Source organism: Globicatella sulfidifaciens DSM 15739, from assembly GCF_900167405.1.
Classification (GTDB): domain Bacteria; phylum Bacillota; class Bacilli; order Lactobacillales; family Aerococcaceae; genus Globicatella; species Globicatella sulfidifaciens.
On record NZ_FUWO01000003.1, the window covers coordinates 3571 to 118913 of the forward strand.

Genomic DNA, 115343 nt, shown 5'->3' on the forward strand with positions numbered 1-115343 from the left:
TGCGGGGGTGAACAGACGAAGCGAAAATTATTCGATTTTCTACTTCTTTTCTACTCCCGCTCAGTGATGCCTAGTGAGCACATCATAACTTAAATCTTTACATTTTAGATTTATAATCATTCAATATTTTGATAATTATTCCTTTCAATCTTTTATTGAAGGGAATTTTTTTAACTAATTGCCGATAAATTGCAAAAAAACAGTAGAGATTTAAGCATTTAATGTTATATTAAGCAAAAATTTGTTACAATAGATAATAAGAAATTTGATAAGAGGTGTATGAATGATGTCATTAACACAACGAATTAATGAAGATATAAAAGTAGCAATGAAAGCGAAAGATAAAGAAACACTAAAAGTTATTCGCATGTTGAAGGCTGCCTTGCAAAAGGAACAAATTGAACAAACAGAGCCTTTGAGTGAAGAACAAGAAATCACAATTATTGCTAGAGAAATGAAACAGCGTAAAGATTCATTAGCTGAATTTGAAAAAGCAGGTCGTCAAGATTTAGTGGCGCCATTATTGGACGAAATCAAAATCGTTGAACAATACTTACCTGCGCAATTATCAGAAGATGAAATCAAAGAAGCAATAACCAAAATTATTGCAGCAGTAGGAGCTAAAGATAAATCAGCTTTCGGTGCAGTAATGGGGAAAGCAATGGCTGAATTAAAAGGGCAAGCAGATGGACAAGTTGTTAATCGTATCGTAAAAGAATTATTATCATAAGAAAAAGAGGCGAAAATTTGAATAATCCAAGTACATTTTCTAAACAAGTAATTGTAACTAATGGTGATTGGATGATTGCTCTAATTGGGAATCAAGATCAAAATATTCAATTACTAGAAGAAAGTTATCCCGTTTCGATTGCTGTTCGAGGAGAAGTCATTACCATTAAAGGGGAAGATGAAGCCGACGTGAATGAAGTTAGCGACATTTTCTTTATGTTGATTCATTTATTAGAGCGTAATATTACTCCACGTACAATGGATGTTGTTACGGCAATCAAAATGGCCAAAAACAATACACTAGAATTCTTCGTTAATCTTTATGAGGAAGTGATTGGTCGTGCTGCAGATGGTAAAGCGATTCGAGTGAAAAACTTCGGACAATTACAATATGTTAAAAAAATTAATTCACATGATATTACCTTTGGAGTAGGGCCTGCGGGGACCGGTAAAACATTTTTAGCCGTTGTTTTGGCTGTTCAGGCTTTGCGTGAGGGGAAAGTAAAGAAAATTATTTTAACACGGCCAGCAGTTGAAGCAGGCGAAAGTTTAGGTTTTTTACCTGGAGATTTAAAAGAAAAAGTGGATCCTTATTTACGACCTGTTTATGATGCTTTATACACGATTATGGGAACCGAACAAACGGTACGTTTAATGGAGCGAGGCATTATTGAAATTGCGCCATTAGCTTACATGAGAGGTCGTACATTAGACGATGCTTTTGTCATATTAGATGAGGCTCAAAATACGACGATTGCTCAAATGAAAATGTTCTTAACACGTTTAGGATTCGGGTCAAAAATGATTATTAATGGGGATAAGACACAAATAGACTTACCTCGCGGTGTTAAATCAGGTTTAGTAGATGCGATTGAAAAACTAAATAGCATACCACGTATTTCATTTGTAACATTTGATGCCTTTGATGTAGTTCGTCATCCAGTAGTTGCTGATATTATTCGTGCTTATGGAACCAAAGCAACACCATCACCAGCGACGACGAATGAGCATGATGCGACCTCAGTATCACAGGAGACTGAAACAGAAACTGTTAAAACTGAAATGGAACGTTTAAATCAACCAGAATAATGATAAAGGAAAGATAGACGCGTTTTATTAGTTAGGAGAATTGATAAACCGTTTTTATCTTTCTTTTATATCCTATTGCAGAAAAAGATTGAATTGGGGTGACATTTTGAATAAAAAATTATATCAATTACAACAAAGATTAGGTAAATGGTATCGACCTATTTTAATTGCACTTTTAACTGTATTACTTTTTTTATTTGGTTTTGCCAGTGTCAAACCAAGACAATATAATATTCAACCTAATCAAGTTGCCGATGTAACTATTCGCGCACCATATACTACGATCGATGAACAGACAACCAATGAGAATAAACAACGTGCCTATGATGCGGTGGCCGATGTTTATACCTATAGTCCATCTATACGTGAAAATCAATTGACATTAATTGAACAATATTTTAGTTCCATTCGTCAATTAAGAAAAGAAAATTATTCGACTCAACAAATTAAGCAATTATTTAATGAATTAGATGATTTAAATGAATTGGCCAATGAGATTGGGACGGAACAAAGAACCGAAACTCAGGAAGTACCATTTGCACAATTAAATGATGCAGAAAAAACAATCGTTTTAGTGAATCAATTACAAAAGGGTGACCAATCTATTAAAGATTTCGTAGCGGACCTTGATAATGAGATGCAATTAGCGATTGCTAAAATGAATGATGAAGAAATAATTGGTCTTCAAACTTATATTACCAATACTATTTCAGAAACGTTAATGAAAGAAATCTCGGCTGAGAAAGTCAATACCGTTATCGAGAATATCTTTAGTCAAATTAATGCTGATATTATTCGCAATAAAAATCGAGAAATCCTTAAATCTTTAGTGGTTCAGTTAATGGTACCCACAGTGGTTTTTGACGAACCGGCGACGGAGTTAGCGAGAGAAAATGCAGTCAATCAAGTACAGCCAACCTATATATTACAAGGTCAAGTTATCATTCAAGAAGGTTTTGTGGTTGACTCTGAAATGATTCGTTTATTAAACATTTATGGCATTTTAAATAATCAAACCAAGGTTTATAGCATCTATGCTTTTGCTGCAGTGTTATTAATTCACGCCATTTTTCTTTATATGGTATTTAATAAATGGGATAACAAACAAAGTAAAACCGTTAATGATGGTAATATGCGTTTAACAGCTTATTCATTGGCTTTTCTCTTTGCTTTTATCTCTCTAACATTTTTACAAGTCTTACAACAAAATGGGATGTCAGAAGCAATGTTGTTGTTTCCAGCTGGTTTGTTACCATTATTAATTTTACCTAAAACCGATCGACGGACGATTGCATTAGCTATTATTTTCTTTAACTTAATTAGTTTATTTGTTTTAAATAGTCAAACGGACTTAATTGGTGTTTTAATTCCAGCAGTCTTTTATTTCTTTATGATGCTCGTTATTTGGTTAAGAATCGAGCAGGATCCTACGATGCATCAAATGACCTTACAATCTTCAATATTATGGAATGTAGTCATTACCGTTCCGATTTTATTAGCGATGAATTATGAAATTTTCAATTATGAAACGTTAACCACCACTTTTGCAATGCTAACGAGTGCAGTTATCATGCATACGATATATATTTTAATAAAACCTTATTGGGAACAATTACTCGATGATCAAGCAGCCTTAACACTAAATGAATTAGCTAATCTTAATCATCCATTATTAAAACTCTTAATTGAAGAAGCACCAGGTACTTATCACCATAGTATTTTAGTAGCTAATTTAAGTGCTAACGCTGTGGATGCGATTGGAGGAGACTCACTATTTACGAGAGTGGCAAGTTACTATCATGATGTAGGGAAAGTGAAATATCCAATGTTTTTTGTCGAGAATTTAAGACAAGGGATGGTTTCACCTCATCAAATGATGACAGCTGCAGAAAGTGCTAAAATTATTATTAGTCATGTTACCGAAGGGGCAAAAATACTAGAAGATAATAATATGCCTAAAGGAATAGTCGATGTCTGTTTACAACATCATGGTACCACCCAAGCAGGCTATTTTTACCATCAGGCTAAACAAGAAAAAACGGATATTAATATTGAAGATTTTAGCTATCCAGGTCCAAAACCACAGTCAAAAGAAATTGCAGTGATTATGATTGCAGATTCTGTTGAAGCAGCTTCTCGAACTTTAAAAGAACATTCAGTTGAAGCCATTACCGCCTTAATTACTAAAATCATCGATGGGAAGATTGAAGCAAATCAATTTGAAGATTCAGGATTAACGGTCCAAGAGTTAAAAATTGTTAAACAGTCTCTCATTAATGGTGTGGCGGGAATGTTTCATACGCGCGTAGAATATCCAGAATAGAAGGAGCGAACAAGATGATTATTGATTTAATCGATGATGAACAGTATTTAGAAGCGTCACATACAAAAATAATTGAAGATGTCATCGAATTAACAGCCAAAAAATTAGGACTTTCAGAACAAAGTGAAGTAGACATTTCAATTGTTAATAATGAAACAATCCACCAATTAAACAAACAATACCGTGGTATTGATCGCCCGACAGACGTTTTAAGTTTTGCTTTAACCGAAGGCGATGACGATTTTGACTTTACGATGGAAGCAGATGACGATTTTGCTGCTATCCCAGAACATCTAGGTGATATTATTATCTCATATCAGAAAATCGTTGAACAAGCAGCTGATTATGGTCATTCTTTTGAACGTGAATTAGCTTTTTTAACGGTACATGGCTTTCTTCATTTAAATGGATATGACCATCAAACCGAAGAAGAAGAACAAGCAATGTTTGGCATTCAAAATGAGGTTTTAGAAGAATATGGGCTTACAAGATAAACCAACTAAATACTGGGCGAATCAAAATCGAATTTCGGCTTTTCAAGCAGCTAAAGCTGGACTCATTACCTTATGGAAGGAAGAATTCAACTTTAGAATTCATTTATTGATGACATTGGCTGTAGTAGTGGCTGGTTTTATTTTTCAAATTACGACCACCGAATGGTTAATTATCATCTTACTGATTGGTCATGTAATAGCGTTGGAAATGATTAATTCTGCCATTGAGACGGTGGTCGATTTAGTTGTTGGCACCAAGTGGGATCAACAGGCCAAAAGAAGTAAAGATATTGCGGCTGCTGCCGTGATGATGATGGCGTTGATTGCAGTTGTCGTAGGACTCATTATTTTTGTACCATACTTAGTAAAATTATTTTAGAAAGAGGTCATTATGACAAATAAAGAATTTAAATCAGGCTTTGTTGCGATTATCGGACGACCAAATGTAGGCAAGTCTACCTTATTAAATAGGGTCATCGGACAAAAAATTGCGATAATGTCAGACAAAGCACAAACAACTCGTAATCGAATTCAAGGTGTGTACACTGATGAAGAGGCACAAATTGTATTCATTGATACACCGGGAATTCATAAACCTAAACATGCACTAGGAGATTTTATGGTTAATACCGCATATAGTGCTTTGAAAGGAGTCGACGCTGTACTATTTGTCGTCAGTGCGATTCAAAGTATTGGACCAGGTGATCGACTAATCATCGAGAAATTAAAAAATCTTTCAGTACCTGTGTATCTTTTAATTAATAAAATTGATCTTGTCCATCCAGATAGTTTATTTGAAACGATTGAATCTTATACAAGTGAATTAGAATTTAGTGAAGTCTTTCCAATCAGTGCCTTGGAAGGGAACAATGTTCCAGAAATGATGAATACTTTGAAATCTACCTTACCAGTTGGTCCACAGTATTATCCTGCTGATCAAATCATGGATCATCCGGAATATTTTGTGGTAGCTGAATTTATTCGGGAGAAAATTTTACTTTTAACGAAAGAAGAAATTCCACATTCAGTGGCGGTTCAAGTTCAAAGTATGCAACGGAATGAAAATGATAAAGTGGAAGTACAAGCGACTATTATCGTTGAAAGAAAGAGTCAAAAGGGAATCATTATTGGTGCTCAAGGCTCGATGATTAAAAAGATTGGTCAAATGGCTCGTCGTGACATTGAACGATTATTAGATGATAAAGTTTATCTAGATTTATGGGTCAAAGTGCAAAAGGATTGGCGTAATAAACAGACCTATATCAATGAATTGGGCTACAAGAAAACCGATTATTAATCAATAGTTTGAAAATGAAATGGAAGTGACGGCATGCAAGAAACATTCGAAGGCATTGTTTTATTTCGTAGGCAATATCGCGAAGAAGACACGATTGTAAAATTACTGACCAAAGAATTTGGAAAGCGGATGTTTTTTATTCGTAGAGGGCAGCAATCCAATCATGCTATGCGAGCTCAGTTAATTCCATTTTCTAAAAATCAATATGTGGGTACCATTAATCCGTCTGGTTTTTCATTTGTCAAAGAAGCCTCAACATTAGCTTTTCCTCGGAAAGTATTAGAGGATTTAACCTTGCAGTCTTATGCAAGTTATTTCGTGCAATTAATCGATGCGGTATTTGAAGATTTTGACCCACAACCTCATTTGTATCATTTATTAAATGATACATTATTAAAGTTAAATGAAGGTTTTAACCATGACATCTTAATGGTCTATTTTGAGATTTATTTATTACCTTATTTTGGTACTCAATTAAATTGGCAACATTGTCAAGTATGTGGGCGTCGGCAAGAACCTTTTGATTTTAGTATCAATTTAGGTGGCTTGATTTGTCGACAACATTTTAATAATGATCCTTATCGCTTGCATATTAGCCCTAAGGCGATGCATGTCGCTTTTTTATTAGCCAATACCTCTTTAAATAAAATTAATTCCATCAATGTTAGTATTGAAACAATTACTGAATTAAAAAGACTGACAAAAGAACTTTATCAAGAATTTGTTGGAATTAGACTTAAAAGTAAACAGTTTATTAACGAAATAGACCAATTGGATCAAAAGTATCAAAGTATTCTATCAAAAAGAGGCTCAAAAAGAACATCAAGCCTTCAATCGCAAGTTGACAATAGCCCGGATAATCGGTAAAATCTAGTTATTAAAAGCAAGAAAAAAGAAGATAGTATAGCGACTCTAGAATGGTGAAAGCTAGGGCAAATCGAAGGCATGCTTTTGGTTATTTTGTATAAAATTAAAAGTGCTAGTCCTTACTAGAATTAGGGTGGAACCGCGAAAATACTTTCGTCCCTATGAGTAGTCTTATTTGGCTATTCATAGGGATTTTTAATATTATTAAGGAGTGATAGTATGGAAAAGAAAACAACCATGCAAGAGATTATTATGACCTTACAACAATTTTGGTCGAAACAAGGCTGTATGATTTTAAATAGTTATGATAATGAAAAAGGTGCCGGCACGATGAGTCCTTATACTTTTTTGAGAGCGATTGGGCCTGAACCTTGGAATGCGGCTTATGTAGAGCCATCTAGAAGACCTGCAGATGGGCGTTATGGTGAAAACCCCAACCGTCTATTTCAACATCATCAATTTCAAGTGATTATGAAACCCTCTCCTTTAAATATTCAAGAACTCTATTTAGAAAGTTTAGAAGCGATTGGTATTGATCCATTAGAACATGATATTCGTTTTGTTGAGGATAATTGGGAAAATCCTTCATTAGGTTGTGCCGGATTAGGCTGGGAAGTTTGGATTGATGGGATGGAAATTACCCAATTTACCTATTTCCAACAAGTAGGCGGATTAAAATGTAATCCAGTAACTTCTGAGTTAACTTACGGTTTAGAACGATTAGCCATGTATATTTTAGACGTCGAAAATGTTTATGATTTAGAATGGGTAGCTGGCGTTAAATATGGTGAAATTTTCAAGCAACCCGAACGTGAGCATTCGACTTATGCCTTTGAATTAAGTGATAGTGAAATGTTATTCCAACAATTTGATGCCTATGAAAAAGAAGCAACTCGCTTAATTGAAGCTGAATTAGTTCATCCAGCCTATGATTATATTTTAAAATGTAGCCATAGTTTCAACTTATTAGATGCACGTGGTATGATTTCCGTTTCTGATCGTGCGGGTTATTTAGCAAGAATCCGTAAAATGGCTCGTTCTGTGGCACAAGCGTTTGTTAATGAACGAGAAAAATTAGGTTATCCTTTATTAAAACAAGTATCTAAGGAGATGGAATAATGAGTAATCAATATTTATTAGAAATTGGTTTAGAAGAAGTACCTGCACGCTTTTTGCTGTCATTAAGTGAACAATTAAAAACACGCGTAGCCGATTATTTAACTGAGCAACGTATTGAATTTAGTACGATTAAAACTTATGCTACACCGAGACGACTGGCTGTCATTGTTGATGGATTAGCAGAAGCACAAGCGGATGTTACCGAAGTGGCAAAAGGACCTGCTATGAAAATAGCTAAAGATGAAAATGGTGAATGGACCAAAGCCGCTTTAGGTTTTTTAAGAGGACAACAAGCATCACCAGAAGATAGCTTTGTTGAAGAGATTAAAGGTGTTGAATACTTACATGTTAATAAATTTATCAAAGGCAAAAAGACCACTGATATCTTAAAAAATATGCCCCAAGTCATTAAAGCAATGACCTTTCCAGTGACGATGCATTGGAATGCAATTGAAACACCTTTTATTCGACCAATTCATTGGTTTGTTTCTTTATTAAATGAAACTGTGGTACCATTTGAATTTGTTGGAGTACAAGCTGATCGCTTGACACGTGGGCACCGCTTCTTAGGTCATAAAGTGTCAATTAAGAGTCCAGCCACTTATGTTGAACAATTAAAAGCAGAATTTGTATTAGCCGATTTTGCAGAACGCCAGGCCATTATTAAAAGCCAAATTGAATCATTGGCTAATGAAAAGAATTGGATTGTGCCAATTGATGAAGATTTACTAGAGGAAGTGACTTCCATAGTGGAATGGCCAACTGTTTTTTATGGTGAGTTTGAAGAAGAGTATTTAAAAGTACCTGAACAAGTATTAATAACTGCGATGAAGGATCACCAACGTTATTTTTATGCTTTAAACCAAGTGAATCAACTTTTACCGATATTTATTTCTGTACGTAATGGTAATAGCGACCATCTAGAAAATGTGATTAAAGGTAATAAAAAAGTCTTACGTGCTCGTTTAGAGGATGCCTTATTCTTCTATGAAGAAGATTTAAAACAAGATTTAGCATTTTATTTAAATAAGTTAACGTCTGTTAATGAACATTTTAAATTAGGTAGTCTTGCTGATAAGCAAAAACGAGTAGCGGCTTTTATTCCTTTAATTGCTGCGTCAGTACAAGTCGACCAAGCAACAACAAACACTGCTATTGAAGCAGCTAAAATTTATAAGTATGACTTGATGACCCAAACCGTTGGCGAGTTTGATGAGCTCCAAGGAGAAATTGGTTATGTGTATGCACCGCATTACGGTATCGATGAACAAGTTGCCATCGCGATCCGTGAACAATATTTACCAAAATCAAGTGGAGGTCAATTACCAACGACAACTGCCAGCAAATTATTAACATTAGCTGATAAATTAGATACTTTAATTCATTACTTTAGTGTCGATTTAATTCCAACCGGTTCAAACGACCCTTATGCATTAAGACGTCAAGCGATGGGAGTAGTAGAAATATTATTATCGACCGACTGGCAAATCGATTTATTAGCGATATTAGAAAATCATTCAGTTGTTAAAGGTAATAATGAATTACTAAAACATCTTATTGATTTCTTTAATGCTAGAATGTCAGTTGCTTTAGAACGAGAACAAATAGACTTTGATATTATTCAAGCTGTGGTAGCTTCTAAAGGCTTAAACTTTAAATTAATGGTTGAAACGGCTAAAGCATTGCAAGCTAAAAAAGACAATGAGCCAGAGAATTATCGCGCTATCGTTGAAGCAATCAGCCGAGTTGTTAATTTAGGTAGCAAAGCAGAAAATACTCATCTTGATTCAGCTCTAGCTCAAACAGAATCTGAAAAAACTTTGATTGGCTTAACCCAATCACTAGGACTAGGGAATGTATTAGATACCTTACAACACTTAGTCGCACCGATTAACCATTATTTTGAAGAGAACATGGTCAATGATCAAGATGAAAAAATCAAGGCCAATCGTTATGCGACAATGACAACTTTAACTCAATATGTTTTAGATTATTTAGATCCACGGTTATTAATTAGTAAATTTTAAAAATAGAACTTGATAAAAGAAAGGGAGTGATAATATGTCTACGTTTTTAGATAGAGCAGTTGTGAATGTCAAAGCTGGTAAAGGTGGCGATGGCATGGTTGCTTTTAGAAGGGAAAAGTATGTACCAGATGGAGGACCGGCCGGTGGTGACGGTGGTCGTGGTGGTGACGTGGTTTTTCGAGTGGATGAAGGACTCCATACTTTAATGGATTTCCGTTATAATCGTCATTTTAAAGCAGCCAATGGTGAAAATGGCATGAGTAAAAGTAAATATGGAGCGGGTGCAGAAGATTTGATTGTCAAAGTACCACCCGGAACGATTGTGCGCGATGCGGAAACAGAGCAAATAATTGCGGATTTAGTTGACCATGGGCAAGAAGTTATTGTCGCTAAAGGCGGACGTGGGGGACGCGGAAATATTCGCTTTGCCACTCATAAAAATCCGGCACCTTCAATTGCCGAAAATGGTGAACCAGGTGAAGAACGAGCATTATCGTTGGAATTAAAGGTGATTGCTGATGCGGGGCTGGTAGGCTATCCAAGTGTTGGCAAATCGACTTTATTGTCCGTTGTCAGTAATGCTAAACCTAAGATTGCAGACTATCAATTTACGACTTTAACACCAAATTTAGGCGTCGTTAATTTAGGCATTGGTAAAGAATTTGTTCTAGCGGATATGCCTGGATTAATTGAAGGAGCTTCAGCAGGTGTCGGCTTAGGAATAAATTTTTTACGTCATATTGAACGTACTAAAGTATTAATTCATGTGATTGATATGGCTGGCGTACATGGCCGTGAACCTTATCAAGATTTCTTAGACATTATGCATGAATTAAAAGCATATAATGCTAAGTTATTAGAACGTCCGATGGTGATTGTAGCTAATAAAATGGATGAAGCAGTTGCTCAAGAAAACATTAATGGCTTTAAAGAGAAAATCGCTAACTATTATCAACAACAAAAACAAGATTTACCACCTATCTTTGAAGTCAGTACTTGGCAAACAACCGGCATTAAACCTTTATTAAATAAAGTTTATGAATTGATTCAAACAACGACCTTCATACCACTAGAAGAAGAAGTGATCGAAGCGGTTCATTATCAATTAGAAGAAGATGTACCATTCATGATTGAACAAATTGGTGAGGGATATTGGCGCTTATACGGTGAAAAAATTGAAAAGCTTTATGCGATGACCAATATGGCTCATGACGAAAGTATTGCCCGTTTTGCTCGCCAACTACGTACCATGGGTGTAGACGAAGCTTTACGCCAACACGGTGCTCAAAATGGTGATATTGTCGATTTAGCTGGTTATCAATTCGAGTTTATGGATTAATGGTGAGCAATATGCAAATAGGTAAGTCGAATCAAAATCGAATAGAAGTGTTAGATGGACTTAAAGGTCTCTCTTTAGTTATTATCATTGCCTATTACTATCTGCAGCATTTGGTTCCCGGTGGCTTTGTTGCCGTTAATTTATTTTTCCTAATAGGTGGCTTCTTAAATTTCCGCATTTTTAAAAAGCAAATCATTTTAGAACAACCAATGGAATATCGCAACTTTTTAAGACGACGGTTTGATAAATTGTTCTTCCCTATGTTATTTATGATGGTTTTTATGACCGTTTTCATTATGTTCATATCCCCCAAAAACTATATGAACTTACGAAATATGGGATTGAGCAGTCTTTTATTTGTTAATAATTTTTATCAAATCATAACAGGGAGCTCATTTTTTGCTCAAACAGCTAACCAAAGTGTTTTTGCTCATTTATGGTATAGCTCAATGTACGCACAACTCATATTATTAACACCGCTCTTAATTGAATCTTGCTATAAATGGCATAAAAGCACCTCAACTGCGATCAATATGCTTTCAATCGTCAGTTTAATTTCAATGGTGTTAATGTGGTATTTACAAACTACGGGTCATGAACATTCCAGTATATTTTTTAATACCTTAGCCCGATTATTTGCTTATACATTAGGTGGAGTGCTTAGCTTAGCGATGCCATATAATTTAAAGCCGAAAGCAATCAATTCACAAACGAAAGGGCTGTTAAATGGTTTAGGTATTGCTATTTTATGGCTGATGTGGATGATGATACGTTATATGTATGGTACGCAACCTTTTGCTTTTCGTTTTGGTATAACGTTCTTTACACTCTTATCTTTAATTGTTATTTTTATTACCTTATATCCAGATACTTGGTTAAATAAATTTTTTAGTTTTAAACCATTTGTTTATTTAGGTAAAAAAAGTTATACCTATTATTTATGGTTTTATCCAATTGTATTAGTGATGCCAGAATTATTAAAAAAGGTTAATCGAAGTTATGCGGTTCATATATTTGTTGGCTGTCTTTTATTGGTTGTTTTTGCTGAATTTGCTTACTATCTGATTGAAAGTCGTAAAATTGTCTTACCATTTGGACAAGATTCTAATATACGAAAAACAAGATTCCAATTAAAATTTTTAAAAAATAATTCGGGTAAATTTAAACAAGTAAAATTTTTCAGTGGTTTTTATGGAATAATACTCTTTATCGGACTATTCGGCATATTATTAGCACCGCAAACAAGAGCAGGAGTCGTGCAAGAATTAGCTGAAACATTCAAACACAATGAAGCGATTGTTGATCAAACGCTTAGTTCAAATGAACGACCTAAAATTGTTATCAACAATATTGAAGGCTTAGAACAAGAAGTGAAATTATATGCTAATGCCATCGAAGTCACGTTTGTAGGCGATTCAATCTTTTTAGCATCAGCACAACAGATAATCGATGTTTTTCCTAAAGCAGTGATAGATGCTAATGAAGCACGTCAATTATATAACAGTGTTAGTGATATCGAATCCTTAAAAGCCAAAAATAAACTAGCACCAACGGTAATCACATTACTAGGGACTAATGGCGCTTTTACCAAAGGTCAACTCGATGATTATATAGAGGCTATTGGTGAAAATCGAATGATATATTTCGTTTTAATCAGTCCTAATCGTGCTTGGACACAGCAAGTCAACAATGAATTATTTAAAGCAGCTCAACGTTATGGAAATGTGAGATTAATCGATTGGGCGAGTGTTGCTAATACTCATCCGGATTGGTTACTTGATGAATTTCATCCCAATGAAAAGGGAAGTTTAGAGTTAGCAAAATTAATGGCAAATGAACTGTATCGTCAGCAATAAAATTTGTCATATTAACGATTAGTTAGGAGTTTTAGATGAAGATACAATTTTTAGGTACGGGTTCAGGTGTACCAGCCAAAGCTCGTAATGTTAGTTCATTAGTATTAAAATTATTAGACGAAATCAATGAAATATGGTTATTTGATTGTGGGGAAGCCACTCAACATCAAATATTAAAAACTAGTATTAAACCAAGAAAAATAACCAATATTTTTATTACTCATATGCATGGTGATCATATTTTTGGTCTTCCGGGTTTTTTAAGTAGTCGTTCCTTTCAAGGGGGAGGCAATGATCCCTTAACGATATATGGTCCGCAAGGTATTCGCCAATTCGTTCAAAATGCTTTGCGTTTTTCTAAATCCAAATTGTCTTATCCAATTAAATTCGTGGAATTAAACAATGAAGGCGGACAATTAAAGTTTGCTAATGGTTGGAAAATCGATTATTTACCTTTAAATCATGGTGTGATTAGTTTTGGATTTCGAATAGTTGAACCGGATTCACAAGGAGAATTACTCATCGATCGTTTAGCGCCCTATAATATTCCTAATGGACCTATTTTTGGGCAATTAAAACGAGGCGAAACTGTAACTCTTGCCGATGGAACCATTTTAAATGGGAATGATTTTCTTGGCGAAGAAAAGAAAGGGCGAATTGTGACCATTTTAGGTGATACGCGTCCATGTGCTAATTTAGTGACTTTGGCAAAAGGTGCGGATGTCTTAATTCATGAAGCGACTTATGTCGATCAAGAAAAGGATTTAGCTTATGCTCATTTTCACTCAACGAATTTACAAGCAGCAAAAGTCGCAAAAGAGGCACAAGTAAAGAAACTGTTAATGAATCATATTAGTGCTCGTTATCTAGGGGCTGATGCTAAGAAATTAGAAAAGCAGGCTAAAACTGTTTTTCCTCAAGCGCAAATTGTCTATGATTTTACTGAGGTTGAAGTGGGCAATCATAAGGAGATGCCAGATGAACAATAAAGTGATGGTCATAACGGGTGCTTCCAGCGGGATTGGTAAAGCGGTCGCGATAAAAGCTGCAAAACAAGGTGCGCAATTAGTTTTAATAGCGCGTAATGTATCAGCTTTAGAAAATTTAGCTCATCAGTTATATCACCAATATCATACGGATAGCTTGGTTGTAAAATGCGATGTCAGTGATAAAATCCAATTAGAATATGCTTATCAAAAAATAAAAAGTAAATATCAAAGGGTAGATTACTTAATAAATTGTGCAGGTTATGGTACATTTAAACTAGCGAATGAATTTAGTTATGAAGAAGTTAACGAGATGTTTAAAGTGAATACTTTTGGTATGATATATTTGACTACTTTAATATCTCAATTAATGGTACAACAACAAAGCGGCCACATTTTCTTTGTGAGTTCGATGGCAGGCAAAATGGCCACACCCAATTCCAGTGTCTATTCTAGCACTAAATTTGCGGTTATTGGCTATGCGAATGCCTTGCGCTTAGAACTTAAACAAGCCAATGTTTTTGTCACAACTGTTAATCCAGGACCGGTAGCGACACCATTTTTTAGTTATGATAAAAATTTAAGAGATTATTACGATAAGGTCAAAAGATTTACAATCACACCAGAATTAGTAGCGGATAAAATGATTAAAGTTGCGACCCAAAAGTCATATACACGCGAAATTAATTTACCTTTTTCGATGTCTTTAGCTGCCAATTTATATCAGATATTTCCTTATATAGGAGATTACTTAGCCTTTAATATCTTTAATTTAAAATAGGAGTGAAAATTATGAAAAATCAATGGAAACTTATTGTTTCGATCATTATCTTAATTTTAGTGGTGATTTTTGCTTTACAAAATACAAGTACTGTTCCAATTGACTTGTTTTTTGCTAAATTTACTGTTCCGCTTGTATTAGTTATCTTATTAAGTTTATTAGTGGGAGTCATTGTCGGTTTAATTACTTCATTTTCAGCTATTTCAGGACAGAAAAAATCTAAAAATGCTACAGTAAAAGAATTAAATACTTTAAAAGAAACGAATTTAAGAGAATTAGCAGCAAAAGACAAAGAAATTTCTCATTTACGTAGTCAAATTAATGATTTAAAAGTAAAAAATAATAATACTTTACAAGTAGAGGACACTAAGTTTTCTGAATAATGGAGAGTTAAAATGAATTTAATTGAAAATCATTGGCAAATACCGGTAACAGACGGGAAAATTGATGAACAATTAGATACAATGAAGGCAGCGGGATTAGATTTTTCTCCCGCTTTTCTTCGTCTATGTATTAATCGTGGGCTGGATTCAGTGGATAAGATATTAGAAGCGACAAATCCAGAACCACAACTTTATCATGATCCGTTTTTATTTTATCAAATGGAGCGTGCGATTGAACGATTACATCAAGCAATTGCAGCAGGTGAATTAATTTTAATTTATGGTGATTATGATGCAGACGGTATCACAAGTACGTTAATTTTAATAGAAGCATTAGAAGAATTAGGGGCAAATTTTACCTATTATTTACCCAATCGTTTAATCGATGGCTATGGTCCAAATATCGAGCGGTATCAACATTTTATTGAAGAAGGCGTACGTGTCATTTTAACTTGTGATAATGGAGTGGCTGGTTTTGAAGCAATTGAATATGCACAGAGTCAAGGGGTCGATGTGATTGTTTCGGATCACCATGAACTACAAGAAACGTTACCCTCTGCTTATGCCATTATTCATCCACGTCATCCCGAAGGTCACTATCCTTTTGGCGAATTAAGTGGTGCAGGTGTAGCATTAAAATTGGCGCATGCTCTATTAGGAGAGTTGCCGATTAATAGTATAGAATTAGCGGCAATTGGGACAGTCGCTGACTTGGTTTCTCTAACGGATGAGAATCGAACGATTGTAAAGAGTGGCTTAAAACTAATGAGTGAGACCTTGCGGATTGGTCTTGAAAAAATGTTAGTGGAAGAATCAGTTGATTTAAGAAAAATTAATGCTGATACGATTGGATTTGTAGTGGGACCTAGACTCAATGCGGTGGGGCGTTTAGGCGATCCAACTCCTGCACTAGAATTACTAAAAACAATCGATGATATTGAAGCTGATCACTTACTTCAAAAAGTGAACGAACAAAATAAAAAAAGACAAGCGATTGTTAATGACATCACCCAACAAGTCATGGAACAAATCGAACACTATGCTACTTTACCACCGATTATTATCGCGGCTGCGCCTAATTGGCCAGCAGGCGTTTTAGGAATTGTTGCGAGTAAGATTACTGAACGCTATCATCGTCCAACAATCATGTTTGAATATCAACAAGCTGAACAACGTTTTCGTGGAAGTGGTCGGTCAATTGAAGGGATTAATTTATTTGACTGTTTAACTGAAAATAAAACTTATTTAGCTCAATTCGGAGGACATAGCCAAGCAGCAGGCTTAACTGTTTTAGAAAATGAATGGGAAAATTTTAAAACAGCCATGCTGTCTACAATGGCCAATTATCAAGCTGTTTTCGAACAACCTAAAACTTTAAACGTTGATATGGCACTCCCTTTAACAATAGCGACTGAGGAGTTTGTTAAAGAATGTCAATTATTAGCGCCTTTTGGTATGGATAATCCTAAACCAGTATTTGCTTTTTATGATGTGGAACTACAACAAAAAAGAGTCATAGGTAATCAACATCAACATATCAAATTTTCGATTTATAAAGATGATACTAGTATTGAAGGGATAGGTTTTTCCAAAGCGAATTTATTTAGTCCAATTAACTTAGATGAAACTTTCTCATTAATCGGTTATTTAGATATAAATGAATGGCAAGGGAATCGCCAAGTACAAATCCAAGTACTGGATGCTAAAGTCAAAGGGATTATGATTCGTGATTTTCGTTCTAGTAAATTTAATGATGCATTATTAAAAAATCGAAACACGGTATTTTTTTACCAGCAACCTAATTTAAAAAAATGGTTAGCAGACCGAGTTCATCCATCCAATACAATGATTAGTTATGATGAATGGCTGAATAATCAAGCACTAAATTTAGATTTATCGCATATTGCATTAATAGAAGCCCCAAAAAATATTGAACAATTTAATCGATTGATGTTGAATTCTAATATCAAATTAGTCGATTTAGGTGTTTATTTAACAGAATCGAAATGGTTAGCTGGAATGCCTTCAAGAGCAGAATTTGCTGCTGTTTATCGTTGGATTTTAGGTCAAAAAAAAGGTTTTGATATATCAAAGGCGATACAAGTTTTAAGTCAACAAATGAATTTACCTGTTACTAAATTAAAATGTATTTTTAAAGTGTTTTTTGAAGTGAAGTTTGTTATAATGAAGGATGGATTGACCGTACCGTTACCCGTAGATAAAACTGTAAAAGTGGATTTAGTAGAATCAAAAGCGTACCAACTGTATGAGCAGTCATTTAAAACTGAAGAATTGTTGAATTATCAAACAATTGAACAGATAAAACAATATATTAATGAATTGAGGAAAAATTGATGGATTTAAAAGAGTATATTGCGCGTGTAGATAATTACCCTACAGAAGGAATTATTTTTAGAGATATTACACCGTTAATGGCAGATGGTAAAGCCTTTGCTTATGCAACCCAACAAATCGTTGATTATGCAAGAAAATTAGAAGTGGATGTCGTGGTTGGACCAGAAGCAAGAGGATTTATTGTAGGCTGTCCAGTAGCCTACGCACTTGAAATTGGCTTTGTGCCGATTCGTAAAAAGGGTAAATTACCTCGTAAAGTGATTGAAGTAGACTACTCACTAGAATATGGAAAAAATGTACTAACGATTCATGAAGACTCGATTAAACCTGGTCAACGTGTTTTAATTACCGATGACTTATTAGCTACAGGTGGGACTATTAAAGCAACCATTGATTTAGTTGAAAAATTAGGTGGTATTGTAGCCGGCTGTGCATTCTTAATTGAATTAGATGAATTAAATGGTAAAGAAAACATTAAAGGTTATGACTATATTACATTAATGAACTTTTAATCATTATGGGACTGAAAACTTAACACTATTCTTATATCAGATACAATGTCTCATTAAGAATAGGAAAGGATTTCAGTCTCTTTTTAATTCTTAATTTTTTTGATATTTTCTTTTATACAATGAATTCAAGTAGTTTTTATAGAAAAATTTTGTTATAATGTAACGAGCTAGAAGCCTTGTTGGCAAAGTAGATGAATGGAGGGTTACAATGGCTTTTTTTGGCAAACAACGTCTTGGCATTGATTTAGGAACAGCGAATACGTTAATCTATATTGAAAATAAAGGGATAGCCTTACGTGAGCCTTCTATTGTCGCAATTAAGAAAGATACAAAAGAAGCAGTAGCATTTGGTAAAGAAGCTGAACAATTAGTCGGACGGACCTCGGATAATTATGAAATCATTCGTCCTATGAAGGATGGCGTCATTGCTAATTTTTCTTTAACTAAGCAAATGTTGGCCCATTTCATAAAAAAAGCGATACACCGCTCATTTACAGGACCAGATGTTGTTATTTGTGTTCCAAGTAACATTACTAAAGTAGAACGTCGCGCAGTGATTGATGCGATAAAAGATATTGGAATACGAAAAGCTTTGATAGTGGATGAACCCTTCGCTGCGGCTTTAGGTGCCAATTTAGCTATCTATGAGCCACGAGGTAAAATGGTAGTTGATATTGGTGGAGGCACGACGGATATTGCCGTTATTTCTTATGGCGAAATCGTTAAAGGCAACGCCATTGTCTATGGTGGTCATAAAATGAACGAGGCTATTTTAGATTATGTCCGTGATCGTTACCAATTAGTTATTGGCATGCAGACAGCTGAAGAAATAAAATTAGCCATTGGTAATGCGAATTTTACCAAAGATGATGAAAAAGATCATCGAGTGATTAAAGGACGCAATATAGCGACCGGTCTACCTGAAGAAAAAATTGTACGCGCGAATGTCATTGCTGAAGCAATCGATGAAGTGATTAATCCTATTGTTACTGCAATTAAACAAGTTTTAGAAGAAACGCCACCTGAACTAGCGGTGGATGTATTGGAATCGGGTATTGTGATAACCGGTGGTGGTTCACTTTTACGTCGTTTACCTGAAAGGATTCAAAGAGAGATTGGTATTCCGGTTCATTTAGTACAAGTACCATTGGATACAGTAGTCGTAGGTGCGGGAAGACTTCTCAAAGAAATGGAAAATCAAGCTCGATTAGCTGAACGTGATAGACGTTAAACTTGAAAAGAGTACAGAAAGAGGATCGTAGATGAATAATAAAAAATTAATCGGAATATTATTAAGTACGATTATGATGGTGTCATTAATTGCATATACAATGACCAAAGGAACAAATAATATTTTCACGAGTGCGATAAATGATACGGCATCTTGGACGGGTCGAGTATTTTCTGAACCGGTCAATGTCGTTGTCAAATTCGTCAATTCTGTTGATAAAGTAATCAATACTTTTGAAGAAAATCAACAATTAAAGTCTAAAATTGATCAAGTATATGAATTACAAGTGCGAGTGGCAGACTTAGAGGCTGAAAATGAAGCAATGCGTAAAGAATTAAAACTAAACGAAAGTTTAGGAGGATTTACGGTTCAAAATGCTACAGTAATTGCTCGTAACCCTGATCAATGGATGGAAACTTTAACGATTGATGTTGGTTCAAGCCAAGGTGTTAAAGAAAATATGGCCGTTATGGCAGGTAATGGATTAGTTGGACGGATTATTGAAGTCAACGCTAATAGTTCCAAAGTCTTATTATTAACCTCTGAAAAATCAAATGCTGGTATGGTATCAGCTAATATTCAATCTAAGAGCGGCTCAGCTAATGGAATTGTTTCATCTTATGATCGCAAAACGAAGCGTTATATTATGACTCAAGTAGATCCTGAAGCAGAGGTGAAAGAAGGAGATATGGTTATTACATCGGGATTGGGCGGTATCATTCCGAGAACGCTATTAATAGGTGAAGTGGCCAATGTGCGTATGGATGATTATGGTTTATTCCAGACGGTTGAAATTGTACCGGCTGGTGAAATGACCGATATTCGATTTGTGACCGTCATTATGCGTGAAGGGCAGAGTGATGTAAGTGAAAATTAATCGTGATCGCAGAATAAAGTGGTTTTTACCTTTTTTCTTATTTTTTAGTATCATTATTGATTCAGCTTTACCTGCAATCTTTCCGGTTGCTTTTTTAGGAAATGACCAGACCATAGTTTCGCATATGGCGTTATATATTTTAACACTCTTTGCCTTTTACTTTCGTGATGAATCGATTCTGATTAATGCTTTAATTTTTGGCTTTTTAACAGATAGTTATAATACAACCATTTTGGGTATTTATGCCTCAATTTACTTTATAGTGACTTATTTAATCTTAAAGACTAAAAAGTTTTTTCCTAAAAATACTATTTTACATATGATGTTATTTATTGTTGCGATAACTATTACAGAATTTATCGTTTTCGTTTTTTATCGAGAAGTAGGCTATACTATTATCACATTAACTGAATTTTTAGCGACTCAACTTTGGCCAACCTTAATTTTTAATATTGTATTATCATTTTTAATGTATTTTCCTTCTAAAGCGTTACTATCTTGGCTAGGATATGAAAACTACATAATTATTTAATTAATTTTTGGACTAAAACCATTTAGTGATTGCGTAAAGATTGATTAGTATGGTAAGCAAGAGATTGACCTATAATGAAATTTTTAAAATATCTGCCTTTACACTAAATCGGTAAGGCTTGGGAGGCTGGGCAAAAACTTTTTAAATTCTGTTCAGGTATATCTATTTAATTCAAAGCGCAGTGGTTGAGTGGTCTCAAATGGCGTCTTAATGAGGCTGAGAATAATCTTGACCAATTCACTCAGATTAGTGCTCGATAATTAAACTCGCAGTGGTTGAGTGGTCTCAAACTGCGTCTTTTGACTTGTTTGAGGCCTACTCAAACTGTGCGGGGGTAGGCAGATGAAGCGAAAATTATTTAATTTTCTACTTCTTGCCCACTCCCTTTTTGATGAATGATATAAACAATAAGCAACTGTAAATGTTAGGGTAATGCCACCTTGGGTAATATAGTTTAACAACACCAGAATAATTTACATTTCTTTTTCGAAAAAAACTTTGACACTGAAGGCCATATTTGTTATGATACTTATGTTGTATTTGTGTAGCACCACATCTGCAACCGCACAAGTTGAGTTTTAAGACCTGATGGCACTTAACATGGCGAGTCTAAGTGTAGGGGAAACCCGTAAATATAATATAGGAGGTGCTTTAATGTACGCAATTATTAAAACTGGCGGTAAACAAATTAAAGTTGAAGTTGGTCAATCAATCTTTGTTGAAAAATTAGATGTAGAAGCAGGCGATAAAGTTACTTTTGATGAAGTAATCTTAGTAGGTGGCGAAACTACAAAAGTAGGAACTCCATTAGTTGAAGGCGCAACTGTTGAAGCGACTGTTGAAAAACAAGGTCGTGAAAAGAAAGTTGTAACTTTCAGATACAGACGTCGTAAAGATTCACATCGTAAACAAGGTCATCGTCAACCTTATACAAAATTAACAATTGACGCAATCAACGCTTAATTATGATTAAGATAAAAGTAATGGTTGATGATAAACAATTGATTCAACAAATTATTACAACCGGACATGCAGGTTATGCTGATTCTGGTTATGATATTGTTTGTGCAGCTGTTTCAAGTCAACTGATTTCGGTCGAAAATTCATTACATCAACTGATCCAAGTACCCGTTCAAACAGAAGTGAACGAAGTTGATGGGGGTTATTTAAAAATAACTTTACCAACTGAATTGACCAAAAAACAAACTGAACAATCACAACTATTATTATCACATTTAGTGTTTGCTTTAGAAGTGATTGCTGAAAGTTATCCTGAATTCGTAAAAATTCAAAATTCAAAATTTATACCATAGGAGGTGCTGTCTCATGTTGAAATTAAATTTACAATTATTCGCTACTAAAAAGGGTGGGGGTTCTACTCAAAACGGTCGTGATTCTATTGCTAAACGTTTAGGTGCTAAAGCAGCTGACGGCGAAACAGTTACTGGTGGTTCTATCCTATACCGTCAACGCGGTACTAAAATCCATCCTGGTAACAATGTAGGTCGCGGTGGCGATGATACATTATACGCTTTAGTTGAAGGTGTTGTACGCTTTGAACGTAAAGGTAAAAAACATAAACAAGTTTCTGTTTATCCAGTTGCTGCAGAAGCTTAATCCATATATATAAAGGCTCTAGACATTCTTCAAAAATGAATGGGCAGAAAAGGGGCATGTTAGTCTAAAAAAACTAATATGTCTTTTTTTTTTACTTAATTTTACCGGAATTAAGTGACAATTTGATGAGGATTTAGTATGATTATTCTTAGAAAGTAGGGATGGTAATGACACAAATTTTATATAATAGTACAAGAAATAATCAGAATAAATTAACGGCCGCCCAAGCCATTGTAAAAGGTATTGCTAATGATGGAGGACTATACTTTCCAGAGACCATGCCAACAATTGACTTAGATTGGGACCACTTAAAAGATGCCTCTTATCAAACAATCGCTAAATTAGTTTTAGGAGCATTTTTTACTGATTTTACGGAAGATGAAATAGCTTATTGTGTGGATCGTGCCTATGATGATAAATTTGATAATGAATTGATTGCCCCTTTAAAAGCTATTAATGAACAAGTATCGGTTCTTGAATTATTTCATGGGAATACGATTGCTTTTAAAGATATGGCTTTATCGATTTTACCGTATTTATTAACCACTGCTGCTAAAAAATTAAAGATAGAAGAAGAAATAGTCATTCTAACGGCTACCTCTGGGGACACCGGAAAGGCAGCTCTAGCTGGTTTTAGCGAGGTACCCAATACACGAATAGTGGTATTTTATCCTAAAGATGGCGTTAGTGACATTCAAGAACGCCAAATGGTCACACAGGAGGGGAATAATACTAAGGTAGTGGCAGTTAATGGGAACTTTGATGACGCTCAAACTAAAGTAAAAGAATTATTTAATGATCAAGCATTAAACAAACAACTTAAAAAACAAGGTTTTTTACTTTCCAGTGCCAATTCCATTAATATTGGTCGATTAGTGCCACAGGTAGTTTATTATGTATATAGTTATGCTCAGTTATTAAAAAATGGTGCAATTAAATCAGGTGATCAAATAAATGTCTCGGTGCCGACGGGGAATTTTGGGAACATTTTGGCGGCTTATTTTGCTAAATTGATTGGGGTACCAATTGAAAAACTGATTTGTGCGTCTAATCGCAATAATGTATTAGTCGATTTCTTTAATGAGGGTATCTATGATAGAAGACGTCCTTTCTATTTAACAAGTTCACCATCAATGGACATTCTTGTTTCAAGTAATCTTGAAAGACTGATTTATTTATTGAATCAGCGTCAGGATGAGCCAACGAAAGAATGGATGGAACAATTAATTAATAAAGGAAGCTATCAAATTACTCAGACGGTTAAAGAACAATTAACTGATTTTTATGCTAATGAAGCAGATGATTTCTTAACTGCTACGACCATTAAAGAGGTTTATCAAGACAATCATTATATTCTTGATCCACATACGGCTGTCGCATATGCAGTATATCAACAATATCTAAAGGAAACTCAATCACAAGATCGACAAAATGTAACAGTCATTGCAGGCACTGCCAGCCCTTATAAATTCCCAGAAAGTGTGTTACATGCATTGGAAGTCAATACTGCTCAATTATCTGGACGTCAATTAATTGAAAAGTTGGCTGAAATCAGTCAAATTGAAGTGCCGTCTGCCATTAAAAATCTTTTTGATGCGCCAATTCGACATCAAGAAGTCGTGGAAATTGAAGAGATGAAAGACACTATTTTACGATTTTTGATAAAATATTGACATAGTTGTTAATATTTCATGGTTACAACAATATCGTTTTTACTTAAATCAAGTATATATCAGTAAATTTGATCAATACAATGACGTCATGAATTAAAATGAATTTTTTTAGGTCGATGACTTTGGTTAATTCGGTTTATAATTAAAGTGGCATAATCAATTTTCATTAGAAAATCCTTAGGGATTCAAAATTAGACTGAATGGGTGACCAATTTATTTTTGTTTAAGGCTGGGCAAAAACTTTTAAAATTCTGTTCAGGCATATCTATTTAATTAAAAGCGCAGTGGTTGAGTGGTCTCAAACTGCGTCTTTCGACTTGTTTGAGGCCTACTCAACAGTGCGGGGGTAGGCCGACGAAGTGAAAATCATTCGATTTTCTACTTCTGGTCTACTCCCAACTGTGCGGGGGTAGGCAGACGAAGCGAAAATCAACTGATTTTCTACTTCTTGCCCACTCCCTTAACACCTTCAATAGAACGTCCTATTTTAACTTTAGTTTAAAAGCAATGTATAGTATAATTAATCAATGTGGGAGCTTTCCTATAAATGACATTCAGAGAGGAAGATTATATGTCTAAAATTAAAGAAGCATTTGACAAGATCTTAGCTGAGAAGAAAATACCAGCTAACTATAAAGAAATTGAAAATGGACACCATTTATATCGCTTGCAGTTTAAGGCAAGTGAAACAAAGTTATTAATGGTCGAAATTATAATTCAAGAAAGTGAAGATCCATATGTCGATAGTCAAATTATTTATCGCCATGTTCATCTATTAAATGATTACAATAAACGTGGTGAAGCTTTAGACTTAATCAATGAATTAAATGAAATGAAAACCGGTTATTATACTTTACATTTAGCAATGGATGGTGAAATTTTCTTAAGAAATATTATTCGTGTTGGCGAAGATGTCACACCACTATATGAGACGGTAGTCTATGGAGCACGTATTGCTCGAGGTTTAATTCCTGCTTTAGTTGAGAAATTAGGTAAATCTAGCGAAATCGGGTAAGTTAAATGATAAATAAATATTTAAGTGAACATCCAGAGGCGAATTTCTTTTTTCAAATATTTATTGCTGTTATATCCGCATTAATCTTTGGGTTATCAATGAAATTTTTTCTAATTCCTGGCAATATCTTTAGCGCAGGAGCGCCTGGTTTAGCGCAAATAATCAATTATTTTACCCGTGAAACGGCGTTAGCAGCTATCTTTACCACCGGTAATCTTTATTTCATCTTAAATATTCCGTTGATTATCTTAGCCTATTTAAAACTAGGAAAAGAATTTACTGTTATGACCTTAATAGTCGTTCTTTTTTCTTCATTGGCCACCAATTTATTTCCCTTAACATACGTTTCTCAAAATCCACTCATTAATGCAGTCATTGGTGGTGTCTTAACGGGTTTAGGAACAGGTATTACGATTAAGTATGGGATGTCAAGTGGGGGGTTCGATATATTATCGCTCTATTTATCGAAAACTTTCGGTTGGGATGTTGGAATGATGACGTTATTAGTTAATTCGATAATTATTATTGGTTCTGGTTTGTTGTATAATTTAGAAACGGCTATCTTTACTTTAATTACGATTTTTGTAACTTCACGTATGATCGATGCGATTCATACTGGAGAACAACGACTAACTGCCTTTATCGTGACCAATGATGCGGCTGCAGTGACCGCTAGTATCAGAACGCGTTTAATTCGAGGTTCAACAGTCATTGAAGCCCGTGGAGGTTATACAGGCGATAAACGTGACTTAATTATGGTAGTCATTAATCGCTATGAATTACATGAATTACAGTTAGCAGTTTTAGAATCTGACAGTAAAGCATTTGTTAATATTATTCAATCAACAAAAGTATTAGGACGATTTTTAACTAAAGAGCAACAAAAATTAATGAAAGCCCATCCAGTAAGATAAAGTAAAATTTTGGTGTTGTGACTGATTATTGATGGCTATTGAATGTACCTTTTGTTTTTTTATAAATAATAGCGAGAGCGAAAGAAAAATATTTAAGTAGCTTTTTAAAATTGTTCTAGTATAAAGAAATTATCAGTCAATAAAAAAATACTAAACAAAATACTCGGATACCAGAATCTAAACCAAAGTTAAATGACGAGAATATAGCGATGTATTACAAGAAAAAAATAATCAATGAATCATTACTTTTAGTCGGTACTAAATAGTTTATTTTGTCGATATTTTAATCATTAATAATCTTTCAATATAATTTGAAGAAGAGACGCTAGACATGAGGTTGGGCAAAAACTTTTTAAATTCTGTTCAGGCATATCTATTTAATTCAAAGCGCAGTGGTTGAGTGATCTCAAACTGCGTCATAAGGACTTGTTTGAAATCTACTCAACTGTGCGGGGGTGGGCAGACGAAGCGAAAATCATTTGATTTTCTACTTCTTGCCCACTCCTTTTTATTTTTTGTTAATTAATAGCGCAGTGGTTGAGTGGTCTCAATCTGCGTGTTAAAGAGATTGGTCGTCAACTTGGTAAATTCAATCAACTTACTACTCGGTAATTAATAGCGCAGTGGTTGAGTGGTCTCAATCTGCGTCTTAATGAGGTTAAAGATAAATTTGGTAAACTCAATCAAGTTATTGTTATTAAATTAGAAGCGCAGTGGTTGAGTGGTCTCAATCTGCGTCTTAATGAGGTTAAAGATAAATTTGGTAAACTCAATCAAGTTATTGTTATTAAATTAAAAGCGCAGTGGTTGAGTGGTCTCAACCTGCGTCTTAAAGAGATTGGTCCTCAACTTGGTAAATTCAATCAACTTATTACTCGGTAATTAAAAGCGCAGTGGTTGAGTGGTCTCAATCTGCGTCTTAACGACTTGTTTGAGTCCTACTCAACTGTGCGGGGGTGGACAGACGAAGCGAAAATCATTCGTTTTCTACTTCTGGTTCACTCCCAACTATGCGGGGGTGAACAGACGAAGCGAAAATCATTCATTTTCTACTTCTGGTTCACTCCCAACTATGCGGGGGTGGACAGACAAAGCGAAAATCATTTGATTATCTACTTTTGGTTCACTCCCAACTTTGCGGGGGTGGACAGACAAAGCGAAAATCATTTGATTTTCTACTTTTGGTCCACTCCCAACTGTGCGGGGGTGAACAGACGAAGCGAAAATCATTTGATTTTCTACTTTTGGTCCACTCCCTCGTTAAATAAATTTGGATAATCAGTGGGAAAGCAAAAAAAGAGTAGGTGGGAAGTTCACCAATCAGCTGATTGGCCTTCGGATACCTACTCTTAAAATAGTTTTTTATTTAATTATTTACGACGATTTTGTTTTCCTGCATTACGGCGTTTGCTGTTTTCATTGACAGGTAATACCGGTTGTTTGGTAGGAATTAATCGTTTTGAACCTTCGGCAGTTGTTTCGTTGGCTTTTTTAACTTTGGTTCGTTTTTGACGAGGAGAATTCTCAAATTTTTTAGCTTCATCATCAAGCATTTTTTGAATTTTAGGTCTCATAACATGATTTGAATAAAGTTGTTGAATGAAACTAAAAATACTACCCGTTAAGAAATAAATTCCTAAACCAGCATTAGATGCATAAGAAATCCAGCCTAACATAATTGGATTCATTAACATCATAGAATTAGTAGTTGAATTGGCAGTTGGATTATCCGTTTTTGGAGTAGCGCGTTGCATTAACCAACCTTGTAAGAAGGCAAATACCACTACTAATGCGACAATCAATAAATTACGTTCACCTAAATGAATACCTAAGAATTTACTATCAATAATCTTCTGTGAAGAACGAATAGCGGTATAGACTGCTGAGATAATTGGCATTTGGATTAATAATGGTAAACACCCAGATAAGCCGCCAAACATATCAATATCATATTTTTTGTAAACAGCCATCAATTCATTATTTAAACGAGCTTTTTCAGTAGGGTCGTCTGTAGCATCGATTTCTGCACGAATATCATCAATTTCTGGCTGTGCAAATTTCATTCTTGCTTGACTAATCATTGAAGATTTTGTCATCTTTAATGATGAAGGTAACATTAATAATCGGGTAATAATGGTAACGATAATAATTGCGACACCATAACTACCACCAAAGATATTAGCTAAGAAGTTTAAAAAGGCTGTTGCAGGTTTACCAAAATATTCATATACCCAACCTGTTGGGGTTCCGTCTGCTGTATATTGCACACATCCACTCGCTATTAAGACAATACCAAATAATAATAATAGCATTGGAAGGTGTTTTTTTAATTTTTTCATTAATTCACTCTCCATTAACATTTCATACCTATATACTATAATGAAATATTGACAAATTTTCAACTGTTTTATAGAGAACGGTCTCAATTATCGAAAAATAAGTGATGAAGCAGGTGAAATTTGATAACCAGCTAATCACCGAAATTGTATAAGTTAAGGCTGTAACGACTATTTATTATTTAAGTTGTCGATTATTAAAATGAAACACAATTTGGTAGGTTTATTTACTATCTATTTCGCTGATAAATTAAATTGGCGCAGCGAATGCATTTATTTTTGTTCTTTATTCATTATCGTTTTGATTAATGATGTTGGGTTCATTTTTATGAGACCAAATGGTTAAGCTGGTAGGTCTAAATGAGCCATAATGGTTAATAGTGAATTGAAAAATCTTGGTATGTTTCCGTTGGCGTAATTTCATTAATATCAATTTTATCGATTTTAATTAGTCGATAAGGGGTATTAAAGACTTCGTCAATAAAGTAGTCTATCGAATTTTCAGTAGTTTGAACGATTGCTTTGACGGTGCCATCATTTAAATTTTTAACAAAACCTTTAACTTGAGATTTAAGTGCGCACTGATAAACATGATAACGAAATCCGACCCCTTGAACATTTCCTTTAAAAATAAGTTCAAATGTATGCATAGCCCTCATCCTTTTCATTTTGTATGTGTTCATCATATCAAAAAAAAGTGAATATGTGTTATAATAATGTGCAGAGAATTTAAGAAAGTGGAGTGTGAGCATTTTGGCTAAAAAAAATACCAACCAAAACAACTCGAAAAAACAAAAAAGTAGCACTCAGACAACTTTAAAATTAAAATATGAAATTACCTATTTAATAATAGGTTTAATCATTTTTTTTATTAGTTTATTATCATTATTTGATGGTGGTTTTGTCGGTAATTTATTTGCGAATACTTTTCGTTTATTAATTGGTGAAACCTATACCTTGTTTTTACTCAGTGCTATTTTATGGGCAACCTATTTAATTTTAAAAGGACATTTACCTAAAATTCAATGGTGGCGCTATTTAGGGGCCTTTTTAATTTTAGTATCCTTGACGACAGTATTACATTTTAATTTATTTAATAGTGTCGAACCTTCAGCTATCTTTCGATTAACTTATGAACGATTTCAAAATGATTTTCTTGTGAGCCAAAATCGAACGGATTTAGGAGGCGGATTTTTAGGAGCTGCTTTTTATTCAACTTTAGGCTATTTATTTGGTCGTTGGGGTACCTATTTATTTTCTGGTATTCTTTTCATTATTGGCTTTTGTTTAGTTGAAAGTATCAGTTTTGAGATGTTGAAACAATTTTTCTACAATACATTTGTGGGTATCCGCAATATCTTTAAAAAATTATTTCCTAATTTTGAGGAGATTAAAGATGTATTCAATGATCAAGCAATGGATGTCGCTATTTTACAAGAAGATGATCCGGAATCGATTGAACCGTTTAATTCAGATGTAGGAATGTCCGAAACAACAGTTACTGAAAAGAAACCTTCTTTATTCAATCGACTGTTCAAAGACAAACAAGTAGTTAATCAATCGGATGATTTGTATCAGACAGCTTATAAACCAACTTATCAAGATGCTGGAACTAGAGAATTTAAGCCCTATGATTTAGGAAAGGAACCAGTTGTCAACCGCATTGTGCGTGAAGAAAAGGTGTTAGATTTAGATTATTTTGATTATGATCATAACTTAAAAAAACAATCTAAGTCGAATAACCAACCCGCTAAAGCAGAGATTACTAAACCAATTATTATAAGCTCTAATCAAGCAACACAGAATGAAATGGCTGCTGACCAAGTTGCAGTATCCAAAGAAAAATCGTTTGATGAGGGAGATCTCCCATCTACCAACGCAATAACCGATGACCTACAGACTTTGGAAGTCGAAGAACAACCTAGTCAGCGAATGAGTTCAGCTGGACATTGGCAAAATCAAGCGACGAGTACGCAAGACTTAACTACTGATGAGATTGAAAAAGTATTGAATTCTGCTGAGATTTCAGAACCAAAAACGAATAAGAAACCAGCTCAAGTTAAGAAAGGAAAAAAATTAACCTTGCCTGGTAAAAACTTATTGAAAAAAATACCACCGGTTGACCAAAGTGAAGAATACGAACGTATTAATGAAAATATCGAAAAATTAGAACGGACCTTTGAAAGTTTTGGCGTAAAAGCTAAAGTGGTACAAGCTAATTTAGGTCCATCGGTCACCAAGTACGAAATTGAACCGGCAGTCGGGGTAAAGGTTAGTAAAATTGTTTCTTTATCTGATGATATTGCTTTAGCGTTAGCCGCGCGTGATATTCGGATGGAAGCACCAATTCCGGGTAAGTCATTGATTGGAATTGAAGTACCGAATAATCAAGTTAGTCCGGTTTCATTTTGGGAAATTATTGATGCCGCACTGGAGAGTAAAAACTTATTGGAAGTGCCATTGGGTCGTGACATCTCGGGGTCGGTCTGTTTAGCTGATTTAAGCAAGATGCCTCACTTATTAATTGCTGGAGCTACTGGTTCAGGTAAATCGGTGGGGATGAATGTTATTATTGTATCCTTGTTAATGAAAGCTCAACCGGATGAAGTTAAATTTTTAATGATTGATCCGAAAAAAGTTGAATTGACACTCTATGATGATTTACCACATCAATTGACACCTGTTGTCACTAATCCACGAAAAGCAGCTCAAGCTTTAAATAAAGTGGTTCAAGAAATGGAACGACGTTATGAATTATTTGCAGCGTCAAATGTGCGAAATATTGATAGTTATAATGAACAAGTAGATGACTGGAACAAAGAACAACGAGAGATCGTTTATGAAAAATTACCTAAAATTATTGTATTTGTTGATGAGTTAGCGGATTTAATGATGGTCGCAAGTAATGAAGTCGAAAACGCCATTATACGCTTGGCGCAAATGGCACGTGCTGCTGGGATTCATATGATTATCGCTACTCAAAGACCATCAGTGGATGTCATTACAGGGATTATTAAAGCCAATGTACCGAGCCGTTTAGCCTTTGCTGTTTCAAGTGGTACTGACTCACGAACTATTTTAGATAGTAATGGGGCAGAAAAATTACTTGGACGTGGGGATATGCTATTTCAACCAATGGGTAAAAATAAACCAGTTCGTGTTCAAGGTGCTTATATTTCCGATACAGAAGTTGAACGGATTACAGCTTTTATTAAAGATCAACAAAAAGCTGATTACGAAGATTCACTGATTGATCTTGATGAGGAGAGTGAAAGTTCACTTGGTGTGAGTGAAGATGAGTACTTTGAAGAGGCTGTCGCCATGCTTGAAGGACTTGAAACCATTAGTATTTCTCAATTACAACGTAAATTCAGAATCGGTTATAACCGGGCAGCCCGTTTAGTGGATGATATGGAAGCGGCAGGTTTAGTTGCTCCGCAAGATGGTAGTAAGCCACGTCAAGTATTATAGAATTAACTAGTATCCATTTAGATGATATGACCGAAGATATACAAATCAATTAAATAAAAATAAAACGAGATTTCGCTAGACTCAAATGTCATTTCCTTTAGATCATAAAAGGAACGATAAGGAGCATTACGCATAGAGCAAGCTAATCTCGTTTTTTATTTATAAACTTTGAATCAGTACCATATAAACAATTGTTCCAATACTAATACTTAATAATAAATTACGTTTGAATAAATGAATAATAATGACAACAACCGTTGCAATGAAACCATACCAGTTTTGTTGAGAAAATGGTATTTGATAATTTTTAAAAGCATAAATAACTAATAAAGCTAGAACAGCACTTGGTAAAACCTCACCCAAATATCGTACAAATTGAGGTGGTTCTTTACTTTCAGGAAAGATAAGAAACGTAATAAAACGAGTGGTCATGGTACCTAAAACTACCACTAGAATTGTCAGAATTTGTTGTGTATTCGTCATCTTCATCGCTCCCAACTACTAGGCTTCGTTATAAAAAATTGAAAAGAAAAAATGAGTATAATTATTACCATCGCAGGAATCATAAAATTTTCTGCCCCAAATACGATAAGACTTAATAGAGAGGCCAACAAACCAATAAATACGGAATGATGTTGTTTTTTCTTAAGCCAGTGATCGAGTAATAACACAATAAAAAGCGCATTTAGGACAAAATCAATCCCTTGAGTATCAAAAGGTAAATGATTACCAAAAATAGCACCTACAGCTGTACCAAACACCCAATACATTTGATTTAACCAAGTAACATGAAAATAGACCCAACTTTTATCTAAGTATTCCGGAATATCAAGTGAAACATTAATCGAAAAAGTTTCGTCACACATGCCAAAAATAATAAAAAATTTCTTCCAACCTAAATTTTTAAATTTATCCAGCATCGATAATCCATAAAATATATGACGAGCATTCACCATGAGCGTTAATAAATAGGACATTATCGGATTAAAGGTTCCTAATAACATACTCATGGTGACAAACTCCATTGACCCGGCATAGACGATAGCACTGGTTATAATAGGAAACAGCGGATGAAAACCTAAAGAAGTGGCGAAGATACCATAGGATATGCCTAAAAATAAAAAACCTGTAAAAATTGGGATTGTTTTGGGAAAAGCAAATTTAAAAGCGTCTTTCATTCTCATGCTCCTTTACAAAAAAATAAGGTATCATAGTACCTAAAAGTTTTTAATAAAAAATTAAAAACGTATTAGCATTACTTAATTTTATTTTAACCACCTACTTTAGTCAAGTTTTGTGAGTTGTTTAAATTAAGTTGCTTGACTGATATGAAATTGGTAAAATACTAAAAGTATATGAGGTGATAATAAATGAAAAAAATAACCATTGCTATTGATGGACCGGCTTCTTCGGGTAAAAGTACAATCGCCAAAGAAGTCGCTCAACGATTAGGAATAGCTTATATCGATACTGGTGCGATGTATCGCGGTATTACTTTAGCATTAATAGAGCAAAATATACCTTTCGCTGATGTCAATCAAATCGTGGCATTGATGAATCAAATAAAAATGGAATTTAAAATAATTGAAGGGAGTCAGCATCTTTTCATTGAAGGAGAAGATGTCTCGAAAAAAATTCGTTCAGTCGAAGTAACCGAAAATGTTTCAGAAGTCGCTGCAATACCTGAAGTGCGCCAACACTTAGTAAGTCTGCAACAACGAATGGCTGAAGCCAGTTCAGTTGTAATGGATGGCCGTGATATTGGAACAGTGGTGTTACCTAATGCACCATACAAGTTTTTCTTTACGGCCAGTCCACAGGTAAGGGCCTTACGACGTTATAAAGAAAATATGGCAAAAGGTTTGACATCACAAAGCTTAGATGAGATAGAAGCAGCCATCATCGAACGGGATCGCTATGACTCGACCAGAGAACATAGTCCCTTAAGAAAAGCGGATGATGCGATTTTAATTGATACGAGTGACTTGACCATTGACGAAATCGTCACAAATATCATTCAATATGTTGAGAAATAAGTATTAAATTGATAGTTTTATCGCTTTCTTACTAGACGAAAGCTGATTTATTTGTTAAAATGTTCATTGTAGGCTCTTTATAACTAAAAAGAGCGACAATATTGTAGGTAACTGCTTAGGAGGAACTGGTAGATGTCAGAAGTTGAAAAGACAGAAATTGAAATGACTGAAGTAGAAAATACTGAAGTTGAAAGTACAGAAGTTGAGAATACTGAAGTTGAAGAAACTGAAGTAGCAAAAGTTGAAGATACAAAAGAGGAAGAAGCTCCTGTTGTATTAGAAACAATGGAAGATGCTTTAGATAGCGTCATCGAAATTAAGATTGGTGATACTGTAAAAGGTGATGTATTAGCCTTTGATGATAACCAAGTACGTGTTGCTATTAAAGAATCTGGTGGTTTAGAAGGTGTTATCCCTCGTAATGAATTATCAGAATCTTCATTTGAAGAATTATCAGATATCGTATCAATTGGTGATGAAGTAGAATTAGTTGTTTTAAAACCAATTAAAGATAAAGAAAATGGTAACTACTTATTATCTAAAAAACGCGTTGAAGCTAAAAAAGTTTGGGCTGAATTAAAAGAAAAAGCTGACAAAGGCGAAACAATTGAAGCACCTGTAAAAGATGTTGTTAAAGGTGGTTTAGTAGTTGATGCTGGTGTTCGTGGATTCGTTCCAGCTTCTATGGTTGAAGATCACTTTGTAGAAGACTTCTCCCCATACAAAGGTCAAACTTTAGAATTCAAGATCGTTGAAATCGATGATATGGATAATCGTTTAATTTTATCTCATAAAGAAATCGCTAGAGCTGAACGTGAAGCAAAACGTGCAGAAATTTTATCTAATTTAGAAGTGGATTCTATTGTTGAAGGTAAAGTTGCGCGCTTAACAAACTTTGGTGCCTTTATCGATTTAGGTGGGGTTGATGGATTAGTTCATATTAGCCGTATTTCACACCAACACATTAACAAGCCAAGTGATGCGTTAACAATTGGTGATACCGTTCAAGTGAAAGTATTATCAGTTGATGAAGAAAAAGGACGTATTTCATTATCAATTAAAGACACTCTACCTGGACCTTGGGATAATATCGAAGAAAAAGCAAGTGAAGGAACTGTCTTAAAAGGAACTGTAAAACGTTTAACTGATTTCGGTGCGTTCGTTGAAGTATTCCCTGGAGTTGAAGGTTTAGTTCACGTTTCACAAATTGCTCATGAGCACGTTGCATCTCCTGCTGATAAATTAGAAGAAGGTCAAGAAATTGATGTTAAAGTTTTAAGTACTGATGCTGAAAATCAAAGATTATCTTTATCAATTAAAGCTTTATTAGAAAGACCAGCTCAACCAGGAAGAGAAGAACAAGCTTTTACTGAAGGCCGAGCAGCAAGACCTGCACGTTCTAATAACCAACGTCCAAGAAGAAATAGTGGACAAGCTCGTCGTCAAAATAATTCGAATACAAAAACAACATATTCAGATTCAAATGACACTGGCTTCACAATTGGTGATGTATTTGGAGATTTACTTGATGGTTTCAAACCAGAAGGTGAATAATCGATACTTTAAATAAAGTCAATCAGGCTGTGACCTAAGTCGCAGCCTTTTCTTATGAAATTTTTTGGAGGTGAACAGATGAGTATTCCTACAGTTGCTTTAGTTGGAAGACCCAATGTGGGCAAATCAACCGTATTTAATCGTTTAGTAGGGGAACGAATTTCCATTGTTGAAGATTATCCTGGTGTTACCCGTGACCGTATATATGCAAAAGGGGAATGGTTAGGCAAAGAATTTCGTTTAATTGATACGGGTGGGATTGAGATGATTGATGAACCGATCATGAATCAAATCCGTTATCAAGCACAAATTGCGATTGATGAAGCAGATGTCATTCTCTTTTTAACGAGTGCAAGAGAAGGCGTAACAGATGCTGATGAAGAATTATCAATGTTACTGCATCGAACTAATAAACCGGTGATCCTTTTAGTGAATAAAGCCGACAATCCAGAACAACGTCAACAAGTTTGGGAGTTTTACTCACTTGGCCAAGGTGATCCTTTCCCCGTATCTGGGGCACACGGAACAGGGTTAGGTGATGTTTTAGATAAGATTTTTACCTATATTCCAGAAGACGCTCAAACAAAGGAAAATGAGGACGTAATCAAGTTTAGTTTTATTGGACGTCCGAATGTGGGGAAATCTAGCTTAGTCAATGCCATCTTAAAAGAACAGCGAGTGATTGTTTCCGATATGGAAGGGACAACCCGAGAAGCGGTTGATACTTATTTTACCACTGACAATGGTCGTGAATTTAATATGATCGATACGGCTGGTATTCGTAAACGGGGTAAAGTTTATGAAAATACCGAAAAATACAGTGTGTTAAGAGCCTTATCTGCGATTGATCGTAGTGATATTGTCTGTTTAGTAATTGATGCTGTAACAGGTATTAGAGAACAAGATAAAAAGGTTGCCGGTTATGCTTATGAAGCAGGCAAAGGAATTGTTATTTTAGTGAATAAATGGGATGCGGTTGATAAATCGGAAAACTTATTCGAAGAATTCACCAAAGATATTCGTGCACAATTCCAATACTTAGAATTTGCCCCAATTTTGTTCGTCAGTGCCAAAACAGGGCAACGATTGAATCGATTACCAGAATTATTAGAAATGATTTATGATAATCGTCATCGTCGTATTCAATCTTCTGTTCTTAATGATGTATTAATGGATGCTGTCGCAATGAATCCAACTCCGACTGATAAAGGTCGAAGATTGAAGATCTATTATATGACTCAAGTAGCCGTTAATCCCCCAACTTTTGTTGTCTTTGTCAATGACTTAGAACTGATGCATTTCAGTTATGAACGTTTTTTACAAAATCAGCTCCGTGATTCTTTTTATTTTGAAGGAACACCAATAAAATTAATTGTCAGAGAGCGTGAATAGTAGTCTTTTTATTGAATTCATCATAAAGATGTGCTATTCTGATATAGAAATAACTATTGAAATTTATTTCGATGTAATACTCTTAAAGAGTAAAAATTAAGGAGGAATTTACTAATGGCAAATAAAGCAGAATTAGTAGAAAAAGTAGTAGCTAAAACAAACTTAACTAAGAAAGATGTAACTGCAACTGTAGAAGCATTATTCGAAACAATTCAAGAAGAATTATCTGCAGGTGAAAAAGTTCAATTAATCGGCTTTGGTACATTTGAAGTTCGTGAACGTGCAGCTCGTAAAGGTCGTAACCCTCAAACAGGTGAAGAAATTGAAATCGCTGCTTCTAAAGTTCCAGGATTTAAAGCTGGTAAAGCATTAAAAGACGCAGTTAAATAAGTTTAAAATTAACTAAGATAAAATGGACAGAAAATGGAAAGTTTAATTTTTCCTTTCTGTCTTTTTTTATATAGAATGATCGATAATAATGGTGATTTGACTTTTTTGGTTTGAAGAGATAAATATCATCTTAATGGTTCAATGTTGTGTGAACTCGGCTGACCGCTTCAACTCTGTCCAATGATTCACTGACAGACCATTTAAGATTTATAAGAGTCAAAATTTTATTTTGATTTAAAACATGATATAATACAATAGAGTTTTGAGAATGAAAAAGGAGAATCAATATGTCTCTTGCCCAGGAACTATTTAAAGAATATCAAACAGTTGCGAATGGTTATAGCTTAATTCAAGAATTAGAATATTATTTGCAATTAGCAGTTGAAGAAAATGACACTTACTTAGAATTGACTGAATTAGCTCAGTTATTTGGACGTAGTGGTTATCTTGATTTGAAAATCGCTTTATTAAATGAATTGTGGAATATAAAACCGGATGTTGAAATTGGCTATTTATTAGCACAACAAGCTTATGATTTAGATCAAATTGAGCAAGCGGCTGAGTGGATAGACAAACTATCCCATTTTACGATGACTGAAAAAATGCGCCTTTTACAAGCTCATATTGCGGGTAAACGAGGGGATACACATCAACAAAAAATGTTACTCGATCAATTATTAAAGGAAAATCCCCAATCTGCGACATTGTATTATTACCAAGCTCAGTTTTACTTAAAGGAAAATGATTTTATCAAAGCTAAAGAATTTTTGAATGTTATTTTGGACTACTTTCCGCAAAGTCAATGGGCTAAGTCTGCACGTTCATTATTAATTAATACGATGATAGACAGTGAATTCATTGATCCTGAGCAATTATCCAATTTGATAGCAAACAAGCAATTACCCGAATTTGAAACTGCTACAGATTGGTTGCAAATTGCCAAAGCGTCCTTTGTTGTTGAGGATTATGAACAAGCACTTGCATTTGCTAAGCAATCATTTGAACTGGATAAGGACAATTTAGATAGTATTTTTCTTCAATTACAAATTGCTGTCATCCAACAAGACGTAACAGCTGCTAAGAATTTTTTAGAATGGCTAGAACGCAATATCCCTATCGGGCATGAATTAATTGGTGAAATGAGCCAATTAGCAGCACAAATGGATTTATTAAGCGATTCATTAATCGAAAAGCTAATTGATTATACTTTATTATTAGAAGATAATAGTGAACAATTCCAATATATTCAACTTATTACCCATTATTATGTTAAAATGAATCAAGCAGCACCACTAGAAGCATTTGCTGATATGATGGCTGAAGAGATTGAAGAACCTGCATCGTTAAGTTATGCTTATGCTAAATATTTTGAATTATCCAATAATTTTGTTGAGGCTGAAGCTTATTATTTAGATGCCATTGAATTAGCTTTAAATATACCGACATTGGTTTATGAATTAGCCCAACTGTATCTTAAGTTCAATGAAAAAGAATTAGCAGCCCCCTTAAAGACACAGTATCAACACACGCTTTATGATATACCGGAATTAAGACAGTTAATAATTGAGTAGGAGGGATAAAATGATGATTAACCGCAATCAAAGAAAGAGACAATTCTTAGACTGGCTTATTAAACATTTCAAGCACCAAAATCCGGTGGTTAATCAATTTTTATATTTTTTAATGACCGAACCCAATTGTATTCAGTACATTACGTTTACTGAGCAGAGTCATTATACTCCAAGAGGTATTTATATTTCATATCATACTAAAAGCAACCAACCTTTTGTTTATTATAAAGATTTTCGAAAATATACTTTATGTGAACAAGCTTTTCATGATTTTCGCTTAAATTACCAAGTTAATCGTGATCAATTTTATCTTGAAATTGATATCCCGAATGTTTATGCAGTGTTATATGAGTTTGATATTTTTGAAGAAAATCCTTATCTACCAAAAGATGAGCAATTTGAAGAGAATACGGATGTGTTTTTAGAACAATTAACGCTGGATGTTCAAATAAAGATTTGGCGCCAAAAAATTGATGAAGGATTAAGTAAGCATAATTACGAGCAGGTTGAATATTATTTACAATTAATCGAGAAAGCAAAGGGTGAGTAAATGAAAATAGAATTAACAGATCCTTTGTTTCTGGAAGCTCAACCGATATTAAAGCGAATTGAGTCTCATGGTTATGAGGCTTATTTTGTTGGTGGATGTGTCCGTGATACATTATTGGGTAAAACAATCCATGATATTGATATTGCTAGTAGTGCTTTACCAAATGAAATTGAAGAGATTTTTTACAATACAATTGATGTGGGAAAAGAACACGGCACGATTATTGTAGTAGAAAAACATATTCCTTATGAAATTACGACCTTTCGAACTGAAGGAAATTATTCTGATTTTAGACATCCTGATACCGTAAATTTTGTCCGAGATTTAAGAGAAGATACTTTAAGGCGTGATTTTACTATCAATGCTTTAGCTTTTGATGCAGAAGGGCAATTATTCGATTATCATCATGGTGTGGAAGACCTTCAAGCGCAATTGATTCGGGCGGTCGGAGTGCCAGCGGAACGATTTCAAGAAGATGCACTTAGAATTATCCGCGCTATTCGTTTTGCTAGCCAGTTAGGTTTTACCATTGAACCTTTAACTTTTGAAGCCATTCAACAATATGCCCACTTATTACCTAAAATAGCAGTTGAAAGAGTTAGAATTGAATTGAGTAAATATTTTCAAGGAAGTCATTTCAAAGATAACGCACTACTATTATTTGATACCCAGATTAGTCAGCATTTACCATTATTAGATGGTTTAGATTGTCAAAAGGCTTTGCAGTACATGAATGAACAGATACCACCGTCACTAATGATTGAAGAAAATTTTGCTTGGTTTTTATTCGCCAAAGGCTTAGGGTTAACCGTCACGCAAGCTAATAAGTTTTTAAGAAAATGGACACATAGCAATCATTTAATTCAAGATGTTAAAGATTTTTATGAACTGGATAAAATAATACAACAAGGTCCATTAACCCTTTGGGAAGTTTATCATTATAAAATGGCACTAATTAAACCCATCGAAGCCAGACATCAGCACTTAAATCCTGATTATCAACCAGTTGCTAAAGAGCTGAAAAGTCAATTAGTAATTCATCAAAAAGCAGATTTAGTAGCTAATGGAAAGACCATCATGGGCTGGTTAGGTTTAGAAAAAGGAAATGCCCAATTAGGAGCTTTATTAAGAGAAATGGAATATCAAGTGGTAATGAGACAATTACCTAATGAAGAAGAAGCATTAAAAGCTTTTGCTTTAAATTATGGAATAGAGTAAGGATGAAGAGCATGGAAACAATCAAAAAAATTGCCTATGTGGATATTGAGACCACTGGTCCTAGTTTTTCTGAAGGGGATCGCATGATTCAAATTGCAGCCATTATTATTGAAAATGGCCAAATTATTGGCGAACATTCCATGCTAATTAATCCCGAACGAGAGATACCAACTCATATACAAAACTTAACGGGTATTAAACAAGAAGAGGTAGATAAAGCACCTACATTTGGCAAGGTGGCCAATTTATGGCTAAATCGATTACAAGATTGTCTTTTTGTGGCACATAATTTAGCCTTTGATTTGCCTTTTATTGAAAAATCTTTTGAAGCGAGTCATTTAACCTTTGATTGTAAATACGCATTAGATAGTGAATGGATTGCGCGTATTATGTTACCTAGTGCGACCGGTTTTAATTTGACAGAATTGGCCCAGAATTTAGGGATTGAATTTCATAATGCTCATGATGCGAAAATGGACGCATTGGTTACAGCTAGAATATTAAGTGATTTAGCTCAAGCTTTCTATCAACTACCGGGTGATGCTAGTGCAAAATTAGTGGATTTAAGTCGTTTTTTAAAACATAATGAACAGTACTTTTTTGAAAATCCAGGTGAGTTTATTTTAATAGATAACACCCTACGCATTTCACAAGCGAGTCAAATCGAGACGAAGCAGGAAGACCCATTAGCCAAATGGATTTTAAATCAATTTCAACTTAATGAACGTGTCATTGTAAAAGCCAATAGGGCACCATTACCACTCGATACTAAACGAAACTTAGTACATCAAATAACGGAACCTACTGTTTTTGTGACCAATGATGTCGAATATTATCAACATCATTTACCTCATTGTTTATCGTTGAAAAATAAGAATGAATTTTTAAGTCGAGCAGCTTTAAATTGGTTAATTGATCATTTACATCATTTGAACCTTAACCAGAATGAATTATTGCAGTTATTGGGAGTTTATCAATGGAGTTTTGTGACACAATCCGGTTTATTAGACGAATTAAATTCGGATATCGCAATTAACCAGATTTTCGAGAAGCATGTGCCATCCCATTTTATGTGGCATGATGATGCCTATTACCAGCGCTATTTAAAGATATTGACCCAGACCCCTTATTTATTAGTGAACCATCAACAAATATACAAATTAAAAGGATTGTTGAATTCAGCAATTTTAAAAACAGGCCATTACCAACTATTTATCGATGATTTGGGAGCATTCGTCTATCAACTTTATGCGTTCAATCGTTTAGAAATACCTCTCAGTCAACATTTTATTGAATTACAAAACTATTATGACTCGATTATGCAAATGGATGAACTACCTGAAACTTTAAAATCGTTAACTGAACCAATGCTATCAGCTTTAAAACAAATCAATGGTTTGTTAATTAGCTTATTAGATGAATTTAAAAAGGAATTTACTAGTTTTTCAAAAGTTCAAGTTCAACGATATCTTGTATGTGAACAGGAATTGAATCAGTATTTAATCAATCAATTAACAACGATTAAGCAGCAATTAGAGCAATTACGTGCTTTATCAAATGAATTTCATTTAGACTTTCAGCAGTATCTTGAGATAATCTTGAAAGGCATTAATTCACTATTAAAGGTATCTCTCAATAATGGCGATATTTTAATAAAATCGGTTCAGTTTAATCATAATTTTTTCCATTTAGTGTTAGAATATAATGATCTTCAATCTGATTTAGGTGTTACTACCATATTGGATGCCTTTAATAAAGTCCTAATTTTGGATCAGGATTATTTGGAAACAAAGCAAAATGTATTTGGGAATAACAACTTATTCGAATCATTAAAAAAAATCAATGTACCTGATATTTATTATCAAAAAAAATTGATTAAAATCCCTTTTGGTTATCTGATTGACGCTGAAAATGCAATAGAAATGAATGATTTCGAAGCGATGAGTTATTTTCAAGAAAAAGCTGCCAAAGCTCAAGTGGCTTTTTTAAAAGATAATTTAGAGCAATGTCAACAAAAGATAATGATTATTAGCCCTAATCGAGCAACTGTTGAGTATACTTATAATTTATTAAGTCATGATGGTACCTTCAAGCCTTATCAATTATTAGCTGAAGGCGTCACCGGCAGTGGTCGGAAAGTGATTCGAAATTTTAACGATAATGATCTTTCCATCATGATAATCAGTCGTCATAAAATAGAATTAGAACAATTACCCACTTATGATTTTATATTTGATATTTTTATTCATACGTTACCTTTCACCAGTCAAAATCATCCTTTAAGTAAAAAAATAAAACAGTTCAAAGGGTGGAGTAATAACCAATTATTTGATTATTACTTAATTGCTAGGATGTTAGGTGATTTTAGCCAAACCTTATCATTATTGAATGATTTTTATCCTGATTCGCAAATTTATTTGTTTGATGAACGCATTTATACTAAGTATTACTCCAGTCAAGTTCGGGAATATTTTGAACGTTGGATAAATTTTGAAATTATGGACTGACAGAAACTAAAAAAACTGGTAAAATAGTAATGTTGAAAACCATAAAGGAGGTCGAGGCATGAGTAAGAAGTTTATTTCATTTTTAACTTTCGTTTTATTAACGATTTTAGTCAGTTTAGTCCTTCTTTTTATGCGTACACAAGATAGTATTTATCGAGCGGAAGATGAAGCAGTCAAATTAATATCATATGATTTTAAAGTCGAGGATGTTAATAAATTTTATTGGAGTACTACTGATAAAACTTATTTTGCAGTCGATTTTAATGACGATAAAGGACAGCAACATTACGCAATCATTACGCAAGAAGGTGGCGAAACCAGCTATTATACTAAAGACGAAATTATAACAGAAGATGAAGCAACTTCTATCGTTTTGTACGATATGAAACCCGATAAAATTGTGCAAATGAGATTAGCACAAATTAATCAAGAGCCAATTTGGGAAGCAACGATTAAAAATAATAATGGTACTATCACTTATTACATCATTAGTGCAAAAGATGGTACTTGGATTCAAACTATCGAAAATATTTAAATTTCAGGAGGCAATATGGAAACAATAACAATGAAACAAGCAGCTCAGTTTGTTGGTCAAGAAGTTCATATTAACGCTTGGGTGACGAACAAAAGAAGTAGTGGTAAAATCGCCTTTTTACAATTGCGTGACGGTACATCTTATTTCCAAGGGATCGTCGTTAAAGCAGACGTGAGCGAAGAAGTATTTGAATTAGCTAAATCATTAGGGCAAGAATCAAGTATTATTTTAACTGGAGTTGTTCAGGAAGATACTCGTTCAGCATTAGGCTATGAATTATTAGTAAAAGATATTCAAATAGTAGGTGAAAGCCACGATTATCCAATCACACCTAAAGAACATGGTACAGATTTCTTAATGGATCATCGTCACTTATGGCTACGTTCATCTAAACAACATGCCATCTTAACGATTAGAAATGAAATTATTCGTGCGACGTATCAATTCATGAGTGAAAATGATTTTGTAAAAATTGACCCGCCTATTTTAACGGGATCAGCACCGGAAGGAACTACAGAACTGTTCCATACTAAATATTTTGATGACGATGCCTTTCTATCTCAAAGTGGACAATTATATATGGAAGCGGCGGCGATGGCTTTTGGTAAAGTGTTTTCATTCGGACCAACATTCCGCGCTGAAAAATCAAAAACACGTCGCCATTTAATTGAGTTTTGGATGATGGAACCAGAAATGGCTTTCGTAGAACATGAAGAAAGTTTAGAAGTTCAAGAGAAATATGTGGCTTATTTAGTTCAAAGCGTTATTGATAATTGTCAATTAGCATTGAAAACATTAGACCGTGATGTTGAACAATTACGTAAATATACCATCACACCCTATCCCCGTATTTCATATACAGATGCCATTGAATTATTAAATAAAAATGGCTTTGATGATATTACTTGGGGGGATGATTTTGGTTCACCACATGAAACATTTATTGCCAGTCAATATGAGCAACCAATTTTCATTGTTAATTATCCAAAAGCAATTAAACCATTTTACATGAAAGTGAATCCTGAGGATCCTCGTACGGTATTATGTGCTGATATGATTGCACCAGAAGGTTATGGAGAAATCATTGGTGGTTCAGAACGTGAGATTGATTACGATGTTTTAGCTGAAAACATTAAAAACTTTGGTTTAGATTCTGAAACATATGCTTGGTATTTAGATTTAAGAAAATATGGTTCGGTTCCACATTCTGGATTCGGTATTGGTTTAGAACGTGCTGTTGCTTGGATTAGCGGAATTGAACATATTAGAGAAACGTCAGCATTCCCACGTTTATTAAACCGTATTTATCCATAATTTCCTTCAATTTTATTTTTACAAGATGAGGGTGCATTTCAGATTAACGAAACACCTGCAATAAAGGATACTCATTAAAGAGCTGATGAAGTAATAAGCAATTGACTATTTACTTCAGACTCGATGTTATATAATGAAATTTTAAACCCAAGTCAAGCTTAGGGGAGTGGGCCAAAGAAGGAACATGACTTTGTTTTTTCTTTAAGCTCACTCCTTATTTTATCAAAATGGAGTGAAGAAAATGTCGATGTTGCAACAATTTTTTAAAGAAGGTGTGTCACTGATTCCTAAGGGAATTATCACCCATTATAAAGAATTAGATTTAAGTCCTCAGGCTTTTATTTTATTATTATATTTAATCGATCATCAAGTTGAATTGCAAAGCGAAGCATATTTACAGCGGGTATCAGCAAATTTAGGGTGGAGTGAAAATGAATCCTATGAATTTCTATCTGAATTATTAACGAAGGAATATATTCAATTTGAAATGATTAAGGATCATAACGGAAAACAAATGGACATTATTTCATTAGAACCCCTTTACTTGTTTTTAGAAAGTTTTTATAAAAAAGATGAACCTGAATCACAAGATGGTTTAAATGAATCTGAACAAAAATCGTTAATTCAATTATTTGAAGGTGAGTTTGGTCGTAGTTTAACCCAATTGGAATTAATGCAAATAGCCGATTGGAAACAAATGGATCAATTTAATGATGAGGTCATTATATTGGCACTGCAGCAGGCCGTATTAAATCAAGCCATCAGTTTAAAATATATTGATCGTATATTACTAGATTGGAAAAAGAAAAATGTGCGGACTGTGCAAGAAGCAAAAAGAGAAATTGAATCATTTAATCAAGCCAAAACGGAGCGTAGTCGTCAAGCTAATTTGGGCAACCAAGTCCCAGAATTTGAGCCCTTTAAAGTCCCAGAATTTGACTGGAATCGATTTAAACCAGAATAAGGGGGAATGAACTTAAAGACTTAACCAAATATAATTTTTAGGGAGTGGGCAAGAAATAGAAAATCGAATGATTTTCGCTTTGTCTGTCCGCCCCCGCACAGTTGGGAGTGGACCAAAAGTAGAAAATCAAATGATTTTCGCTTCGTCTGTCCACCCCCGCACAGTTGAGTAGGTCTCAAGCAAGTCATTAAGACGCAGATTGAGACCACTCAACCCCTGCGTTTTTAATTTAATAACAATAACTTGATTGAATCTTCTAAGAATATTCTCAGCTACTCTAAGACGCAGATTGAGACTACTCAACCCCTGCGCTTTTAATTTAATAACAATAACTTGATTGAATCTTCCAAGCTTATTCTCAGCTACTTTAAGACGCAGATTGAGACCACTCAACCCCTGCGCTCCTTATTAACGAATCCTAATTTGACTAAATATTTATAGTTTAGGCATAGCCGGAAAAAATAGAATATAAAAAAAGCTCTAACGTTATTGTGAACTGCCCCCTGTCAAGTAGACAGGGAGCATATCATTGAACACGAATAGAGCTTTTTTTATTTTATTGAGTAGGTTCTTCAGTCACGGTTTCAGTTGCTTCTGGAGTGGTCTCAGGAGCTGTCTGTTCAGGTGCGGTTGTTTCTTCACCTGTAGTTGTTTCTTCAGTTGATTCGGTGGTCGCTTCTGATAAGGTTAGCGTAATCACTAAAGTATCTGACGCACTATTTCCATTAACAATTCTTAATTTAAGAACATATTGTCCAGATGTTGCTGGTGCTGAGATAGTAAAGGAAGTATTCGTTCCAGTATAAATGACGGAATCATTTAAGGATAACTGATAGACCGCATTTTGATCTAAATGACCTTGCCAGTATGCTTCAATTTGCTGAGCTTCTTGATTATAATTAGCATCAAATGCTGTTGGAGCATTGACATATTGTCCATAAGCAATTGATTCAGTGGTTGGAATATTGCTATCAGCTACGAATAATTCTTTTGAACGGGCTTCTTGAGGTGTATAAGGACCAGGCAACATAATAGGATCTGTATATTTTTCGATTTCTACTTCGGTTACTGAACGTGGTTTTTGCCAATCGGTAATTGGGACGTTCTTCATTAAGTAGGTCATCATTTCTTTATAGATGAGTTGAGGAATTCTCGTTTGCTCTAAGGTTAAATAATTACCAGATTCATATGGATTATCATAACCAACCCAAGTTGCAATGGCATATTGCGGTGTAAAACCGACATACCAGGCATCAGGTGCTGCATAGGTAGACTCATCAAGACCTAATTGAGTGAGTTGATCTTTAGTATAGTTAGTGGTACCTGTTTTACCTGCGTGAATAATATTATCGATACCAGAGGCTGTGGCGAAAGTACCTGGGACACCTTTTAAAATATCGGTTAACATATAAGCAGTTGAATCTTTCATGGCTTGTTGAGAAACAGTTTCATATACTTCTTCTGTACCTGCTGCGGTAATGATTTTATTCACTGTATAAGGACGATTATATTGACCATAATTGGCAATCGCAGCATAAGCTCCCGATAATTGAATCGGAGTCACTTCACCACCAATCGCATTGGCTTCGACTAATTCTTTTTGATTATTATTTAAAATGTTAATCTCAAGTTTTTGTAAGAAAGCATAGGCATTATCTAATCCAACTTTTTGTAACATTTTTAGAGCGGTAATATTTCGAGAACCAGCTAAGGCTTCACGGATTGTCATTTTTCCTTTATATTCAAAATCAAAGTTATAGATTTCATCTCCATTAGAATAAGTCATTGGTTCATCTACAACTAATTGACCCGTTGAGTAATTTAAGTATTCGATGGCGGGACCATAAGCGGATAGTGGCTTCATCGTTGATCCTATACTTCGATTTAAAGTATTGGCACGATTTAGTCCTAAGACAACATCTTGTTTACGACCTCCGGCAATGGCTTGTAACGCACCGGTACTAACATCGATGACAGATACAGCGGTTTGCATATTATTATCAGGGAAGACGACCGCATCATTATCATTAACGGTTTGATATAATTTTTTCTGTGCGTCCAAGTTTAAATTAGTATACACTTCGACTCCATCAGTAAAAATATTGATATTTGATTTTTCTTGTACTTCTTTAGCCACGACATCTAGATAAGCGTCAATGACATAGTCAATATCATCAATGGTATTATTATCCAGTGGTACTAACATTGATTCAATTGAAGTGTCTACTGCTGTTTGATAATCACTTTGTGAAATTAAGCCACGATCATACATAACACTTAATACTAAATCACGACGTTCCTTTGCGGCTTCGGGATAAGAATAAGGATCATAATCAGAGGGTGCTTGTGGCAAACCAGCTAGTAGGGCAGCTTCAGCCAGTGTTAAATCAGCTAGTTCTTTATTAAAAAATCTTTTGGCAGCTGTTTTAGCACCATAGACATTATTAGAATAGAAAAGTTTATTCAAATATAAGGTTAATATTTCTTCTTTTGAATACTTTTGTTCGATCTGTAAAGATAACCATGCTTCTTGTGCTTTTCTTTCAAGTGTCTGATCAGTAAAATCGGTGGAGAACACTGATAATTTAATTAATTGTTGTGTAATAGTACTACCACCTTCACGCAATTGGCCAGCTCTTAAATTAGCCAATAGTGCTCCAACAATACGAATCGGGTCAATACCGTGATGTGAGTAGAAGCGAGAGTCTTCAATCGCTAATACAGCAACCTCTAATACTTTTGGTATTTCACCGTCAGTCATTAATTCCCGATTTTGTCCGCCCAAGGTTTTAATCAGTTCACCATTTTGGTCATATATTTTGGAAGAAACTTGACCACGGAGGTCCTCTCCAGAAATCTGAGGTGCATTCATTGCATAATAACCAAAAAGAGAAGCACCACCAATCATCACCAAAAAGAATAAAGCCACTAAAACAATGAAGATGCGTTTTAGCCAATTTTTACCTTTGTTTTTACGAGGACTTTGTTTTTTTCTATTTTGATATTTTTTTCGTTCTACACGACTACCTGTTGCCATATTACTACTTCCTTTCAACAAACAAATTATTCTCTGGATTCAATATATTGATCTAATGCAGCTAAATAATCAATTATTGGGAATAGACCTTCTTTGCACAAAAATCCTTCTTGTTTTATAAATTCATAAGTTAAACTTTGTTTTTTACTTTTTTTAATTTCACTATCTACTTTTTCATAGGGAATGATATAAGTTTCATTATGAGCAGCAAAAGATAAGATTAAAAACGCAATTCCGCCTTGTTCAATACATTGAAGCATATGCGTTCTTTGATGCTCTGGTAAATTTGCAAGGGGGAAACTAGTTTTATTTTTAGTTTCCTTTGCTTCAAAATCAATATAAAAGCCTTGATAAACACCATTATAATCCGTTGTTGAAGCATGACGATAATAAGCTTCTACTATTTTGGCAGCACTTCTGCGCGGATAGTCAACCTTCACTACTTGAACCGGAGTTGGTTTTTTATGAATAACAGCCAGATGATGCGTTAAATAATACTCATTGGATTGATTGATTTTATCTTCGAGTGACATTCCACGACTACCGTATATAGTATTGTGAGTATGCTCGGTCTTTTTTGTATGATGGTGATTCGGTTTGGAACCAGTTGGATAATTAATCATTCTCATACCTCCTAACAGTCATTATACTAAATAATCGTTATTTAGAATAGATTTAGAGAGTTTATTTTTATAATAGCACAAAAATATGTCTTTTTTATGAAAAATCTCGTGATAAAGGGGTATTAATATTTACAAGATGCAACTTTTAGAGTAAAATAAGGGAGTATGTTAAATATTAGATAATGTGGAGGTTTATACAAAATGACAACAAATTTTGAAAAAACATCAGTAAATGAAGGAATCTTAACGTTTGAAATTCCTGTAGAAGATATTAGAGAGGGATTAGACAAAGCGTTCAAACGAGTACAAAAAAATATAACTGTACCAGGATTCCGTAAAGGAAAAGTTCCACGTCAAGTATTCAACAATGTTTATGGAGAATCAGCTTTATATGAAGAAGTGTTAAACTCTACATTACCTAAAGCTTATGAATCAGCTGTTAAAGAAGCAGAGTTAGATGTGGTAACTCAACCGGAAATTGATGTTAAATCAATGGAAAAGGGTCAACCATGGGTATTAACTGCAAAAGTTACTTTAAAACCTGAAGTAAAATTAGGTGAATATAAAAACTTAGAAGTTGAAAAACAAGACACAACAGTAACTGACGAAGACGTAAAAAATGAAATCGAATCTAAACGTAAAAATTTAGCTGAATTAGTTGTTAAAGAAGACGCAGCTGAATCAGGTGATACAGTAGTGATTGATTTTGAAGGTTTCGTTGGTGATGAAGCATTTGAAGGTGGAAAAGGTGAAAACCATTCATTAGAGTTAGGCTCTAATTCATTTATCCCTGGATTTGAAGAACAATTAGTTGGCGTAAAACCTGGCGATGAAAAAGAAGTAGTGGTAACTTTCCCAGAAGAATATCACGCAGAAGATTTAGCAGGTAAAGAAGCAACGTTCAAAGTTAAAGTTCATGAAGTAAAAGCTTTACAATTACCTGAATTAGATGATGAATTTGCAAAAGATGCAGATGACTCAGTTGAAACTTTAGCTGAATTAGAAAATAAAATTCGTGTTGATTTAACTGAATCTAAAGAAGCAGCTGCTAAAGAAATCGTTGAAGATTTAGCTATCCGTAAAGCTGTTGAAAATGCTGAAATCGTTGAATTACCATACGAAATGGTTCACGAAGAAATTCACCGTCAAATGGATCACTTCTTAAATAACTTAAAACGTCAAGGTATTGACAAAGAATTATACTTCCAAATTACAGGTTCTTCAGAAGCAGATTTACATGATCAATTCGGTGAGGAAGCTGAATTAAGAACAAAAACGAACTTAGTTTTAGAAGCAATTGTTGAAAATGAAGATTTAACTGTAACAGATGAAGAAATCGAAAATGAAGTCAATGAATTAGCTACTCAATACCAAATGTCAGTTGATCAAGTTAAACAATTCGTTTCTAACGATATGTTAACTTCAGATATTAAATTGAAAAAAGCAATGGAATTAATTGTTTCAACTGCTGTACAAAAGTAATTAAGACATTTTATTAGCTAATAATAAATTATGTGAGCTACAATAGGAACAGGGATGGCAATGGGTCTTTCTATTAGAATAGGACCAATTTATTGCATCCCTGTTTCGCCAGTATATAAGAAAAAATTTTGAGCAAGGAGGAAATCAATTGAGTCGAATTAATACTCGAACAAATGATTATTATTGCTCATTTTGTGGGAAGTCTCAAGATGAGGTAAATAAAATAATAGCAGGTCCTGATGTCTATATCTGTGATGAGTGTGTAGCATTATGTCAGACTATTATTGATGAAGAAAATAATTATAAGAAGCAAAACGATCAAATCAATATTTTAAAACCAAGTGAAATTTTAAATTCATTAAATGAATATGTAATCGGTCAAGATGAAGCAAAAAAATCTTTAGCAGTTGCCGTCTACAATCATTACAAAAGAATTAGTCATAATGATACAGGAGAAGATGGTGTTGAATTACAAAAAAGTAATATTTGTTTAATTGGACCTACTGGTTCTGGTAAGACCTTTTTAGCACAAAGCTTGGCTAGATTATTAAATGTGCCATTTGCAATTGCCGATGCGACCACTTTAACTGAAGCGGGATACGTTGGTGAGGACGTTGAAAACATTTTATTAAAACTAGTTCAATCGGCAGATTATGACTTAGATAGAGCGAGCAAAGGTATTATCTATGTGGATGAAATTGATAAAATTGCTAGAAAATCAGAAAATGTTTCCATCACACGCGATGTCAGTGGTGAGGGTGTTCAACAAGCACTCTTAAAGATTTTAGAAGGGACAGAAGCAAATATTCCACCAAAAGGTGGTCGTAAACATCCTAACCAAGATTTCTTAAAATTAGATACAAGTCAAATCTTATTTATTGTTGGGGGAGCTTTTGACGGTGTCGAAACCATTGTCAAAGAACGTTTAGGAAGCAAAGTAATTGGTTTTGGTAACAATAGCGGAAAAGTTGACGAAACAAAGAGTTTAATGCAACAAATTACGCCAGAAGACTTATTGAAATTTGGTTTGATTCCTGAATTTATTGGTCGATTGCCAATCGTAGCTGCTTTGGAAAAATTAACTGAAGATGATTTAGTGGCCATTTTAACAGAGCCTAAAAATGCTATTGTAAAACAATACCAAAAATTGCTAGCCATTGATGATGTCAAACTTGAATTTGAAGAAGATGCTTTAAGAGCAATAGCGAAAAAGGCGATTGAAAGAGAAACTGGCGCGCGTGGTTTAAGATCAATCATTGAACATGTGATGTTAGATGTCATGTTTGAAGCGCCAACGCATGAGGAACTCAAAAAAGTGGTTATTACTAAAGAGAGTATTGATGGAATTAAAAAACCGGATTATTATGGCAAACGTAATAAAAAATTAAATTAAGAGGTGAATCAAGTGCATGTAACGAAAGCTGAATTAGTGATCAGTGCTGTTAGTCCTAATCAATATCCTGATGATAATCAACCTGAAATTGCCTTAGCGGGACGTTCTAATGTTGGGAAATCATCCTTTATTAATAAGATGATTAATCGTAAAGGATTAGCGCGCACATCAAGTCAACCAGGGAAAACTCAAACATTGAATTTTTATAATATTGATGACTTATTCAGATTCGTCGATGTACCTGGTTATGGTTATGCGAAAGTCTCTAAAACAGACCGTCAACGATGGGCTAAAATGATAGAAGAGTATTTATTAAATCGAGAAAATATTCGGGTATTATTGTTATTAATGGATTTTCGTCACGAGCCTACACAATTGGATCTTGCGATGAAAGACTTTGCTGAAGAATCCGACATCCCTTATGCGATTGTGTTAACTAAATTAGATAAAGTTAAAAAGAGTCAGTGGAATAAACATTTATCAATGTATAAAAAAGCACTGGATTTACCCACAATTGATGCATTATTTCCTGTTTCATCGGAAACAGGAGAAGGGTGCCAAGACATTTGGGATATTATTGAATCAGTGATAGAATAAAAGAGGTGAAGCGATTGAGCTTTATTCCTGCAGAGACCATTAATGAGATTAGAGAAAAAACAGATATTGTAGATGTAATTGGACAATATGTTCAATTAACAAAGCGAGGCAATAGTTATTCTTGTTCCTGTCCATTTCATGAAGACCGCAATCCTTCTTTTTCGATTCATAGTGATAAACAAATATTTAAATGTTTTAGTTGTGGACGTGGTGGTAATGTTTTTACATTTTTGCAAGAAATAGAAGGCATCAGTTTTCCTGAAGCAGTCCAAAAAGCAGCTGAATTTTCTGGTGTACCATTAGATCCCCGGTATATTAATCAAGGGTCTGTACAAAATGAACGTTTTGCAGATTTATTCGAAATACATGAAAAAGCAGCTACGTTTTATGCTTATTATTTAAATCAAACTAATAATGGACGTGATGGGTTAAAATATTTAACGGATCGTCAGATTGACAAAAAAATGATTGAACGTTATTTAATCGGATTGGCCCCTGAAAACTCAGAAGTGCTGTATCAATATTTACTAAAAGAAGGTTATAGCAATCAACAATTAGTCAATAGCGGTATTTTTTATCAAAAAGATGATCAAGTCCTAGTCGATCGTTTTAGGGGACGGGTAGTTTTTCCTCTACGTAATCAACAAGGAAAGGTAGTAGGTTTTTCTGGTCGTATTTTTGGAGAAACTCAATCAGAGTCTAAATATATCAACTCACCTGAAACGGATATATTTCAAAAAAATCAGTTAATTTTTAATTTAGATTTGGCAAGACCTGAAATTAGACGTTTAAAACAAGCTATTGTTTGTGAAGGATTTATGGACGTTATTCGAATGGATCAAAATGGCATCATGAATAGTGTTGCAACCATGGGAACTAGTTTAACTACACATCATCTCGAACAACTGACGAAAATGGCACAAGAAATTGTTTTTGTGTTTGATGGTGATGATGCCGGTCAAAATGCGACCAATCGCGCCTTTGAATTGAGTCTTCCTTTTAAGAATAAACATTTCAAGAGTGTGCGCATCCCTAACCGAATGGACCCAGATGAATGGCTCCAAGCGAATGGTGGGGAAGCTTTAAAGCAATTAATTCAAAATGCTAACAACCGTTTCAGTTTTCAACGAGAGTTTTTAAAAACACAATTCAATTTACAAGACGAACAAGGATTAGCTCAATATATTGAAAAGGTGATTGGGTTAATTGCCATGATTGAATCACCTATTGAACAACAATTAAGAATTCAAGATATTGTGAAAGAATATGGCATTGATGAAGCCATAGTTAAAGAACAGATTGCTCGTTCCAAACAGCATTCAAATCAAGGTAATTCTTATTATTCATCAACTAATGATAATGAAATAAATTTTGATAGTACAGATCGCGCTTTTAGTCAAATCGTAGAAAGAAAAGAATTAACAATTCAATCAAAAAGGGCTTATGAAGCAGAAAAATTGATTATCCAGAATTTGATTTATCATCAAGATGCTTGGTTTTATTTGGAACAACATTATAAGCAACCTATTTTTTATCATCCTTATTTCCAAGAATTATTTTTTAAGTTAGAATATTATTACTATGATAAAGGGCTGTCATTTCCGATGACAGGATTGGAACAGGAATTAGAAGATGAGTTACAACAACTTTATAGGGATATTATATGGGACGCTAGACAATTATCTTATGATGATGTGGTCATGAGTGATTGTTTTAAAGTCATTAAACAATCCTTTATAGAGCAAGAAATTCTCGAGTGGAAAGAGCGATTAAAGACTTTCCAAAAAGAAGGTAGAAAAACAGAAGTATCTGAAGCAATGGTAGAAATACTTCGTTTAACGAGACAAATAAAGATTTAAGGAGTTGGGCGTATGGCTGAAGAGAAAGATAATCTTAAAGAAACAACTAATGAAGTTAGCGTCTCCTATGAAGAAGCTGTAAAGCGATTAATCGCTGAACGTAAATTAATTGGCCAAATTAAATACGATGATTTATCAGACCAAATCGCAAGTAAGTATGGTTTGGATGCTGATGATATGAATAAATTAATTCAAAAAGTAGAAGATAATGGAATCGCGGTTGTAGGTGAAGATGGTGGACCGACTAAACAACAAATGATCAACGAAGAAGATGTTAAAGTTGATGAACCTGAACCAACCGCAGCTGAAAAAGCCGCTGCAACTAAATTAAAAGTAAGTGACCCCGTTCGTATGTACTTAAAAGAAATTGGGCGCGTACCATTATTAAGCGGTGAAGAAGAAGTTGAATTGGCGATTCGTATTAATCAAGGTGATGAACTGGCAAAACAAGAATTAGCAGAAGCGAACTTACGTTTGGTAGTTTCAATTGCCAAACGTTATGTCGGCCGTGGTATGCAATTCTTAGACCTTATTCAAGAAGGTAACATGGGACTGATGAAAGCGGTGGAGAAATTTGACCATACAAAAGGTTTTAAATTCTCAACATACGCAACATGGTGGATTCGTCAAGCAATTACCCGTGCAATTGCTGATCAAGCCAGAACAATCCGTATCCCAGTGCACATGGTGGAAACGATTAATAAATTAGTACGTGTTCAGCGTCAATTATTACAAGATTTAGGACGTGAACCGACACCAGAAGAAATCGGGGCGGAAATGGACCTTTCGACAGAAAAAGTTCGTGAAATCTTGAAGATTGCTCAAGAACCTGTTTCTTTAGAGACGCCAATTGGTGAAGAAGATGACTCCCATTTAGGAGACTTTATTGAAGACGAAGCAGCAATGAGCCCAGAAACTTTTACTTCTTCTGCCTTATTGCGTGAGCAATTAGAAGATGTTTTAGATACATTAACCGACCGTGAAGAGAATGTATTACGTTTACGTTTTGGTTTAGATGATGGGAATATTCGCACTTTAGAGCAAGTGGGTAAAGTATTCGGCGTTACTCGTGAACGTATTCGTCAAATTGAAGCCAAAGCTTTAAGAAAATTACGTCACCCAAGTCGTTCTAATCAATTGAAAGACTTTTTAGAGTAGACTTATGCTCAAGCACTTAAGATGGCCTATTGCTATCTTAAGTGCTTTATTTCGATAAAAATAAAAATATTCGCTTGTTTATTTTAAATCATGTTATAATATGAATTATATGATATTAAATAAGATGGTGAGGTGTCCTTTGGAACAAACTTTTTATCAATTTATACGAAAATATACTGATTTTGATGCGAAAGATCCAATGAGTCGTTTAGCAAATGCGATACATCAGGATATTTCTTTTCCAAAACATGAAACTGATTTTGAAGTTATTTCGAAATATATGGAAGAAAATAGTCATTATTCAAAATTATTGAGCATATTTGATGATGCTTGGAATCAATATCAATATTAAAATTATTAATTAAACTAGGAGTGGAAAAAAATGAGTACACATATTGCTGCAGAAAAAGGGGCTATTGCCAAAACTGTTTTATTCCCAGGAGATCCGTTAAGAGCCAAATTTATTGCGGAAACATTTTTAGAAGATGTGGTTCAATATAATACCGTCCGTAATATGTTCGGTTATACCGGAACTTATAAAGGGGTAAAGGTTTCGGTACAAGGTTCAGGTATGGGAATTCCTTCAGCAATGATTTATGCTGAAGAATTATATCAAGAATATGGTGTTGAAACGATCATTCGTATCGGAACAGCTGGTGGAATGAAAGAGGAAGTTAAAGTGCGTGATATTGTTTTTGGAATGGGGGCAACCACTGATTCTAGTGCTTTAAGCAATATTTTCGAAGGTCAAGTTCATTACTCAGCGATTGCTTCTTTTGAAGTTTTGGACATTGCCTATCATATTGCTGAAAAATCAGCTGTACAAGGCATTCATGTTGGAAATATTTTATCGAGTGATCGTTTTTATAATGAAGAAATGGATAAGAAAAAATTAGCCCGTTATGGCGTGTTGGCCGTTGAAATGGAAGCAGCCGGTATCTATGCAGTAGCCGCTAAACACAATAAAAAAGCCTTAACGATGTGTACGATTTCCGATCATATTTTAACTGGCGAAGAAACAACCGCTGAAGAAAGACAAACAACTTTTACTCAAATGATGGAGATAGCTTTAGAAACAGCCGTAAAATTGGAGGCATAATGATGTCATTGTTAAAAAAACTTACACTACATTCAATGGTTACCTTATTATTATTAGCTAACATGATCCCAACTACGATCGTAATTGCTGAAACGAAGACAGAAGAGGAAACCACGGTAGTGGAAACAACCGTTGAAGTAGACGAGTCGCCATTAGAAGATGAGGATTTTAAGCTTATTGAAGATGTCTACAATAGTATTTTAGATAATTATATTGAAGATGTGAATAAAGAAGCGCTCTTACAAGGAGCATTGGATGGGATGGTCCGTTCATTAGGAGATCCTTATTCAGAGTACTTGGATAGTGATGAATCGGCACAATTCGATGAAACAATTGAAGGTTCCTTTACAGGAATTGGAGTTCAAATTATGACTCAAAATGGCTTAGTCACCATTATTAGTCCAATTGCGGATACCCCAGCAGATAAAGCAGGATTAAGAGCCAATGATATTATTTTGGAAGCCGATGGTGTGTCGTTAACCGATATGAATTCGAATGAAGTGGTTAAACATATTCGAGGTGAAATTGGGACCAAAGTTAATCTTAAAATTCAAAGAGGATCCAGTACTTTTGAAGTAGAAGTAGAGCGTGCAGAAATCCCTTTAATTTCAGTAGAAAGTAAACTTGATGAGAATGAACCGACAATTGGTTATGTTCAAATTACTCAATTTGCTAGCACCACTGCTGATGAAATCGAAGAAGCCGTGAGTCAATTGCGCAAAGATGGTGCGAAACGCTTTATTTTTGACTTACGTAATAATCCTGGAGGATTATTAGATCAGGCGATTATTATTTCCAATATGTTTCTTAAAGACGGTGATATCATTGTTCAAATGCAAGAACAGGACAAAGAGCCGATTGCTTATGCTGCTAATGATAAAGCTTATGGCAAATTTCAAATTGACGAACCGTATGTGGTGTTAATTAATGAAGGAAGTGCATCTGCAAGTGAGATTTTATCGGCTGCCATTTCTGAAAATACCGATAATCCTTTAGTAGGTATGACAACCTTCGGCAAAGGAACCGCTCAAAATATAACCAATCAGTCTGATTTTGGTGAATTAAAATTAACGGTTGCTAAATGGTTAACGCCATCTGGTATGTGGATTCACAAGACAGGTATTACCCCTACAGTTGAAGTGGAAAACGAGCCATTAGCTAATTCTATTTCATTAAATAGTAAAGAAGAAGTCAAAGAAGGCGATGCCTCCGATTATACCAAAACAGCTATTTTAATCTTAAAATCCTTAGGTTATGAAATTAATTCCGATTATCTCTTTGATGAATCAGTGACCCAAGCGGTTAAAGCATTCCAAGAGAAAAATAATTTGGAAGCCGACGGCATTATTACTGGTGATACGGCTAATTTACTGAATAATGAAGCGAGAGAATATTTAAATAATCATGATGTTCAATATGATAAAGCATTGGAAACACTGTTACAGGTAACGGAATAATGCGAGTAGTGCGTTCACTTTTTAATGAGTTCATTAACCTCTTATTTTCCATTACCATCGCAGTAGTCTTGTTTTTGATTATTAAAAGTTATCTCGTTCAGCCTTTTCAAGTTGAAGGTCATTCAATGGATTTAACCTTAACAGATGGAAGTCAAATGCTTTTATTAAAGCAAACTAAAATTGATCGTTTTGATATTGTAGTGTTTCCCGATCCAATGGGTTCAGGACAATCGTATGTCAAGCGCTTAATCGGCTTACCTGGAGACAGTCTTTATGTGAAAGATGATGTTTTGTATATAAATAATCAGCCCATTGCGGAACCATACTTAGAGCCTTTAAAATCGCAAACGGAAGGAATTTTTACGCAAGATTTTAGCTTATGGGATACCATAGGAGAGGAAGTAATTCCTGAAGGATATTATTTTGTATTGGGGGATAATCGACCGGCTTCTGGTGACAGTCGCCAATTTGGTTTAGTCCCGATTGAGTCTATTCAAGGTGAAACGTCGATTGTATATTTTCCTTTTAATCAAATCAAAAAACTCAATCATTATCAATTAGACGCGACGGGGCAAGTCATGGTTGAGTAATCAATAAAATAAGCTGAATGCTTTATCAAAGTATCTTAGATGTAACTGTAAGATACCGTGATGAATAAGCATTCAGCTTTTTATGTGAATTGAGTAGAAAGAATTGTTTGTTTAATAATCGTATTAGTTCTGGCTCTTTGTCAAATGGTATGGATAAATAGAAATGACTCTGTTCACCTAAACCAAAAAGTATAGAGCCTTAGTTCTTCAAATTAGTTACATCAGAAGTCTTATTGTGCCGTGCTGGACTTAGATAAAATATCCGTCCGGTTATTTTGATAATTTAATGAAATATATTTACCATTGTAAATGAAGTAATCAATCCATTATTCGTATCGATTTTTATACTTATTCAAAATATAACCCCATTTGTATAAGCATAAACGATCATTTTGCTAGAATGTTAATGTTTATTTTGATTGAAATTTTCTAGCCAATCAGCAAAGACATCAATATTTAATTTTGATGATATCCGATGGCCAATACCATCGACTGGATTAAGAGACAATTTAGACGGTAGTTTATCGGTCAATTGTTCCAAATTAGTTAATTTTAAAGATTGCGGTAATTTTTCACTTATTTGATCGAGATTGAAAGTGTCACGCGTTTTATCTGATAGATTTTCGAAAAAATAAGAAACATCAGTATGAATAGAATGAATTTTTTCTTTTTGATGTTGATGATAATTTTCCTTCCATATCGCTAATAATTGATTGCCGATGGTCATGAATTGTTCTTTTTTCTCGTTATCGATATCAGCTTTTACAAGGTTAACTTTTTTAATGAAGTCTAAAAGGTCTTTGGAAATATCATTTAATGTTTTGGCACCAGCTAATTCCAGTAATTGAAAACCAAAATCAAAGAATGTTGCTAATTCGGTCGCACTGTACTGATTGCACCACTGCTTTAAGGTCCGGTCAATAATATTACTCGCATCAGTCGTTTGCGTCGTTCTTTCAATTTGAGTATCTTGGATACGCCAATGCATAATATCATGTTGAAAAACACTAATATGATTACTTTTTACAATAATAGGTTTGATGTCATGAAACATCATCTTACCTACAACCGAATCTTCCGGAATATAGCGATAAATATAAGGCTTTAACGCTTGGTATTCGGGAAGATGAATTTGAGAAGCGGTTAGACCTGGACTGTCAAATAAGTATAAATGCAGAAATCTTGTTTCGATGACATCTGTAGGTAATGATAGACCCGCTATTAGCGCAAGATTGCCACCCTTAGAGTGACCACTGATCATTAATGCATCCTCGGCTACCTCTTTGATGATAGAAGAGATATATTTTTTCGCTTCTAATTGAGAAGGAATATCTTCTTCATAGGCTAATTTAAAATCTTCTTTCCATCCTACTAAGGTATCATCGGTACCTCGATAGGAAACTAATAATTGATTGCCGGGTAAACGATAAGTTAAAGCACAAAATTGCTTATTATTTTTCTCACTGAAATGGTTAACAAAATTAAAAACCGATATGTCTCGGTAACGCGGTGCCTCGGCAACTTTCTCAAATAATTTATAGCGTTTTTCAGTCACTAAAATGGCATTTTCAATATGATGTAATTTAGAATTTAATTGATATTCTTTAAATAAATCATAGAGCATTTTAGGGTTTTGATAATTGTTTTTTGGTGATAAATACAAATCAAAAGGTAGATAAGTTAACTCATTAATAATTAAAATATCCACTTCATTTAAATTGTTAGGTGTGAGTTCGATTTCTTTCACTTGATCGATATAATGAAATAAAGTTGCCATAATGGACCCCCTTTGAATCAGCTAGTATAATTTTATCGTAATTATCGATAAAACGCAATTTTAACTTGCATTCTTAATAGGAATCATGTAAAATGAGAAACGGTGTTAAACCAATTCACACGAATTCTGGATGATGAACCAGGTGCTTAGGGATAAGTCGGTTCATTAGATGACAGATTCGGAGGATATCAAAAACCAAATGGAGGAATTTTATTATGGCAGTTATTTCTATGAAACAATTGTTAGAAGCTGGTGTACACTTTGGACACCAAACACGTCGTTGGAACCCTAAAATGAAACGCTACATCTTTACTGAGCGTAATGGTATTTATATCATTGACTTACAAAAAACAGTAAAATTAGTAGATGAAGCATATAATTATATGCGCGAAGCTAGTGCTGATGGAAATGTAGTGTTATTTGTAGGTACTAAAAAACAAGCACAACAAGCGGTTGAAGAAGCAGCCGTTAAATCAGGTCAATACTATATTAACCACCGTTGGTTAGGTGGATTATTAACTAACTGGGATACAATCCAAGGCCGTATTCGTCGCTTAAAAGAAATCGAAAAAATGGCTGAAGATGGAACTTTTGAAGTTTTACCTAAAAAAGAAGTTGGAGAAATCTTAAAAGAACAAGAACGTCTTGAAAAATTCTTAGGTGGTATTAAAGATATGCCAAGAATTCCAGATGTAATCTTCATCGTGGATCCTCGTAAAGAACGTATTGCTGTTCAAGAAGCTCATAAATTAAATATTCCAATCGTGGCGATGGTCGATACAAACTGTGATCCAGATGAAATCGATGTTGTTATCCCATCAAACGATGATGCAATTCGTGCAATTAAATTAATTACTAACGCTATGGCAGATGCAATTATTGAATCAAACCAAGGTGAAATTGCAAACGAAGCGACAGACGAAACAACTGACACAGAATTCTTTGATAATTTATTCGATAACAAAGAAGAATCTGTTGAAGAAGAAAGTGCTGAATAATCACTTTTTGAAATAGTGTTTTTATCCATCTTAATTCAGGCATAAACCATAGGCTTAGTGAGCTGGGACCTGTGTTAAGATGGTTTATTTATAAATATCATTAGGAGGATATATTAAATGGCAGAAATTACAGCTAAATTAGTTAAAGAATTACGTGACATGACCGGTGTCGGAATGATGGATGCTAAAAAAGCATTAGTTGAAGTTGATGGAGATATGGATAAAGCTGTCGACTTTTTACGTGAAAAAGGATTAGCTTCAGCAGGTAAAAAAGCTGACCGTATTGCTGCAGAAGGAACTACAGCATTCTATGTAGATGGTAATACAGCTGCTTTAATCGAAGTAAACGCTGAAACAGACTTCGTAACACGTAACGATCAATTCAAAGAATTAGTTGAAACTTTAGCTGAAACAATTGCTAAAACACAACCAGCAGACTTAGAAGCTGCTTTAGCTTTAGACGTAAACGGTGAAACTGTTGAAAACTTAATTATCAATGCAATTAACACAATCGGTGAAAAAATTTCATTACGTCGTTTTGAAATTTACACAAAAACTGATAACGATGCATTTGGTACTTATGTCCATACTGATGGTAGTATCGGTGTCTTAACATTAATCGAAGGTACAACAGATGAAGTAGTAGCAAAAGATATTGCAATGCATATTGCTGCTATGAATCCTAAATATGTAAGCCGTGAGGATGTATCTGAAGAAGATTATGCTCACGAAGAAAAAATTCAAACTGAAATTGCTTTAAACGAAGGTAAACCAGCTGAAATCGTTGAAAAAATGATTAAAGGTCGTATGAACAAATACTTAGCTGAAATTAGTTTAACTGAGCAACCATTTGTTAAAGATGGCGATCAAACTGTTGGTCAATACGCTTCAGCAAAAGGCGGTAAAGTAGTTAAATTCACTCGTTTCTTAGTGGGTGAAGGTATGGAAAAACGCCAAGAAAACTTTGCTGACGAAGTAGCAGCACAAATGAAAAAATAACTAATATAACAGTTGGGGCTTGGTAAAAAGTGTACACTTTCTTGCCAAGCCTCATTGTTTAAATAAGATACTTATCGGTTGATTCAATGAATGGAATTTCGATGTTAACGGATTCAACCTTTGCTATTTATGCGGAGTGGACTTAAGATTGAAAGGGATAAAGTTCAGTTTATAAACCGCTTTTTTTTTAGGTATCGATGGAAGGAGAATATTAACATGACACAAGAGCCAAAATATAAACGTGTTGTATTAAAATTATCGGGCGAAGCAATCGCTGGAGAGAAAGGGTTTGGCATCAATCCCTTAGTAATTAAAGAAATGGTCGCTGAAATAAAAGACGTTTATGAATTAGGTGTTGAAATTGCTATCGTAGTCGGTGGCGGTAATATTTGGCGTGGAAACATTGGTTCGGAAATGGGTATGGATCGCGCGCAAGCAGACTATATGGGGATGTTAGCCACTGTGATGAACGCATTAGCATTACAAGATGTTTTAGAAAATAATGATGTACCAACACGTGTACAAACCTCAATTGAAATGCGCCAGATTGCTGAACCTTATATTCGACGTCGTGCAATGCGTCATTTAGAGAAAAAACGTGTCGTTATCTTTGCTGGTGGAACTGGGAATCCTTATTTCACTACTGATACAACGGCTGCTTTACGTGCAGCTGAAATTGAAGCGGATGTTATTTTAATGGCGAAAAACAATGTAGACGGTGTTTATAATGCTGATCCACGTGAAGATGCTTCGGCAACTAAATATGATAACTTAACTCATTTAGAAGTGATTTCTAAAGGATTAAAAGTGATGGACTCGACAGCAAGCTCATTAAGTATGGATAATGACATTCCATTGGTGGTCTTTAATTTAAATGAACCAGGTAATATCCGTCGTGTAGTATTAGGTGAAAACATCGGTACTACTGTCAGTGGAAAATAATTTAATCGATAAATAAATTAAGAGAAACTATTTAACGAAAATCGTTGATGATGATAGTTTCTCTTTTTATTATGGACAAAATTTTAGTATGATAGTAGAAAGTATTTGTATAAAGTATAGCCATACATTGCCTCCCATCTATCGTTATCTAAGAATGGATACGCTAATGTCTTTTAATCGTGGGAATGGCAAGAGGGAGTAGACTAGAAGTAGAAAATTGAATAATTTTCGCTTCGTCGGCCTACCCCCTCACAGTTGGGAGTGGACCAAAAGTAGACAATCATCCGATTTTCTACTTCTTGTCCGTACTATCATTTTACAACTTAGTGAGACATTATTAAAAATTTGCAATCGAATTCCCAGATAAAAAATTTAATCGGTCTTTGGTATCATGGAAATTTGACTATATTTGATGTATAATAAAAAGAGTGCTAGGAGGGGTAACGTGCAAACTTATATTGAAAATTTTTTAGCTTATTTACTAAATGAGCGACGTTATTCTGAGAATACAATTATTTCTTATCAAAAAGACTTAAATGAACTGTATCAATTTCTCGATAGTAGCGGATCAACCGAAGTTTCTGAAGTCACTTATCAAGATATGCGTTATTATTTAGCTTTTCTAAATGAACAGCAATATCGTCCTGCTACTATTTCTAGAAAATTATCAAGTGCACGTTCTTTTTTTAATTATTTGGTGTTAGAAGATGTATTAGAAAGTCATCCGCTTGATTTGATACATTATAGAGCCAAAGAGCAGCGTTTACCGGAATTTTTTTATGAAGAAGAAATTAATAAATTGATTGAGACTGCTTATCAAATGGAAACAGATACGCGGATAAGAGATGCTGCCATTATTGAATTACTCTATAGTTCTGGATTACGGGTAAGTGAGTTATGCGATTTAAAAGTATCTCAAGTTAATGTCGCTGTACAGTTAGTTCGAGTCATTGGAAAGGGGAATAAAGAACGAATAGTCCCCTTAGGTGATAAGGCGTTAAAGGCGATTAAAGAATATCAAGCAACCTGGCGCCAAGAACATCATCATGATCCGAGCGTTCATCAATTATTTATTAATCAAAAAGGACAACCGTTAAAGCCCGATCACATTAGGAAGATTTTATGTGAGATTAATCAAGCGGCTGGTTTAAATGCGGCGATATATCCTCATAAAATTAGACATACTTTTGCTACACATTTATTGAATAATGGAGCAGATTTAAGAAGTGTTCAGGAAATGTTAGGCCATGAAAATTTAAGAACAACCCAAATATATACTCATTTAAGTACGGATAAGATGAGACAAGCCTATTTAAACGCTCATCCTAGAGCCAGAAGAAAGACAAAGGAGAATGAATAAATGACAACAATTTGTGCAGTTAAAAAGAATGATCAATTAGCAATGGCTGGCGACGGCCAAGTTACGATGGGTGAAAAAGTCATTATGAAATCATCGGCTCGTAAATTACGCCGTATCTATCATAATGAGGTGGTGATTGGGTTCGCCGGAGGCGTTGCGGATGCGATTACTCTGTCTGAAATGTTTGAAGAAAAACTAGAAGCACATCAAGGGCAATTGACTAGAGCAGCAGTAGAAGTCGCTAAACAATGGCGAACAGATCGTGGTTTACAAAAGTTAGAAGCATTACTCATTGTTATGAATAAAGAAACCATGCTATTGGTCAGTGGAACTGGAGAAGTTATCGAACCGGATGATGGCGTGTTAACGATTGGTTCAGGTGGAAATTTTGCATTAGCTGCAGCGCGAGCCTTAGTAAGACACGACAATGATTTATCAGCGAAAGAAATTGCTTATGAAGCATTAAGAATTGCTGGCGAAATTGATATCTTTACTAATGATCAAATTATTGTAGAAGAAGCATAGAAGAGGTGGCTATATGAAAGATTTAACTCCAAAAGAAGTAGTAAATGAATTAAATAAATATATTATCGGACAAGATGAAGCAAAAAGAGCTGTAGCAGTCGCGCTAAGAAATCGTGTACGTCGTTTAAAATTAGATGATGAGATGAAACATGAAGTAAAACCCAAAAATTTATTAATGATCGGCCCAACCGGTGTGGGTAAAACAGAAATTGCTCGTCGATTAGCAACCATTACTCAAGCGCCATTTATTAAAGTGGAAGCGACTAAATATACTGAAGTAGGCTATGTCGGACGCGATGTTGAATCAATGGTGCGTGATTTAGTAGAAAATAGTATTCGCCTAGTAAAAGCACAGGAACACGAAGCGGTTCACGACAAAGCCGAAGCCAAAGCGATTGAAAGAATTGCGAAAGCATTAAGACCAGGTCAAAAAGTAGAAAAAAAGGCCAATAATACGACACCAAATTTAGGCATGTTTGGGGAGATGTTTAAAGCAATGCAACCCCAAACGGATGAAGAACCGGAAGAAATTGTAAGTGATGAAGTAGCCAGTTCACGTCGTCAAATTAGACAACAAATCCGTGATGGTTTATTAGATAATCATGAAGTCACCATCAAACTTGAAGAAAAGAAAATGCAATTAACAAGCTTAAATCCTGCCATGGAACAAATGATGGATATGCAAGAAAGTTTAAATGCCTTAAAACCTAAAAAGAAAATTGAACGCACCGTTACAGTAAAAGAAGCGGTGGCCTTATTAACGGAGGAAGAAGCAGATCGCTTAGTTAACTTGGATGATATTCAACAAAAAGCATTAAAATTAGCAGAAGAAAACGGGATTATTTTTATTGATGAGATGGATAAAATTGCCACCAAAAATCAAAATTCCGGTGAAGTCAGCCGACAAGGAGTTCAAAGAGATATTTTGCCAATCGTTGAAGGGAGTCAAGTTCAAACCAAATATGGCATCATTAACACCGACCATATTTTATTTGTTGGAAGTGGGGCTTTTCATGTATCAAAACCATCAGATTTAATTCCAGAATTACAAGGTCGCTTCCCAATTCGTGTTAATTTACATGATTTAACTAAAGAAGACTTTGTCAGAATTTTAAGTGAACCTAAAAATGCTCTAATTAAACAATATGAAGCTTTAATTGCTACGGAAGGAGTAAATATTTCTTTCGATGAAGGAGCAATTAATAAAATGGCTGAATATGCCGTCTTATTAAATCAAAATACCGATAATATTGGTGCAAGACGTCTACATACTATTTTAGAAACAGTATTAGAGGAATTATTATTCGAATCGGCTGATATGCAAATGGGCGAAATATTAATTAATGAAAAATATGTAACTCAAAAATTAGAAAAAATAGTTGAAAATCGCGACTTAAGCCATTATATTTTATAGTAGAACAAATGGAGTGTGAGAAGATGATTATTTTAAAGAATGACCGTTTAACAGTAAAAATTAGTGAATTAGGTGCTGAATTGCGTTCGGTCATTGATAATGAGTCAAACTATGAATTTATGTGGCAAGGCGATAAGCGTTATTGGAATGGGACAGCACCGGTTTTATTTCCAATTGTAGGTGAATTAAAAAACAATCAATATCAATATCAAGGCAAGACTTACGAATTACCTCGCCATGGTTTTGCTCGTAGAATGACCTTTCAAACGCAAGCTGTTACAGATAATTCAGCAACATTCTATTTAAAAAGTAATGAAGAAACGTTAAAAGTTTATCCTTTTGAATTTAGTTTTCAAATTACATATATTTTATTTGAAGACAAAGTATCGGTTAGTTATGAAGTTCTCAATCCAGCTACTGACCAAGTGCTATATTATAGTGTAGGAGGGCATCCGGCATTTAATGTTAGCCATCACCGTCCAAAAACTGGTCAACCTGAGTTTGTCGACGTCAGTTATACATTCGAACCGGCTGGTAGCTATTTAAATATACCATTAGTGAATGGTTCAGCTGATTTAAATAAGGCAAAATACATTAATGTCAATAACAATCCTATTTTACATAAAACATTTAAGCGTGATGCCCAAATCTTTTTATTAGCCAAAGATACTAAAGTTGTTTTGAATGATCCAAATAACGAAGTCAAAATCACCATGAATCCTAATCAGCTAAATTTAGTGGGCATTTGGTCTTCTTATCCTAAAAAAGGTGGTTTTGTCTGTATCGAACCTTGGGCAGGTTTAGCAGATACGACCAATAGTACGGGAGAATTGACTGAGAAATATGCGATTAATCAATTAAATCCTGGTAGTATCAAAACGCATGATTATACATTAACATTTGAAAAAGGTATTTGCTAGTTTTGCAGGTTAGTCAAGGCTTTATATAACGATTAATCTGAATGATTTGAAAGTTTAGTTTGGAATAATGTTAAAAATGCCGTTTGGTTCCATGTGATTATTTTTTAGCGCAGTAGTTGAGATTATCTAAAACGGCACCTTAATAACTAGTTTGACACCTATTCAATACACGGGGGTGGGCAGATGAAGTGAAAACCATTCAATTTTTCTACTTCTTGCCTACTCCCGCTTTTTTCTAATATAGACGCAATAGTGAGACAATGTAAATGGCATTATACTTAAACGGTGTAAACTCCGAAAAGCCCTGGCAGTTTCCAGAAAAATAAATCATTATCATGGAGGCTTATCTTTACCAAAATGGGTAAGGTTTTGCTTTTGTTTACCTTTTTGGCATAATTGGGTATAATAAAGTGGCAAATTGAACTAAAGGAGCGTATTATGGATTACAGATTTTTAATTTTAGACATCGACGGCACTTTATTAACCAGTACCAATCAACTAACTGAAGCGACTCGTGATAAATTAATGTTATTACAAAAGAAAGGCTATATTTTAGTATTAGCTAGTGGTCGTCCTACAGCTTCAATGTTAAAAACGGCCAAAGATTTACATTTAGATGCGAACGAATCGTATATTATTTCATTTAATGGTGCGGTTATTACGCGTATGAGTGATGAAAAAGAACTTTATAATAAGCGTCTAGAAGTTTCAGAACAAAAAGACATCATTGAGTTTTTACAGAAAAACAATTTATCGGTCATCGCTTACGATAAAGATTCGATTGTTGTTGATAAAGAACGTGAAAATTCGGATGTTGAAGCTTATTTAACAAAGTTACCAATGCGTTATGATGCGGAATACATTGCTAATATTGACACACCACAATTAAAATTTATCGGTGTAGGTAAACCAGAAGATGTGGCGCGTTGTGACCAAGAATTACAAGGTAAATTTGGTCAACATACTTATGCTACTACTTCATTACCATTTTTTATTGAATTTATGCATAAAGAAGTTAATAAAGGAACCGCGATTGAAACATTAGTAGAGCACTTAGGCTATACAACTGAAAATGTTGTAGCTTGTGGTGATGGTAATAATGATGCTGCGATGATAGAAGTCGCTGGAGTAGGGGTTGCGATGGGCAACGCTACCGACTATTTGAAGTCATTAGCTGATGAAATTACTTTATCTAATGATGAAGATGGCTTAATTCCGATTATTGATAAATATTTCCCATAATATTAACCAGCTTAAATGAATCTATTGGGAAACCTTAATAAAACTATTTTTAACAGTCAAAATAGAAACAATCCAATAAAAAGACTCATTTTGTTAGTTTGAATAAGGCTTGACATAGCAGGCTTAAGTCAACTATAATGTAGGAGACAAAGGACATATTAATTTGTGCTTAAAGAGAGATATCGTTAGGTGAAAGATATCATTCAAATTAGTGCTACCTCATGTTTTTACTAATTGAAAAATTAGCGTAAATTCTGCGTTAAAGAATAAGAAAGACATAATGATGAATCGTTATAAGCAAGGTGGTACCGCGACAAAACGCCCTTGTATATAACGGTTCTTTTTATATTTTTAAGGAGAGAACAGCATGAAAAAATTAACAAGCAATCAAATTCGTCAAATGTATTTAGATTTCTTTGCTGAAAAAGGACATGAAATTCGTCCGAGTGTTTCATTAATCCCTGTCAATGACCCAACATTATTATGGATTAACTCAGGTGTGGCGACACTAAAAAAATATTTTGATGGAACCGAAGTTCCTTCCAATCCACGGATTGCCAACTCACAAAAATGTATCCGTACCAATGATATTGAAAACGTGGGTTATACTGCACGTCACCATACTTTATTTGAAATGTTAGGTAATTGGTCAATCGGAGATTATTTTAAAGAAGAAGCCATTGCGATGGCATGGGAATTTTTAACTTCGGAAAAATGGTTAAATTTTGAACCAGAAAAATTATACATGACATATTATCCAGAAGATAAAGAAACCCCTGAGATTTGGAAGCAACAACCAGGTTTTATTGCGGATCATCTAGTACCGGTTGAAGATAATTTTTGGGATATTGGAGCGGGTCCTTGTGGTCCTGATACAGAAATTTTTTATGACCGTGGTGAAGCATACAATAATCTAGCGGCTGATGACCCTGAAAATTATCCAGGTGGAGAAAATGAACGCTGGCTAGAAATTTGGAATTTAGTATTCTCTGAGTTTAACCATTTACCAGATGATACTTACCAACCATTACCAAATAAAAACGTCGATACGGGTATGGGATTAGAACGGATGGCTTCGGTTATTCAAGATGTTCCAACAAACTTTGAAACCGACTTATTCATACCAATTATTGATGCGATAGCGAAGTTAACGGATGGCATTGAATATGAAAGTGCTGGCGATAAACAAGTAAGCTTTAAAGTGATTGCGGATCATATTCGTGCAGTAACGTTTGCTATTAGTGATGGGGCTTTACCATCCAACGAAGGTCGCGGTTATATTTTACGTCGTTTAATCCGTCGTAGCGTGATGCATGGGCGTAAATTAGGAATCACGAATAAATTCTTATCAAAATTAGTCCCAATTATCGTGGAAATAATGGGTGATTATTATCAAGAGTTAAATCAAAATATGGAATTTGTTCAGAAGGTAATCTTAAATGAAGAAGAACGTTTCCATGAAACGATTGAAGAAGGTGAAAAGCACTTATTAGACATCATTGAAACAGCTCGACAAAACAATGAAACAGAAATTTCAGGACCGCAAGCATTCCAATTATATGATACTTTCGGGTTCCCATTAGAATTAACGGAAGAATTAGCAGCTGATAATCAATTTACAGTTGATACTTCAGGTTTTGCAGTAGAAATGGAAGCTCAACGTGAACGTGCCCGTGCAGCTCGTTCAAATGAGGAAAGTATGAGTGTACAAACAGACGTCTTCCGTAATATCGAATCTGAATTTGAATTCGTTGGTTATATACAATTATCTAGCAACGCTACGATTAAAGCCATCGTACAAGATAATAAACGCATTGAACAATTACCAAAAGAAAGTCAAGGATGGGTTATCTTCAATCGTAGTCCGTTTTACGCTGAGATGGGTGGCCAAATTGCTGATAAAGGTTATATTTTTGATGGTGAAGAAATCTTAGGTGAAGTCTTAAATGTTAAAAAAGCTCCTAATGGTCAGTTCATGCATTTAATTCAAACGAAAGCTCTACCTTTGAATGAGGAACAATCTTATACTTTAGCTGTAGATCGTCAACATCGTATCAATACTAATAAGAATCATACCGCAACGCATTTATTACATAAAGCAATTAAAGATGTGTTAGGCAGTCATGCTAATCAAGCTGGTTCTTATGTTGGACCAGATCGTCTACGTTTTGACTTCTCTCATTTTGGTAAAGTGACGGAAGAGGAATTGGTTCGCATTGAGCAACATGTTAACCAAAACATTCAAGCGGCTATCGATGTGGACATTAGTGAGATGCCAATCGATGAGGCTAAAGCTTTAGGTGCTATGGCATTATTTGGTGAAAAATATGGTAATATTGTACGCGTCGTCAATATTGGTAATTCTTCTATTGAATTATGTGGTGGTACTCATGTATCAAATACTCAAGAAATTGGGACATTTAAATTATTATCTGAATCAGGTATTGGGGCTGGTATTCGTCGTATCGAAGCGATCACAGCAGGTGCAGCCATCCGTTATTATCAAGAACAAGAACAGCTCTTACATGATGTTCAAGCGGCTTTAAAAGTATCGCAAGCGAATCAATTACTTAACCGCATCGAACAACTTCAACATGAATTAAAAGATGCTCACAGTAAAATAGAGTCACTTAATAGCAAATTATTACAGCAAGGCGCGGATGACATCTTTAACGATGTGTCGACCATTGGTGAATATCAAGTAATTAAAGCTAATCTAGATGGTCAAGACATGGATGCTTTAAGACAATTAGGGGATGTTTGGCGTCAAAAAGCAGCTTCAGATGTCTTAGTCTTAGTATCCAAAGTGGCTGAAGATAAAGTGAATATGATGGTCTTTGTGTCTGACGAAGCGGTTCAAGGTGGTCTTAAAGCAGGTAATTTAATTAAACCATTAGCTAAAATTGTTGGCGGTGGCGGCGGAGGACGTCCTCAAATGGCTCAAGCGGGAGGTAAACAACCCGACCAAATTCCAAACTTAATGGAACAAATCCCAACACTATTAGCCGAAGTGATTGAATTGTAAGAGTCAAATGCCAGCTCGATGAAATAACCTATAATCCATAATCGACTGTAAATAGAAACTTAATGGATTAATATCGTGATTAAAAGAGTAGTGAAGGATAATCGTGGATTGTGCTTGCTACTCTTTTTTTAGCCAATGGCCATAATGAGATAATCGCTTGATTTTCGCTACGTTTGTCTAGAAGACCGTAAGTTTTATTGTATTAAAATTTGTCTTTAAAATACAGGTTGCTATCATCCAAGCACTGCAATGACCATTAATGCACAATCACTTGAATGAATTAATCAATTTTTGTGCAGACTTTAAAATTGATTGAAACATAAAATCAAATAGTTAGCATTTGAGTTTGATTTTATGATAAGATAGCATTGTAATAACACTCAGAGTGGGAGAAAATTGCTATTTTTGAGAAGAAAAGCCTAAAATTTTCACTCTTTTTACGATGATTCTTGTACAATTTAATAAATAATTGTCAAAAATTAAAAAAATGGTGTATAATATTAACAATGAAAGGGATGGTGAAATTATGCAAACTTTAGACGAAACAATTATGTTTAAATTAGATGATTTAAATAAAAAGACTGTTCGTGAGACACTTGAGCAAGTATATGCTGCTTTAGAAGAAAAAGGGTATGACCCGATTAATCAAATCGTTGGATTCTTACTATCTGGAGACCCAGCATATATTCCGCGTCATAATGATGCGCGAAATTTAATTCGACGTCATGAACGTGATGAAATTTTAGAGAAAGTATTGACTTATTACATTACCCATCAAGATAAAGAATTATAATGGCAAAATATAAACGAACTATGGGACTAGATGTTGGCAGTCATACCGTAGGAATTGCGGTTAGTGATTTATTGGGATGGACTGCTCAAGGTTTAGAAACTATTAGGATCGATGAAACCAGTGGCGATTTTGGTTATCCAAGAATAATGAGTCTGATTAAAGAATATGATGTCGACACCGTCGTGATTGGATTACCTAAAAATATGAATAATACTGAAGGACCACGAGTGGAAGCGAGTCGTTCCTATGGCGATAGATTGAAAGATTTAATGCCAGAAATAAAGATTGAGTTTCAAGATGAACGTTTAACTACTAGCCAAGCTGAAAGAATGTTAATCGATGAAGGGAATGTTTCAAGAAAGAAACGAAAACAAGTCATTGATAAGCTAGCGGCAGTGATTATTTTGCAAAATTATTTAGATAAGAAGAGTAAATTATAAAGGAGCAATTATTTATGCCACATACACACGATCATCATGAACACGATGAAAATGAGTATATTACGATTATTGATGAAGAGGGAAATGAATCTTTATACGAGATTTTATTTACTTTTGATTCTGATGACTACGGTAAAAGTTATGTTTTAGTTTATCCTGCAGGCGCATCAGACGATGAAGATATCGAATTACAAGCATTTTCATATGTTGAGCAAGAAGATGGCACTTCTGGTGCATTAGGTCCAATTGAAACGGATGCTGAATGGGATATGGTTGAGGAAGTCTTAAATACATTCTTAGCTGAAGAAGACGAATAATAATTTTTTAATAACTTTAGTGCAATCATAGAATTTATAAATAGTTAGTCAAAATTATTTTTAATCAAGTATGATGGAGTAGAGTCTAATCCAATTTTTATTACTAAAATTGGGTTCTCTGCTCCTTTTAGTTTTTATATCAATATATAACAACAATTTGTAACTGTTTATTAATAGCTATCATTTTCAAAATTTGATATAATTTTTAAAAAGCCTTGTAGGAGGTACTAAGTGGGTAATATAGATTGGAAAAAATTGAGAGAAGAAGCTAAAAAACGTGAAACTCTTAGTTTAAAAGAAGAAAAATGGACAAACCGAATTGTAAAATTCATCATATTAGGGATTACAATCACCTTACTCTTAACAATGGGTGGGTTTTATTGGTATTATTCTCAATCTTTAAAACCTGTAAACCTTGATAATAGTGAAAAGGTTGAAGTGACAGTCCCTATCGGTAGTTCAAGTTCAGATATTGCTAATTTATTAAAAGAAAATAACTTAATTAAAAATGCTGAGATTTTTAGATTTTATATGAGATCAAAAAACTTATCTGACTTACAAGCCGGAACTTATGAATTTAGTCAAACTATGGATGCTGATCAAATCATCGAACAGTTAAAAGCGGGTGGTAAACCAGTTTTCGTGGATGTGGATAAAAAGATTACGGTCATAGAAGGTATGCAAGTTAAAGACATCGCAAAACTAGTATCTGAAAATACTTCCATCACGGAAGAAGAATTTCTAAAAACAGTTAATGATGAAACTTTTATCGATAGTTTAATTACCAAATTCCCTTCATTGATGGAAGGAATTAAGGAACATGAAGGGGTACGTTATATCTTAGAAGGATATTTATATCCAGCAACGTATGATTATATAGCCGGTATGAGTGCTAATGAATTAATTACTAAAATGGTTGAAACGGCGAATTTACGTTTCCAAGAAGTACGCGAACAAGTAGACGTTCATTGGATGACCTATCATCAAATTTTAACACTAGCTTCGATTGTTGAACGTGAAGGCGTAACGGATGATGATCGGGCGATGATTGCCGGGGTATTCTTTAACCGTTTGGAAGCAGGGATGCCGATTCAAAGTGATATTACCGTACTCTATGCCTTAGATAAGCATAAAGAATTTGTAACGATTGAGGATACGCAGGTAGATTCACCTTATAATCTTTATATGTATAATGGATTGACCCCAGGGCCGATTAATTCACCAAGTATGTCCGCGATACAAGCAGTGCTCAATCCAACATGGAATGATTATTATTACTTTGTGGCGGATTTAGATACCGGTGATATTTATTATTCTGCCACTATTGAAGAGCATGATGCCTTGGTTGAAGAATATGTCAATAAGCGTCAAGAATCGATAGAACGGGCTCAAAGTGAGAATGAAAATGAATCAGAATCACCAGAAACTACTACATTATCACCAGAAAATGAAGAAACTATGCCAGAAGTAGTTGACGAATCATCAGAATAATGGTTTAATGTTAGTGTTATAAGCAAATACGGTTAAAATTTAGTTATATTTTAACTTGAAGGTTGGTCGAGAAATCTCGCCAACCTTCCTTTATATTTTAATTGGGGGTAATTCAATAATGTCCAAGAGACCAATTGTCATTGGTGTATCGGGTGCGTCAGGTAGTGGAAAGTCCAGTGTTAGTAAACGCATTTTAGAAATTTTTTCTGAAATGTCGATACTTGTATTGCAACAAGATTTTTATTATAAAGATCAAACACATTTACCATTCGAAGAAAGATTAAAGACCAATTACGATCACCCATTAGCATTTGATAACAATCTGTTTATCGAACATCTAGAAAAACTAATGAAGGGTGAAACAATCGATAAACCGGTTTATGATTTTGCCAACCACACCAGAAGTACGGAAACAATTCATCAAGAGCCACGAGATGTAATTATTGTTGAAGGCATCTTGATCTTGGATGATAAAAGAGTAAGGGATTTATTAGATATTAAAATTTATGTTGATACTGATAGTGATATTTGCTTAGCTCGTCGAATTTTACGCGATATTAATGAGCGTGGCAGAACCGTTGATTCAGTGATTAATCAATATGTTGAAGTGGTTAAACCCATGTTCCATCAATTTGTTGAGCCCACTAAACGTTATGCCGATATCATTATTCCAGAAGGTGGTTATAACCAAGTGGCCATCGATTTATTAGCCACAAAGGTTAGATCTATTTTAGAAAATTAAATTTACAAACATATAGGAACGTGTTATGATAACACTAAATTTTGACATTAAGTTGTATTAGGAGGAGACAGATTGGAAGAAAAAGTATTTCCAATGACACAAGAAGGGAAAGCTAAATTAGAAGCTGAACTGGAAGAGTTAAAAGTAGTAAAAAGAAAAGAAATTATCGAACGTATTAAAATCGCTAGAAGTTTTGGGGATTTATCTGAAAACTCAGAATATGAGTCTGCTAAAGATGAACAAGCATTCGTCGAAGGACGTATTTCAACTTTAGAAAATATGATTCGATTTGCAGAAATTATTGATGATAAAGATGTAGCTGATGATGTTGTGACTTTAGGACGCGCCGTTACATTTATTGAATTACCAGACGGTGAAGAAGAAACTTATACGATCGTGGGGAGCGCCGAAGCAGATCCATTAGAAGCTAAAATTTCAAATGAATCACCTATTGCAGTTGCTTTATTAGGAACCAAAGTGAATGATACGGTAACAGTGGAAACACCTGGTGGCTCATTTGACGTAAAAGTAGTAAAAGTTTCAAAAAAATAGTAGTTATTTAAGAAGTGAAGGATACTGTTTTTATCGAATAGTATGCTTCACTTTTTTTATTTTCCGACTAAAGTCTATTGAGTCTTTTACCAAATTAATGGATAATAAACTTGTATAATATAATGGAGGTGCACTATGCGTAAATGGTTAAAAAAATATATCTGGGTTTTTGTGGCTATCTCATTAGCGCTAGTTGCTTTTGATTTATTTAGTAATATTCGCAATTTTCTATTTTTTATAGGTGCGATTGCGTTAATGGTTGGGTCTTTTTTTATTCCAGTAGGTATTAAACGAAATATATTATTCTTTTTAGGATTATTTATTTTAAGTAATGTTTTAATCGATTCGTATGCTTTTTTAGGCTTTATGTTAATCGTTTTATTATTATTAGCCATTTTTCAAACGAAAGAAGGGAATGAAATAATTTGGTTTCGTGAATCATACATTTATCCTTTTAAAAACAACAAAGCTTATGTCGGTGTTAAAGTTGTAAGACCTCAGATTGAACAACGTAGTTTAGTCTATAAAAAATCAATTGTTAAACAATATGAAGAAAAAGAAATATTTGAGTGGGATGATATTAATATTGTGGCGCTTGGAGGCGATTCGATTATTGATTTGGGACGAACCATCTTACCGGAAGGAGAAAATGTGGTGGTTATTCGTAAATTATTCGGACGGACACGAGTCATTGTGCCTCACGAAATAGCGTTGAAAATGAATATCAGTTTAATCAACGGACGAGTTATTTACGAACAAGATGAATTTTCATTGTTAAACGATAGTTTTTTATGGGAAAGTCCAGATTACCAAAAAAATAATCGAAAACTTAAAATTATGATTTCTTCTGTTTTTGGAGACGTGGAGGTCATTCGCTTATGACATTACGTTTATGGTTTAAATTATTTATCTCTCATTTTGTGATTTTGATGACAACGGTGATTTTGTTATTGGTAGTGTTAATTGAAGGTATGCAAATCATGGAGTGGTCGGTGTTAACCTATAATATTTTTTGGAACTTTAATTTATGGGGAGTCATATTAAGTTTTATACTGATTGTCTCATTATTTTGCTCTTTTGTGTATTCGATTGGTTTGAGTGAACCCTATGAAAATATCCACGCGAAAATTAATTGGTTAATATTAGGCAAATATCAACACCCAGCATTTTCAACTGAGAAAAAAACACCTAATTGGTATGAACCTTATAAGGTAGTGGATGAAGATATTCGAACGTTAAGAGATAAAATAGTCCAAATATCAACAGACTTACAAGAATTTTCAGCGGCTCCTACCTTTGTTGGTACCGAAACTAAAGAAGAGATTATCGAACAGGAACGCCAACGGATAGCTCGAGAATTACATGATTCGGTGAGCCAACAGTTATTTGCATCAATGATGATGTTATCTGCAATTAACGAAACCAGTGCCAAAGAAATGCCACAACCCACGCAAAAACAATTAGCTAAAGTTGAGGAAATTATTAATAATGCTCAAACTGAAATGCGCGCCTTATTACTACATTTAAGACCGATTGAGCTATCCGATAAATCTCTAAAAGAAGGAATTACTCAATTATTAAAAGAGTTAAAACCTAAAATCCCTCAAGTCGTTTACTGGGAATTAGATGAGATTCGCTTAGAAAGTGGCATTGAAGATCATTTATTTCGAATTGTTCAAGAAGCGATATCCAATACCTTAAGACATGCACGAGCAACCAAATTCGAGGTTTATTTACATGAAATAGATGACAATGTGCAATTAAAAATCATCGATGATGGTAAAGGATTTGATACTAAAGCCAATCAAAAAGTTGGCAGCTATGGTTTGACCAATATGCGTGAGAGAATCGCAAGTCTTGGGGGCATCATTCAAATTAACAGTCTACCAAATCAAGGGACTGTCATTGATATTAAAATACCAATTAACAGAAAGTAGGGGAATGTATGATACGAGTTTTAGTAGTAGATGATCATGAAATGGTGCGCTTAGGAGTGACATCTTATTTAATGGTTCAACCCGATATAGAGGTAGTAGCCGAAGCAGAAAATGGTCTACAAGGATACCAAAAAGCGCTAGAATTGAAACCTGATATTATTTTAATGGATTTAGTGATGGAAGTAATGGATGGTATTGAAGCTACCAAAAAAATTGTGGCCGAATGGCCAGAGGCGAAAATTATTATTGTGACATCATTTTTAGATGATGAAAAAGTATTTCCAGCAATGGACAGTGGTGCCAGCGGATATTTACTCAAAACCTCATCTGCGAATGAAATAGCAGATGCGATTCGTGCTATTTATCAAGGTGATACAGTCATTGAAAAAGAAGTTTCAGATAAAATATTAGATAAACAATACTCTGATAGTCTACCTAAACTGCATGATCAACTCACCAGTCGTGAATTTGAAGTGTTATTGTTAATCGGTGAAGGCTATTCAAACCAAGAAATCGCCGATGAATTGTTTATTACCCTAAAAACAGTTAAAACCCATGTTAGCAATATCTTATCAAAATTAGAAGTAGAAGATCGGACCCAAGCAACCATTTATGCGTTTAAACATAACTTAATCAAACCTTAAACGGATATTCTACTTATATAACAATATTTTATATACTATTTTTTCCAAATTGACTTTTTACCCTACAAAAAGCGCTTTAAAAGGAGTATAATAGAACTCAGTAAATAAAAATGTTAGAGGGAGTTATAATCTATGCAAATTATGGTTAATCCAAAAGCTGCCCAATGGTTTAAAGAGGAGGTAGGATTGAATGAAGGATTTGGTATCCGATTTAAAACGAGAATCTATGGCAAAAGTCCAATTAATGATGGTTTTACAATTGGAATTGAGCCCGATCAACCATTAAATCCGATAGCTTCTACAGTAACAGATAATGGAGTACAGTTCTTTATTGAAGAAAATGATCAATGGTATTTTGAAGGCTATGATTTAATAGTCGATTTTGATGAAAAGTTGCAAGAGCCAAAATATGTCTATAAAAAATATAATTAGTAGGATGAGGTAAAATGGAAAAAACATATTCAAATTCTAAAACGGGTAATATTGTTAAATTAGGATTATTTTTTGCATTAGTCTTTATTCAAACATGGGTACCTTTTTTAGGTAATATTAATACACCTTTATTATCTGTGACAATTGTTCATGTAACCGTGATTGTCGCAACGCTTTGGTTAGGGATTAAAGAAGGTGCTTTAGTTGGAACATTTTGGGGGATTAATAGTTGGTTAAGAGCCTTAATTATGCCGAATTCATTAATGGCAGCAATGGTATTTAATTCACCAATTATTTCAGTCTTACCACGATTTTTAATGCCTTTAATTATTGGTGCTATTTATTATAATTTAAGCAAAAATCTACAAAATTCGAAGATCGTCCATATCTTATTAGGCGCCTTAGGTTCCTTACTTAATACAGCTATTGTGTTAGGATTTATTGGTTTATTTAGAGCCAATGGGGGTATGCAAGCTTTAGGTGCAGATACATCAGCCCATTTATGGAAAGTCTTATGGGGGATTGTCATCTCGAATGGGGTGCCAGAATTCTTATTCTCTGGAATTGTGACACCGCCATTACTAGCGGCCGTTAAATATAGTTCAAGAAGAAAATAATGATATAAAATAATAGCTAGTGGGGAGATGCTTTGATTAGCATCTCCCCACTAGCTATTTTAATGCTTAAATAAGTTTTTGTTCAATTAAAGATTCAGCAATTTGAATGGTATTAGTCGCAGCGCCTTTTCTTAAATTATCAGCAACGACCCAAAGATTAAGTCCATTCGCAACTGATTCATCACGGCGAATACGACCAACAAACACCCCATCATGATCCGTTGCTTTTGATTGTAGGGGATAAAGATTATGTTGTGGATCATCTTGCACGATGACACCGTCTAAATCATTGAAGGCTTGACGAATATCATCTAAAGAAAATGATTGTTCTAACTCAATATTAATTGACACTGCATGGGAAGTATGAATGGGTACCCGCACACAAGTAGCTGTTATTTTTAAGTCTGGTTGTTCTAGAATTTTTTGCGTTTCTTTGATCATTTTGGTTTCTTCTTTAGTATAACCATTTTCTAGGAAAGTATCGATATGTGGTAAGACATTATCATTGATTGAATAAGGAAACTTATTGGTTTCATGATTTTCTAAATCACTAATTCCTTCTTTACCAGCACCTGAAACTGCTTGATAGGTAGTATAAACAATCCGTTTGATGCCATAAGGTTTTAAAGCAATTAAAGGCACTACCGATTGGATAGTTGAACAATTAGGATTGGCAATAATTTTACTATCGGCCTTTAATGCTTGAGGATTCACTTCAGGCACTACTAAAGGGACCGTGTCATCCATGCGCCATGCTGAACTATTATCAATGACGAAGACACCATTTTTGGCGGCAATTGGCGCATATTTTAATGAAGTTTCGCCTCCAGCTGAAAATAAGGCGATCTCAATAGGAGCCTTTAAAGAGTCCTCAGCTAATTCTTGAATGGTGACGGTTTCGCCTTTATAAGTTAATGTTTTTCCTGCAGAACGTTTTGAAGCAAACAAAAAGAGTTGATTCACTGGGAAATTTCTTTCTTCCAAGACTTGAATCATTTTGCGTCCAACAACACCTGTTGCTCCACATATTGCAACATTATATTTTTTTGTCATGATGATTCCTCCTCCATGCTTTATAAGCATACCGATAATATTAAAAATACTATAAATAGAAAATAAGTCAAGTAAATATTAGACATTGATTAAAAAACAATCTTATTCAAGATAACAGTCTTTTTTTCTTTATCCTTTAATATTGTTTGACTTATACCTTAATGACTGTTATAGTAAACTCAATCGAATAAGTTTTTGTGCGAGGCGCGGATGACAAGAGTACCTAAAAGGGAAAGGGGATTTCGCCGAAACAACAATATTGTTGTTGGGGGCAAGCTGAATAAGTTTGTCACTGTTCTAATTAACCGTCCAGTTAATTAGAAAGTGCAATCATTAACTAGGACAGGGAAAATCAGACTATTTATATTTGACGACCGCGAACCTAGATGTTTGTGGTCGTTTTGTTTATATGGAGGAAAAATATGAAACTTGAAACTTACCAAAACATTGTCAATGGTGAATTAGTTCACTCTGGTCATTCTTATCAGGAGTTAGCGAATCAATATGGAACACCTTTATATATTTTTGATGAAGCTAGTTTTCGCAAAAGAATAGAGTCTTATACAGCAAATTTTCACTCAGACTTGTTTGAGACACAAGTGCTATTTGCTTCTAAATCCTTATTGACGAAAGCGATAGCCAAAATAATCGCAATATCGCCATTAGGACAGGACGTCGTCAGCGCAGGTGAAATCTTTGTTGGTTTAGCGGCCGGAGTGAAGCCTGATAAAATGTATTTTCATGGCAATAACAAATCGGATGAAGAGCTAGTGTATGCCTTACAAAATGAAGTAGGGACGATTGTAATAGATAATCGCATGGAGGCCAGTCGTTTAGAACAAATTGCTGAAAAATTGAATAAACGACCGAAAGTACTATTGAGAATTAATCCAGGTGTGGAAGCTCATACACATCAATATATACAAACAGCTAGTTTAGACTCCAAATTTGGTGAAAGTATTTTTGACGAACAAATATTTGAATTCATTACCCAATTACATGAAAGTCAGTTTTTGAATTTTGTTGGATTTCATAGTCATATCGGCAGTCAAGTCTTTGATCGTGAGTCCTTTTTTAAAGCGTCATTGGCCATGATGGAATTTGCTCAAACATCACAAGAAAAAACGAAATATCGGATTACTGAAATCAATTTTGGCGGAGGTTTTGGGGTTTACTACACCAAAGAAGACCAGCCCTTCGAGATGGCAGAATTTTTACCTGAGTTTGTGCAAAATATTGAAAAAGAAAGTGTCAGACTAGGTTTAAAATTAAATAAAATTTGTATCGAACCTGGTCGGTCTTTAGTGAATGCCTCTGGTAGTACTTTATATCGAATTGGTGATTTGAAAGACACTGTTAGTGGCAAACATTATCTATTTGTTGATGGCGGAATGAGTGATAACATTCGACCAGCGTTGTATCAGGCTCAGTATGAAGCAGCTATTACTAATAAAATTACCGAACCCGCAACAATTGAGTATACTGTCGCTGGTAAAGCTTGCGAAAGCGGCGATAAATTAATTGAAAACATAACACTGCCACAAGCAATAACCGGTGATTTATTATTAGTCAATGGAACTGGGGCCTATAATTATACAATGGCTAGTAATTACAATCGACTCGCACGCCCAGCCATGATTCATATTGATGGAGCGCATCATCGATTAACCGTTAAACGGGAAACGTTTGAAGATATGATGAAAAATGAATTGGATTAAAATATACATCCATTAACAGATTTAATACATTATTAAGCATTAAGATTACTTGAATAGCAGAATGATAAAAAAAACTGAAATAAAAAAATTATGCTCAAAACGTAATAGAGTGATAGCCAAACCATTGGGACAATCTAATTAAAAGTTGAAAAACCTTCGCCTTTAAAATAAGGGGATAAAATAGAAAAAAAGCAAAAAACGCTAAAAAGGCGCTAAAGTCTCTAAAAATCTAAAAACGCTAAAAAAGCTAACACGCTAAAAACGCAACATTTCTGACAACAATATCAAGGAGGGAATTAAAATGGAAATATTTACAGGATCTGCAGTAGCATTGATTACACCATTTGATGAAACAGGTGCCATTGACTGGCCAGCTTTTGATGCATTGTTAACCTTCCATTTAGAAAATCAAACAGATGCATTAGTCATAACGGGAACGACTGGTGAAGTGTCTACATTGACAGACGAAGAACAAATTAATCTTATTAAACGTGCGGTTGAAGTAGTAGAAGGAAAAATTCCGATTATTGCCGGGACAGGTATTAATGATACAAGACATACCATTGAATTAAGTATTAAAGCACAAGCGGTGGGAGTCGATGCCTTATTATTAGTAACTCCTTATTATAATAAAGCGAATCATCAGGGCATGTTATTGCATTTTACTAAAATTGCTGATGCTGTCTCGATTCCGATAATTTTATACCATGTGCCAGGTAGAACTGGGGCAACCTTAACAGTTGAACAAGTTGTTGAATTAGCACAACATCCAAATATTGTAGCTATTAAAGATGCAACGGGCGATTTAGCCTATACCAAAGCTTTAGCCAACCAAGTTGATTTAGAACAATTTTCTATTTATTCTGGTAATGACGACCTGATTTATGACATTTTAGATCTAGGAGGCAAAGGCGTCATTTCGGTTTTAGCGAATGTTTTACCACAAGAAACGCATCAAATTTGCCAAAGCTATTTTGAAGGAGATACCGAGATATCGCATCAATTACAAAATGATTATGCAACATTGATTAATAGTTTATTCGCAGAAGTAAATCCTATTCCAGTAAAATACATGATGCACTTAATGGGTTATAACCAAAATGCCTATCGTTTACCATTATGGGAACCGAGTGAACAAGTTAAAAAAGAACTCGAAAGTTTGTTACCAGTAGTTAAGCATTATCAAAAGGGAGAGTAAAGATGAAAGTAATAATCATTGGATCTAGTGGCGCAATGGGACAAGCAATTATCCGATATGCCGACAACACACAAGATATTGAAATTTATGCCGGATTACAAAAGAGTCCGGAAAAAGATGAATTATTTCCAGTTTTTTATAATTTTAAAGAGTTAGCAGAATATGTAGCAGGACAATCAATTAAACCTGATATAGTCATTGATTTTTCTTCACCTGCATTAACTAACGAGTTGTTACAATTTGTGAAGGAACAACAATTACCTCTTTTACTAGCTACCACTGGTCTTTCAGACGACCAACTAGCTTTAGTAAAAGAGACTAGCAAATATGTACCTATTTTTGACACCAATAATACGAGTATCGGAGTGGCTGTCGTTCAAAAGACGATTTATCAATTAACCAAAACATTATATCCATTAGGCTATGATATTGAAATTATTGAAAAACATCATCGCTATAAAAAAGACGCTCCTAGTGGAACTGCACTAATGTTACTAGAAGCGGCACAACAAGCAATTGAAGAGACAACAGAAGTTATTTATGGTCGCAGTGGAATTGGAGAAGGGCGCCCACATTCAGAAATAGCGGTCCATGCAATTCGGGGTGGTGATATTGTAGGGGAACATATTGTCTTATTTGCCAATCATCATGAAGTCATTGAAATAAAACATCAGGCAAACAATAAAGAGTTATTTGTGCAAGGAGCCTTAGCTTGTTCTGAATTCTTATTACAACAAACCGCGGGTCTATATACCATGAGTGATTTGATGCGCTAGGTTAATAATATCGCAACAGCATTATTGGCGAATTTGGTCAATTAAATATCAGTAACATAATAAATGGCATAAAACACGTAAGAAAGACGCTTGTTTTATGCCATTTTTATGATGAAAGGGTTGCTAGCAATCACCTTTGAAAAACAGCTAGCTTTAAAATAGTGGAAAAATTAGCAGTGGGTCTTGTTTTACTTTCATTTAAAGACACAGCGCGTTATGAATTAGTTGCTAACTATTAAAGAAATAAAAATAAGATTGCATTAATATTAATTTTCTAGTTCAAATCTTGACTAGCTTTCATAATAAAGATACGATTGAAATGCTAGTCAAATTATTATAATAAGGATGAACAAATAACTTATGAATAAGATAAAACAAACCGATGTTTTTTTCCCATTTTTAAATGGCTATTTAATTTATGCTATAATTTCAATCTTTACACAACAACAATATGGTTTATACGGAAATTTAGATAATGATTTTTCTTTTTTGATGGTCATTATTAGTTGTTCAGTGATCACTGGGGGACTATTCTTATTTGAAAAACTATTTAAATTAGAAGCATGGCGTGAACGTTTATTTATCATATTATTCATGCTCTTTTTTAATATTTTTGCTTTTAAGAGTAAAAGTATGATGGTTACTTTAGGTTCAATGTTAGTGCTATTTGTTGCTTATTTATATCGACGCCTCAATCAAAAAAGATATGGCGATATCTATTTATTGGGCATCATCCTGCTAATGCTAATGGCCATTTATTTTATGTTTAATCCGTCAGAGGTTGCGATAGCGGAAAAATTTTTAGTTGAATTAACTAAAAATGATAAAAATAGTTTGATGGTCATCCTGTCATCAAGTGTTTTATTAGGAGCGTTATTATTTTTCAAAAACAAACTACGATGGTTAGAAAAATTCAAAAAACACCTGCCCCTAGTGGCGGGAATGATATTCGTGTTGCAAATTATCCTACTTTCAACCATCATGATTGCAAAAGTCAAAATATTTGAGACACCGACTTTTGATATGGGGATCTTTACGCAAATGTTTGCCAATATGAAAAAGGGGGTGGGACCGGTCACGACGCTTGAACGTGATCGTCTTTTATCTCATTTTTCAGTCCATTTTTCACCCATCCATTATTTATTATTACCAATTTATTCAATCTTTCCGTATGCAGAAACGTTAGAAGTTAGTCAAATAATATTGGTGGCGTCTGGTGTTGTTCCGGTTTATTTAATTGCGAAACGTTTGTCTTTCAGTCAGACTTTAGCTTATCTATTATTATTAGCCTATTTATTATTCCCTAGTTTGACGACAGGACATTTGTATGACTATCATGAAAATTGTTTTTTAGCACCATTGCTGTTATGGTTATTTTATGCTGTTTTAATTGAGAATAAAGTTTTAATTGTTTTATTTACCATTTTAACTTTAATTATTAAGGAAGATGCTACGATTTACATTTTGAGTTTAGGGATTTATTTTTTATTCCAACAATCGTTTAACTTTACCAAATCAACGAAATGGATGATTGCGATTTTTTGTTTATTATTGCCTTCACTTTATTTTGTCAGTGTCATTCATTATTTAGAAACGGTTGGTACCGGGGCGATGACATCACGTTTTGGTAATTTTATGATTGGTGATCAAGAAGGATTAAAATTTGCTGTGATGAATGCATTAAAAAATCCGGTCTATACGATTGCCAGTGTGTTTACCTATCGAAAAACAATTTATTTAGCGACTTTATTATTTTCATTAGGCTTATTACCATTATTTCAAAAATATTTGATTAATTATGTATTATTATTGCCATTATTAGTGATTAATTTATTGAGTGACTGGCCTTACCAAGTGGACTTATTTAAGCAGTATCATTATGGTTCCAGTACCTTGTTGTTTTTATTATTGATGATTGCTGTTTATGAAATGCTTAAAGATCAACGAAAGACTTTATCGTTGACGGCCAAAAGATTGCTAGTGTTTGCTCTAATTGTCTCTTCAGGCTTACAAATACGATTAATATTACCTAAAATGGATAAATGGCAAACCTATCAAGAAAATCAAGTTCACTATGAGGGCATAAAGACTACTTTAGCTAACATACCAGCAACAGCTAAAGTCGCTTCCCTCTCTAATTACACAACAGCTCTAGCTGACCGCCATGAAGTATATGATCTTTTTTACCATAAAAATGGAGAGGTTGATCATGAGCTAGATTATATTGTGTTTGAATATAACTTATTAAATAATAACAGTAAGGAATCTAAAATTGTCAATCAATATATGGAACAAGGGTATGTCAGCAGTGATTTATCAAGTGATTTTATTTTAATTTTAGAAAAAGACAATCAACCTCTTAATCAAGAATAGGATTGGAAAAGCTAGACACTTACGTTAGCCAAAAGTAGTTTAAGCCAAATAATGATGAGGAGTTCAGGGGACTTAAAAGGTTTTTATCCATTAAATTTTATATTCATTTTTTTCTAGGGTAAAATATGGTAAAGTTTAATCATGGTAATTTTTTTCGAAAGGGGTAATTACAATGAAATTATCTGTAGTTATACCGATGTATAATGAAGAAGAAATGATTTTATTGACTCATGAAACGGTCAGTAAAGTGTTAACAGAAATAAGTCAACAATTTAAAGCAAAACGAAATAAAGAAGTTGAGTTAGAGTTTGTTTATATCAATGACGGTAGTAAAGATAAAACATTACCACTATTAAAAGAGCTGGCTAAATCTGATAGTCGTGTAAAATATATTAGTTTTAGTCGCAATTTTGGTAAAGAGTCTGGTATCTTAGCTGGCTTTCAATATGCAACTGGCGATGCAGTCGTTTTAATGGACGGCGATCTCCAACATCCACCCCAAGTAGTGGAAGAAATGCTGACAGGCTATTTTGAAGGGTATGATATCGTATCTGCTCGTCGATCACGAGAAGGAGAAGGCAAGATTGATTCCTTCTTTTCACAACACTTTTATAAAGTATTCAATAGTTTAATGGATGTCCATATTTCTGAAGGGGTCTCTGATTTTCGTCTCCTGAGTCGTAATGTTGTCGATTCTATTTTAAGCTTACCGGAGTATAATCGTTTTACCAAAGGCCTAGTGTCTTGGGTAGGGTATAAAGAAAAGATTATCGAGTATGAAAATCAAGTTCGTGAGGGCGGTTCAACTAAATTTGGCTTGAAGAATAAATTGAATTATGCGATCGATGCTTTTTTATCATTCAATGATAGACCCTTACGAATTTGTGTCAATTTAGGATTAATTTGTGTCTCTTTAGGCGTATTATATTTATTATGGCATTTTATTATTTGGTTAATTGATCCGAGTCGTTTAATTAGTGGCTATTTCACCACTTTATTTGCGATTGTATTATTTGGTGGGGTGCAATTAATCTCGATTGGAATTTTAGGTGAATATATAGGGAAAATTTACTATGAGGTCAAAAGACGCCCGCACTTTATTGTAGAAGAAACTAATATTCAAGGAAAAGACAAGGAACTGAGATAGTGGAACAAATAACAAAAAAATTTAATCAATTATATCAAACAAAAAAAGGACTCTATATCCTAAGTTTTATTTTACCAATTGCGATTATGTTGGTCGTATGGGCCTTTATGGGAGTTTACCCATTTGGAGACGAAACCCTAATGTCAGTCGATTTTGGACAGCAATATATCGACTTCTTCCGTTTGTATAAACGGACACTTTGGACAGGGGATTTAAGTAATTTATTTTATTCATTTTCTAAATCAATTGGTGGCACAATGATTAGTAACTGGGCTTACTATTTAATGAGTCCATTTTATTTAATCTACGCGCTATTTCCAGCGGGTGAATTTCGCTTAGCAACGACTATCATTATTGGTTTACGTTATGGCTTTATTGCCTTATCATTCGCGCATTTACTCATTAAACGTTACAATGGTCATTTAAATGATCGTCGTTTCTTAGTGCCATTGTTGTCAACCGTTTATGCTTTAGCAGGTTTTTTAGTTGCTTATCAAATGAATATCATTTTTTACGATGGGATGATCATGTTACCATTGGTCATTTTAGCCCTAGAAGAAGTATTAGACGGTGGCAAAGGATATAAATTTGCGTTAATCATTGCCTTAACTTTATTCTTACAATATTATATGGGCTACATGATTTGTTTATTCGTTATCTTATATACGATATTTTATATGTCGAGTCGCCAATTATTCAGTAAAACTTCCTTATTACGTATTTTAAGAGCGGCCATCTATGCTATCTTAGGGGCAGGGATGGTGATGTGGTTATTATACCCTGTTTTTATGGACTTATTAATTTCTAAAGGTGCGTATGGTAGTCAATTAACTTTCGAGTGGAAGATGCAAATCAATCCTCTAGATGCTCTGGCAAAATTAATGATTGGTGCTTTTGACAGTCAATCGTGGCCAGCAGGACCTAATTTACCCAATATCTTTGTCGGTAGTTTAGGATTATTTGGGACGGGTGTATTCTTTGCGAATCGCTCCATCTCTAAAAAACAAAAAATAGCGGCTATATTTGTTTTTGCGGTCTTTTTCATTTCAATTGTCAATTTATTTTTCAATAAAATTTGGCATATGGGGCAAACACCGGCTGGCTTCTTTTATCGATTCTCATGGATTATTTCATTCTTCATGGTCTTATTAACGTATCGTGGCCTTCATAATTGGCGCAGTGTCAGTTGGCCATTAGTGATGGTTTCATCGGCCTTTATCTATTTAGCCGCTGAATGGACCTATTCAAATGAATTTTCATTTTTCAATTTTGATGCAACGAGTGAAGTAGTGCCATTATTGGAAAATTATTTAGCATTAATTTTACGAGTGTTAATCGTGTTGTTTATATTCTCATTGTACAAATACCGTCATATTGGACGACAACGATTAATATCAATGATAGGTGGTTCAGTCCTAATCTTTATTGCCGTTTCACTATTAAATCATTTTGGTTATTTAGTTAAATTACAAACTTTATCACTTACGATTTGGATTTTTGTACTTTTCGTTTTAGCTTTTGGTTTTAAAAAATCAAGTTATTTAGTGATTAGTTTACTCACAATTTTTGAATTAGGGCTTAATGCTTATATCGTTCAAAGTCGAATGAATTATGACGATGCCTCAAAATTTAGAGATGCACAATTATCCGTTTTACCGGTAATCGATTTAATTCGTCCAAGTAAAGAGGGAGAATTTTACCGTATTAATAAAATGTTTGAGCGAAGTAAAAATGATCCCTTCATGTTTGATTATCCTGGTATGACTCATTTTAGTTCAAATATGGAACGATCCACCTTGAATTTCATGACAGCCGTAGGAGATTCAGGCAGTAATGCTTCGAGCTTCTATGGTAACGGAACTGCCTTTATGGACGCTTTCTACGGCATTCGTTATGTAGTAGATTACCAAGATTATACGAATGATGATGTCCAACAATATCCTAATCGTCGTTTCTTCCATCGTAATTCTACCCGTAGTGATTTACTCGATTATTATCAATTATATTGGGAAGATGAACGCTTTAAAATATATGAAAATCAGAATGTATTGCCAATAGCTTTTGGTGTTAATGAACAGACCGTGAATTTAGAAATTCACCCTAACCAAGTTGCCCATACGAACAATCAAATTTTATCGGCTATCAGTGGACAGGAATTGCAAGTCTTTAAATCATATCTGTTTGAAAACATTGAATTAATCAATGTAAAAAAAGAAGAAACAGCTTCTGGTAAAGTTATTTATAAAAAGATAGATGAAAGCCAAGAAGGTGAAATTAAATTTACCTTTACGCCACAAACAGATGCGACCTATTATATTAACGCGCCTTTAGCCTTAAAACGTCAAAAAGGTGGTAAGACTGAAATTAAGTTGAATGGTCGTTGGTATGATTATCAACATTCATTTGATGGTCAGCAATTATGGAATATTGCCAATAAACAAAAAGGCCAAACACAAGAAATGGTCTTAACGTTAGGAACGACGAAGGAACTTGATTTAACAGATATGTACGTCATTACAGCTGATCAAAGCATTAGTGAACAAATCATCGCACATCGTAAACAACAAGGGATGAAAGTGACCGAGTGGGGGAATACCTTAATGAAAGGGACGGTTAATATTACCGATGATAGTCGTTATATGATGACTTCGATTCCCTATAATCAAGGTTGGACCGTGACCGTTGATGGCCAAGAAGTGCCAATCAAAGAGACCTGGGGTGCTTTTATTTCATTCCCAATTACTAAAGGAACTCACGAAATTGAAATGATGTTTACACCAGACGGTTGGAGTATTGGTTGGATGATAACAGGTGTTTCAATTTTTGGCTTGATAGTGTATAGTTTACTAGAGAAAAATAAAAGAAAGCCTGTGGTAAATGGATGAGAAAATTATTCGAACAAATTATTAAATTCGGTATCGTAGGCGTCATTGCAACAGTAATTGATTGGATCATTTTTTATACTTTATTTAATGCATTTGGAGTGTGGTATATTTTAGCGAAATTTATCGCTTTTGTCATTGCCACCATCTTTAATTATTATTTAAGTATGAAATATGTTTTTGTTAGTAAATATTCAGAAACAGAAAAAGGCCGTGAATTTCAATTGTTTGTATTATTAAGTGTCATCGGCATGTTGATTACTTTAGCTTTATTATGGTTTACAGTTGAAATATTAGGGATTAATGCCAATTATGCTAATATAATGGTCGCTGTTGTAGTGATGTGTATCAACTTTGCCATGAGAAAAATTTGGTTAGAACAAAAATAGATTGGTAACTCGATTAATAAAAGAAAGTAGAATAACACTGAAATGGTTTTATGTTAGGAGCTGAACGGTTAAGAAAACTCCTTAATGGGTAGAACTCCTGTTATTCAAAATCGATTGTTAATCGAGTTTTTATTTGATAAAGGGCGATGGAATTTATTTGAAAATGAATGTAAAATATAGGCAATCACAATTTAATTATTTGGGTGATTTACAGAAGCGGTCAATTGAATTTTTATCAGCTAAATTGGATGTAGAAGGTGAAGGATTGGAAGAGAAAAATAAAACTTATGGATTATTAACGGCTATTGCGATGATTGTTGGAACCGTAGTGGGATCGGGAATTTATTTTAAAGCAGATGATATTTTGTCATTTACCGGCGGCAATGTTACCTTAGGAGTCCTAGTTATTTTATTAGGTGCTGTTAACATTGTTTTTGGAAGTTTAACGTTGGCACAACTAGCATTGAGAACCACTACTAGTGGTGGACTGGCCGGGTATGCTGAAATATACTATAATCAGACCTTTGCCACTGTCATAGGCTTGTTCCAGTCCTTTATCTATATCCCCGTCATCACAACAGTGGTCACTTGGGTCGCTTCGTCCTATACATTAAGCTTATTGAAGCCCGACGCCAGTTTTGAAGCTGAAATTATATTAACGATTGTTTACTTATTTATTATTGCAATCATGAACTATTATTCGAAACAATTAGCCGGATTTTTTCAAAGCCTTTCAACCTTTATCAAAGTCATTCCGTTAATTATTATTATGATAATGGGGTTAATTTGGCAACAGCCGATACCAGCAATTCCTTCAAATTTACCAATCGTTGAACCAAGAGATGTAGGTTTTGGTTGGTTAGCAGCATTAGTTCCTTTAGCATTCACCTTTGATGGGTGGAATGTGGTCACGAATATTGCACCAGAATTAAAAAATGCCAAACGTAATTTACCATTGGCCTATATTTTGGGACCTATTTTTATTTTAGTTTTATATGTCAGTTATTTTGTCAGTTTAAATAATATTTTAGGCGAAACCTTTATTTTATCGACGGGCAACCATTCAGTTAATTTTGCCTTTAATATGATCTTTGGTAGAGCTTTAGGGAATGTCTTAATTATCATTGTGGTTATTTCAGTTTTAGGAGTAGCCAACGGCATGTTTTTAGCTAATATTCGTTTACCTCAAGCAATGGCTGAAAAAGGGTGGTTAAAGTCCGAATCATTAAAAAAATTACATCCACAACATCAACTATCGACTCATTCGACACTGTTAGTAATGGTAATCAATCTTCTTTGGTTAGTGATTCACTACTTTGTTTTTAAATATCAATGGTTGCCTAATTCAGATATTTCAGAAAGTGCCGTGGTCTTTAATAATTTATGCTTATTACCGATTTATTACTTAGTCTTCCAATTATATAAAAAAGGACAGATTAAAAATAAATTTTTTGGAATTATCGCCCCATTATTTGCGACTTTAGGCATTTTAGTAATCGTACTTGGTAATTTTATTCTAAATTTTAAAGCGGCCTTGATTACGTCGATAGTGGGAATCTTATTTATATTGTTATTTTGGTCATACGCTAAGCGACAACAAAGCTACCAACCGTGATAAAGGATTGCGATTGGACAAATACTTTGAAAATTCCATTAGTTCCAAATTTTTTATAGTGCAGTGGTTGAGGGAACTCAAATTGGGCCTTCAAGAGGATCAGTATAGGGTGGGCATCAACTAGATAAATATAGTCATGTTATTGTTTGTTAATTAAGAGCGCAGTGGTTTAATGGTTTCAAAATATGCAGTAGTGGGCAGAGGAAGTGATAATCGATTGATTTTCTACTTTTTCTGCCCAGTTTCTTTATATCGGATAATGTGATTATATTAACTAGGTGTGTTGTAAAATTAATTGCAACACTCAGTAATTTCTGAAAATACAAAAAGACATGAAGATTCGTTATACTTAAATCACCACAAAATAAGCAAAGGAGAATCTTCATGTCCACAGGTAATTATAACACAAATCAGACTCGATCATTTACTCATTTAGATTTTAAAGAAAGACAGCTGATAGAAAAATGGTTAAATGAAGATGTTAATAAAGCAGAGATAGGCAGACGCCTTGGGCGTAACCGTTCCACAATTCATAGAGAAATCAATCGAGGAAAAGTAGAACAAATCAAACAGATCAATGGCTATAATAAGAAAGTCACTGTGTACTATTCAGATTCCGGTCAATCTATTTATGAAAAACGACGAGCAAAGAGTGTCCGAAAAAGATTGTTTCTTTCTCGAGCGCTTTCTTCTCTGCGCTGGAAGATGCCTTCACAAAAGGGTGGTTTAAAGGGAAACAGCGTCTCTACAACATAAAGACATTCATAGCTCTTTATAGAAAAAAGCATCCTGTAGAGAATATACCAACGTTTAAAACCGTCTATTCTTATATACGTCAAGGTCTTTTGTCTATCAAACCACATGACTTACCTGTCATGTATCGTCTGAAACCAAGAAAAAACCAACATAGTAACCCTAAGGGCAAAAATAAAAGAATCCTAGGTACCAGTATCACCGATCGTCCAGAGGACGTATTATCAAGAGAAACATTTGGACACTGGGAAGCTGATCTGGTTAAAGGGAAGAAAACGAAAAATGAACCGGCAATCATTACCTTGGCGGAGAGAAAAACACGCTATGCCATTACTAAGAAAATCAGCGACTATAAAAGTCAAACGGTTAAAAATGCCTTTGAAGAGATTCTAGCAGATAACCCTAACCTATTTGCTTCAATAACTTTTGATAATGGTTCTGAATTCTCCTTAATGTCTGAACTCAATACAGACGTATATTTTTGTCATACCTACGCATCCTGGGAACGGGGCTCAAACGAAAACTTCAATAAACTGTTGAGAGAATTCATCCCTAAAGGAAAATCCATCCATCTTTTTTCAGAAATGGATATCGATCAAGCCACTCAGGCAATCAATAAAAGGATTAGAGAAGTGATTGGGCTACGTTCATCAGAAGAGTATTTTCAACAATGTAGTATTTAAAATTTTTCTTCCCCTAGGGGAAGAAGTAAAGAGATTTAAGTTCATCGAATCATGTAACAGAAAGTGTTGCATTTAACTTTACAACTCAAGATTATATTAACTACAATTATTTTCTAAAAAAGCACTTGCAATTGATGACTTAGAGGTATATAATATATTTTTGTAACGGGCTGTTAGCTCAGTAGGTAGAGCAACTGACTCTTAATCAGTGGGTCGCGGGTTCGATCCCCTCACAGCCCAGTCGTAGCACAGAAGCCAATTTGACTATAATTGACTTTTGTGCTTTTATGTATTATAATAAAGACATAATATTAAGGGGATGTCATGGTTTCGACAGGTATTGTTCGAGCTAATGACGCGTCAGGAAGGCAGCGACTTCCTAAAAACGCTACAGTTAAATATAACTGCAAACAATCAAAACAATAATTTCGCTTTAGCAGCCTAAAAACCTGCAGCGAAGATCACCCTGGTATCGCCCATGTACTCAGATCGTGGTCTCAAATTTAGTGGGATACGTTTTAACTTGCCGTCTGTAAGTTAAAAAAGAGATTATCAGACTCGCGATAGCGGATGCCTGTTTGTCGGCTATGCAGTAGCTAAATCTTAAATGGATAAACTATTGACGTAGACTCATTGGTGACGAGATATTTGGACAGGAGTTCGAATCTCCTCATCTCCACTTTGTATTTTCTATGGTTTACTACAGCTTCTAAAGCTTGCTAGTAAGCCATTTTTGTTTTTTTACTTGTCTAACATTAGCTAGTATTTGCTATCATTGGCATTCAATTTGGCATTCATTTCAGATTTATATAATGAATTAAGGAGCTATTCCTTCACCCACCCAAAACTTTTAATTGTTTCATTATTTATCTTTAACTATGTTATAATATTGCTATAATTTGCTAGTGGAGGTTATGAAATGAATAATAATCACTTACAACGTTTTTTACGATATGCAAAAATTAATACTCGTAGTGATATTAATAGTGATGCAATTCCGTCTACTCCGAGTCAATGGGAATTTGCGGAAATGTTAGTGGAAGAATTAACAGCATTAGGATTTGAAGCAGTACAATTAGATCCACGTGATGCGTATGTTGTAGCTAAAATTTCTTCCAATATAGAAGGGGATTCTCAACCACCTGCTATCGGCTGGATTGCCCATATTGATACCGCTGATTATCCGGCTGATAATATCAAGCCACAAGTTCACGATAACTATGATGGGGAAAATGTCCTATTAAATAAAGAGACCAATCATTGGATGACAACGGAAGAATTTCCAAACTTAAAAAATTATATTGGTGAAACCTTAATCACGACTGATGGAACGACTTTACTGGGGGCTGATGATAAAGCGGGGATGGTTTCAATCATTGAAGCCGGAAGATATCTAATAGAACATCCGGAAATTAAACATGGTGAATTATGGTTTGCCTTTGGTCCCGATGAAGAAATTGGTAAGGGCGCTCATCGTTTTGAAACGGACAAATTTCCAGCTGAATTCGCTTATACTGCTGACAGTGGCGTAATCGGAAAATTAGAGTATGAAACATTTAATGCAGCTCGCTTAGCCATTGAAATTGAAGGGACTTCCGTCCATCCTGGACAAGCTTATGGTCAAATGGTCAATGCTTTAAGTATTGCTGCTGATATTCATCAATTATTTCCTAAAGATGAAGTACCTGAAAAAACCAAGGGTTACCAAGGTTTTTATATGTTAAGTAATATTAGTGGTCAACTAGATAAGGCACAAATGACCTATATTATTCGCGATCATGATTGGGATAAATTTGAAGACCGAAAAAATTGGATTGCTGAACAATTAACACAGTTTAATCAGCGATTTGATCGACCGCGCGTTAAGTATGAAATTCAGGATCAATATTATAATATGGCCAATAAAATCTCTAAAGAATCACTGCCCGTGCAGCTGGCGATTAAATCTTATGAAGCGAACGGGATTACTCCTGATATACAACCATTTAGAGGAGGAACAGATGGCTGTATTATAACCTATAAAGGTATTCCAACCCCTAATATTTGTACAGGGGCCGAAAATCTTCATGGCTGTTATGAGTTTGTAACCGTTGAAAGTATGGAGAAAGTAACGGATATTATTTTAACAATTATTGAGCTAAGTCTTGAAAAAGAGGCTTAACATTATAAGGAGTTATATGAGAACACTAGAGCAATATTATGATTTGTTTTTTATTAGACAAGATTTTTATGATCAACACCTACAAGATTTTAAGGAAGAGTTGATTTTACCTAAACTTGATTATTATCAACATCCTGTTTATTCAAGTATTCATGCGATTTCGAGCTATCAAACATGGAAAATAACGTTTGATTATGTGATAGTTCAACAAGCAGGCTGGTATGAGGATTTACCACAAAATTTACAATATGACTTATTAAACGAACAAAGACGTAACCATAATGCGATGATGTATAAAGACAATTTAGTGACGATTAACTTTTGGCATCGTATGCCTAAGAGTTGGCAAGATAAAATGATTGAACGATTAGACGATTCATTTAGCGATGTGCGAATACCTGATAATATTCCAGAAAGAATTGTTCAATTTCATAATCAAATACCGCAAATTCATGGACCGAATTGCTATTCCGCAGTCATCTATTGTCTAACTAATAACGACCAAATTATTTTTGAATGGATGTTTGCCAATACTTTTTTGAATTTTTTAAAACGGAATCAGTATTATCCAGTAAAAGATATGGACTATCGAGCAGGTGATGTCGTTTGTTTTTATGATATGCACCATACATTGCAACACGCCTGTTATATGGTGACCGACATCTTATGTTTTAATAAGAATGGTCAAACATTTCATGATTTTTGGGCGATCAATTCATTCGAAAAAATCAAGGCTGAATGGCCACAGATGACGCTTAAAGTATTTCGCAAGGTAAAGGAATGAGAAAAGCGACGATTATTTTTACTTTAAAAAGTTCCTTATAATAAGAAAATGGATCACTTAAGGCAACAAATAGAAAAAATTTAATCTTTTTTTCATAAAAGTGTTGCATTTATTAAAATTCAGTGTTATAGTTTATTCAACTTAATATTAGTCGATGATTAAGAGAGTAAATTATTAGTTGATTACAGCGAGATAGGACAGAGTGAAAGCCTATTATGATGCGATAATTGAAGCGCACTTATGAGACAAACTGGTGAACAAATTAGCTAGTTTCGCTGTCTGAGCGTTATCAAAACGAGTGAATCGGAAATAATGTTTTATTTCCCGTTAACTAGAGTGGTACCACGGGTATGTAATTTACAACTCGTCTCTATACTTACAAGGGTAAGTGTGGAGACGAGTTTTTTTGTTTATAAATTTGTAAAAAGAAAAGGAGCAATGAGATGTATAGTTTATTAAGTATCGCAGTTGATTTTAAAAAGTTAGGACCTTGGCTTCCAACATTTTGGGAAGGAACGATGGTCACGATTGTTTTGTCGTTAGCTACAGTATTATTAGGAACCATTATTGGATTGTTAGCAACCGTATTACAACAATCTGAGAATAAGATTTTAAAGGGAATTGCCAATGTTTATACGCAAGTCGTACGGGGCACCCCAATGTTATTACAATTATTTTTATGGTTATATGGTTTTCCATTAATCGGTTTTAGTATTCCAGCTATTGCAGCTTTAGGAAATGTTTACGGTTCCCGTGAATTTTTAACAGCAGTGGTAGCCTTGTCGATTAACTCGGGCGCTTATATTTGTGAAATTTTCCGTGGAGGATTGGAGTCCATTGACAAAGGTCAAATGGAAGCCGGACGTGCTTTAGGTTTAAGTCGACGCGAGACATTATTCTCCATCATTATTCCTCAAGCAACGCGGGTTGTCTTACCAGGTTTAGGTAATGAGTTTATTACGATGATAAAAGAATCTTCGATTGTCTCGACAGTAGGGGTATTCGATGTCATGTATGCGCAAAATATTGTTAAGGCTGCGACTTATTCGATTTTTGAACCCTTAGTACTGATTGGGGTCATCTACTTTGTCTTAACATTTGTTTTAACGAAATTGATGAAATTACTAGAAAAGAGGTTAGGTGTCTATGCTTAAAGTTACTAATTTACAGAAAAATTTTGGTGATTTAGAAGTTCTAAAAGGAATTAATCTAGAAATCCAAAAAGGGGAGGTGATCGCGTTGATTGGGCCTTCTGGTTCCGGTAAGTCAACATTGATCCGATGCCTTAATTTAATGGAAATCCCTTCAGCGGGTGAGGTTTATTTTAAAGAACAATTAGTGAATGTAGATAAATTAATTGAAAAAAACGTCGACCAATTACGACAAAAAGTCGGGATGGTCTTCCAACATTTTAATTTATTTCCCCATTTAACCGTTAAGCAAAATATAACCTTAGCGCCGGTAAAATTAAATAAAATGTCGCAACAAGAAGCAGAAAAAAAAGCAGAGGAATTATTAACAAAGGTCGGCTTATTAGATAAAAAAGATGTTTACCCAAATAAATTATCAGGTGGTCAAAAACAAAGGGTAGCGATTGCCAGAGCCTTAGCAATGGAACCAGAAGTGATGTTGTTTGATGAACCGACTTCTGCTTTAGACCCAGAGATGGTAAAAGAAGTTTTATTAGTTATTCAATCTTTAGCACAAGAAGGTTTAACAACTGTTATTGTCACTCATGAGATGAATTTTGCTAAACGTGTGGCTAGCCGGGTGTTATTTTTAGCTGATGGCAATATTGTTGAACAAGGGACACCCCAAGAAATTTTTGAGAATCCACAAGTGGATCGGACGAAACAATTTTTAGATCAAATCAATTACTAATACATAGAAAAGAGGAAATATCATGAAAAAAATTATATCATTTTTAGTGGCGTTAATATTTGTCAGTTCTTTATCAATCAATCAAGTGATGGCAGCTGAGGACAGTCTTACTAAAATTAAAGAAAAAGGGGAAATTTTAGTCGGGACTTCACCGGATTTTCCACCACGTGAGTTTTATATTATTAATGATAAAGGTGAAAAAGAAATTGTCGGTAGCGATATGGCGCTTGCTCAAGCGATTGCGGATGAATTAGGCGTTGAAATGAAATTAGTGACGACTGATTTTAATGGGGTGATTGCCAATATCCAATCAGGTGCAGTGGATATGGGAATCGCTGGTTTCTCATTTACTGAAGGTCGGGCTGCAGTAATGGATTTTTCAGATGGTTACTCTCAAGAAACAGGTGATAATGGTGGTTACCAAGGGATTTTAGTCACTAAAGAAACAGCTGAAAAATTTAAAACATTAGATGAATTAAAAGCGGCTAATTTAACGATTGGGGCGCAAGGTGGCTCTATCCAATATGAAATGGCCATAAAAATTACTTCGCCAACGAATGTTAAGCAATACGGCACAATGGATGCAGAAGTGTTAGCTTTAAATGCAGGTGATATCCAAGGGATGGTTGTGGCAACTTCTTCTGCGGAACCATTATTAAAATCATTTGATAATTTAGTGATTTTACCAAAAGATGGCTTTGATTTGGACCCAGAAAACATTTATGCACAAAATGTGATTGGCTTCCCGAAAAACATGGACAATACCGCATTATTAGAAGTGGTCAATAAAGTCATAAAAGAAGCGATTGACAGTGGTCAAATGGCTAAATGGGAAGACGAAGCGAAAGCTTTAAGTGTCAAAGCCATTGAAGAATAAAAAGAATGGAGGCCCTATAATGAATGCAAAAGAAATAATTAAACAATCGGTTGAAGCGAAGATTGATGATTATATGGCAATCGTCCAATCATTATATGATAATCCCGAAATTGGTAATGAAGAATTTGAAACCATGGCTTTATTGGTTGATTATTTAACCAAAGCGGGTTTTGAAACGCAAGCGGGTTATGTTGTGCCTACTGGTTTTTTAGGAACATATGATTCGGGCAAGCCGGGTCTTACCATTGCCTTTATGTGTGAGTATGATGCCTTGCCTGAAGTCGGTCATGGCTGTGGCCATAATTTAATTGCGGCAATTGGGGTGGCTGCTGGAGAAGCACTAAAAGCGGTGATTGATCAGTATGGCGGTAAAGTATTAGTGGTTGGAACCCCTGCTGAAGAAAATTTTGGTGGTAAGGTATCTATGGCCGAAGCGGGTGTCTTTGATAATGTAGATGTTGCTTTAATGGTCCATCCTGGCACAAAAAATGGGGTAGGTGGCCGTTCTAATGCACTTTATCCATTGAAGTTTGAATTTTTTGGAAAAAACGCGCATGCTTGTCGTCCATCAGAAGGTGCTTCAGCTTTGGATGCCGCTGTCATGTCCTTTGTGCAAATTAATTTATTAAGACAATTTATGGCACCCCACACCTACATTCACGGTGTGATAAGTGATGGGGGTAAAGCCGCTAATGTGATACCAGCGTATGCCTCCCTCGATTATTACTTTAGAGCGCCTAACTTTGCTTATGCTAAAGAAGTGGCGCAAAAAGCGGAAAAAATTGCTGAAAGTATTGCGATGGCCAATGGTACCACGGTTGAAACATCTGTCTATGAGTGCCCTTATGAAGATACCGTTATTAATTATAAATTAGCGGAATTATTAACTGAAAAATACCAAGAACTAGGATTAACAGATATTGAACCCGTCGATGAAGTTGCTACTGGTTCCACTGATGTTGGAGCCGTAAGTTATAAATGTCCTACTATACAAGGTTATATAAAGATTGCTGAAGATTGGGTACAAGGACATTCTAAAGAAATGGCAGATGCCACCATTTCACCAGCTGGTAAAGCAGGGTTAATTAAGGCAGCTCAAGGTATTGCTCTAGTAGCCTTGCAATTATTAGAAGAACCAGAAACTTTTGCTGAGGTTCAAAAAGAACAAACAGAAACCTTATCTAAGTTATTAGGATAAATTTGGTAAAATAAGTTAAGAACTTGCTCCTTAATGAAAAGTTTAGTGGATGAATAGCATCAAACAGTGATTTAAAACTGGTTTGATGCTTATTCTATTGTTGGGGTGACCTGTTGAAGAAAATTCATTTAAAAATATAACGGACAAAGCCACAGGAGCTAATTTAGACCGAGTGGGTAGATGAAACGAAACGCATCAAATTTTCTACAGCTTGTTACTCCCATTCTATTGTTAAATAGTGTAAAATAGGAAGAGTAGTGAAGCTGGGTAATCACTTTAACATACCATTTGCTTCCACTGTCTAATTTATTGAACAGTGGTTGACTGGTCTCAACCTGCGTCTTAATGATTTGTTTGAGTCCTATTCCACTGCATGGGGATGGGCAGACGAAGCTAAAATCACTTGATTTTTCTATTTCTAGTCCAGTCTCATTTTCGCGGGGATAGTCAGAAGAAGCTAAATTATTTGATTTTCTACTTCTTGCCTGGTCCTCAACTTTTTTATTTGGTTTGTTATATCCGGATAATTATATCGAATTGTAAGGATATAACAAATGAAATAGTTAATTAATATAGAAAGAAGGGGTTTAATGATTTTTGAATTAGAACAATTATTAGAAGTAAAATTCAATCAACCATCACTTATTGAAAATGCACTATTTCATACAACATACGTTAATGAAAATCCAAAATTTAAATTACAATCCAATGAACGCTTAGAGTTTTTAGGGGATGCGGTTTTAGAAATTATCGTCAGTGATTTCTTATATCATCAATATCCTAAGTTGCCTGAGGGACAATTAACGACAATGCGTGCGCAATTAGTTCAAGAAGCCAGTCTGGCCTATGTAGCGCGTCAATTTAAAATTGACCAAGCGATCTATCTAGGTAAAGGAGAGATTGGCAGTGGTGGTCGTCAGCGAGAATCGATTATTTCAGATGCCTATGAAGCGATTTTAGGGGCGATTTATTTAGATCAAGGAATCGAATTGGCGACAAAATTTGTCAATTTAACTTTATTACATCAACATCAACAGATGCTCGCTTCCGTAAGTAAAGACTATAAAACGCATCTGCAAGAGTTGGTTCAACAAAAAGGAACCGTTAAAATTCAATATAAAGTCATCAAACAAGAAGGGCCTGCTCACAATACCCAATTTACTGTGGAAGTGCGAGTGAATGATGTGCCTTTAGCTATTGGTAAGGGGCGTAGTAAGAAGCAAGCAGAAATATCGGCAGCGGAAAGTGCCTTAAATTTTATTGATGAGAAGGGTAACATCTTAAAATAAATTAAATTTTCGGAAAAATTATGAGAATATGACTAGAAAACGTTTGTAAACTATGTTATAATTCCTACTATATTGATTATCGAAAGAAAGGAGAAGGAATCATGAAATTATTAGTAGTAAGTAATGTTAACAATCAATTCGTGCCATCTCCTGGGGATAATCATGTACTGTTTGTATCATAACAGTTTTTTTGTGATGATTTAACCACCTACCTCGAGATGGGCTAGGTGGTTTTTTTGTGCAAAAAAGTAAGAATTAAAAATCAGAAAAGAGGTCAATGATGCTTAAAGAAATTTGGAATTATATTATTCAAAGAAAATGGTTGTACACTGCCATCCTAATTTTATTATTTGTTGAATATGGATTTTCGGTGGTACCAACTAAAGTGACACAAACAATTATCAATCAAATTTCCAATAATACGCTCACTCAAACAAATTTAAATTTTCAATTAGTTTTAATTTTAGTGACAGCGATATTAACCTATATTGCAGGATTTTTCTGGGTTAAATGGCTATTTTCGGCAAGAGCTCATTATGAATTAGAATTAAAACGGAAGTTATTTCATAAATTGAGTTCAATGCGTATTCCTTTTTATGATAAATTTCGTAGTGGGGATATGATGACTCGTTTTACTAGTGATATTGCGAGTCTTTCCGAATTATTAGGTTATGGTACGATGAGTTTTCTATATAGTATTGGGACGGTTATCATCATTATTCCGCAAATGTTTATGATTTCATGGTGGATTTCACTGTTGGGCATGATTCCATTAGTGATTTTGGGAATTATTGTCTATTATATCGGGAAAAAACAAGATGATATGGTAGAAGCAAACCGTGAAGCTGTATCTGCCTTAAGTAATGAAGTATTAGAAGTAGTGGAAGGGATTCGGGTAACACGCGCCTATGGTAATAGTCGTTTAGGCGCTACGCGTTTTGCTGAAAAAACCGATCAACTTAGACAACGTGCCGATAATATTATGGTCTACCAAGCGCTTTATGGACGTGCAGCCAATGTCTTTCTTGCTTTGAGTACCGTTATCATTTTGGGCTTAGGCGGGCTAGTTATGAGTCAAGGCCAGATGCAAATTGGGGATATTGTAGCTTTACAAATGTATAGTTGGATTTTATTAGATCCTATGTGGATGTTATCGGATCTTATTTTGGTTTATAAAACAGGAGAATTATCTTTCAAAAAAATCAATGAAATCATTGAAACGGGTGATGATTTAGAAGCGGATGGTTCGATTGAATTAAAGGAATTAGATTCATTGGAATTAGTGGATTATTCCTTTAAATATGCTAATAGTGATTATGAGGGATTAAGCCATGTCAATTTAAAACTTGAAAAAGGACAAACCCTTGGTATCGTTGGTAAAACAGGTAGTGGCAAAACGACTTTTGTACGCCAGTTATTGCGTCAATATCCAGTAGGAGAAGGCCAATTATTAATCAATGGTCTTCCCATTGAAAATTATCAACGACACTCTATTGAAAAGCAGATAGGTTATGTGCCGCAAGAGCATGTTTTATTCTCACGTTCAGTGGCTGATAATATTAAAGTAGGTAAAAAAGATGCCAGCCAAAAAGAATTAGATATTGCGGTAGCTGTAGCAGCTTTCACTCAAGATTTGGAACGAATGGCCAATGGCTATGATACGTTAGTCGGTGAAAAAGGTGTCTCTGTGTCGGGAGGGCAAAAACAACGGATTTCGATTGCTAGAGCGATGATTAAGCAACCTAATTTATTGATTTTAGATGACTCCTTATCAGCGGTCGATGCTAAAACGGAACGTATTATTATTGAAAACATTCAAACATTACGACAAGGCAAAATGAATATTATTATCACCCACCGATTATCAGCGGTTAATCATGCCGATTGGGTAATTGTATTAGAAGGGGGCCGAATCGTTGAGGAAGGAACGCCACAAGAGTTAGTCCAACAAAAGGGTTGGTATGCTAAGCAGTATTATAAACAACAAAGTAAAAGGGGTGTGACTGAATGAAATTAGTATTGAGACTTTTATCCTATTTAAAAATAGTTCGCTTACCTTTTATTTTGGGTTTAGTATTATTACTTATTTCCAGTGGAGCTCTACAAGCAGCGCCACTTATTGTCCAATATATTATCGACAATTTATTAACGCCATTAACGAAGGGGGCTACTCTAGATTCAAGCAAGTTATTAATGTGGTTAGCATTTTATATCGGTTTGTCCATTATTGGGAGTATTATAAGCTATATTGCTATTCGTATATTGATGTATTGTGCTAATAAAGTAGCGGCTCATTTGCGTAATGAAGCCTATGAAACAATGCAAAATTTACCGGTCGCGTATTTTGATGATAAACCCGCAGGCAAGATTTCTGCTCGTATTGTCAATGACACCGAAACCTTAAGAGCGCAATTTTACGGTAGTTTGTTATCCAATATTTTAGTCTTAATGATGAGTGTCATCAGTGTTTATGTCATCATCTTTTTCATTAATTATAAAATGGGCCTAGCTTTATTATTATTAATTCCAGTTTTTATAGGGTGGCAACGACTGTGGCAATTACGAACAGAAAGTCAATTGACCACCTATTATGAAATGCAAAGTGAAGTGAACACACAGGTCAATGAAATGATGACCGGTAGTGCGATTATTCAATTATTTAATCAAGAAAAGGATGCGATTGACCGATTTGACAACATTATCGAGAAGATGTATCAAGCCGATGTAAAGATGATTAATGTTCACGCCACTATCTCGTGGAGTTTAGTAGACTTATTTAAACGAATTGTCTTCTTTGGTGTGTTAGCTTGGGCTGGGTATCAATTTTTAGGTGGTTATGTGACCGTCTCCGCTGGTTTACTGTTAACCTATATTAATTATATCGATCGCTTGTTTAATAATATGGGGATGTTAGTGCGAATGTTTCCTGAGTTACAACGTTCATTAACGACAGGTAAACGTGTCATGGAATTATTAGATGCACCCAAAGAAGTGGACACTGAAAAGGAACTTACAGTCAGTGAAGGCAATGTCGTCTTTAACAATATTTCCTTTGGTTATACGGATGAAAAATACGTTTTAAAAAATATTAACTTGGAAGCTAAAAAAGGGCAAACAATTGCCTTAGTAGGGCATACTGGTAGTGGGAAAAGCTCTTTAATTAATTTATTATTCCGTTTTTATGATCCACAGCTTGGTGAAATTTTAATCGATGGACAAAATATTGCTGAATATAATCGCGAATCAGTTCGCCGTTCAATGGGTATCGTATTACAAGATCCGTATTTATTTACCGGAACGATCGCTTCTAATGTCGCAATGGATGATGCGACGATTACCAAAGAAACGATAATGGATGCTTTAATAAAGGTTGGCGCTAAAGATATGATTAATCGTTTAGATAAAGGGATTGAAGAACCGGTTATTGAAAAAGGAAATGCATTTTCAAGTGGTGAGCGACAACTCATTGCTTTTGCTAGAACTTTAGCTAGTAACCCTAAAATACTTATTTTAGATGAAGCAACATCGCATATTGATACCGAAACAGAAGCCATTATCCAAAAGGCCATGAATATTGTAAAACAAGGCCGAACGACCTTTATTATTGCCCATCGACTTTCAACTATTCGTGATGCGGATCAAATATTAGTTTTAGATAATGGGGAAATCGTTGAACGAGGAACCCATGAGGAGCTATTAGCATTAGGCGGACGCTATGCCAATATGCATCGTATGCAAGAAAAAATATAATCGATTGTAAGGCGTTTCATTATTCTTTTCATTGATATTATGTTAAATTAAAGTAACAATACAAATTGAGAGGAAGAATTTATTATGGGATTATTTGATACAGCCGGTAGTTTAATGGATATTTTATCAAAAGTAGATAGCAATGATGTGACAGCAATTTCTGATCGTGCCGGAATAGATGCGTCTCAAGCAAGTTCAATTGTCGGGATGGCTTTACCTTTAATTTTAAAAGCAATTAATAATAATACTTCAACTGAAGAAGGGTTAATTGCGTTTGACAATGCCTTAAAAGACCATGCTAATGATACTCATTTTGATTCAGTTGCAGATTATACACAAAAAGCCGATGTCCAAGATGGCGATAAAATGTTAAACCATTTATTTGGGAATAAAACAGGTATCATTGAAAAAATTGCCGATACCCTAGGATTAAGCCCGGCAGCTGTAAAACGTGTGTTAGTATTAGTTGCGCCATTATTAATTAAATACATGGCAGATAATAAGAAAAACAAACAATTAACAGCTGAAGAAGTTCGTAGACAAACACAAGCTGAAGAAGAAACATTACAGAATCAGTACGAAGAACAGATTAGACGTTACGAAGAACAAATTGAACAATTAAAAAGACAACAAGCACAACAACAAGGTCAAGTTACACAACAAACTGAACGTCGTGAAGATTATATTCCAAAAATTCCACAACAGCCAGGTAACTCAACAACTAATGATGGGGCCTTTGGCGGTATCTTAGGTAGTCTAATTGAACAAATGTCACAAAAAGGTGGCGGTCAAGTGAGCCAAGCACCGAAAAGCCAAAATAAATCAATCGTTGAATCCTTACTAGATTCATTTTTCTAACATCGATTATTAAGGATTACTATGCTTTTGTTTTTGACAAATACCTTTGAAACAATAGTTAGCTTTTAGGTCTGGGGTATCAGAAGTTTCAACTTTTGTAAGATATTTTTGACAACTCTAGCAATCGACATATTTTTTATAAGCTGTCTTATAAATTTTAACAAGCTTTTCCTTGCTTAAGACTTTTAGTCTGCGAACGAGGAAAGGCTTATTTTTGTGTTTTGAGGAAGGCATAATTGTAGCGCATTTTGTGAAGTGGTATGGGGCACAGTTTTAAAAATGGTTGTTTGGTTTCATCGGTTTAATTTATAGCCCATGGTTGAATGAGCTCGAGATGCTTCCAGAGACTAATTTGCGAATTACCAACTTGTTTGTGGTGGGAGACTAAGCGAAAATCATTCGATTTTCTACTTCTGGTCCACTCTTTTTTATTGTAATAAAACGAATAATTAACAAATAAATTTACATTTTCATAGTGTTTTCAATTTACCTTAAAAAACAGCAGATGGGAACGTTTACTTTACCAAAAATCACTTTTATTGTAAGTGTACATTTGCTATAATATTGACATGATATAAATAGGAGTGACGAAATGGAAGTACAAAATCGTGGTTTAATTGGAAGTATAACCCATAGTATTAACAAAAAAGAGGAATTATTTGATAAGAGTATTGCCCGTTATATGGTACGTTCGATGTTAGCATGTCTTTTCTTAACAATGGGGGTAGCTATCGCCAGTTTTATCGCCGGAAAAGCAGATGCCTTAGTACCAAATATGGGTAAATTCTTTTATGCATTCATGTTCAGTTGGTCATTAATTATGATTATTTATATGAATGCTGAACTAGGTACATCTAATATGATGTATATGACAGTTGCAATGCATCGTAAAATTTTACCAGTGTCTAAAGCGTTAAGAATTTTGTTAACGTGTATTTTATTCAATGCGATTGGTGCAGTGGTTGCTAGCTTTATTATGTCATTTACGCAAGCTTATAGCACTTTAGAACCGGATCATTATTTATTTGTAGCTACTACAGCTAAATTAGCTAAAACACCACTGCAACAATTTGCTGAAGGTATTTTTGCCAATGTGATTGTTAATACCGCTGTATTTTGTAGTATTCGTATGAAAGACGATGCCGGAAAAGTAATTGCTATGATTTTTATTATTTTTATTTTTGCATTCTTAGGTTTTGAGCACGTTATTGCTAACTTTTCAACTTTTGCATTGTCGTTCTTTGCTAATGGTGGACCGGTTGAAGGTATGACGGTACTTTCAGTTTTATCTAACTTCTTATGGTCTGGTTTAGGTAACTACGTCGGTGGAGGAATCTTTATCGGTTTAGTTTATAGTTGGTTAAATAATAAGAGTGAGTTATACTTCGATTAATTTTTATAAATGAGTCTTGATAGAATGAAGAGTTCTTTCAAGGCTCTTTTAATTTTTATTATAATAAGTTGTGTTATTGTTAGCCTAAGAGGCTGGGCATAAACTTGATAAATTTAGTCAAAATTATTGTTCTTTAATTAATATCGCAGTGGTTGAGTGGCCTCAAACTGCGTCTTACGAGGTAGGGATAGAGCTGATAAAATCAATTAAGCTATTGTTCTTTAATTAATAGCGCAGTGGTTGAGTGGCCTCAAACTGCGTCTTAAAGAAATTGGTCCTCAACATAGTAAATTCAATCAACTTATTGCTCAGTAATTAAAAGCGCAGTCGTTGAGTGGCTTCAAACTGCGTCTTTCGAGGTAGGGATAGAGCTGATAAAATCAATTAAGCTATTGTTCGTTAATTAATAGCGCAGTGGTTGAGTGGCCTCAAACTGCGTCTTACGAGGTAGGGATAGAGCTGATAAAATCAATTAAGCTATTGTTCTTTAATTAATAGCGCAGTGGTTGAGTGGCCTCAAACTGCGTCTTAAAGAAATTGGTCCTCAACATAGTAAATTCAATCAACTTATTGCTCAGTAATTAAAAGCGCAGTCGTTGAGTGGCTTCAAACCTCGTCTTAATGAGGTTAAAGATAAATTTGGTAAACTCAATCAAGTTATTGTTATTAAATTAAAAGCGCAGTGGTTGAGTGGTCTCAATCTGCGTCTTAATGACTTGCTTGAGACCTACTCAACTTTGCGGGGGTGGACAGACAAAGCGAAAATCATTCGACTTTCTACTTCTGGTCCACTCCCAACTGTGCGGGGGGAGGCCAACGAAGCGACAACAATTTGGTCTGCTCCAAAGTTTGAAAAAAATCACTGATATTTATTCCCTTTAAAATGTTTGATTTAACAACATTTTGACGAATAATCACATTCAAAAACTTGAGCATAAAACTTGAGTTACAAACGTAAACGTGTTACGATGGTCTCATCAAGATTAGAATGTAATCTTAAATTAATTATAGATAGGAGATTTTAAATGTTTAAAAAGTTTGCAAAATCTTTTCTTTCAGCTGCAGCTGCTTTAACATTAGCCACTGGTAGTTTACCAGTAACTTTAGCAGAGGAGACACAAATTGATCCTTCAGTTGAACAAACATTAAGTATTATGACAATTGGAGAGTTAGCAACTTTAGACTCAGCTTTATATAATGATACGCCAAGCTCAGATATGATTGGCCAAATTTTTGAAGGGTTATATCGTGTTTCTACTGGTACTGAAGTAGAATTGGGTCAAGCTGAGAATGTTGAAGTTTCAGAAGATGGTTTAACCTATACTTTCACTTTACGTGATGGATTAGTTTGGAGTAATGGTGAACCCGTTACAGCAGAAGATTATGTGTTTACTTATCAACGTTTAGTTGATCCAAATGGACAAAATACGTCTTCATCTGTTGAAATTTTCAAAAATGCGGCCAGCATCCGTAATGGTGAAATGGAATTAGATGAATTAGGTGTTAAAGCACTTGACGATAAAACATTAGAAATTACATTAGAATATCCAGCACCTTATTTACCAAAATTATTAACAGGTAGTCGTTTTATGCCGGTTTCTAAAAAAATTGTTGAAGAAAAAGGCGATGCTTACGGTACTTCTGCTGAAAATATCGTAACAAATGGACCCTTTACTTTAACAGGTTGGACAGGTACTGAATTAGAGTGGACTTTAAATAAAAATGAAAATTATTGGGATGCTGAAAATGTGCATTTAACAGATGTATTAGTATCGGTTGTTAAAGAAACAGGTACTGGTGCAGACTTATATGACGCGGGTGAAATTGATTATGCTATTTTATCAGATGCCTTTGTTGGTCAATATGAAGGGGCAGAAGATTTTAATACAGTTCCTCGTGCAACATTAGGTTATATTATGTTTAACGATACCAAAGAACCTACCAATAATGCTGCCTTAAGACGTGCAGTTTCTCAAGCATTTGATAAAGAATTATATGCTGAGTCAGTGATTCAAGATGGTTCTACACCAGCGAATGGATTTGTTCCAACTGGTTTTGATGTGGATGAAGAAGGGGTTGACTACCGTGAAGCGGCAGGAGATATCCTAACTTATAATGTTGAACAAGCTCAAAAAGATTGGGAACAAGCGAAAGAAGAATTAGGTGTCGAAGAGTTATCATTAGAGTTATTAGTATCTGATGTTGATTTATCAGGTCGTACAGCTGAATACTTACAAGCTCAAATCCAAGAAAACTTACCAGGATTGACGATTACTATTCGTTCCGTTCCTTTACAAAACCGTTTAGAAATTCAAAGAAGTTTAGACTATGATTTCTATTATGGTACATGGGCGCCTGATTACCAAGATGCTTTAAACTTTGTTGAACAATTAACGACTGATGGTGGGATTAACTTTGCTAAATATTCTAACGAAGAAGTAGATAAATTAGTCGATCAAACACGTCATGAGTTAGCGAATGATCCTGTGGCACGTCGTGAAGCTTTAATGCAAGCAGAAAAAATCTTTGTAGAAGAAGATGCTATCACTTCAGCATTATATCAAGTTTCTACCTCATACTTATTAAGTCCAGATGTTAAAAACTTTGAAATTATGCCATTTGGACGTACGATTAATTTACGTACTACTTATCGCGCAGCTGAATAATTTTTAATGGCGAGGCGACTCGCCATTTTCTAAGCAAAAAAATAGTGAAGTATAGAGAGATATGTTAAGATTAAATCAAAATAATAAAAAGGAAGTGTCATTATGACGAAAGTTTTAACAGATGCACAATTTAACCAAGAAACTGGAGAAGGGTTAACATTGGTTGATTTCTGGGCTCCATGGTGTGGTCCATGTCGTATGCAATCACCCGTTATCGATGAATTATCTGAAGAATTAGCTGGACAAGTTGATTTTTACAAAATGAATGTTGATGAAGAGCAAGAAACAGCTCGTGAATTTGGTATCATGTCAATTCCAACGTTATTAGTTAAAAAAGATGGCGAAGTTGTTGAAAAATTAGTTGGTTTCCATGATAAAAATCGCTTAAACGAAATTTTATCTCGCCATATGTAATATTATAATTAAATAGTCTATTTAAAAGCGGGTCAGAATGTTATCATTTTGGCTCGTTTTTTATTGTCATATTTTATGAACGTGAAGCAATTTCAAGTACCAATGAAAACTGATTATAGATTTCAAATATAATTATAGATGTCACAATGCCAAATCATTATTTTTATAGATTCATTTTTTAGGTCTAAAGACTGATTTTGTCGTTTTACTATGATTCTTATTTATATCGGCTATAAATTAAGGTATAATAGGATAAAGGGGAGGATTATGATATGAAAAGAAAAGTTTTTATATTTCTAAGTTTATTGACGTTTATTGGTTCGATAATCTTTTGGTTACCGCCAATTAAGGTTGCTTCGATTAATGACAATAATCCTCCAATTAAAGATCAAGTTTTAAAAGATAATCAAAATAAAAGCGAGGAAAAAGTTCAAACAATTAATTATGCACCTTTCTTATATTATGAAAATTATGATTATATTGGTTCTGGTAATGAATTTGCAGGTTTTAAAGTGGTACTGCAATATCCTTTAAATGAAGAAGGGATTTATCAATTTAGACGTGATGGTGCCGGTACTTCTATCGCATTTGTCTATCAATTAACTCCAGAGGGCATTATTGAATTGAGTTATTTTCCAGAAACCTATGATAATACAGATTTTAGAGACCATCCAGATACTTTCGATGACTCTACTTCATTAATCATGCCATTAGAGTTGGGAGTGGGGGATACTTTTTTTAGTGGCTATCAAGAAGAACAAGAGTATGAAGTGATTAACATATTGGATGATTTTACAGTTAATCAAGTGACTTATCATGATGTTTTAGTGTTGTCATTAAAACAAGACACGAATGATACGACGCAGTATTTTTATTATGCCCCCCAATATGGTTTAATTTATGATGAATTTGCTTTCAAGGATGAATTTTCGATGTATATCACCAATGAATTGAAATCTGTTCAAAATAAAATGTATTATCCTAAAGTTAAATTTAAACAATTTTTTAAGGAGTGAATTTAGATGAAAGACGTAACTAATAGTAGTCAACAACATGCGAAAAAATCTCACCGAAATTTTTTGGCTTTATTCAATCGTATGGGTTTTAATGCTTTATATATTTTATTGTTTGTTTTAGCCTTTCTTTATTACTATATTGCCTTACCGCCGATACATTATGCCGCTTTTGATTTTTGGTTTTTCCTAGGACTCATCGTTGTGGGGATTATCGTAATTGAAGTATTAAAAGATGGTTCTAATTTTGTTTTTAATCGTAGTCAAAATACCAGTACACAGTTAAAAAGTATGTCCATTAAATATAAAGTTTTATTTGGGATTTTACCAGTGGCTCTGGTTATTTGGTTAGTGAGTTCAGCTATCTTTTCACCATTTTTTATGGCTTCCTCATATCGTGATATGTTACCAGTAGCACAGGCTGATTTTGAAACAGAATTCTCAGAAACGGATGTCAACCAGATTCCATTAATTGATCGAGATACCGCGGTTAGATTAGGTAATCGTAAGCTCGGTGCCTTAACAAATTTAGTCTCACAGTTTGTAGCGAGTCCTGAATATGTGCAAATTAATATTAATAATTATCCCTATCGTGTGACACCATTAGAATATGCTGGTTTTTTTAAATGGTTAAATAACTTTTCTGAGGGTATTCCTCATTATTTAAAGGTAGATAATGTCACCGGAGAAGTAACGGTTGAAACACCTGAAGCTCCGATTAAATATTCTTATGCCGATAAATTTTGGCGTAATATTAATCGTCATTTAAGATTTAAATATCCCTTTACTATCTTTGGTAAACCTAGTTTTGAGGTAGACGATGAAGGGACACCTTATTATATTGCATCTACTTATGGTCGTAATTTCTTCTTATTTGAACCAGAAGTAACAGGGTTAGTGGTAGTGAATGCTTCAACTGGCGAGTCTAAACATTATTCATTAGAAGAAATACCACAATGGGTTGATCGTGTTTACGGTGCCGATTTAGTTTTACATCAATTGCAAATGCATGGAAAATATGTGAATGGGTTTTGGAATACTTTATTTTCAAATGAAGGTGTGACACAACCAACTGAAGGCTATAATTATTTACCAATGAATGATGATTTATATCTATATACAGGGATTACCTCGATTAATGCTGATGAATCGAACATTGGGTTTGTTTTAGTTAATTTAAGAACAAAAGAAGCCAAAATGTACCCAATCAGTGCAGCCGAAGAATTTTCTGCAATGAGTTCTGCAGAAGGAAGTGTACAAGAAAAAGGTTATACGGCTACCTTCCCATTGTTAATTAACTTAAGTGGTAAGCCGGTTTATGTGCTTTCATTAAAAGATTCCTCCGGATTAATTAAAGCTTATGCTTTAGTCGATGTGCAAAATTATCAAACTGTATATGTCGAAAGTAGTGTCGAAAAACTATTGTTAAGTTATGCAGCTGAAAATCCAGTTGATATTGAGGAATTAGAGACTGAAGAGGCGTTGCTTGAAGTGGTCGGTGCAGTTGAAAATGTTCAGGCTGTCGTTAAAAGTGGTAATACCGTTTATTATTTCATGATTGATGGCAAAGTTTATCAAGCACCCATTCAGCTGAATGATTCATTACCATTCTTAAATGACGGTACAGAAGTGAAGATGGGAGTAAGTGAATCAGGAGAAGTTCGTTCCATTGAATGGGATGACGCAAAAGAGAATGTAACAACTGAATAATGTAAAGCTGATTTCTAGGAATGACTGATAGTAAAATGTTCTGTTTTTACTAAAAGTCATTCTTTTTTTATTAGGCAGCTTGAGATTATGTTGGTAATCAAGAATGAGACACTGTTGTTGAAAAAATCTTAAGAACACAATGCATTCCATTCAGTGGTTAAATATGAGTCAACGTATGATTCCATTAGAAATGAGTTGAATGGCAATGGAGAACTTAATTAGTTTAGAAAAATGGTATTATATTTACCAAAATAGCACGCTTAAACTATCATTTTGATTATAGGTGAAAGTTACTTATTCTTTTGATCGTAGCCTATCAATTTTAAAAATATGATTTCAGAAAGATTCATTTTTTCAAAACAAGAAAAAATATTAACAAAAGAAAAAGTCTTGATTTATTTAGAGAAAATAGACTAGTATAATAGGAGGTTGGGCATAAATTTGAT

At 34.5% G+C, this 115343-nt stretch carries 100 protein-coding genes, 1 tRNA gene, 1 other RNA gene, 1 pseudogene, 1 riboswitch and 2 other annotated features; of the genes and pseudogenes, 94 read left to right on the forward strand and 9 right to left on the reverse strand.

The genetic code is table 11. The features are described from left to right. The first annotated feature begins 286 nt into the window (after positions 1–286). The 26 genes from B5D12_RS02150 to B5D12_RS02275 all read left to right on the forward strand — a co-directional run bounded on the left by B5D12_RS02150 (position 287) and on the right by B5D12_RS02275 (position 26898). Complete coding sequence (locus B5D12_RS02150) at positions 287–730, forward strand: GatB/YqeY domain-containing protein (RefSeq protein ID WP_066124823.1); 444 nt, start codon at positions 287–289, stop codon at positions 728–730. 71 nt (positions 731–801) lie between these two features. Beyond that, a complete protein-coding gene (locus B5D12_RS02155) occupies positions 802–1818 on the forward strand; it encodes a PhoH family protein (RefSeq protein ID WP_078755404.1) in 1017 nt (338 codons plus the stop codon). A gap of 106 nt (positions 1819–1924) precedes the next feature. Continuing rightward, positions 1925–4141, forward strand: a complete 2217-nt coding sequence (locus tag B5D12_RS02160) for an HD family phosphohydrolase (protein WP_159443831.1) — start codon at positions 1925–1927, stop codon at positions 4139–4141. A 14-nt stretch (positions 4142–4155) separates the two neighbouring features. Further along, entirely contained in the window at positions 4156–4635 is a 480-nt protein-coding gene (gene ybeY / locus B5D12_RS02165; protein ID WP_078755284.1) for an rRNA maturation RNase YbeY, read from the forward strand. Further along, a complete protein-coding gene (locus B5D12_RS02170) occupies positions 4619–5014 on the forward strand; it encodes a diacylglycerol kinase (protein WP_078755285.1) in 396 nt (131 codons plus the stop codon). Before ybeY ends, B5D12_RS02170 begins: the two co-directional genes overlap by 17 nt. Positions 5015–5026: 12 nt before the next feature. Then, entirely contained in the window at positions 5027–5932 is a 906-nt protein-coding gene (gene era, locus B5D12_RS02175; protein WP_066124830.1) for a GTPase Era, read from the forward strand. A 33-nt stretch (positions 5933–5965) separates the two neighbouring features. Continuing rightward, entirely contained in the window at positions 5966–6799 is an 834-nt protein-coding gene (gene recO / locus B5D12_RS02180) for a DNA repair protein RecO (protein ID WP_078755286.1), read from the forward strand. A gap of 219 nt (positions 6800–7018) precedes the next feature. Continuing rightward, positions 7019–7918: a glycine--tRNA ligase subunit alpha gene (gene glyQ / locus B5D12_RS02185; protein ID WP_078755287.1), complete on the forward strand. Its 900-nt coding sequence runs from the start codon at positions 7019–7021 to the stop codon at positions 7916–7918. Next, positions 7918–9945 carry a glycine--tRNA ligase subunit beta gene (gene glyS / locus B5D12_RS02190; protein WP_078755288.1) on the forward strand — a complete coding sequence of 676 codons (2028 nt, stop codon included), beginning with the start codon at positions 7918–7920 and terminating at the stop codon, positions 9943–9945. The genes glyQ and glyS overlap by 1 nt, the downstream gene beginning before the upstream one ends. 34 nt (positions 9946–9979) lie before the next feature. Further along, positions 9980–11284, forward strand: coding sequence for a GTPase ObgE (obgE, locus tag B5D12_RS02195; RefSeq protein WP_078755289.1), 1305 nt, complete (start codon positions 9980–9982; stop codon positions 11282–11284). Positions 11285–11295: 11 nt separating this feature from the next. Beyond that, positions 11296–13140 (forward strand): acyltransferase family protein, encoded by a 1845-nt coding sequence (locus B5D12_RS02200; protein ID WP_159443832.1) that lies wholly within the window; start codon positions 11296–11298, stop codon positions 13138–13140. 35 nt (positions 13141–13175) lie between these two features. Further along, positions 13176–14129: a ribonuclease Z gene (gene rnz / locus B5D12_RS02205; protein WP_078755291.1), complete on the forward strand. Its 954-nt coding sequence runs from the start codon at positions 13176–13178 to the stop codon at positions 14127–14129. Continuing rightward, the gene (locus B5D12_RS02210) at positions 14119–14907 is read left to right on the forward strand and encodes an SDR family NAD(P)-dependent oxidoreductase (protein ID WP_159443833.1); all 789 of its coding nucleotides are present in this window, start codon (positions 14119–14121) and stop codon (positions 14905–14907) included. Before rnz ends, B5D12_RS02210 begins: the two co-directional genes overlap by 11 nt. Positions 14908–14918: 11 nt before the next feature. Then, on the forward strand, positions 14919–15290 hold the full coding sequence (locus tag B5D12_RS02215) for a lipopolysaccharide assembly protein LapA domain-containing protein (RefSeq protein WP_071409144.1): 372 nt from the start codon (positions 14919–14921) through the stop codon (positions 15288–15290). A 12-nt stretch (positions 15291–15302) separates the two neighbouring features. Further along, the gene (recJ, locus tag B5D12_RS02220) at positions 15303–17645 is read left to right on the forward strand and encodes a single-stranded-DNA-specific exonuclease RecJ (protein WP_078755293.1); all 2343 of its coding nucleotides are present in this window, start codon (positions 15303–15305) and stop codon (positions 17643–17645) included. Further along, complete coding sequence (locus B5D12_RS02225) at positions 17645–18157, forward strand: adenine phosphoribosyltransferase (RefSeq protein ID WP_078755294.1); 513 nt, start codon at positions 17645–17647, stop codon at positions 18155–18157. The genes recJ and B5D12_RS02225 overlap by 1 nt, the downstream gene beginning before the upstream one ends. Before the next feature lie 208 nt (positions 18158–18365). After that, positions 18366–19388, forward strand: coding sequence for a rod shape-determining protein (mreB, locus tag B5D12_RS02230; RefSeq protein WP_078755295.1), 1023 nt, complete (start codon positions 18366–18368; stop codon positions 19386–19388). Between the two features lie 31 nt (positions 19389–19419). Further along, on the forward strand, positions 19420–20265 hold the full coding sequence (mreC, locus tag B5D12_RS02235; protein WP_071409140.1) for a rod shape-determining protein MreC: 846 nt from the start codon (positions 19420–19422) through the stop codon (positions 20263–20265). Next, on the forward strand, positions 20255–20797 hold the full coding sequence (mreD, locus tag B5D12_RS02240; RefSeq protein ID WP_078755296.1) for a rod shape-determining protein MreD: 543 nt from the start codon (positions 20255–20257) through the stop codon (positions 20795–20797). The genes mreC and mreD overlap by 11 nt, the downstream gene beginning before the upstream one ends. Positions 20798–21347: 550 nt before the next feature. Continuing rightward, positions 21348–21418 (forward strand) — a sequence feature (ribosomal protein L21 leader region). 33 nt (positions 21419–21451) lie between these two features. Beyond that, positions 21452–21760 (forward strand): 50S ribosomal protein L21, encoded by a 309-nt coding sequence (rplU, locus tag B5D12_RS02245; protein ID WP_066127078.1) that lies wholly within the window; start codon positions 21452–21454, stop codon positions 21758–21760. A 2-nt stretch (positions 21761–21762) separates the two neighbouring features. Beyond that, entirely contained in the window at positions 21763–22110 is a 348-nt protein-coding gene (locus B5D12_RS02250) for a ribosomal-processing cysteine protease Prp (protein ID WP_078755297.1), read from the forward strand. Positions 22111–22123: 13 nt separating this feature from the next. Beyond that, the gene (gene rpmA, locus B5D12_RS02255) at positions 22124–22414 is read left to right on the forward strand and encodes a 50S ribosomal protein L27 (protein WP_066127071.1); all 291 of its coding nucleotides are present in this window, start codon (positions 22124–22126) and stop codon (positions 22412–22414) included. A gap of 167 nt (positions 22415–22581) precedes the next feature. Further along, the gene (gene thrC, locus B5D12_RS02260; protein WP_078755298.1) at positions 22582–24087 is read left to right on the forward strand and encodes a threonine synthase; all 1506 of its coding nucleotides are present in this window, start codon (positions 22582–22584) and stop codon (positions 24085–24087) included. 571 nt (positions 24088–24658) lie between these two features. Continuing rightward, positions 24659–25102, forward strand: coding sequence for a hypothetical protein (locus tag B5D12_RS02265; RefSeq protein WP_078755299.1), 444 nt, complete (start codon positions 24659–24661; stop codon positions 25100–25102). A gap of 5 nt (positions 25103–25107) precedes the next feature. Continuing rightward, the gene (locus B5D12_RS02270; RefSeq protein ID WP_078755300.1) at positions 25108–26016 is read left to right on the forward strand and encodes a YitT family protein; all 909 of its coding nucleotides are present in this window, start codon (positions 25108–25110) and stop codon (positions 26014–26016) included. Positions 26017–26643: 627 nt separating this feature from the next. After that, the gene (locus B5D12_RS02275; RefSeq protein ID WP_078755301.1) at positions 26644–26898 is read left to right on the forward strand and encodes a hypothetical protein; all 255 of its coding nucleotides are present in this window, start codon (positions 26644–26646) and stop codon (positions 26896–26898) included. 488 nt (positions 26899–27386) lie between these two features. On the opposite strand, the gene yidC is transcribed toward B5D12_RS02275, so the two are convergent. Both yidC and B5D12_RS02290 read right to left on the reverse strand, forming a co-directional pair. Next, positions 27387–28355 carry a membrane protein insertase YidC gene (yidC, locus tag B5D12_RS02285; protein WP_078755303.1) on the reverse strand — a complete coding sequence of 323 codons (969 nt, stop codon included), beginning with the start codon at positions 28353–28355 and terminating at the stop codon, positions 27387–27389. Between the two features lie 371 nt (positions 28356–28726). Beyond that, a complete protein-coding gene (locus tag B5D12_RS02290) occupies positions 28727–29002 on the reverse strand; it encodes an acylphosphatase (RefSeq protein ID WP_159443834.1) in 276 nt (91 codons plus the stop codon). A 103-nt stretch (positions 29003–29105) separates the two neighbouring features. Between B5D12_RS02290 and B5D12_RS02295 the strand changes: the two genes are divergently transcribed. Continuing rightward, the gene (locus B5D12_RS02295; protein WP_234982893.1) at positions 29106–31823 is read left to right on the forward strand and encodes an FtsK/SpoIIIE family DNA translocase; all 2718 of its coding nucleotides are present in this window, start codon (positions 29106–29108) and stop codon (positions 31821–31823) included. A gap of 159 nt (positions 31824–31982) precedes the next feature. Here the strand turns inward: B5D12_RS02295 and B5D12_RS02300 are convergent, their stop codons facing one another. After that, positions 31983–32306: a branched-chain amino acid transporter permease gene (locus B5D12_RS02300; protein WP_234982894.1), complete on the reverse strand. Its 324-nt coding sequence runs from the start codon at positions 32304–32306 to the stop codon at positions 31983–31985. Positions 32307–32308: 2 nt separating this feature from the next. Continuing rightward, positions 32309–33001 (reverse strand): AzlC family ABC transporter permease, encoded by a 693-nt coding sequence (locus B5D12_RS02305; protein WP_200802986.1) that lies wholly within the window; start codon positions 32999–33001, stop codon positions 32309–32311. Positions 33002–33193: 192 nt separating this feature from the next. Here B5D12_RS02305 and cmk point away from each other — a divergent pair, with 192 nt between their 5' ends. The 11 genes from cmk to B5D12_RS02360 all read left to right on the forward strand — a co-directional run bounded on the left by cmk (position 33194) and on the right by B5D12_RS02360 (position 45854). Continuing rightward, positions 33194–33859 carry a (d)CMP kinase gene (cmk, locus tag B5D12_RS02310; RefSeq protein WP_078755307.1) on the forward strand — a complete coding sequence of 222 codons (666 nt, stop codon included), beginning with the start codon at positions 33194–33196 and terminating at the stop codon, positions 33857–33859. Between the two features lie 285 nt (positions 33860–34144). Next, the gene (gene rpsA / locus B5D12_RS02315) at positions 34145–35413 is read left to right on the forward strand and encodes a 30S ribosomal protein S1 (protein WP_234982898.1); all 1269 of its coding nucleotides are present in this window, start codon (positions 34145–34147) and stop codon (positions 35411–35413) included. A gap of 78 nt (positions 35414–35491) precedes the next feature. After that, on the forward strand, positions 35492–36805 hold the full coding sequence (gene der, locus B5D12_RS02320; protein ID WP_078755309.1) for a ribosome biogenesis GTPase Der: 1314 nt from the start codon (positions 35492–35494) through the stop codon (positions 36803–36805). Positions 36806–36919: 114 nt separating this feature from the next. Beyond that, complete coding sequence (locus B5D12_RS02325; protein WP_066126414.1) at positions 36920–37195, forward strand: HU family DNA-binding protein; 276 nt, start codon at positions 36920–36922, stop codon at positions 37193–37195. A gap of 287 nt (positions 37196–37482) precedes the next feature. Then, positions 37483–38766 carry a tetratricopeptide repeat protein gene (locus B5D12_RS02330; RefSeq protein ID WP_078755310.1) on the forward strand — a complete coding sequence of 428 codons (1284 nt, stop codon included), beginning with the start codon at positions 37483–37485 and terminating at the stop codon, positions 38764–38766. A 10-nt stretch (positions 38767–38776) separates the two neighbouring features. Continuing rightward, positions 38777–39316 carry a YpiB family protein gene (locus B5D12_RS02335; protein WP_078755311.1) on the forward strand — a complete coding sequence of 180 codons (540 nt, stop codon included), beginning with the start codon at positions 38777–38779 and terminating at the stop codon, positions 39314–39316. Next, entirely contained in the window at positions 39317–40534 is a 1218-nt protein-coding gene (locus tag B5D12_RS02340) for a CCA tRNA nucleotidyltransferase (protein ID WP_078755312.1), read from the forward strand. It begins immediately after the preceding gene. Between the two features lie 11 nt (positions 40535–40545). Further along, complete coding sequence (locus B5D12_RS02345; protein WP_159443835.1) at positions 40546–43041, forward strand: exonuclease domain-containing protein; 2496 nt, start codon at positions 40546–40548, stop codon at positions 43039–43041. Between the two features lie 58 nt (positions 43042–43099). Next, the gene (locus tag B5D12_RS02350) at positions 43100–43576 is read left to right on the forward strand and encodes a hypothetical protein (RefSeq protein WP_078755314.1); all 477 of its coding nucleotides are present in this window, start codon (positions 43100–43102) and stop codon (positions 43574–43576) included. Positions 43577–43591: 15 nt separating this feature from the next. Then, positions 43592–44890, forward strand: a complete 1299-nt coding sequence (gene asnS, locus B5D12_RS02355; RefSeq protein WP_078755315.1) for an asparagine--tRNA ligase — start codon at positions 43592–43594, stop codon at positions 44888–44890. A 241-nt stretch (positions 44891–45131) separates the two neighbouring features. After that, the gene (locus B5D12_RS02360) at positions 45132–45854 is read left to right on the forward strand and encodes a DnaD domain-containing protein (RefSeq protein WP_078755316.1); all 723 of its coding nucleotides are present in this window, start codon (positions 45132–45134) and stop codon (positions 45852–45854) included. Between the two features lie 126 nt (positions 45855–45980). Here the strand turns inward: B5D12_RS02360 and B5D12_RS02365 are convergent, their stop codons facing one another. The 3 genes from B5D12_RS02365 to recU form a co-directional block, all read right to left on the reverse strand. Beyond that, positions 45981–46247 carry a hypothetical protein gene (locus B5D12_RS02365; RefSeq protein ID WP_078755317.1) on the reverse strand — a complete coding sequence of 89 codons (267 nt, stop codon included), beginning with the start codon at positions 46245–46247 and terminating at the stop codon, positions 45981–45983. A gap of 163 nt (positions 46248–46410) precedes the next feature. Then, positions 46411–48891 carry a transglycosylase domain-containing protein gene (locus tag B5D12_RS02370; protein WP_078755318.1) on the reverse strand — a complete coding sequence of 827 codons (2481 nt, stop codon included), beginning with the start codon at positions 48889–48891 and terminating at the stop codon, positions 46411–46413. A 26-nt stretch (positions 48892–48917) separates the two neighbouring features. Further along, positions 48918–49514: a Holliday junction resolvase RecU gene (gene recU, locus B5D12_RS02375; protein WP_078755319.1), complete on the reverse strand. Its 597-nt coding sequence runs from the start codon at positions 49512–49514 to the stop codon at positions 48918–48920. Positions 49515–49715: 201 nt separating this feature from the next. Here recU and tig point away from each other — a divergent pair, with 201 nt between their 5' ends. The 9 genes from tig (at position 49716) to lepB (ending at position 59149) form a co-directional block, all read left to right on the forward strand. Further along, positions 49716–50996: a trigger factor gene (gene tig / locus B5D12_RS02380; protein WP_078755320.1), complete on the forward strand. Its 1281-nt coding sequence runs from the start codon at positions 49716–49718 to the stop codon at positions 50994–50996. A 148-nt stretch (positions 50997–51144) separates the two neighbouring features. Further along, on the forward strand, positions 51145–52389 hold the full coding sequence (gene clpX / locus B5D12_RS02385) for an ATP-dependent Clp protease ATP-binding subunit ClpX (protein WP_078755321.1): 1245 nt from the start codon (positions 51145–51147) through the stop codon (positions 52387–52389). A gap of 12 nt (positions 52390–52401) precedes the next feature. Further along, positions 52402–52986: a ribosome biogenesis GTP-binding protein YihA/YsxC gene (gene yihA, locus B5D12_RS02390; protein ID WP_078755322.1), complete on the forward strand. Its 585-nt coding sequence runs from the start codon at positions 52402–52404 to the stop codon at positions 52984–52986. A gap of 14 nt (positions 52987–53000) precedes the next feature. Next, a complete protein-coding gene (gene dnaG / locus B5D12_RS02395) occupies positions 53001–54845 on the forward strand; it encodes a DNA primase (protein WP_159443836.1) in 1845 nt (614 codons plus the stop codon). A 12-nt stretch (positions 54846–54857) separates the two neighbouring features. Beyond that, entirely contained in the window at positions 54858–56003 is a 1146-nt protein-coding gene (gene rpoD, locus B5D12_RS02400) for an RNA polymerase sigma factor RpoD (RefSeq protein WP_078755324.1), read from the forward strand. Positions 56004–56142: 139 nt separating this feature from the next. Further along, on the forward strand, positions 56143–56355 hold the full coding sequence (locus tag B5D12_RS02405; protein ID WP_234982895.1) for a YozE family protein: 213 nt from the start codon (positions 56143–56145) through the stop codon (positions 56353–56355). A gap of 30 nt (positions 56356–56385) precedes the next feature. After that, entirely contained in the window at positions 56386–57102 is a 717-nt protein-coding gene (gene deoD / locus B5D12_RS02410) for a purine-nucleoside phosphorylase (RefSeq protein WP_078755326.1), read from the forward strand. A 2-nt stretch (positions 57103–57104) separates the two neighbouring features. Further along, the gene (locus B5D12_RS02415; RefSeq protein ID WP_159443837.1) at positions 57105–58559 is read left to right on the forward strand and encodes a S41 family peptidase; all 1455 of its coding nucleotides are present in this window, start codon (positions 57105–57107) and stop codon (positions 58557–58559) included. Beyond that, positions 58559–59149 carry a signal peptidase I gene (gene lepB / locus B5D12_RS02420; protein ID WP_078755328.1) on the forward strand — a complete coding sequence of 197 codons (591 nt, stop codon included), beginning with the start codon at positions 58559–58561 and terminating at the stop codon, positions 59147–59149. The genes B5D12_RS02415 and lepB overlap by 1 nt, the downstream gene beginning before the upstream one ends. Before the next feature lie 403 nt (positions 59150–59552). Here the strand turns inward: lepB and B5D12_RS02425 are convergent, their stop codons facing one another. Continuing rightward, positions 59553–60926: an Mbeg1-like protein gene (locus tag B5D12_RS02425; RefSeq protein ID WP_078755329.1), complete on the reverse strand. Its 1374-nt coding sequence runs from the start codon at positions 60924–60926 to the stop codon at positions 59553–59555. Between the two features lie 215 nt (positions 60927–61141). Between B5D12_RS02425 and rpsB the strand changes: the two genes are divergently transcribed. From rpsB to B5D12_RS02525, 20 genes are all read left to right on the forward strand, one after another. Beyond that, positions 61142–61924, forward strand: coding sequence for a 30S ribosomal protein S2 (rpsB, locus tag B5D12_RS02430; RefSeq protein ID WP_071409046.1), 783 nt, complete (start codon positions 61142–61144; stop codon positions 61922–61924). Between the two features lie 117 nt (positions 61925–62041). Continuing rightward, on the forward strand, positions 62042–62923 hold the full coding sequence (tsf, locus tag B5D12_RS02435; RefSeq protein ID WP_078755330.1) for a translation elongation factor Ts: 882 nt from the start codon (positions 62042–62044) through the stop codon (positions 62921–62923). Positions 62924–63139: 216 nt separating this feature from the next. Next, positions 63140–63865 carry a UMP kinase gene (pyrH, locus tag B5D12_RS02440; protein ID WP_078755331.1) on the forward strand — a complete coding sequence of 242 codons (726 nt, stop codon included), beginning with the start codon at positions 63140–63142 and terminating at the stop codon, positions 63863–63865. A gap of 445 nt (positions 63866–64310) precedes the next feature. Beyond that, positions 64311–65225 carry a tyrosine recombinase XerC gene (gene xerC, locus B5D12_RS02445; RefSeq protein ID WP_078755332.1) on the forward strand — a complete coding sequence of 305 codons (915 nt, stop codon included), beginning with the start codon at positions 64311–64313 and terminating at the stop codon, positions 65223–65225. After that, positions 65226–65750: an HslVU peptidase proteolytic subunit gene (gene hslV, locus B5D12_RS02450; protein WP_078755333.1), complete on the forward strand. Its 525-nt coding sequence runs from the start codon at positions 65226–65228 to the stop codon at positions 65748–65750. Between the two features lie 13 nt (positions 65751–65763). Beyond that, the gene (gene hslU / locus B5D12_RS02455; protein WP_078755334.1) at positions 65764–67164 is read left to right on the forward strand and encodes an ATP-dependent protease ATPase subunit HslU; all 1401 of its coding nucleotides are present in this window, start codon (positions 65764–65766) and stop codon (positions 67162–67164) included. 23 nt (positions 67165–67187) lie between these two features. Further along, the gene (locus tag B5D12_RS02460) at positions 67188–68084 is read left to right on the forward strand and encodes an aldose 1-epimerase family protein (protein ID WP_159443839.1); all 897 of its coding nucleotides are present in this window, start codon (positions 67188–67190) and stop codon (positions 68082–68084) included. Positions 68085–68522: 438 nt separating this feature from the next. Next, complete coding sequence (locus tag B5D12_RS02465) at positions 68523–69326, forward strand: Cof-type HAD-IIB family hydrolase (protein WP_078755336.1); 804 nt, start codon at positions 68523–68525, stop codon at positions 69324–69326. Between the two features lie 367 nt (positions 69327–69693). After that, a complete protein-coding gene (gene alaS / locus B5D12_RS02470) occupies positions 69694–72351 on the forward strand; it encodes an alanine--tRNA ligase (protein WP_078755337.1) in 2658 nt (885 codons plus the stop codon). Positions 72352–72877: 526 nt separating this feature from the next. Further along, positions 72878–73144 (forward strand): IreB family regulatory phosphoprotein, encoded by a 267-nt coding sequence (locus B5D12_RS02475; RefSeq protein ID WP_066123963.1) that lies wholly within the window; start codon positions 72878–72880, stop codon positions 73142–73144. Further along, entirely contained in the window at positions 73144–73584 is a 441-nt protein-coding gene (gene ruvX / locus B5D12_RS02480) for a Holliday junction resolvase RuvX (RefSeq protein WP_078755338.1), read from the forward strand. Before B5D12_RS02475 ends, ruvX begins: the two co-directional genes overlap by 1 nt. Before the next feature lie 14 nt (positions 73585–73598). Beyond that, a complete protein-coding gene (locus B5D12_RS02485) occupies positions 73599–73901 on the forward strand; it encodes a DUF1292 domain-containing protein (protein ID WP_066123959.1) in 303 nt (100 codons plus the stop codon). A 231-nt stretch (positions 73902–74132) separates the two neighbouring features. After that, a complete protein-coding gene (gene mltG / locus B5D12_RS02490; protein ID WP_078755339.1) occupies positions 74133–75392 on the forward strand; it encodes an endolytic transglycosylase MltG in 1260 nt (419 codons plus the stop codon). Positions 75393–75510: 118 nt separating this feature from the next. Further along, on the forward strand, positions 75511–76134 hold the full coding sequence (gene udk, locus B5D12_RS02495) for a uridine kinase (RefSeq protein ID WP_078755340.1): 624 nt from the start codon (positions 75511–75513) through the stop codon (positions 76132–76134). Positions 76135–76206: 72 nt separating this feature from the next. Then, a complete protein-coding gene (greA, locus tag B5D12_RS02500; protein WP_078755341.1) occupies positions 76207–76686 on the forward strand; it encodes a transcription elongation factor GreA in 480 nt (159 codons plus the stop codon). Between the two features lie 135 nt (positions 76687–76821). Next, positions 76822–77568: a cell wall-active antibiotics response protein LiaF gene (gene liaF / locus B5D12_RS02505; protein WP_078755342.1), complete on the forward strand. Its 747-nt coding sequence runs from the start codon at positions 76822–76824 to the stop codon at positions 77566–77568. Then, positions 77565–78623 (forward strand): sensor histidine kinase, encoded by a 1059-nt coding sequence (locus B5D12_RS02510; RefSeq protein WP_078755343.1) that lies wholly within the window; start codon positions 77565–77567, stop codon positions 78621–78623. Before liaF ends, B5D12_RS02510 begins: the two co-directional genes overlap by 4 nt. Positions 78624–78631: 8 nt before the next feature. After that, positions 78632–79267, forward strand: coding sequence for a response regulator transcription factor (locus B5D12_RS02515; protein WP_078755344.1), 636 nt, complete (start codon positions 78632–78634; stop codon positions 79265–79267). Between the two features lie 132 nt (positions 79268–79399). Then, complete coding sequence (locus B5D12_RS02520; RefSeq protein WP_078755345.1) at positions 79400–79699, forward strand: HesB/YadR/YfhF family protein; 300 nt, start codon at positions 79400–79402, stop codon at positions 79697–79699. A 14-nt stretch (positions 79700–79713) separates the two neighbouring features. Next, entirely contained in the window at positions 79714–80316 is a 603-nt protein-coding gene (locus B5D12_RS02525; RefSeq protein WP_078755346.1) for an ECF transporter S component, read from the forward strand. A 66-nt stretch (positions 80317–80382) separates the two neighbouring features. Here B5D12_RS02525 and B5D12_RS02530 read toward each other — a convergent pair whose 3' ends face one another. After that, positions 80383–81369, reverse strand: coding sequence for an aspartate-semialdehyde dehydrogenase (locus tag B5D12_RS02530; RefSeq protein ID WP_078755347.1), 987 nt, complete (start codon positions 81367–81369; stop codon positions 80383–80385). A gap of 191 nt (positions 81370–81560) precedes the next feature. Further along, a riboswitch (Lysine riboswitch) is annotated at positions 81561–81707 on the forward strand. An 84-nt stretch (positions 81708–81791) separates the two neighbouring features. Here B5D12_RS02530 and lysA point away from each other — a divergent pair. From lysA to B5D12_RS02670, 27 genes and pseudogenes are all read left to right on the forward strand, one after another. Continuing rightward, the gene (gene lysA / locus B5D12_RS02535) at positions 81792–83087 is read left to right on the forward strand and encodes a diaminopimelate decarboxylase (RefSeq protein ID WP_078755348.1); all 1296 of its coding nucleotides are present in this window, start codon (positions 81792–81794) and stop codon (positions 83085–83087) included. 301 nt (positions 83088–83388) lie between these two features. Further along, positions 83389–84285 (forward strand): 4-hydroxy-tetrahydrodipicolinate synthase, encoded by an 897-nt coding sequence (gene dapA / locus B5D12_RS02540; protein ID WP_200802987.1) that lies wholly within the window; start codon positions 83389–83391, stop codon positions 84283–84285. Positions 84286–84287: 2 nt separating this feature from the next. Next, on the forward strand, positions 84288–85061 hold the full coding sequence (dapB, locus tag B5D12_RS02545) for a 4-hydroxy-tetrahydrodipicolinate reductase (RefSeq protein ID WP_078755350.1): 774 nt from the start codon (positions 84288–84290) through the stop codon (positions 85059–85061). A gap of 360 nt (positions 85062–85421) precedes the next feature. Further along, positions 85422–87434 carry a DUF2079 domain-containing protein gene (locus B5D12_RS02550; protein ID WP_078755351.1) on the forward strand — a complete coding sequence of 671 codons (2013 nt, stop codon included), beginning with the start codon at positions 85422–85424 and terminating at the stop codon, positions 87432–87434. Positions 87435–87606: 172 nt separating this feature from the next. After that, entirely contained in the window at positions 87607–88581 is a 975-nt protein-coding gene (gene pgfS / locus B5D12_RS02555; RefSeq protein ID WP_078755352.1) for a glycosyltransferase PgfS, read from the forward strand. Then, entirely contained in the window at positions 88581–91466 is a 2886-nt protein-coding gene (locus B5D12_RS02560; RefSeq protein WP_078755353.1) for a YfhO family protein, read from the forward strand. The genes pgfS and B5D12_RS02560 overlap by 1 nt, the downstream gene beginning before the upstream one ends. Then, positions 91463–91852, forward strand: coding sequence for a GtrA family protein (locus B5D12_RS02565; RefSeq protein WP_071408900.1), 390 nt, complete (start codon positions 91463–91465; stop codon positions 91850–91852). Before B5D12_RS02560 ends, B5D12_RS02565 begins: the two co-directional genes overlap by 4 nt. 163 nt (positions 91853–92015) lie before the next feature. Continuing rightward, positions 92016–93467, forward strand: coding sequence for an APC family permease (locus B5D12_RS02570; protein ID WP_078755354.1), 1452 nt, complete (start codon positions 92016–92018; stop codon positions 93465–93467). A 384-nt stretch (positions 93468–93851) separates the two neighbouring features. After that, a pseudogene (locus tag B5D12_RS10720) lies at positions 93852–94903 on the forward strand (IS30 family transposase). 167 nt (positions 94904–95070) lie between these two features. Continuing rightward, positions 95071–95143: transfer RNA gene (locus tag B5D12_RS02585), tRNA-Lys, on the forward strand. Between the two features lie 75 nt (positions 95144–95218). Then, positions 95219–95585, forward strand: a transfer-messenger RNA (tmRNA) gene (gene ssrA, locus B5D12_RS02590). A 237-nt stretch (positions 95586–95822) separates the two neighbouring features. Next, positions 95823–97064 carry a peptidase T gene (gene pepT / locus B5D12_RS02595; RefSeq protein WP_078755357.1) on the forward strand — a complete coding sequence of 414 codons (1242 nt, stop codon included), beginning with the start codon at positions 95823–95825 and terminating at the stop codon, positions 97062–97064. A gap of 16 nt (positions 97065–97080) precedes the next feature. Further along, positions 97081–97848: a hypothetical protein gene (locus B5D12_RS02600; protein ID WP_078755358.1), complete on the forward strand. Its 768-nt coding sequence runs from the start codon at positions 97081–97083 to the stop codon at positions 97846–97848. Between the two features lie 145 nt (positions 97849–97993). After that, positions 97994–98223: a binding site (T-box leader), on the forward strand. A gap of 68 nt (positions 98224–98291) precedes the next feature. Further along, positions 98292–99002, forward strand: coding sequence for an amino acid ABC transporter permease (locus tag B5D12_RS02605; RefSeq protein WP_078755359.1), 711 nt, complete (start codon positions 98292–98294; stop codon positions 99000–99002). After that, a complete protein-coding gene (locus B5D12_RS02610; RefSeq protein WP_078755360.1) occupies positions 98995–99729 on the forward strand; it encodes an amino acid ABC transporter ATP-binding protein in 735 nt (244 codons plus the stop codon). The genes B5D12_RS02605 and B5D12_RS02610 overlap by 8 nt, the downstream gene beginning before the upstream one ends. Before the next feature lie 22 nt (positions 99730–99751). Continuing rightward, entirely contained in the window at positions 99752–100606 is an 855-nt protein-coding gene (locus B5D12_RS02615; protein ID WP_078755361.1) for a transporter substrate-binding domain-containing protein, read from the forward strand. A 19-nt stretch (positions 100607–100625) separates the two neighbouring features. Then, positions 100626–101804 carry a M20 family metallopeptidase gene (locus tag B5D12_RS02620; protein WP_078755362.1) on the forward strand — a complete coding sequence of 393 codons (1179 nt, stop codon included), beginning with the start codon at positions 100626–100628 and terminating at the stop codon, positions 101802–101804. Between the two features lie 590 nt (positions 101805–102394). Next, entirely contained in the window at positions 102395–103093 is a 699-nt protein-coding gene (rnc, locus tag B5D12_RS02625) for a ribonuclease III (protein WP_078755363.1), read from the forward strand. 280 nt (positions 103094–103373) lie between these two features. Next, on the forward strand, positions 103374–105104 hold the full coding sequence (locus B5D12_RS02630; RefSeq protein WP_078755364.1) for an ABC transporter ATP-binding protein: 1731 nt from the start codon (positions 103374–103376) through the stop codon (positions 105102–105104). Then, positions 105101–106843, forward strand: coding sequence for an ABC transporter ATP-binding protein (locus B5D12_RS02635; protein WP_078755365.1), 1743 nt, complete (start codon positions 105101–105103; stop codon positions 106841–106843). Before B5D12_RS02630 ends, B5D12_RS02635 begins: the two co-directional genes overlap by 4 nt. Before the next feature lie 84 nt (positions 106844–106927). Continuing rightward, the gene (locus tag B5D12_RS02640) at positions 106928–107701 is read left to right on the forward strand and encodes a DUF937 domain-containing protein (RefSeq protein WP_078755366.1); all 774 of its coding nucleotides are present in this window, start codon (positions 106928–106930) and stop codon (positions 107699–107701) included. A gap of 592 nt (positions 107702–108293) precedes the next feature. Beyond that, positions 108294–109094, forward strand: coding sequence for a formate/nitrite transporter family protein (locus tag B5D12_RS02645; RefSeq protein WP_078755367.1), 801 nt, complete (start codon positions 108294–108296; stop codon positions 109092–109094). Positions 109095–109690: 596 nt separating this feature from the next. After that, a complete protein-coding gene (locus tag B5D12_RS02650; protein ID WP_078755368.1) occupies positions 109691–109960 on the forward strand; it encodes a hypothetical protein in 270 nt (89 codons plus the stop codon). A 159-nt stretch (positions 109961–110119) separates the two neighbouring features. Then, the gene (locus B5D12_RS02655; protein WP_078755369.1) at positions 110120–111760 is read left to right on the forward strand and encodes a peptide ABC transporter substrate-binding protein; all 1641 of its coding nucleotides are present in this window, start codon (positions 110120–110122) and stop codon (positions 111758–111760) included. 102 nt (positions 111761–111862) lie between these two features. Further along, positions 111863–112174, forward strand: coding sequence for a thioredoxin (gene trxA, locus B5D12_RS02660; RefSeq protein WP_078755370.1), 312 nt, complete (start codon positions 111863–111865; stop codon positions 112172–112174). Positions 112175–112446: 272 nt separating this feature from the next. Beyond that, positions 112447–113190, forward strand: a complete 744-nt coding sequence (locus B5D12_RS02665) for a hypothetical protein (protein WP_078755371.1) — start codon at positions 112447–112449, stop codon at positions 113188–113190. 6 nt (positions 113191–113196) lie between these two features. Continuing rightward, positions 113197–114897: a hypothetical protein gene (locus tag B5D12_RS02670; RefSeq protein ID WP_078755372.1), complete on the forward strand. Its 1701-nt coding sequence runs from the start codon at positions 113197–113199 to the stop codon at positions 114895–114897. The last annotated feature ends 446 nt before the right edge of the window (positions 114898–115343 follow it).

Bases quoted from the DNA above. Each gene is read 5' to 3' on its own strand.
- glyQ (WP_078755287.1), top strand. From the start codon at position 7,019: ATGGAAAAGAAAACAACCATGCAAGAGATTATTATGACCTTACAACAA.
- pyrH (WP_078755331.1), top strand. From the start codon at position 63,140: ATGACACAAGAGCCAAAATATAAACGTGTTGTATTAAAATTATCGGGC.
- der (WP_078755309.1), top strand. From the start codon at position 35,492: ATGAGTATTCCTACAGTTGCTTTAGTTGGAAGACCCAATGTGGGCAAA.
- B5D12_RS02270 (WP_078755300.1), top strand. From the start codon at position 25,108: ATGATAAATAAATATTTAAGTGAACATCCAGAGGCGAATTTCTTTTTT.
- B5D12_RS02520 (WP_078755345.1), top strand. From the start codon at position 79,400: ATGCAAATTATGGTTAATCCAAAAGCTGCCCAATGGTTTAAAGAGGAG.
- liaF (WP_078755342.1), top strand. From the start codon at position 76,822: ATGCGTAAATGGTTAAAAAAATATATCTGGGTTTTTGTGGCTATCTCA.
- asnS (WP_078755315.1), top strand. From the start codon at position 43,592: ATGGAAACAATAACAATGAAACAAGCAGCTCAGTTTGTTGGTCAAGAA.
- B5D12_RS02325 (WP_066126414.1), top strand. From the start codon at position 36,920: ATGGCAAATAAAGCAGAATTAGTAGAAAAAGTAGTAGCTAAAACAAAC.
- B5D12_RS02645 (WP_078755367.1), top strand. From the start codon at position 108,294: ATGGAAGTACAAAATCGTGGTTTAATTGGAAGTATAACCCATAGTATT.
- B5D12_RS02530 (WP_078755347.1), bottom strand. From the start codon at position 81,369: ATGACAAAAAAATATAATGTTGCAATATGTGGAGCAACAGGTGTTGTT.
- recO (WP_078755286.1), top strand. From the start codon at position 5,966: ATGCAAGAAACATTCGAAGGCATTGTTTTATTTCGTAGGCAATATCGC.
- B5D12_RS02150 (WP_066124823.1), top strand. From the start codon at position 287: ATGTCATTAACACAACGAATTAATGAAGATATAAAAGTAGCAATGAAA.
- B5D12_RS02215 (WP_071409144.1), top strand. From the start codon at position 14,919: ATGAAAAATCAATGGAAACTTATTGTTTCGATCATTATCTTAATTTTA.
- B5D12_RS02200 (WP_159443832.1), top strand. From the start codon at position 11,296: ATGCAAATAGGTAAGTCGAATCAAAATCGAATAGAAGTGTTAGATGGA.
- B5D12_RS02525 (WP_078755346.1), top strand. From the start codon at position 79,714: ATGGAAAAAACATATTCAAATTCTAAAACGGGTAATATTGTTAAATTA.
- hslV (WP_078755333.1), top strand. From the start codon at position 65,226: ATGACAACAATTTGTGCAGTTAAAAAGAATGATCAATTAGCAATGGCT.
- B5D12_RS02370 (WP_078755318.1), bottom strand. From the start codon at position 48,891: ATGGCAACAGGTAGTCGTGTAGAACGAAAAAAATATCAAAATAGAAAA.
- tsf (WP_078755330.1), top strand. From the start codon at position 62,042: ATGGCAGAAATTACAGCTAAATTAGTTAAAGAATTACGTGACATGACC.
- mreB (WP_078755295.1), top strand. From the start codon at position 18,366: ATGGCTTTTTTTGGCAAACAACGTCTTGGCATTGATTTAGGAACAGCG.
- rpsA (WP_234982898.1), top strand. From the start codon at position 34,145: ATGGAAGATGCTTTAGATAGCGTCATCGAAATTAAGATTGGTGATACT.
- B5D12_RS02615 (WP_078755361.1), top strand. From the start codon at position 99,752: ATGAAAAAAATTATATCATTTTTAGTGGCGTTAATATTTGTCAGTTCT.
- B5D12_RS02515 (WP_078755344.1), top strand. From the start codon at position 78,632: ATGATACGAGTTTTAGTAGTAGATGATCATGAAATGGTGCGCTTAGGA.
- B5D12_RS02460 (WP_159443839.1), top strand. From the start codon at position 67,188: ATGATTATTTTAAAGAATGACCGTTTAACAGTAAAAATTAGTGAATTA.
- recJ (WP_078755293.1), top strand. From the start codon at position 15,303: ATGAATTTAATTGAAAATCATTGGCAAATACCGGTAACAGACGGGAAA.
- rnz (WP_078755291.1), top strand. From the start codon at position 13,176: ATGAAGATACAATTTTTAGGTACGGGTTCAGGTGTACCAGCCAAAGCT.
- ybeY (WP_078755284.1), top strand. From the start codon at position 4,156: ATGATTATTGATTTAATCGATGATGAACAGTATTTAGAAGCGTCACAT.
- B5D12_RS02570 (WP_078755354.1), top strand. From the start codon at position 92,016: ATGAATGTAAAATATAGGCAATCACAATTTAATTATTTGGGTGATTTA.
- yidC (WP_078755303.1), bottom strand. From the start codon at position 28,355: ATGAAAAAATTAAAAAAACACCTTCCAATGCTATTATTATTATTTGGT.
- rpsB (WP_071409046.1), top strand. From the start codon at position 61,142: ATGGCAGTTATTTCTATGAAACAATTGTTAGAAGCTGGTGTACACTTT.
- B5D12_RS02605 (WP_078755359.1), top strand. From the start codon at position 98,292: ATGTATAGTTTATTAAGTATCGCAGTTGATTTTAAAAAGTTAGGACCT.
- B5D12_RS02330 (WP_078755310.1), top strand. From the start codon at position 37,483: ATGTCTCTTGCCCAGGAACTATTTAAAGAATATCAAACAGTTGCGAAT.
- B5D12_RS02225 (WP_078755294.1), top strand. From the start codon at position 17,645: ATGGATTTAAAAGAGTATATTGCGCGTGTAGATAATTACCCTACAGAA.
- thrC (WP_078755298.1), top strand. From the start codon at position 22,582: ATGACACAAATTTTATATAATAGTACAAGAAATAATCAGAATAAATTA.
- B5D12_RS02665 (WP_078755371.1), top strand. From the start codon at position 112,447: ATGAAAAGAAAAGTTTTTATATTTCTAAGTTTATTGACGTTTATTGGT.
- B5D12_RS02630 (WP_078755364.1), top strand. From the start codon at position 103,374: ATGCTTAAAGAAATTTGGAATTATATTATTCAAAGAAAATGGTTGTAC.
- B5D12_RS02415 (WP_159443837.1), top strand. From the start codon at position 57,105: ATGTCATTGTTAAAAAAACTTACACTACATTCAATGGTTACCTTATTA.
- B5D12_RS02635 (WP_078755365.1), top strand. From the start codon at position 105,101: ATGAAATTAGTATTGAGACTTTTATCCTATTTAAAAATAGTTCGCTTA.
- rpmA (WP_066127071.1), top strand. From the start codon at position 22,124: ATGTTGAAATTAAATTTACAATTATTCGCTACTAAAAAGGGTGGGGGT.
- B5D12_RS02155 (WP_078755404.1), top strand. From the start codon at position 802: ATGATTGCTCTAATTGGGAATCAAGATCAAAATATTCAATTACTAGAA.
- B5D12_RS02290 (WP_159443834.1), bottom strand. From the start codon at position 29,002: ATGCATACATTTGAACTTATTTTTAAAGGAAATGTTCAAGGGGTCGGA.
- pgfS (WP_078755352.1), top strand. From the start codon at position 87,607: ATGAAATTATCTGTAGTTATACCGATGTATAATGAAGAAGAAATGATT.
- tig (WP_078755320.1), top strand. From the start codon at position 49,716: ATGACAACAAATTTTGAAAAAACATCAGTAAATGAAGGAATCTTAACG.
- dapA (WP_200802987.1), top strand. From the start codon at position 83,389: ATGGAAATATTTACAGGATCTGCAGTAGCATTGATTACACCATTTGAT.
- B5D12_RS02350 (WP_078755314.1), top strand. From the start codon at position 43,100: ATGAGTAAGAAGTTTATTTCATTTTTAACTTTCGTTTTATTAACGATT.
- B5D12_RS02475 (WP_066123963.1), top strand. From the start codon at position 72,878: ATGCAAACTTTAGACGAAACAATTATGTTTAAATTAGATGATTTAAAT.
- B5D12_RS02210 (WP_159443833.1), top strand. From the start codon at position 14,119: ATGAACAATAAAGTGATGGTCATAACGGGTGCTTCCAGCGGGATTGGT.
- alaS (WP_078755337.1), top strand. From the start codon at position 69,694: ATGAAAAAATTAACAAGCAATCAAATTCGTCAAATGTATTTAGATTTC.
- B5D12_RS02655 (WP_078755369.1), top strand. From the start codon at position 110,120: ATGTTTAAAAAGTTTGCAAAATCTTTTCTTTCAGCTGCAGCTGCTTTA.
- B5D12_RS02300 (WP_234982894.1), bottom strand. From the start codon at position 32,306: ATGACGAATACACAACAAATTCTGACAATTCTAGTGGTAGTTTTAGGT.
- B5D12_RS02340 (WP_078755312.1), top strand. From the start codon at position 39,317: ATGAAAATAGAATTAACAGATCCTTTGTTTCTGGAAGCTCAACCGATA.
- deoD (WP_078755326.1), top strand. From the start codon at position 56,386: ATGAGTACACATATTGCTGCAGAAAAAGGGGCTATTGCCAAAACTGTT.
- B5D12_RS02360 (WP_078755316.1), top strand. From the start codon at position 45,132: ATGTCGATGTTGCAACAATTTTTTAAAGAAGGTGTGTCACTGATTCCT.
- B5D12_RS02465 (WP_078755336.1), top strand. From the start codon at position 68,523: ATGGATTACAGATTTTTAATTTTAGACATCGACGGCACTTTATTAACC.
- B5D12_RS02425 (WP_078755329.1), bottom strand. From the start codon at position 60,926: ATGGCAACTTTATTTCATTATATCGATCAAGTGAAAGAAATCGAACTC.
- B5D12_RS02610 (WP_078755360.1), top strand. From the start codon at position 98,995: ATGCTTAAAGTTACTAATTTACAGAAAAATTTTGGTGATTTAGAAGTT.
- B5D12_RS02550 (WP_078755351.1), top strand. From the start codon at position 85,422: ATGAATAAGATAAAACAAACCGATGTTTTTTTCCCATTTTTAAATGGC.
- B5D12_RS02670 (WP_078755372.1), top strand. From the start codon at position 113,197: ATGAAAGACGTAACTAATAGTAGTCAACAACATGCGAAAAAATCTCAC.
- lysA (WP_078755348.1), top strand. From the start codon at position 81,792: ATGAAACTTGAAACTTACCAAAACATTGTCAATGGTGAATTAGTTCAC.
- B5D12_RS02640 (WP_078755366.1), top strand. From the start codon at position 106,928: ATGGGATTATTTGATACAGCCGGTAGTTTAATGGATATTTTATCAAAA.
- ruvX (WP_078755338.1), top strand. From the start codon at position 73,144: ATGGCAAAATATAAACGAACTATGGGACTAGATGTTGGCAGTCATACC.
- mreC (WP_071409140.1), top strand. From the start codon at position 19,420: ATGAATAATAAAAAATTAATCGGAATATTATTAAGTACGATTATGATG.
- pepT (WP_078755357.1), top strand. From the start codon at position 95,823: ATGAATAATAATCACTTACAACGTTTTTTACGATATGCAAAAATTAAT.
- B5D12_RS02565 (WP_071408900.1), top strand. From the start codon at position 91,463: ATGAGAAAATTATTCGAACAAATTATTAAATTCGGTATCGTAGGCGTC.
- B5D12_RS02510 (WP_078755343.1), top strand. From the start codon at position 77,565: ATGACATTACGTTTATGGTTTAAATTATTTATCTCTCATTTTGTGATT.
- trxA (WP_078755370.1), top strand. From the start codon at position 111,863: ATGACGAAAGTTTTAACAGATGCACAATTTAACCAAGAAACTGGAGAA.
- B5D12_RS02335 (WP_078755311.1), top strand. From the start codon at position 38,777: ATGATGATTAACCGCAATCAAAGAAAGAGACAATTCTTAGACTGGCTT.
- B5D12_RS02170 (WP_078755285.1), top strand. From the start codon at position 4,619: ATGGGCTTACAAGATAAACCAACTAAATACTGGGCGAATCAAAATCGA.
- obgE (WP_078755289.1), top strand. From the start codon at position 9,980: ATGTCTACGTTTTTAGATAGAGCAGTTGTGAATGTCAAAGCTGGTAAA.
- B5D12_RS02305 (WP_200802986.1), bottom strand. From the start codon at position 33,001: ATGAAAGACGCTTTTAAATTTGCTTTTCCCAAAACAATCCCAATTTTT.
- B5D12_RS02250 (WP_078755297.1), top strand. From the start codon at position 21,763: ATGATTAAGATAAAAGTAATGGTTGATGATAAACAATTGATTCAACAA.
- rnc (WP_078755363.1), top strand. From the start codon at position 102,395: ATGATTTTTGAATTAGAACAATTATTAGAAGTAAAATTCAATCAACCA.
- udk (WP_078755340.1), top strand. From the start codon at position 75,511: ATGTCCAAGAGACCAATTGTCATTGGTGTATCGGGTGCGTCAGGTAGT.
- glyS (WP_078755288.1), top strand. From the start codon at position 7,918: ATGAGTAATCAATATTTATTAGAAATTGGTTTAGAAGAAGTACCTGCA.
- recU (WP_078755319.1), bottom strand. From the start codon at position 49,514: ATGATTAATTATCCAACTGGTTCCAAACCGAATCACCATCATACAAAA.
- B5D12_RS02265 (WP_078755299.1), top strand. From the start codon at position 24,659: ATGTCTAAAATTAAAGAAGCATTTGACAAGATCTTAGCTGAGAAGAAA.
- lepB (WP_078755328.1), top strand. From the start codon at position 58,559: ATGCGAGTAGTGCGTTCACTTTTTAATGAGTTCATTAACCTCTTATTT.
- rpoD (WP_078755324.1), top strand. From the start codon at position 54,858: ATGGCTGAAGAGAAAGATAATCTTAAAGAAACAACTAATGAAGTTAGC.
- rplU (WP_066127078.1), top strand. From the start codon at position 21,452: ATGTACGCAATTATTAAAACTGGCGGTAAACAAATTAAAGTTGAAGTT.
- B5D12_RS02485 (WP_066123959.1), top strand. From the start codon at position 73,599: ATGCCACATACACACGATCATCATGAACACGATGAAAATGAGTATATT.
- cmk (WP_078755307.1), top strand. From the start codon at position 33,194: ATGAAAAAAATAACCATTGCTATTGATGGACCGGCTTCTTCGGGTAAA.
- hslU (WP_078755334.1), top strand. From the start codon at position 65,764: ATGAAAGATTTAACTCCAAAAGAAGTAGTAAATGAATTAAATAAATAT.
- B5D12_RS02600 (WP_078755358.1), top strand. From the start codon at position 97,081: ATGAGAACACTAGAGCAATATTATGATTTGTTTTTTATTAGACAAGAT.
- B5D12_RS02620 (WP_078755362.1), top strand. From the start codon at position 100,626: ATGAATGCAAAAGAAATAATTAAACAATCGGTTGAAGCGAAGATTGAT.
- dapB (WP_078755350.1), top strand. From the start codon at position 84,288: ATGAAAGTAATAATCATTGGATCTAGTGGCGCAATGGGACAAGCAATT.
- B5D12_RS02345 (WP_159443835.1), top strand. From the start codon at position 40,546: ATGGAAACAATCAAAAAAATTGCCTATGTGGATATTGAGACCACTGGT.
- era (WP_066124830.1), top strand. From the start codon at position 5,027: ATGACAAATAAAGAATTTAAATCAGGCTTTGTTGCGATTATCGGACGA.